The 113,985-nt window shown below is 72.0% G+C and carries 110 protein-coding genes (1 of these 110 running past the window's edge); 41 read left to right on the top strand and 69 right to left on the bottom strand.

The features are described from left to right. Positions 1-115 precede the first annotated feature (115 nt). From T328_RS12505 to T328_RS12480, 6 genes are all read right to left on the bottom strand, one after another. Entirely contained in the window at positions 116-2,281 is a 2,166-nt protein-coding gene (locus tag T328_RS12505; protein ID WP_496496047.1) for a CHAT domain-containing protein, read from the bottom strand. Between the two features lie 43 nt (positions 2,282-2,324). After that, positions 2,325-3,884, bottom strand: coding sequence for a CATRA conflict system CASPASE/TPR repeat-associated protein (locus T328_RS12500; protein ID WP_496496095.1), 1,560 nt, complete (start codon positions 3,882-3,884; stop codon positions 2,325-2,327). Further along, positions 3,871-4,206: a CATRA system-associated protein gene (locus T328_RS12495; RefSeq protein ID WP_496496046.1), complete on the bottom strand. Its 336-nt coding sequence runs from the start codon at positions 4,204-4,206 to the stop codon at positions 3,871-3,873. Before T328_RS12495 ends, T328_RS12500 begins: the two co-directional genes overlap by 14 nt. Positions 4,207-4,402: 196 nt before the next feature. Further along, positions 4,403-5,230, bottom strand: coding sequence for a hypothetical protein (locus T328_RS12490; protein WP_496496045.1), 828 nt, complete (start codon positions 5,228-5,230; stop codon positions 4,403-4,405). 296 nt (positions 5,231-5,526) lie between these two features. Further along, the gene (locus T328_RS12485) at positions 5,527-5,784 is read right to left on the bottom strand and encodes a hypothetical protein (RefSeq protein ID WP_496496044.1); all 258 of its coding nucleotides are present in this window, start codon (positions 5,782-5,784) and stop codon (positions 5,527-5,529) included. A 183-nt stretch (positions 5,785-5,967) separates the two neighbouring features. Further along, complete coding sequence (locus T328_RS12480) at positions 5,968-6,396, bottom strand: hypothetical protein (RefSeq protein ID WP_496496043.1); 429 nt, start codon at positions 6,394-6,396, stop codon at positions 5,968-5,970. A 316-nt stretch (positions 6,397-6,712) separates the two neighbouring features. On the opposite strand from T328_RS12480, the gene T328_RS12475 reads away from it, so the two are divergent. Continuing rightward, entirely contained in the window at positions 6,713-7,039 is a 327-nt protein-coding gene (locus T328_RS12475; RefSeq protein WP_496496042.1) for an SH3 domain-containing protein, read from the top strand. Between the two features lie 978 nt (positions 7,040-8,017). On the opposite strand, the gene T328_RS12470 is transcribed toward T328_RS12475, so the two are convergent. The 19 genes from T328_RS12470 to T328_RS12380 form a co-directional block, all read right to left on the bottom strand. Then, positions 8,018-8,212 carry a DUF4314 domain-containing protein gene (locus tag T328_RS12470; protein WP_496496041.1) on the bottom strand — a complete coding sequence of 65 codons (195 nt, stop codon included), beginning with the start codon at positions 8,210-8,212 and terminating at the stop codon, positions 8,018-8,020. Between the two features lie 227 nt (positions 8,213-8,439). After that, complete coding sequence (locus T328_RS12465; protein ID WP_496496040.1) at positions 8,440-8,625, bottom strand: hypothetical protein; 186 nt, start codon at positions 8,623-8,625, stop codon at positions 8,440-8,442. Positions 8,626-8,921: 296 nt separating this feature from the next. Further along, positions 8,922-9,287, bottom strand: a complete 366-nt coding sequence (locus T328_RS12460; protein WP_496496039.1) for a hypothetical protein — start codon at positions 9,285-9,287, stop codon at positions 8,922-8,924. An 83-nt stretch (positions 9,288-9,370) separates the two neighbouring features. Continuing rightward, a complete protein-coding gene (locus tag T328_RS12455) occupies positions 9,371-11,191 on the bottom strand; it encodes a hypothetical protein (protein WP_496496038.1) in 1,821 nt (606 codons plus the stop codon). 82 nt (positions 11,192-11,273) lie between these two features. Beyond that, entirely contained in the window at positions 11,274-12,305 is a 1,032-nt protein-coding gene (locus T328_RS12450) for an AAA family ATPase (RefSeq protein WP_496496094.1), read from the bottom strand. Positions 12,306-13,462: 1,157 nt separating this feature from the next. Then, positions 13,463-16,258 carry a BTAD domain-containing putative transcriptional regulator gene (locus T328_RS12445; protein WP_496496037.1) on the bottom strand — a complete coding sequence of 932 codons (2,796 nt, stop codon included), beginning with the start codon at positions 16,256-16,258 and terminating at the stop codon, positions 13,463-13,465. A 32-nt stretch (positions 16,259-16,290) separates the two neighbouring features. Beyond that, positions 16,291-16,716, bottom strand: coding sequence for a TadE/TadG family type IV pilus assembly protein (locus T328_RS12440; RefSeq protein ID WP_496496036.1), 426 nt, complete (start codon positions 16,714-16,716; stop codon positions 16,291-16,293). 20 nt (positions 16,717-16,736) lie between these two features. Then, the gene (locus tag T328_RS12435; RefSeq protein ID WP_496496093.1) at positions 16,737-17,117 is read right to left on the bottom strand and encodes a TadE/TadG family type IV pilus assembly protein; all 381 of its coding nucleotides are present in this window, start codon (positions 17,115-17,117) and stop codon (positions 16,737-16,739) included. 50 nt (positions 17,118-17,167) lie between these two features. Beyond that, the gene (locus T328_RS12430) at positions 17,168-17,581 is read right to left on the bottom strand and encodes a TadE/TadG family type IV pilus assembly protein (protein ID WP_496496035.1); all 414 of its coding nucleotides are present in this window, start codon (positions 17,579-17,581) and stop codon (positions 17,168-17,170) included. A 3-nt stretch (positions 17,582-17,584) separates the two neighbouring features. Further along, a complete protein-coding gene (locus T328_RS12425) occupies positions 17,585-17,779 on the bottom strand; it encodes a hypothetical protein (RefSeq protein ID WP_496496034.1) in 195 nt (64 codons plus the stop codon). A 38-nt stretch (positions 17,780-17,817) separates the two neighbouring features. Next, a complete protein-coding gene (locus T328_RS12420; protein WP_496496033.1) occupies positions 17,818-18,714 on the bottom strand; it encodes a type II secretion system F family protein in 897 nt (298 codons plus the stop codon). Beyond that, entirely contained in the window at positions 18,711-19,622 is a 912-nt protein-coding gene (locus T328_RS12415; RefSeq protein WP_496496032.1) for a type II secretion system F family protein, read from the bottom strand. The genes T328_RS12420 and T328_RS12415 overlap by 4 nt, the downstream gene beginning before the upstream one ends. Continuing rightward, the gene (locus T328_RS12410) at positions 19,619-20,971 is read right to left on the bottom strand and encodes a TadA family conjugal transfer-associated ATPase (protein WP_496496031.1); all 1,353 of its coding nucleotides are present in this window, start codon (positions 20,969-20,971) and stop codon (positions 19,619-19,621) included. The genes T328_RS12415 and T328_RS12410 overlap by 4 nt, the downstream gene beginning before the upstream one ends. Next, entirely contained in the window at positions 20,968-21,825 is an 858-nt protein-coding gene (locus tag T328_RS12405) for a MinD/ParA family ATP-binding protein (protein ID WP_496496030.1), read from the bottom strand. The genes T328_RS12410 and T328_RS12405 overlap by 4 nt, the downstream gene beginning before the upstream one ends. Next, positions 21,822-22,520 (bottom strand): SAF domain-containing protein, encoded by a 699-nt coding sequence (locus T328_RS12400; protein ID WP_496496029.1) that lies wholly within the window; start codon positions 22,518-22,520, stop codon positions 21,822-21,824. The genes T328_RS12405 and T328_RS12400 overlap by 4 nt, the downstream gene beginning before the upstream one ends. Positions 22,521-22,602: 82 nt before the next feature. Beyond that, positions 22,603-23,442, bottom strand: a complete 840-nt coding sequence (locus T328_RS12395) for a hypothetical protein (RefSeq protein ID WP_496496028.1) — start codon at positions 23,440-23,442, stop codon at positions 22,603-22,605. Next, entirely contained in the window at positions 23,436-23,984 is a 549-nt protein-coding gene (locus tag T328_RS12390; RefSeq protein ID WP_496496027.1) for a hypothetical protein, read from the bottom strand. Before T328_RS12390 ends, T328_RS12395 begins: the two co-directional genes overlap by 7 nt. A gap of 325 nt (positions 23,985-24,309) precedes the next feature. After that, positions 24,310-24,789, bottom strand: a complete 480-nt coding sequence (locus T328_RS12385) for an ATP-binding protein (RefSeq protein WP_496496092.1) — start codon at positions 24,787-24,789, stop codon at positions 24,310-24,312. Then, a complete protein-coding gene (locus T328_RS12380) occupies positions 24,786-24,938 on the bottom strand; it encodes a hypothetical protein (RefSeq protein ID WP_496496026.1) in 153 nt (50 codons plus the stop codon). Before T328_RS12380 ends, T328_RS12385 begins: the two co-directional genes overlap by 4 nt. A gap of 316 nt (positions 24,939-25,254) precedes the next feature. Here T328_RS12380 and T328_RS12375 point away from each other — a divergent pair, with 316 nt between their 5' ends. Together T328_RS12375 and T328_RS12370 are read left to right on the top strand one after the other, a co-directional pair. Further along, on the top strand, positions 25,255-26,004 hold the full coding sequence (locus T328_RS12375; RefSeq protein ID WP_496496025.1) for a transposase: 750 nt from the start codon (positions 25,255-25,257) through the stop codon (positions 26,002-26,004). A 70-nt stretch (positions 26,005-26,074) separates the two neighbouring features. Continuing rightward, on the top strand, positions 26,075-26,815 hold the full coding sequence (locus T328_RS12370; protein WP_496496024.1) for an NUDIX hydrolase: 741 nt from the start codon (positions 26,075-26,077) through the stop codon (positions 26,813-26,815). Positions 26,816-26,821: 6 nt separating this feature from the next. Here T328_RS12370 and T328_RS12365 read toward each other — a convergent pair whose 3' ends face one another. The 7 genes from T328_RS12365 to T328_RS12335 form a co-directional block, all read right to left on the bottom strand. Further along, positions 26,822-27,454, bottom strand: a complete 633-nt coding sequence (locus tag T328_RS12365; protein ID WP_496496091.1) for an NsdA family TPR-like regulatory protein — start codon at positions 27,452-27,454, stop codon at positions 26,822-26,824. Between the two features lie 597 nt (positions 27,455-28,051). Beyond that, positions 28,052-28,651, bottom strand: a complete 600-nt coding sequence (locus T328_RS12360; protein ID WP_496496023.1) for a hypothetical protein — start codon at positions 28,649-28,651, stop codon at positions 28,052-28,054. Between the two features lie 107 nt (positions 28,652-28,758). Continuing rightward, positions 28,759-29,094, bottom strand: a complete 336-nt coding sequence (locus T328_RS12355) for a hypothetical protein (RefSeq protein ID WP_496496022.1) — start codon at positions 29,092-29,094, stop codon at positions 28,759-28,761. Beyond that, complete coding sequence (locus tag T328_RS12350; protein WP_496496021.1) at positions 29,091-29,657, bottom strand: ATP-binding protein; 567 nt, start codon at positions 29,655-29,657, stop codon at positions 29,091-29,093. The genes T328_RS12355 and T328_RS12350 overlap by 4 nt, the downstream gene beginning before the upstream one ends. 527 nt (positions 29,658-30,184) lie before the next feature. Next, on the bottom strand, positions 30,185-30,877 hold the full coding sequence (locus T328_RS12345) for a class I SAM-dependent methyltransferase (protein WP_496496020.1): 693 nt from the start codon (positions 30,875-30,877) through the stop codon (positions 30,185-30,187). Between the two features lie 35 nt (positions 30,878-30,912). Continuing rightward, positions 30,913-31,212, bottom strand: coding sequence for a hypothetical protein (locus T328_RS12340; protein WP_496496019.1), 300 nt, complete (start codon positions 31,210-31,212; stop codon positions 30,913-30,915). A gap of 174 nt (positions 31,213-31,386) precedes the next feature. Continuing rightward, positions 31,387-31,944, bottom strand: coding sequence for a hypothetical protein (locus T328_RS12335; RefSeq protein WP_496496018.1), 558 nt, complete (start codon positions 31,942-31,944; stop codon positions 31,387-31,389). Positions 31,945-32,451: 507 nt separating this feature from the next. Between T328_RS12335 and T328_RS12330 the strand changes: the two genes are divergently transcribed. From T328_RS12330 to T328_RS12295, 8 genes are all read left to right on the top strand, one after another. Then, a complete protein-coding gene (locus tag T328_RS12330; RefSeq protein WP_496496017.1) occupies positions 32,452-33,846 on the top strand; it encodes an NsdA family TPR-like regulatory protein in 1,395 nt (464 codons plus the stop codon). A 32-nt stretch (positions 33,847-33,878) separates the two neighbouring features. Then, positions 33,879-34,781, top strand: coding sequence for a phosphotransferase (locus T328_RS12325; protein WP_496496016.1), 903 nt, complete (start codon positions 33,879-33,881; stop codon positions 34,779-34,781). A gap of 401 nt (positions 34,782-35,182) precedes the next feature. Continuing rightward, positions 35,183-36,388 carry a methyltransferase, FxLD system gene (gene fxlM / locus T328_RS12320; protein WP_496496015.1) on the top strand — a complete coding sequence of 402 codons (1,206 nt, stop codon included), beginning with the start codon at positions 35,183-35,185 and terminating at the stop codon, positions 36,386-36,388. A 63-nt stretch (positions 36,389-36,451) separates the two neighbouring features. Continuing rightward, on the top strand, positions 36,452-36,643 hold the full coding sequence (locus T328_RS12315; protein ID WP_496496014.1) for an FxLD family lanthipeptide: 192 nt from the start codon (positions 36,452-36,454) through the stop codon (positions 36,641-36,643). Between the two features lie 100 nt (positions 36,644-36,743). Continuing rightward, entirely contained in the window at positions 36,744-39,647 is a 2,904-nt protein-coding gene (locus T328_RS12310; protein ID WP_496496013.1) for a lantibiotic dehydratase, read from the top strand. Beyond that, entirely contained in the window at positions 39,644-40,888 is a 1,245-nt protein-coding gene (locus tag T328_RS12305) for a lanthionine synthetase C family protein (protein WP_496496012.1), read from the top strand. Before T328_RS12310 ends, T328_RS12305 begins: the two co-directional genes overlap by 4 nt. An 18-nt stretch (positions 40,889-40,906) precedes the next feature. After that, on the top strand, positions 40,907-41,737 hold the full coding sequence (locus T328_RS12300) for a thiopeptide-type bacteriocin biosynthesis protein (RefSeq protein WP_496496011.1): 831 nt from the start codon (positions 40,907-40,909) through the stop codon (positions 41,735-41,737). A 121-nt stretch (positions 41,738-41,858) separates the two neighbouring features. After that, positions 41,859-42,824: a hypothetical protein gene (locus T328_RS12295; protein WP_496496010.1), complete on the top strand. Its 966-nt coding sequence runs from the start codon at positions 41,859-41,861 to the stop codon at positions 42,822-42,824. 362 nt (positions 42,825-43,186) lie between these two features. Here the strand turns inward: T328_RS12295 and ychF are convergent, their stop codons facing one another. Further along, complete coding sequence (ychF, locus tag T328_RS12290; protein ID WP_496496009.1) at positions 43,187-44,275, bottom strand: redox-regulated ATPase YchF; 1,089 nt, start codon at positions 44,273-44,275, stop codon at positions 43,187-43,189. 188 nt (positions 44,276-44,463) lie between these two features. Between ychF and T328_RS12285 the strand changes: the two genes are divergently transcribed. Next, positions 44,464-45,198, top strand: coding sequence for a DUF6542 domain-containing protein (locus tag T328_RS12285; protein ID WP_496496008.1), 735 nt, complete (start codon positions 44,464-44,466; stop codon positions 45,196-45,198). Here the strand turns inward: T328_RS12285 and T328_RS12280 are convergent. After that, positions 45,119-46,120, bottom strand: a complete 1,002-nt coding sequence (locus T328_RS12280) for a 4-hydroxy-3-methylbut-2-enyl diphosphate reductase (protein ID WP_496496007.1) — start codon at positions 46,118-46,120, stop codon at positions 45,119-45,121. The genes T328_RS12285 and T328_RS12280 overlap by 80 nt on opposite strands. A 106-nt stretch (positions 46,121-46,226) precedes the next feature. Here T328_RS12280 and xseA point away from each other — a divergent pair, with 106 nt between their 5' ends. Both xseA and T328_RS12270 read left to right on the top strand, forming a co-directional pair. After that, entirely contained in the window at positions 46,227-47,438 is a 1,212-nt protein-coding gene (xseA, locus tag T328_RS12275) for an exodeoxyribonuclease VII large subunit (RefSeq protein WP_496496006.1), read from the top strand. Positions 47,439-47,458: 20 nt separating this feature from the next. Then, positions 47,459-47,788, top strand: coding sequence for an exodeoxyribonuclease VII small subunit (locus T328_RS12270; RefSeq protein WP_496496005.1), 330 nt, complete (start codon positions 47,459-47,461; stop codon positions 47,786-47,788). 10 nt (positions 47,789-47,798) lie between these two features. On the opposite strand, the gene T328_RS12265 is transcribed toward T328_RS12270, so the two are convergent. Next, positions 47,799-48,326 (bottom strand): DUF4245 domain-containing protein, encoded by a 528-nt coding sequence (locus tag T328_RS12265; RefSeq protein WP_496496004.1) that lies wholly within the window; start codon positions 48,324-48,326, stop codon positions 47,799-47,801. Positions 48,327-48,525: 199 nt separating this feature from the next. Between T328_RS12265 and glpX the strand changes: the two genes are divergently transcribed. Beyond that, positions 48,526-49,572 (top strand): class II fructose-bisphosphatase, encoded by a 1,047-nt coding sequence (glpX, locus tag T328_RS12260; protein WP_496496003.1) that lies wholly within the window; start codon positions 48,526-48,528, stop codon positions 49,570-49,572. 78 nt (positions 49,573-49,650) lie between these two features. On the opposite strand, the gene T328_RS12255 is transcribed toward glpX, so the two are convergent. Together T328_RS12255 and T328_RS12250 are read right to left on the bottom strand one after the other, a co-directional pair. Beyond that, positions 49,651-50,016, bottom strand: a complete 366-nt coding sequence (locus T328_RS12255; protein ID WP_496496002.1) for a WhiB family transcriptional regulator — start codon at positions 50,014-50,016, stop codon at positions 49,651-49,653. A gap of 197 nt (positions 50,017-50,213) precedes the next feature. Then, a complete protein-coding gene (locus T328_RS12250) occupies positions 50,214-50,924 on the bottom strand; it encodes a DUF1707 SHOCT-like domain-containing protein (RefSeq protein ID WP_496496001.1) in 711 nt (236 codons plus the stop codon). Positions 50,925-51,065: 141 nt separating this feature from the next. On the opposite strand from T328_RS12250, the gene T328_RS12245 reads away from it, so the two are divergent. Next, a complete protein-coding gene (locus T328_RS12245) occupies positions 51,066-52,793 on the top strand; it encodes a fumarate hydratase (RefSeq protein ID WP_496496000.1) in 1,728 nt (575 codons plus the stop codon). Positions 52,794-52,890: 97 nt separating this feature from the next. Here T328_RS12245 and T328_RS12240 read toward each other — a convergent pair whose 3' ends face one another. Continuing rightward, the gene (locus tag T328_RS12240) at positions 52,891-53,577 is read right to left on the bottom strand and encodes a hypothetical protein (protein WP_496495999.1); all 687 of its coding nucleotides are present in this window, start codon (positions 53,575-53,577) and stop codon (positions 52,891-52,893) included. Positions 53,578-53,752: 175 nt separating this feature from the next. Between T328_RS12240 and T328_RS12235 the strand changes: the two genes are divergently transcribed. From T328_RS12235 to T328_RS12225, 3 genes are all read left to right on the top strand, one after another. After that, a complete protein-coding gene (locus T328_RS12235; protein ID WP_496495998.1) occupies positions 53,753-55,189 on the top strand; it encodes a class II fumarate hydratase in 1,437 nt (478 codons plus the stop codon). A gap of 25 nt (positions 55,190-55,214) precedes the next feature. After that, positions 55,215-56,042 (top strand): cytidylyl-2-hydroxypropylphosphonate hydrolase, encoded by an 828-nt coding sequence (fomD, locus tag T328_RS12230; RefSeq protein WP_496495997.1) that lies wholly within the window; start codon positions 55,215-55,217, stop codon positions 56,040-56,042. 120 nt (positions 56,043-56,162) lie between these two features. Further along, positions 56,163-58,190, top strand: a complete 2,028-nt coding sequence (locus tag T328_RS12225) for an ATP-binding SpoIIE family protein phosphatase (protein ID WP_496495996.1) — start codon at positions 56,163-56,165, stop codon at positions 58,188-58,190. A 322-nt stretch (positions 58,191-58,512) separates the two neighbouring features. On the opposite strand, the gene T328_RS12220 is transcribed toward T328_RS12225, so the two are convergent. Both T328_RS12220 and T328_RS12215 read right to left on the bottom strand, forming a co-directional pair. After that, positions 58,513-59,808, bottom strand: coding sequence for a hypothetical protein (locus T328_RS12220; protein WP_496495995.1), 1,296 nt, complete (start codon positions 59,806-59,808; stop codon positions 58,513-58,515). Continuing rightward, complete coding sequence (locus tag T328_RS12215; protein ID WP_496495994.1) at positions 59,792-60,643, bottom strand: cysteine peptidase family C39 domain-containing protein; 852 nt, start codon at positions 60,641-60,643, stop codon at positions 59,792-59,794. The genes T328_RS12220 and T328_RS12215 overlap by 17 nt, the downstream gene beginning before the upstream one ends. Before the next feature lie 219 nt (positions 60,644-60,862). On the opposite strand from T328_RS12215, the gene T328_RS12210 reads away from it, so the two are divergent. From T328_RS12210 to ahpD, 4 genes are all read left to right on the top strand, one after another. Beyond that, positions 60,863-61,387 carry a PadR family transcriptional regulator gene (locus T328_RS12210; RefSeq protein WP_496495993.1) on the top strand — a complete coding sequence of 175 codons (525 nt, stop codon included), beginning with the start codon at positions 60,863-60,865 and terminating at the stop codon, positions 61,385-61,387. Next, positions 61,384-62,097 (top strand): ABC transporter ATP-binding protein, encoded by a 714-nt coding sequence (locus T328_RS12205; RefSeq protein WP_496495992.1) that lies wholly within the window; start codon positions 61,384-61,386, stop codon positions 62,095-62,097. Before T328_RS12210 ends, T328_RS12205 begins: the two co-directional genes overlap by 4 nt. Further along, positions 62,094-64,490, top strand: coding sequence for an ABC transporter permease (locus T328_RS12200; protein ID WP_496495991.1), 2,397 nt, complete (start codon positions 62,094-62,096; stop codon positions 64,488-64,490). The genes T328_RS12205 and T328_RS12200 overlap by 4 nt, the downstream gene beginning before the upstream one ends. Before the next feature lie 148 nt (positions 64,491-64,638). Further along, entirely contained in the window at positions 64,639-65,178 is a 540-nt protein-coding gene (ahpD, locus tag T328_RS12195) for an alkylhydroperoxidase, AhpD family (protein WP_496495990.1), read from the top strand. A gap of 78 nt (positions 65,179-65,256) precedes the next feature. On the opposite strand, the gene T328_RS12190 is transcribed toward ahpD, so the two are convergent. The 4 genes from T328_RS12190 to T328_RS12175 all read right to left on the bottom strand — a co-directional run bounded on the left by T328_RS12190 (position 65,257) and on the right by T328_RS12175 (position 70,470). Continuing rightward, positions 65,257-66,687 carry an AI-2E family transporter gene (locus T328_RS12190; protein WP_496495989.1) on the bottom strand — a complete coding sequence of 477 codons (1,431 nt, stop codon included), beginning with the start codon at positions 66,685-66,687 and terminating at the stop codon, positions 65,257-65,259. Positions 66,688-66,909: 222 nt separating this feature from the next. Then, on the bottom strand, positions 66,910-67,635 hold the full coding sequence (locus tag T328_RS12185; RefSeq protein WP_496495988.1) for an aggregation-promoting factor C-terminal-like domain-containing protein: 726 nt from the start codon (positions 67,633-67,635) through the stop codon (positions 66,910-66,912). 415 nt (positions 67,636-68,050) lie between these two features. Continuing rightward, positions 68,051-69,379: an RNA 5'-3' helicase PhoH2 gene (gene phoH2 / locus T328_RS12180; RefSeq protein WP_496495987.1), complete on the bottom strand. Its 1,329-nt coding sequence runs from the start codon at positions 69,377-69,379 to the stop codon at positions 68,051-68,053. 311 nt (positions 69,380-69,690) lie between these two features. Continuing rightward, a complete protein-coding gene (locus T328_RS12175; RefSeq protein WP_496495986.1) occupies positions 69,691-70,470 on the bottom strand; it encodes an isoprenyl transferase in 780 nt (259 codons plus the stop codon). Positions 70,471-70,589: 119 nt separating this feature from the next. Here T328_RS12175 and mgrA point away from each other — a divergent pair, with 119 nt between their 5' ends. Then, positions 70,590-71,627, top strand: a complete 1,038-nt coding sequence (gene mgrA / locus T328_RS12170; protein WP_496495985.1) for an L-glyceraldehyde 3-phosphate reductase — start codon at positions 70,590-70,592, stop codon at positions 71,625-71,627. A 293-nt stretch (positions 71,628-71,920) separates the two neighbouring features. On the opposite strand, the gene T328_RS12165 is transcribed toward mgrA, so the two are convergent. Next, on the bottom strand, positions 71,921-72,649 hold the full coding sequence (locus tag T328_RS12165) for a prepilin peptidase (RefSeq protein ID WP_496495984.1): 729 nt from the start codon (positions 72,647-72,649) through the stop codon (positions 71,921-71,923). A 291-nt stretch (positions 72,650-72,940) separates the two neighbouring features. On the opposite strand from T328_RS12165, the gene T328_RS12160 reads away from it, so the two are divergent. From T328_RS12160 to T328_RS12145, 4 genes are all read left to right on the top strand, one after another. Then, complete coding sequence (locus tag T328_RS12160; protein WP_496495983.1) at positions 72,941-73,393, top strand: DUF192 domain-containing protein; 453 nt, start codon at positions 72,941-72,943, stop codon at positions 73,391-73,393. A gap of 150 nt (positions 73,394-73,543) precedes the next feature. After that, on the top strand, positions 73,544-74,482 hold the full coding sequence (locus tag T328_RS12155; RefSeq protein WP_496495982.1) for a DUF1444 domain-containing protein: 939 nt from the start codon (positions 73,544-73,546) through the stop codon (positions 74,480-74,482). 183 nt (positions 74,483-74,665) lie between these two features. Further along, entirely contained in the window at positions 74,666-75,007 is a 342-nt protein-coding gene (locus tag T328_RS12150; RefSeq protein ID WP_496495981.1) for a hypothetical protein, read from the top strand. A gap of 140 nt (positions 75,008-75,147) precedes the next feature. Beyond that, positions 75,148-75,366, top strand: a complete 219-nt coding sequence (locus T328_RS12145; RefSeq protein ID WP_496495980.1) for a DUF397 domain-containing protein — start codon at positions 75,148-75,150, stop codon at positions 75,364-75,366. Between the two features lie 591 nt (positions 75,367-75,957). Here the strand turns inward: T328_RS12145 and T328_RS12140 are convergent. Genes T328_RS12140 through T328_RS12125 form a run of 4 tightly spaced genes read right to left on the bottom strand, consistent with a single transcriptional unit; the run spans position 75,958 to position 78,093 of the window. Then, positions 75,958-76,584 (bottom strand): OmpA family protein, encoded by a 627-nt coding sequence (locus tag T328_RS12140; protein ID WP_496495979.1) that lies wholly within the window; start codon positions 76,582-76,584, stop codon positions 75,958-75,960. Between the two features lie 13 nt (positions 76,585-76,597). Continuing rightward, complete coding sequence (locus tag T328_RS12135; protein ID WP_496495978.1) at positions 76,598-77,200, bottom strand: hypothetical protein; 603 nt, start codon at positions 77,198-77,200, stop codon at positions 76,598-76,600. 18 nt (positions 77,201-77,218) lie between these two features. Further along, on the bottom strand, positions 77,219-77,890 hold the full coding sequence (locus T328_RS12130; RefSeq protein ID WP_496496090.1) for a pilus assembly protein TadG-related protein: 672 nt from the start codon (positions 77,888-77,890) through the stop codon (positions 77,219-77,221). Beyond that, entirely contained in the window at positions 77,887-78,093 is a 207-nt protein-coding gene (locus tag T328_RS12125; RefSeq protein ID WP_496495977.1) for a hypothetical protein, read from the bottom strand. The genes T328_RS12130 and T328_RS12125 overlap by 4 nt, the downstream gene beginning before the upstream one ends. A 291-nt stretch (positions 78,094-78,384) precedes the next feature. Between T328_RS12125 and T328_RS12120 the strand changes: the two genes are divergently transcribed. Continuing rightward, positions 78,385-79,257, top strand: coding sequence for an LLM class flavin-dependent oxidoreductase (locus tag T328_RS12120; protein WP_496495976.1), 873 nt, complete (start codon positions 78,385-78,387; stop codon positions 79,255-79,257). A 217-nt stretch (positions 79,258-79,474) separates the two neighbouring features. Here the strand turns inward: T328_RS12120 and T328_RS12115 are convergent, their stop codons facing one another. Then, positions 79,475-79,702 carry a GntR family transcriptional regulator gene (locus T328_RS12115; protein ID WP_496495975.1) on the bottom strand — a complete coding sequence of 76 codons (228 nt, stop codon included), beginning with the start codon at positions 79,700-79,702 and terminating at the stop codon, positions 79,475-79,477. A 278-nt stretch (positions 79,703-79,980) separates the two neighbouring features. Here T328_RS12115 and T328_RS12110 point away from each other — a divergent pair, with 278 nt between their 5' ends. Further along, on the top strand, positions 79,981-80,223 hold the full coding sequence (locus T328_RS12110; RefSeq protein ID WP_496495974.1) for a hypothetical protein: 243 nt from the start codon (positions 79,981-79,983) through the stop codon (positions 80,221-80,223). 152 nt (positions 80,224-80,375) lie between these two features. On the opposite strand, the gene T328_RS12105 is transcribed toward T328_RS12110, so the two are convergent. The 8 genes from T328_RS12105 to T328_RS12070 all read right to left on the bottom strand — a co-directional run bounded on the left by T328_RS12105 (position 80,376) and on the right by T328_RS12070 (position 89,408). Next, the gene (locus T328_RS12105; RefSeq protein ID WP_496495973.1) at positions 80,376-81,275 is read right to left on the bottom strand and encodes a DUF5936 domain-containing protein; all 900 of its coding nucleotides are present in this window, start codon (positions 81,273-81,275) and stop codon (positions 80,376-80,378) included. A 15-nt stretch (positions 81,276-81,290) separates the two neighbouring features. Then, positions 81,291-82,226, bottom strand: coding sequence for a type II secretion system F family protein (locus tag T328_RS12100; protein ID WP_496495972.1), 936 nt, complete (start codon positions 82,224-82,226; stop codon positions 81,291-81,293). Between the two features lie 90 nt (positions 82,227-82,316). After that, positions 82,317-83,651 carry a TadA family conjugal transfer-associated ATPase gene (locus T328_RS12095; RefSeq protein ID WP_496495971.1) on the bottom strand — a complete coding sequence of 445 codons (1,335 nt, stop codon included), beginning with the start codon at positions 83,649-83,651 and terminating at the stop codon, positions 82,317-82,319. Between the two features lie 2 nt (positions 83,652-83,653). Next, positions 83,654-84,130 carry a TadE/TadG family type IV pilus assembly protein gene (locus T328_RS12090; protein WP_496495970.1) on the bottom strand — a complete coding sequence of 159 codons (477 nt, stop codon included), beginning with the start codon at positions 84,128-84,130 and terminating at the stop codon, positions 83,654-83,656. A gap of 2 nt (positions 84,131-84,132) precedes the next feature. Then, a complete protein-coding gene (locus T328_RS12085; RefSeq protein WP_496495969.1) occupies positions 84,133-85,962 on the bottom strand; it encodes a CpaE/TadZ family protein in 1,830 nt (609 codons plus the stop codon). 114 nt (positions 85,963-86,076) lie between these two features. After that, positions 86,077-86,790 (bottom strand): Flp pilus assembly protein CpaB, encoded by a 714-nt coding sequence (gene cpaB, locus T328_RS12080; protein ID WP_496495968.1) that lies wholly within the window; start codon positions 86,788-86,790, stop codon positions 86,077-86,079. 10 nt (positions 86,791-86,800) lie between these two features. Then, positions 86,801-87,886, bottom strand: a complete 1,086-nt coding sequence (locus tag T328_RS12075) for a hypothetical protein (RefSeq protein ID WP_496495967.1) — start codon at positions 87,884-87,886, stop codon at positions 86,801-86,803. 229 nt (positions 87,887-88,115) lie between these two features. Continuing rightward, positions 88,116-89,408, bottom strand: a complete 1,293-nt coding sequence (locus T328_RS12070) for an Nramp family divalent metal transporter (protein ID WP_496495966.1) — start codon at positions 89,406-89,408, stop codon at positions 88,116-88,118. A gap of 199 nt (positions 89,409-89,607) precedes the next feature. On the opposite strand from T328_RS12070, the gene T328_RS12065 reads away from it, so the two are divergent. Beyond that, positions 89,608-90,945 (top strand): M14 family metallopeptidase, encoded by a 1,338-nt coding sequence (locus T328_RS12065; RefSeq protein WP_496495965.1) that lies wholly within the window; start codon positions 89,608-89,610, stop codon positions 90,943-90,945. An 89-nt stretch (positions 90,946-91,034) separates the two neighbouring features. Here T328_RS12065 and T328_RS12060 read toward each other — a convergent pair whose 3' ends face one another. Next, entirely contained in the window at positions 91,035-91,238 is a 204-nt protein-coding gene (locus T328_RS12060; protein ID WP_496495964.1) for a hypothetical protein, read from the bottom strand. A 93-nt stretch (positions 91,239-91,331) separates the two neighbouring features. On the opposite strand from T328_RS12060, the gene T328_RS12055 reads away from it, so the two are divergent. Continuing rightward, on the top strand, positions 91,332-92,306 hold the full coding sequence (locus T328_RS12055) for a GlxA family transcriptional regulator (RefSeq protein WP_496495963.1): 975 nt from the start codon (positions 91,332-91,334) through the stop codon (positions 92,304-92,306). A gap of 61 nt (positions 92,307-92,367) precedes the next feature. Here the strand turns inward: T328_RS12055 and T328_RS12050 are convergent, their stop codons facing one another. Both T328_RS12050 and T328_RS12045 read right to left on the bottom strand, forming a co-directional pair. Further along, positions 92,368-92,781 (bottom strand): RidA family protein, encoded by a 414-nt coding sequence (locus tag T328_RS12050; protein ID WP_496495962.1) that lies wholly within the window; start codon positions 92,779-92,781, stop codon positions 92,368-92,370. Further along, a complete protein-coding gene (locus T328_RS12045) occupies positions 92,778-93,527 on the bottom strand; it encodes an IclR family transcriptional regulator (protein WP_496495961.1) in 750 nt (249 codons plus the stop codon). The genes T328_RS12050 and T328_RS12045 overlap by 4 nt, the downstream gene beginning before the upstream one ends. Positions 93,528-93,681: 154 nt before the next feature. Between T328_RS12045 and T328_RS12040 the strand changes: the two genes are divergently transcribed. Continuing rightward, positions 93,682-94,974 (top strand): alanine racemase, encoded by a 1,293-nt coding sequence (locus tag T328_RS12040; protein ID WP_496495960.1) that lies wholly within the window; start codon positions 93,682-93,684, stop codon positions 94,972-94,974. A 22-nt stretch (positions 94,975-94,996) separates the two neighbouring features. Then, positions 94,997-96,589, top strand: coding sequence for an N-acyl-D-amino-acid deacylase family protein (locus tag T328_RS12035; protein ID WP_496495959.1), 1,593 nt, complete (start codon positions 94,997-94,999; stop codon positions 96,587-96,589). Here T328_RS12035 and T328_RS12030 read toward each other — a convergent pair. Continuing rightward, on the bottom strand, positions 96,522-98,618 hold the full coding sequence (locus T328_RS12030) for a P-loop NTPase fold protein (protein WP_496495958.1): 2,097 nt from the start codon (positions 98,616-98,618) through the stop codon (positions 96,522-96,524). The genes T328_RS12035 and T328_RS12030 overlap by 68 nt on opposite strands. Before the next feature lie 119 nt (positions 98,619-98,737). Here T328_RS12030 and T328_RS12025 point away from each other — a divergent pair, with 119 nt between their 5' ends. After that, positions 98,738-99,949 (top strand): pyridoxal phosphate-dependent aminotransferase, encoded by a 1,212-nt coding sequence (locus T328_RS12025; RefSeq protein ID WP_496495957.1) that lies wholly within the window; start codon positions 98,738-98,740, stop codon positions 99,947-99,949. Between the two features lie 41 nt (positions 99,950-99,990). Here the strand turns inward: T328_RS12025 and T328_RS12020 are convergent, their stop codons facing one another. Then, complete coding sequence (locus T328_RS12020) at positions 99,991-100,557, bottom strand: Uma2 family endonuclease (RefSeq protein ID WP_496495956.1); 567 nt, start codon at positions 100,555-100,557, stop codon at positions 99,991-99,993. A 169-nt stretch (positions 100,558-100,726) separates the two neighbouring features. Then, entirely contained in the window at positions 100,727-101,257 is a 531-nt protein-coding gene (locus T328_RS12015) for a VOC family protein (protein ID WP_496495955.1), read from the bottom strand. 77 nt (positions 101,258-101,334) lie between these two features. Between T328_RS12015 and T328_RS12010 the strand changes: the two genes are divergently transcribed. Together T328_RS12010 and T328_RS12005 are read left to right on the top strand one after the other, a co-directional pair. Continuing rightward, positions 101,335-101,772 carry a winged helix-turn-helix transcriptional regulator gene (locus T328_RS12010; RefSeq protein WP_496495954.1) on the top strand — a complete coding sequence of 146 codons (438 nt, stop codon included), beginning with the start codon at positions 101,335-101,337 and terminating at the stop codon, positions 101,770-101,772. 177 nt (positions 101,773-101,949) lie between these two features. Beyond that, positions 101,950-104,115, top strand: a complete 2,166-nt coding sequence (locus T328_RS12005) for a thioredoxin domain-containing protein (protein ID WP_496495953.1) — start codon at positions 101,950-101,952, stop codon at positions 104,113-104,115. Between the two features lie 70 nt (positions 104,116-104,185). On the opposite strand, the gene T328_RS12000 is transcribed toward T328_RS12005, so the two are convergent. Beyond that, entirely contained in the window at positions 104,186-104,836 is a 651-nt protein-coding gene (locus T328_RS12000; protein ID WP_496495952.1) for a TetR/AcrR family transcriptional regulator, read from the bottom strand. A gap of 127 nt (positions 104,837-104,963) precedes the next feature. Continuing rightward, a complete protein-coding gene (gene trhA / locus T328_RS11995) occupies positions 104,964-105,653 on the bottom strand; it encodes a PAQR family membrane homeostasis protein TrhA (protein ID WP_496495951.1) in 690 nt (229 codons plus the stop codon). A 242-nt stretch (positions 105,654-105,895) separates the two neighbouring features. Here trhA and T328_RS11990 point away from each other — a divergent pair, with 242 nt between their 5' ends. Further along, positions 105,896-107,722, top strand: a complete 1,827-nt coding sequence (locus T328_RS11990) for a phosphoenolpyruvate carboxykinase (GTP) (protein WP_496495950.1) — start codon at positions 105,896-105,898, stop codon at positions 107,720-107,722. A 233-nt stretch (positions 107,723-107,955) separates the two neighbouring features. Next, the gene (locus T328_RS11985) at positions 107,956-111,294 is read left to right on the top strand and encodes a tetratricopeptide repeat protein (protein ID WP_496495949.1); all 3,339 of its coding nucleotides are present in this window, start codon (positions 107,956-107,958) and stop codon (positions 111,292-111,294) included. Positions 111,295-111,369: 75 nt separating this feature from the next. Here T328_RS11985 and T328_RS11980 read toward each other — a convergent pair whose 3' ends face one another. After that, positions 111,370-111,795 carry a hypothetical protein gene (locus T328_RS11980; RefSeq protein WP_496496097.1) on the bottom strand — a complete coding sequence of 142 codons (426 nt, stop codon included), beginning with the start codon at positions 111,793-111,795 and terminating at the stop codon, positions 111,370-111,372. A 4-nt stretch (positions 111,796-111,799) separates the two neighbouring features. Further along, complete coding sequence (mca, locus tag T328_RS11975; RefSeq protein ID WP_496495948.1) at positions 111,800-112,672, bottom strand: mycothiol conjugate amidase Mca; 873 nt, start codon at positions 112,670-112,672, stop codon at positions 111,800-111,802. Positions 112,673-112,784: 112 nt separating this feature from the next. Between mca and T328_RS11970 the strand changes: the two genes are divergently transcribed. Together T328_RS11970 and greA are read left to right on the top strand one after the other, a co-directional pair. Then, positions 112,785-113,195 carry a DUF4307 domain-containing protein gene (locus T328_RS11970; protein WP_496495947.1) on the top strand — a complete coding sequence of 137 codons (411 nt, stop codon included), beginning with the start codon at positions 112,785-112,787 and terminating at the stop codon, positions 113,193-113,195. Between the two features lie 146 nt (positions 113,196-113,341). Next, complete coding sequence (gene greA, locus T328_RS11965; protein WP_496495946.1) at positions 113,342-113,839, top strand: transcription elongation factor GreA; 498 nt, start codon at positions 113,342-113,344, stop codon at positions 113,837-113,839. Between the two features lie 128 nt (positions 113,840-113,967). Here greA and T328_RS11960 read toward each other — a convergent pair whose 3' ends face one another. Then, positions 113,968-113,985, bottom strand: partial view of an ABC transporter permease gene (locus T328_RS11960; RefSeq protein WP_496495945.1) — the final stretch only. The gene runs 840 nt beyond the window's last position; only the last 18 of its 858 coding nucleotides appear in the window; the start codon falls outside the window, past its right edge — the gene reads right to left on this strand; its stop codon occupies positions 113,968-113,970.

Below are 113,985 nucleotides of genomic sequence, written 5' to 3'. Positions count from 1 at the left end.
TCACCTGCTTTTCTGCTGAGCGCACGAAGGAGGTTCACTCAGTAGGGTCGGGGACTGGCGCGGTGGTCTTGCGCTCCGTTTCCAGTCCCCGCCCCTACTCAGTCCCGTCTCACGGTCACACCCCGTAGTGGACGAAGGAGACCCAGGCGCTGGGGTGGTCCGGGTGGCGTTTCCGTTCGTCGAGGAGGGCTGCGTGCAGGGCGTGGGCGCGCAGCTGCGGGGAGGTGAGGGGGAGACGGAACCGCCACCTGCGCCGGGGGATGAGCCGGTCGTAGACGCCCTGGGCGATGCGTGCGGTCGGCCCGTCCGGGACGGGCCAGATCGTGCCGATGACGGTCGGGAACTCCGCGTACATCAGGGCGGCGGTGAGGCTGACCCACTCGTCGCGGACCTGGTTTCCTCCCGTTCCCGTGGTGCAGGCGGCGAGGAAGGCGAACTCGGCTCGTGCGGTGGGGAGGTCGGCGAGGTCGGAGACGGTGAGGGGGCCGTCGTGCAGGGCGAGGTGGCTGTTGAGCGGCTCGTTGAGGTTCTGTACGGCGTGGCAGTCGAAGTGCGTCCAGACGTGTCGGGGCAGTGCGGCGCTGACCCTGGCGCGGGTGGCTTTCGGGCCCGTGAGGACGGTGCGGCGTCCGCGGGGCAGGAGGCGGTCCAGATGCGCGCGCGTACGGGCGGCGCCCGGGAGTTCACCGACCGTGGGGGTGACGAGCAGGTGGCGGCGCCGGAAGTCCAGGATGCCGCGGCGTGCCAGCCGGTGGAGCAGGCGAGCGTGCTGAAGGGCCTGCACGGTGGGCGTGTAGGAGGAGACGGGGCGGGGGAGGGCGGGCTCCGCCCGGTGCAGGGCTGCCGCGTGCAGCGGCAAGGTGGTCAGCGGGCCGGTGGGAATCCACCACATGCGTACGCCCGAGGCGACGGTGAGCCCTTTCAGCGCGGCCAGGACGGGCCTGGCGACGGTGTGCCAGAGCCAGTCCAGCACGTCTGTGACGACCTTTTCCCTGCCGCTGCCGGTGCGGGTCATGGCGTCGAGATACCTCTGTGCCTGCGCCTCGGCCTCGGCGGCTTTGAGATGGGGCAATCGGACGACTGTGGGCTGCTCCAGGTCCGAGGTGACGATCAAGGCGTCGCAGCGCCAGGGGCTGACGTTCACGATCACGAGAGGTCCCTCGTCGGCGGCCGGCCTGATGTCCTGGAGGAAGTCCGGCTGCCTGAAGGTCCTGTGCGGCAGGAGACGCTGTGCCTCCTGGGCATGGGTCTCCCATTGGCGGTGGAGTTCGGCGGGAGACGGGTCCGCCATCGCGGCTGACAGCGCCTCTTCTCGCCACCGGCGACCCCAGCGGTCGGCGTCCATGCGGGGGTCGCCCGCATGGGTGGGGGTCGTCGAGTCCAGCCGGGAGAGCCCGGCGTGCACGCGATCCATCTGCTGGACCACCGGCGGCGCCTTCTTCGGCAGCGACGCCCGGAGTTCCTCCCGGGGCAGGTAGCTCTTGAGGTCCTGCTCCCATAGCACGGCCCGGCCGTACTCCAGGAGTTCAAGGGCGCGGACGGGCTTCCCCTCCGCGAGGGCACTGGCCGCCGCGGCGGAGGCGAGTCCGGGCACCTCCGCCAGCATGTCGAGCTTCTGCTCGCGCGAGCCCCAGACGGCCAGCGGCAGCAGGAGCACGGCGGTGCTGAGGTCCTCGTAGCCGGCTGCCGGGCCGTGCGCGTCCGCGGCCGTCCGGCCGCTCTCGTACGAGTTCTTCACCCGCTCCAGGACGGGGACGCCTGGTGTACGGGCCAGCTCCCTACGTACGGCTTCCAGCGAGTCGAGACGATGTCGCTTCCTGCCCGACCGGTACTGGTAGGGCAGGGCTGTGAGGAGGACAAGGGCGGTGTGGACGTTGCGTAACGCGCGGGCCCGTTCGAACGTGTCCAGCTTTCCCCTCTCGTATGCCTCCAGGAAGTGGTCGAGCGCCGAGTGGAGATCGCCGGTCTCCTGCCGGAGGCGGTACCGGTCCAGCAGGGCCACGCCGAGGCTGTTGGAGTAGGTGGCCCGCTGGGGCTCGCCCGCCTTCGCGTCCGTGACGGCCGCCTGGAAGGCGCTGACGGCCCGGTCCAGGTGGGCGGGTCCGTCCCCGCTGTGGTAGTCGGCGTGCGCGGCCAGACCTTCCCGGTAACCCCGTTCCGCGGGCGGTTCCGGCCGTCCCCCGGTCGGCGTCGGCCGCTGCGGGGGCACGGGCGGGGGACGCCACGGCGGGAGACGCCCCGGCGGCTCGTACCTCGGGTTCTGCGGTGCGCTGTAGCTCATGACGCTCCTTACTCCCTTTCCCCCGCCTGCTGCCCCGCCTCGGTCACGGTCGCCGCTCCCGGCCTGATCCTCCCCCCGCCGCGACCACCCCGACGACCGCCCCGGCCCCCGCGCACAGCCACGTCCACCCTGCCCCCGCCGTGTCGCCCACCAGCGCGGACACCGCGACCCACGCGAGTGCCGCGCCGAGCGCCCCCACCCCCAGCCTGAGGAGCGTCAGCGACCAGCGCCGCTCCGCCGCCACGACGCGCAGTACCACCAGGGAGGCCACGAGGGCGAGGGCGCCCAGGGCGGCGATGACTGCGGGCTTCACCGGCCCCGGCAGCGGAACGGTGTACTGGAACGCCTGCACCGCGGCCAGGCTCATCAGGATGGCACCGAGGGCGCCGGTCAGACCGGCATTGACCGTCTCCTGCCGGCGCTGCAGGCTGCGCTGTACGGACTGATCGGCCAGGGTGCCGACTTGGGAGCACCGGTGCAGCGCCGCCTCTAGGTACGTGGCCTCGTCGTCGAGACGCTGGATGAACCACTCCGCCAGCGCCCGGTCGTCGGCGAACAACCCGCCGAGGTCCGGGTCGCCGCCGAGGGCAGTGAGGTTGGCCGCGGCGATCTCCACCGTGCGGGACACTTCGCGGCTGCGGCTCGCGCGGTTGACGAGACCTCGTTCACGCACCTGGAGATCAATCAGTGCATGGGATGCCTTGAGCAACTCTGACCGGGTGCCCCGTACGCCCCGTGCGCCCTCGGTCTTCTCCAGCAGTTCGGCGATGACCCTGTCCGTATCGGCACGCAGCCGACCGATGCCCTCGGCCGCGTTCCATACCCGCAGCTGGTAGCGGATCTTGGCCGCGTGCAGCAGGTACCGTCCCAGGGGCGGCAGGGCGCGCGTGCGGGTGGTCCAGGTCCAGGCGGTCAGCTCGGGATCGCGGTCGTACGCGGCGACGACGACCAGGCGTCGCTCGTCGCGGGTGTCCTGGGCGGCTGATGTCTCCCACACGGCGAAACCCTGGGGCACCACCACCCCGGTGCACGGCCAGTTCGCCGGCGCCTCGCCGGCTCCCGGGGCACGTTCCCGTACGTATGCGGTCAGCGGGTTGTCCGGCGCCGTCGAAGGCAAAGCCGGCGCGTCGGGAAGGGACGTCTCCGGCTCGGCCAGCCGCGCCAGATACAGCCGGGCCGATCCGAGCACGACCGAACCGGGCCCGGCCGTGCCCTGAACCGATCGCATGACCCCGGACCACAGCGTGTCCAGCTCTGCCCAGCCAAGCCCCTCGGCGGCATCCGGAGCCAGCATCACCGACAGGCACAGGACGTCGCGTTCCCGCCGGAGCGCGGCCTGCCGCACACCCGGTCCCGGCCGCCTCCTGGCCGCAACTAGACCCCGCGGGCCCCGGGCGTCCCCGCCTCCGGCGGCTCCCCGCAGCCAGGAGGCCCAGCCGTGCCCCGGCTCCAGCCCGGCGCCGACCCCCTCTACCGGAGCCGTCATGCCCAGCAGCTCTCCGCACGTGTGCCACACGCGCTCGACTAAGGCGACGGCGTCGTTCCGGTGGTCTCCAGTGGAGGCGACGAAGAGATGGACCCCCAGCGCCTCAGCCTGAAGCATCACGGCGTGCCGCGTCGACGGCCCGGTCGGCATGGGAGACCGGGCCGTCCGTGTCCAGAACATGGACCAGCTCGTCGAGCCGTTCGCGGTGTTCCTCGGGAAGCGGGAGCATCGCGCTGTCCTCCAGACCGGAGATGCGGTGCGGGCCGGCCATCTCGACATCCCCCACGGCCCGCCGGAACGCGGCGAGATCCCCGGCTGCAAGCGCGTCCTCCATGGCCTGAAGACCCTGTTCGAACTCGTCCCAGCTCTCCCGGACCAGCCGCCAGACCTTGGCATCCGCCAGGATTTCTGCGGCCATCCGCCGCAACTCCTGCTCCATGCACCGAGAGCGTAGCGCCACGGTGGCCCTGTGTGGGCCCCGCCGGTCAATCCGTCAGCCGGCGGGCCCGGTCGGTGAGCCGCGCCGCCGCGGCGACCTCGGAGTTGCCGTCGAGGACGGCGGCCGCGTCGACCAGGGCGTCGGCGGCGGCCCGCGGGGTGGGCGGGAGGGCGCAGTCGAAGTAGAGGCGTTCAGGTCATTCGGGTTTCTGGGGGTGACTGCGTGCGCTGGTGAGGATTTTGGTCCAGGTGCTGTAGCTGCTCGGCGGCGCTTCGGAGAGCTTCAGTTCCTCGATCAGTTCGGCGTTAGTCGCGTCGGGCCGCTCGGCGAGGAGTCGGCGGGCGAGAGCGAGCCGGGGGTCGCCGGCGTACGGGTACCGGGCGTTGCGGCTGCCTGGTCGGCGGCCTCGGCGGATGGGCCGGTCTGCGCGGTGGTCGCGGTAGGCCAGGGCACGCCGACGTCGCCACTTCGGGCGCTTGCGGCCGCTGGGGAGGTCTTCCCACTCGTCGGGTTCGGGCCAGCCGGGTGGTGGCGTCTTGACGGCCTTGCTGACGGTGCTGGTGTCCGCGTGGCCGAGGATGCGTGAGAACTCGGCCGGGCCGATGAGGTCGTCGTCAGCGGCATCGTCATCGGCGGGCTGGTCGACATCGTCGATCTGCAGCCGATTGCGGTTCCAGTCGTCCCACGCCTGTCCGTTCCAGCGGAGGCGGCCCCCGATGCGCTTTCCCGGTGGGTGTTCGTTGGTGTCGCGTTCGCGCCAGAGCCGTTCGAGGTAGCGGATGGTGTAGCCGGTCTTCTCGGCGAGCTCAGCTCGGGTGAGCATGCCCTCGGGGTTACGTCGCTTCTTGTCCCACGCTTTCCAATTGTCCTCGTACCAGTAGAGGGTGCCGTGGAGCCGTACGGCATCGGGATGGCCGTTGGTGTCGCGCTCTACCCACCAGCGTTCCAGGGTGCTGAGGGCGTAGCCGTAGCGCTGGTGGATGTCGCGGCGGGAGAGGACACGCCTCCCGTCGATGGTGATCAAGTGCTGTCCTCGTATCCTGGCGTGGCTCCTTGTGAAGGGGAGCCCGACGCCCGGCGCGCGGTTGCCCACTTGCGCCCGGGCGTCACCCCTGTCCGCTGTAGCGGTGCAGCTCCTCGCATCAATCACCTTATTGAACCGTGTTGGGGGGAGGTGTCGAGCCGGGTGGGGGCGTCCGGGCGTGTCCTGGAGAGGCGGGTGGCGGTCGACTACCCGGCGAGTTGAGTTCTTCGTGGCGCTCGGTGCCTTCGGGTGGGGCGGCCCGCCACGGGTGTTGCGGCGGGCCGCCCGGTACGGGGCTACTCGCCGTGGCGGAGTTCGTACAGCTCGGCCTGCAGGCGCATGGCGTGCTGCTGGCGCTGTTCGAAGTCGGCGGCGAGTGCGGCAGCTGCGGCGCCGGTGATGAGCGCGTTGCCGCCCTTGGCGGCCAGGTCGCGCAGGGCGTCGGCGTTGTCTCCCATCCGCTCGCTGTAGACGTGCAGCACGTCGGCGAGCGTGGTGCTGTGGGTGTGCAGCCAGGTCGCTGCTTTCTTCATGGCCTGCGTGTCGGTGGTCATGCATCGCTCCTTGGCCGGAGGGGGTTTGTCCTGACTCGGCGGGTTGTCCTCCGCCGAGTCGTGCAGGGAGCCAGGGGTGGCCCGGGTCGTTCAGGGTTTGGCCGGCCGGGCGCGGAGCCCGGCTTGTGGTGAAGGGGCGGGGCCGGCGGCCGGGACGGGGTTGCCCGCCCGTCCCGGCCTCAGTCACAGGTACCGGCGGGCGTACGCGGCGAGTCGGCTGATGAGCCGCGCGGCACCGTCCCGGTAGGTGGCGTCGCAGTCGTCGTGCAGGGCGTCGAGTTGCTGGGCCTCTCGCAGGATGCTGCGCGTGATGATCTCCCGGCACCGGATGGTGCGGATGGCTCCGGTGCGGCTGCCGTCGAGCGAACGGCGGTCGATGAGGATCCTTTCCCTCCTCAGGTCGCCCTTGTCGAATCGGCCGAAGCGGTAGACGTGGCCTCCGATCCGCCGGTCCCAGATCTCGTTTACGGCGTCGCGCACGCGGTATTGACGCTCACCGATCACGAACCGGTCGGTTGCGTCGGCGGCGGGTGTTGCCGTGTCGGCCTGGTGGTCGGCGGCGCGCCGCTGGCGCGGGATGCGGGGGATGGCGGGCTCGTTCAGGTCGTCCATGCGGTGATGTTCCTTGCTGTGAAGGGGGTTCCTCGGGCCGGTCTGCCCGAGGTGTCCGGCTGGGGGTTGCCCTCCCCTTACGAACACCTTTATTGAGCCATGTTTTTTTGGGTGGATCAAGCACTGGCTGTGGGCGTGGCGTGGCGTCGCAGACAGGAGACCGGCCTGTAGCCGCTATCGCCGTGGGCCTCCCACTACTGGATAAGCGGGAAGGATGACTGCGGCATCGACAAGACAGAGGCGTCCGTCATTCCACACGGGTGATCTTCGTGCGGGCCCCGTGCCCCTCCTGTCGTGCCGGGGTTGGCCTTGCGTGATGAAAATGATCTCTCGTATCGCCGTGTCAGCGATCACGGTCGGTGTCGTGCTGGCCGGTGCCGCTCCTGCTGTCCCGGCGGTGCCGTCCTCAGTAGCAGCGGACCGCTATGCGCGGCCGATGATCAAGGTGACCTGCGCGGCAGCCAATGTCCGGACGAAGCCGCGGAAGGGTTCTCCCGTTGTCGGCGTCGTGTACCGCGGCGAGCGGGTGCGGCTGTTGCAGCGTACGGAGAACTGGTCGCATCTGCGGATCCGGTTCAAGGAGGGTGGCAAGTCGCGGACGGGTTGGATCATCTTCGACTGTGGCGACCTTTACCGGCAGTGAGGGTGTGCGTGCCGGGCAGGGTGCGCTGCGAGCTGGTCGTGGCCTCCGCGGTGGTGGTGCTGGGCACTGCCGGGTGCGTGTCGGTCACGGGGACTTCTCCGGAGGTGAGATTGCGGTCGCCTGCGCCGACCGGCGCGCAGCAGCCGGTGCCGGGGCCGGTGAGTGAGGAGGTGGCGCTCGCCGAGCCGGGCCCGACGTCGTCCCGAACACCGCGGCGTACGAGTGCTCCTGCGGCGGCGCGCCGTAGTGGCGAGGCAGCGGCCGGCGCGAGTGGCCCGGTGCGGAAGGCGCCGCCGGGGTCGCCTCCGTCCTCGCCAGCGGCTGCTGCCCCGGTCCCGGCGTCTGCCGCTCCGCGGGCGCGGGCTACGGAGGTTGCCAGGGCTCCGCAGCGGCGTGGAACTGCGCGCCGTCCGCAGCCGCGGGCCCGGCCGCGGACGGCGGCGGCGTCGTACGACATGCGGGCGGTGTGCCGTGCGGCTGACGGGGTGGTGGATCCGGCGATCGTGGAACTGTGCCGGGCGAAGTACGGGCGGTGAGCCTGGCCGCGGTCGTCAGACCACGGCGCGGGCTGCGCCGACACCCGAGGTCAGGTCGGCCCTCGCCGTGCCAGTGACGTTGCCTGCCGGCTGAAGATCTCGGACCGCCCGGACCATCTGTTCACCGAGGACACCGTCACCCCAATTCGCGACACCGCGCGGCTCCCCACGAGCCGCCAACACCCCCTCCTTGCACACCTTGGTCGCCGCCATCGCCTCCGGCAAGAACCTCGTCAACGAGGCCGCCGACCGCGCCGCGGTCAGCGAGGTCGTCGGCGACTGAACCACCGGCACCTCGCCGACGAAAACGACACCTTGCCGACGCCCCGCCCGCCCACGCCAGCGGGGCTTCGTCATCCCTACTCATCGGCACCGGGGAAGGCCGCCTCCCACTCCCACTCAAGGCGGGCAACAGGGTGTCGCCGACGGCATCGACCTCCTGCTATGGCGTGCTCGTTGGGTTCTGCTGGGAGGTGATCAGGCGGACTTCGTCGCCTTCGTCCGGGAGCAAGGCCAGGGTGGAGCCGCAGTCCCAGTCGATGTGGAGTTGCCCGTGCTGGGCGTCCCAGCGGCGGATGACGCCTGTGGCGCCGGGCCGCAGTTGTGTGTATGCGTCGGTGGTGCGCACCAGGGCCACGCGGTCACCGTGCCGGCCGTACATGATCGCTTCCCCTCCTGCGGGTGGTTGTTCACTTCGGGATGTCGTCCTCGTGGTGGTCAACGCCCGTGTCCGGGCTGAGTGACAAGGGGGATGGCGGCTTCCGTGCCGAGGTCACGGGGGACTCGCTGTGGAAACCGATGCCACCGGCGTTGACGGCCGGCGCGCGAGGCAGCCAGCGGCTGCCCCGCGCGATTGATGGTTCCTTACGTCTCCGAGTGATCGGGTGGCGGGATTTCAACGAGGCTGTTCAGAGCGCGGCCCAGGCGCAGGGCGAGGCTGGTGCCGCGGTCGGGGCCGTCGGCGTAGCCGCGGCAGATGGCCGGGGCGGGGGTGCCGAGGGTGGAGTGGCAGGGGATGTGTCCTTCGCGGGCGCGGGCTTCGCGGACCATCTGTGCGACCCGTCCTGGTAGGAGGTCCGCTTGGTTACCGGGGTGGAAGATGCAGGTGGTGCAGAGGCTGGCGCACAGGCGTACCTCTCCGGTGACTGGGTCGGCGACGTCGGCCCAGCCGGGCTCGCGTCGGACCGGGAGGTCAGGGCCGGTGAGTGTCACTGCGGTTTCTCCTGTTGCTTCTCGGGTGTGGGTGGGGTCGGGGTCCCTAGCGGCGTCGGTTTCCGCACCCGCGGTGACCGCAGCCGCACGGCGCGGCCGTTGCGGCGCCGTTGTACCGGCACGGGCAGGGGCCGTTACTGCCCCCGGCGGCTGTCAACACGCGCAGGGCGCCGTGCGGCGGCTTCCAGCAGACGGAGACGTTCGGGCAGTGGCAGCCGGTCCAGGTCACCCAGCCGCGCGGATAGGTCTTCGTCGAAGGGCCTGGCAACGCTCTGTGGAGTGGCGAGGTTCAGCAGGCGGGCGGCTGCCTCATCGACGACACCGCCCAGGGAGGGCGGGTAACTGCCGAGCTGGTCGCCATCGCTGAGCTCGATGACAAGGCGGGCAAGTAGTTCGTGAAGGTTCGGGAACTCGTCCGGGTGGGCGGCGAGACGTTTGTGGGCTTCGGCGAGCAGAGAGCTGACGGCGGCGGTGTGGGCGCGTTCGGCGGACGGCGTCATGGTTCTGCACTCCTTCTGTTGGCTGGTCGATTCGATGTCCGGTAGACGGGGTGCCGCCCCGGGCTGGGGCGGCACCGGGTGTGTCAGGGATTGGTGGCGGCGAGGGCGGTGGTGGCGGCCTTGCCGATCGCGGCGGCGGCCTGGGCGGGGTCGGCAAGTTCCACGAGGGTGGTGCCGGGCAGCGGGAGGGGGTTGGGGTCGAAGGCGAGCCACAGCACCCCGCACCCGGTTGCGCGCAGGGCGGCGATGCGCCCGGCCGCCCGGTCGGCTTCCTTGGTGCCGTAGATGCCGTCGGAGGCGATCACCAGCAGGCGCCCCGCTCCGGGCTGGGTGAGACCTGCTCCCGCCCCCAGGGCGTCGATGGCCTCGCCGAGGCTGTGGCCCCTTCCTCTGGCGTCGAACTCGGTGACCCGGGCCGGGGCACGGCCCGGTGCGGTAATCGCGGTGATCGACTCGTCGTAGGAGACGGTCGCGCTGCAGGAGTCGGGGTCGGTCAGGGCTGCGGCCTTCGCCACGATCCAAGCGGCCGACGCGATCGGCGCGGCGGCGATGCTCATCGAACCGGAGACGTCCACCGCGATGCCCACCCGCAGCGGCGGGGTCGCTCCTGCCCGGTGCACGGTGTGCACCCAGGGGGTCGCCGTCGGGACCGCACCTGCGGCCTTCTGCGCGTCGCGGGCGAGGGCCTGGCGCATGTTCAGGCGCCCGGGCGGCGCCGCCGAGGCGGTCTGTGTGGTGGTGCGTTCCCGGTAGGCGGCGGCCCGCAGCGCCCGGGCGAGCTGCCCGGCAGCCGCCTTCTCGGCGCGGGTGGGCTGGCGGGTGCCGATTACCGGGGAGCGGCGGCTCCGGGATGTCGCCTTGCCGGGGGTGTAGGGGCGTCCGCCGGGTGCGAAGACCTTCTCGGCGGTCTGCGCTGCTTGCCGTGCGTGGGCGGCTCGGGCGGCCTTCGCGCGGGTCCTGGCCGCTTGGGCGGCTGCCGCGTGTGCCTGGGCTGCGGCCTGGGCGGCGTCGTTCGCGGCAGCCGCAGCGGTCACCTTGCCGATCACCTCGGCCAGTTCGCCCTGGCCCCCGGCGGCGGGGTCGGGGGCTGGCTCCGGGCCGGTCGGATCGGTGCTGAGGGCCTGGCACCAGGCGCGGGCGTGTTCCAGCATGGTCTGGCCGTCTTCGTCGGCGGTCGCGTGGGCGGCGGTCCAGATCGCGGCGAGGTCGTCGAGGAGGTCCTTGCCGAGGGTGCCCGTGACGATGGTCTCCAGCGCGTACGTTTCGTCGGCGTCGAGGATTCCGGCGTCCCGGCGGGCGAGGATCAGTCCGGCTGCCGCTGCTGCCTGCCACCGGTCGGTGGGGGTCTGGCTGGAGAAGTCGTCGAGGACCAGGGTGTGGACGGCGGCCCGCAGGAACGGCCGGTCACCGGGGCGGCGGGCAAGGTGAGCGTGCTCGGCGCGGGACTCCTCCAGTAGCTGGGCTGCCGTGTCCAGGGCCGTGCCGCGCTGCGGGGGCGGGGTCGTCCAGCGACTGTGGGCCGCGTGGGCGGCCTCGTGGGTGAGAGCGCCCCAGGCGACCGGGTAGTTCTCCTCGTCGCCGACCCGGGTGGGGTCAATGGCGGCGGGGGACAGCGGGGCGAACAGGGCGGCGTCGATCTCCAGGTCGGCCGTTGCGGGGAAGAAGGCGGCGGGGGCGCCGGAGCGGGTCCCGTGCTCGCAGGTGACGATCACGTCCTCGCGTTCGGCGATCTCGGGGAGGCGTTCGGTCAGGGCGGCGGCGATGCGCAGCCAGTGTCCGGCCTGCGGTGCGGGCGGGGGTTCGAAGGCGGGGCCGCCGTCGTCCTCCCAGCGGACCAGGGCCTGTTCGGTTTCGGACAGAGCGGGCGGGGTGTGCTGGACGTGCACCTGGGCGTGGGTCGTCATGGCGGATACGGGTCCTTTCAGAAGAGGGTTTTCGTGGGTTGGGTGGCCCGGGCCCGGCGCTTCGCCGGGCCCGTACGGGGGGTTAGAGCTGGCGGCCGAGGGCCAGGGCGGTGACCGGGCGGCCGAGGGCCTTGGTGACGATCTCGGTCACCGTGTCCCGGTCCTCCAACGGGGCGACGCCGACCAGGTTGGCGAAGGCCGCCTCGATGCCGAGGACATCGGCGATCTTCTGAAAGGCGATCAACTCGCGTAGTTGGGGCGCCCAGCCGACATCGCCCGCCTGCCGCAATGTGGCGAGGTTGCGGGCGATCCGCACCGCCGTCCGGTTGATCTTCAGGGAGGCGGCCAGGTCGTAGTCGGAGCCGACCTGGATCTGCACGCTGAACCGGGAGGCGAGGGCTTCGGTGAGGACCGCCCCGTGGACGCCCGGGTTATGACCGGCGATCACATAGAAGCCGTCGGCAGCCTTGATCGTCTCGCCCTTGTGCGCCTTGACCTGGATCTGCCTGCGCCCGTCCATCGCCGGATACAAGGCCGCCAACACCTTCGGGGAAATCAGCGTGGCGTCGTCCAGCAGGAGGGCCCGGCCCTCGGTCATGGCGGTCACCAGCGGCCCGTACACGAACTCGTAGCCGCCGTTGGCGTCCTGGGTGTACTCGCCGATCAGGTCGCCGACCGTGGTGTCCCCGTCCCCGGCCACCGTGATCAGGTCCGGGAAGGCCGCCTCGATCAACGAGGTCTTCCCCGTCCCCGGCGGCCCGTACAGCAACACCGCCACCTGCGCCTCGCGAAGCCGCCGCAGCGCCTCCACGTCCGACACCTGCGCCAGTGCCCGGGGGTGGTACTCCTGCCCGTTAGGCCGGACGATCGGCGCCGGGCGCCCGCCGGGTGGCGGGGGCGCGGGCGCCTGTCGGGAGCCCTGTCGCGACACCTGTGGGGTTGGGCTCGGGGCGGGCGGAGGTGGCGGCGGGGTGTGCTGGGCTGCGGCGGCCGTCGCCGACGTCGCCCGGTACGTACGAGGTTTGGCACCGGACTGGACCGCCTCGCCCCGGCTGACGAGCGTCTCGCACGCGTTGCCGACCGCGCCGCCCGAATGTCCCAGCCGCCGCGCCAGCTCCGTGACCGTGAACACCCTTCCCGGACTCGCCGTCAGCACCTGTGCGACACGCGCACGCAGTTCGCCCGGGCGCGCCTTGGTGCCCGTTGCGGGTGCGGGGTTCGAAGGCGCCGTGGGAGTACTCGGCGCGGGAGGGGCGGACTGCCGTCCTGCGGGGCGGGAAGGCGGGGACGCGGGCGTGGCGGTGCTCGTCATCGAGACATTCCTTTCACCAGAAAAGGGGCGCCTGTATCTGAATTCGAAAACAGCCGACCTTCGGGCACACTCCACCCGTCATCTGTTTTTCGGGCAGACCCCTTCGGCGGGATTTTCGTTCCCGGCCCTTCCGGGAACAATTCAAATATAACTCGACACGCATTCCACCTGAAGCCGGAATCCGGCTTGGAAATGCTGGAATTCTCGTGAATTCACGACCGTTTTTCAGGGGTTCCCCATGAAGCGCGACGCAAGGCGTCGTGGCGCGCAACCTGCACGACCGATTCCCAGGCACCCAAACGCGCCGACATCTCGGCGCGCCGATTGCACGCATGTGCCGGGGGCCCTGCGGGGGATCGCGTCCCGCCCGGTGATGTAACCGGGGTGCGGGCTACAACGCGCTGGGCTCAGCACCGGTCTTCGGGGCCGCACGACCACGGTGGGCGCCCTGCCCGGTGCTTCCCCGCCGTGCCCGGCGTGGTTACGGCGTCCGGGTGCGGCACGCCACGCCGCAGAGGGCGCGTCGCCCCACACCGCGCCGTGGGACGCCACCCAGCAGTACGGCACCTCGGCTAGGCCCGTGGCGGCCCGCCCTCGTGTCGCGGCCGTGAGGTCCGAGCCGGCCAAGGGCCGGCCGGCATGTGGTTGCGAGAAAGGGAAATTGGCGGGCTGGAGGAGTCACACGACGTGACGGGCAGCCGGGTCGAGATGTGCGAGGGCGGGGACGGCCGGGCGCCGGCTGTTGGCAGATCGGGATGCGTTGCTGCACCGATATACAGTCGGCGTCGCCTGCCACCGGCTCGCAGGGCGCCTGGCCTGCGCTTTCGGGCGGAACAGGGGCGTCGTATCCAAGAGCGAACGCCGAAGCGGCGGCGGATACGACACCGGATGCGACGGAGCGAGCGCCATCAGGTCACCGCAACGGCCTGCGAAGCGTGCTCGGCCGGTGAACTGCGACTTCACCGTGTCTGGCGGAGGCGAGTGCGGGGAGCAATGAGGGCCTGAGTGGCCGGCTCGGGTTCGAGGCCGAGATCGGTGAGGCATCTCGTCAGGCGGGTGTGGATGTGCCGGGCAGCGTCGTCACGTCCGGCGGCTTGGTAGAGGCGAATGGTGTGCTGGGCCAGGCGTTCGTGGTCGGGGTGGATGGTGCCCAGGTGCTCCAGCAGCGTCAGGACGGCGTCGCGCTCACGTGGTGTGGCGCCGGCGTGCTCGGCCTTGTGGGCCAGGCGGAGGGCCGCGTCGATGGCCTTCATGGCGAGGTGTTCGCGGATCGTGTCGGTCCAGAGGTAATCGCTGCCTTGGGCGAACGGGCCCTTGTAGTGGCGGAGAGCAGCACCTACGGCGGCCAGGGCCCTTTCGAGGTCTTCATCTTTGCCGGAGGTCGAGAAAGTCGATTTCAGGCTGCCGCTGAAATCCGCGAGGTCGGTTTCTACGAGTTCGGGATGGAGTTTATGAAGCTCCCCTTGACGGAGGATGAATTCCTGTGCGGTGATTCCGGTCGCAGCGCGCAGGGCACGCCTCACGGCGCGGCGGAGGTTTTTCAGTGCGTTCTGATCGCTGCCGGGGGCGAGGTGGAGTTTTTCGGCGATGTCGGATGCAAGGAGTCCGGTGGGGTGGGCGGCGAGGAGGGCAAGGAATTCGTGGACCTCGCCGCGCAGGTTGGTGCCGATGGGATCGTGGTGGCCGCGGGCGTAGAGGGTGACCGGTCCGAGGACGTTGAGGCGCACGGGCTTGGTCTGCTTCGGCCGCGTGTTTTCGACCGCGTCCTGGCGCGCCGGCGGGTCGTCGACCTCGGGCGCAGCCGGGGGGTCGGGAGGCTCGCTGCCAGCCTTCGGGCCCGAGGTGGGAGTGGAGGGGCTGCGGGGGCGGGGGTGCTGCCCGTGGGCGGTCAGGAGGACCTCGGCCATGTCGCGGCCGGCCTCGGGCGTGAGGTGGAACAGTCTGAGCGGGCCGGGTCGTTGGCCGTGCCTCTCCGTGGTGACGGCTCCGTCGTCGGCGATGTGCCAGGAGTCGGCCCCGGGCAGCGCGGCACCCAGCGTGAGGACGATCAGCGTTCCGGGGCTGCTGCGGGCGGCCAGGGCCTGCAGTTGTCCGGCGTGGGCGGCGTCCGGAGTGGTGATCAGGAGGAGGGTGTCCGGGCTGGCATCCGTACCGGAGTCGAGGGTTGCCGCAGGCGCGGTGTTCTGCTCGTCGCGGAGGCGGGCGTGGGCGATCAGGTGCTGTTCTCCGGCTCGGATCGCCTCCGCGAGGTCAGCGCTCTGGGTTAGGGCGGTGAACTGGGCAGGCAGCGAGGGCAGCAGGGTCGCGGCCAGGCCGCGAGGGACGACCGCTGTGACGCGCGAAGGTCCTGGGCGCTGGCGTTCGGCTGCGGTGAGGACGCCGACCAGCAGGGCACGGGCCGCGCCTTCGGCGCCGGAACCGGTCCAGGCGCAGCCTCCGGGCATAGCAAGCTCGTCGAGGGAGACCTCGAGGTCCTGGCGGACGCCGATGGTGACCGTGCCGGTCGTGCGGGGCTGCTGAGGCGGGATACGGCGGGGAGCAAGATGGTGGGGGTCGGCCGGACGTCGAGGGCCGGTGGCCGCATGGGCGGCCTGCGCGGCCTTGTCCACCAGCGGGCTCAAGGCGGGTGGTTCGGCACCCAGGCCCGGGTCGCGTCGGCGGTGCTGGTGCCAGTGCCAGTAGCGACGTGCGGCCAGCAGACCGGCCGCCGTGGTGATGCCGATCAGGCTCGCCTGCCCGAGAGTGATCGCGGCAGGGCCCGTCTGCGTAGCTGTCTGCTGAACCGCGGTCCCGTTCTGCCGGCCAGCCCCGGAGTGAGAGTGTGCGCCACCCGCCTGCTCGTCGGCGTCGTTGTGCTCGCGGGAAACGGGCGGTGGCGCAGGCTCGACGGACTCGGTGAGAGGCGCGTCCTTCTCGGGGGCTTGCGAGGTGGATGGAGGAGCCTGCGGTGAGGCGTCGGCCCGGGCAGCGGGGATGGACAGTTGCCAGCCGGGCAGGATCAGGTCCGGTTCGGTGAGCCGGGCTCCGTCACTTTGGACACGGTCCTTGTTCAGTGCGTAGATGCGCGGCCATTTGAGCGCGTCGCCCAGGTGTTCGTGCGCGATGTTCCACAAGGTGTCGCCTTCGACGACCGTGTACTCGACGTGCCCGACTGCCTCGTCCGTGCGGGACACTCCTTCGTTCTCCGGCCCGGGCCCGGCTGTCACAGGCCGATCCGAGGCCAGTTCGGCTACGGAGGAGGTTGGGGCCGGCTGGAGAGAGGCGGGGACGAGAGGGGCTGTGACGGCGGTGGCTACCCGAGCCTCGCCCGGTGAGGGGAGCTGCTGCTGGGCGCTGACCGTCGTCGGGCGCCACAGGCCGATCAGCGCGATGACCAGGGTGCCGATGCACAGTGCAGCAAGCGAGCCCTTCACGGACAGGGAGGCGACGTGCTCGTGGTGCGCGTGTCGGTCGCGCAGCAGCTGGGGGAGGTGGGTGGTGTACCAGATGGCTTCGCGGACCACGGTGGAGGCGAAGGCGGCCCAGCACAGCCAGCCGACCACGGCGAGCAGGTCGATCGCCAAGGGGTCGCTGATCGGCTGCGTCAGTCGCTGGACGAACTCGCCGGTGGAGGAGACGCGTTCGGGCCAGGGAAGGCCGGTGGCGTGCCAAAGGATGCAGGGCATCCCGACGAGCAGGGTGAGCGTGACGGCCAGGGTGCCGCAGACCGTGGTGGCCGCGGTCAGACGCTGGCGCAGCTGGGGAGGGTGGTTCATCGCCGGTTCGCTCTCTACGGGCCGAACGGTCTCTATCGGGTGACGCGTTCGGCATGCGCGGTGCCCCTCGCGTGCACGGTGAGGGTGGACAGGCCGATCAGCCGCAGGATCTGGGTGCGCTGGTGGTGGGTGACGCGGACGGTGACGGCATCGCCCTGGACGGAGACGGTGGCGCTGTCTCCCGTGGAGGCGACGTAAGCGCGGGCCTTGGCCGCGGCCTCGCCGTGTACGAGACGGACTTCCCCACCGCGCCGTAGCCGGCCGATGTCCAGCTGCTGGGCTCCCGTGCGGGCGGCTTCCTGCGCCACGTCCAGGGCCCGGGCCCTGCCGGCCAGGGCGAGGCCGCCGTCGACGACGATCCCGGCGAACAGCCACAGCGCGACGAAGACGCCGACGACGAACGCCGTGACCTGCCCCCGGTCGTCCCCGGCCGCCCGCCGGATGCGCGCGTACGTCATCCGTGCTCGCACTCCTGACTTCACGGGGCGCTCCTGAAAGAGTCGACAACGGAAAAGGCGGTGCCCTTCAGTGGGACGTGGCCGGGCAGCCCTGTGCCGGTGAGACCGGCCAGGTTGACGGTGCAGGACACTCGTGCCGTCACCGTGGAGCCCGGTGCGAGGCCGCCGGTGCTTAGGCGGACGCTCGGCCGGGTGCAGGACGCTCCCGCCTCGCGCAGTGCCGCGCCGGCCGCCTGTTCGGCCTGGACGCGGGCGTCCTTCTCGGTGCGGGCGAGGGAGGCGGCACGGGCGGCCTGGTGGGCTGCGTCCGCCACGACCAGGCGGGCATCGGCGAGCAGCCCGAAGGCCACCACAACCAGGAACACCAGGACGAGCAGCGGCGTGAGGAGCACCAGCTCCACCGCCGCCGAACCCCGCTCTCCATCGTCACGGGCCGGGCGCGCCTGCCGGGTCATGGCTCGTCTCCGGTGGGGATGGTGAGGCGTTCGGTGGGACCGGAGGCCGTGCCGGAGGCGTGCAGCCGAAGGCCGGGGACGGGGAGCACGCGGATCACGGTCCCCTGGACGCGCACGGTGGTCCGGGCGGTGGTGCGCTCAGCGGTCACGGACGGGACGGTCAAGACCCGGCTGCCCAGCGCGGCGAGGCTGCGCCGCGCCTGTGCCTGACCACCCGCCGCGGTGCCGTCCTGGGCGCGGGATGCGGCCAGGCCGCGTTGGGCGGCGTGCTGGGCGATGTGGCGGGCGTGCCAGAGGAGCGCGGACTGCACCACCAGCAGCGCGATCAGCAGGAGAGCTGGGAAGACCAGCACGAGCTGGGTGCTCACGGCCCCGCGGTCGCTGCGCAGCCGGCGAAGGAGGGTGGTCACGCGCTACCCCAGGTCGATGCCGTTCGCCTTGGCCGTGACCTTGGCGACGATGATGCCCACCACGGTCAGACCCAGGACCGCCAGCAGGGCGGTGACCACGATGGTCTCGGTGGTGTAGCCGGCATCCCCGCGGGCGTGCCGGCGCACTTCGGCCAGGTGTGCGCGGACTGGGCGGACCAGGGTGTCGAGTCGGAACATGGGGGGTGCTCTTTCTATGGGTCTCGTTGAGCGGGAGCTCAGGTGATCGACATGACGTGGGCGAGGGCCGGGTAGCCGATCAGCAGCAAGAACGCGGCGAACAGCCCGACCACGGGAAGCGACATCCGCTCGGTGGCCGCCTGGGCGGCCCCGTCCGCCTCCGAGATCCGGCGTCGCCGCATCGCCCGCGCCTTCGCCGCGAGCGAGCCGCGGACCTTGGCGCCCTCGCTGCCCGCGAGGTTCAGCGTCGAGGCCAGCTCACTCAGATCCGCCACCGACAACTGCCGCCCCAGATCTCCCAAGTGGGACCAAGGGCTGGTCCGGGTGAGCTGCGCGACGTGCAGGGCGTGCCGCAGTCTGGCCGCCGCCCACCCCTGGGGTGCGGCCACGGCCTGCGTGAGGGCCTGCTGGACTCCGGCGCCGCCTGCGAGCGCGATCACGGTCAGGTCCAGGACGAGGCTGAGGGTGTGACGCATCTCGCGCCGCCGCCGCGCAGCCTGCTGACGCACCGACAGGTCGGGGACGAAGAACAGCACGACGGCCAAGGCGAACGCCCCGGCTGACGGCACCCACCATCCGGCCTCGACACCAGCCCCCAGACGCAGCACGAGCATCGCGGCCCACGGGGCGAGGAGGCCGACCGTCGCACAGACCGCCTTGCCCGCCAGGTGCTGCTCCTCGTCTGTGCCGCACACGGCCAGGTCCGCGCGCAGCGAGGCGGTGGGGAATCCGAGCGCGCGCACCAGCGGTACGGCTCGCCGGCCCAGCCGGGTGGCCCACTCTGCGTCCTGCCCGCCTGCGGGAGAGTCCACAGGGCGGGCAGGCGTGTTGAGGACCGTGAGGACGTCGGCGAGGGCGGGCCTGGGCGGGCGCAGCCCGTAGACGGCAGTGGTCACCCCGGCGCCGAACAGCGCACCCAGCAGCATAACGATCACCGGATACCTCCCGGTTCGGTACCCGACACGGCGCGGGGAGCGGCCGGGGAGATGAGGCGGACCGGTTCCTCGATGCGGCCGATCGCGTTCAGGTAGGTGAAACTCGCGGCGAACAGGGCGCCGACCACGGCGAGCACCGCCTGTCCGGTCAGCGAGTTGAAGGGGTCGAGATAGGGCCGGTTGAGGACCACGAGCCCGACCGCCATGCCCAGGGTGACGAGCACAGTGACCCGCACCCCGGTACGCACACTCGCCCGGCCGGCGTCGACGTGCCGCCGCATGGCGACCTGCTCGCGCACCGACTCCGCCAGCTCACCCAGCAGCGGCGCGAGGCGGCCAGCCTGCTGCTCGGCCGCCATCACCAGCGCGGCCACCACCACATCGGCCAGCGGGTCATCGACCTCCTCGGCGAAGGCCCGCAGCGCGGCCGACAACGGGCGTCCGGAGCGGACCGCGGCGGCCAGCTGCCGCAGCTCTGGCTCGAGCGCGGCCGGGGCGATGTCCGAGGTCGCCAGTACCGCCTGCTCCAAACCGGCCGCGGCGGAGAGGGTGTCGCGCAGCATCTCCGTCCACGTGGCCAGCGCCTCCATCCGCTCCGTGCGCCGTGCGGCCTGCCGGTCCGGACCCAGCAGGCCGGGCAGGGTGAGCAGACCGACCGTGGTCAGCACCGCCGCCACCGGCCACGTCGTCAACGCCCCCGTCACCGCTCCCGCCACCACGGCGATCAGCACGCGCCGCGTGGTCCAGTCCCCCGGAAGCCGCGCCACCAGGCCACGCCAGAGGCCGGGCCGCTCCTCGCGCGCCGCGCGCCGCACCATGCCGTAACCGATGGCCACCAGACCGAGGCCGAATACCGTCCCGCACGCCACCGCGACCGCCGTCCAGGTGCCGGTCCCCGCCATACTCATGACGCGGCCCCCCACCACTGGGACGAGGCCCGCTGGGCATCCCACCCGGCCGCGACAAGGTCGTCGAGGGTCTCGGTGCGCAGCGGGGCCGCGGCGACGGCACACCCGTCGGGACCGGGGCGGTAGACCTCGTTGGAGACGATCTGCGCACCGTCCGCGTCGATGACCTCGCGCACCGAGTCGATGACCCGCCGACCCGCCACGTCCCAGCCCAGGTGGACGACGAAGTGGACCGCAGAGGCCACCATCAGGTTCGTCGCCTGAAGCGTGAGCCGTTCAGGGGCCTGCGCGGCGTAGGAGGCGAGCTTGGTGAACACCCCGCGCGAGGTGGAAGCGTGGATCGTGGACAGCGAGCCGTCGTTGCCCTGGCTCATGGCGTTGCACATCGGGATGACCTCGGGCCCGCGGATCTCCCCGACGATGACCCGGTCCGGCGACATACGCAGCCCCCACCGCACCAGTTCCGCCTGATCGATGCCGCCCTGCCCCTCGATGTTCGGCTCCCGTGCCTGCATGGCCACCACGTTCGGATGCGCCACCACATCGGCATCCAGGCCGAGCTCGAAGGTGTCCTCGATGGTCACCAGCCGCTCTTCGGGCGGGATCTCGTGGGCGAAAGCCCGCAGAACCGTGGTCTTGCCGACGTTGGTGCCACCGCCGATCACGATGTTCTTCCGCGCCCGCACCAGCGCACTCAAGAAGGCGGCCAGCTGCTCGTCGCACACACCCAGCCGCACCAGCTCCGCCATCGAGGCAGCGGGGAAGCGGTGGCGGCGTACCGTCAGGCACACCCGGCCCGTCACCGCCATCACCGCGAACAACCGGGACCCGTCAGGCAGCTGCAGGTTCAAGCGGGGCATACCCCGATCGAAGCGGCGCTCCTCCCCGCCGGCGCGGGCCGCGAGCGTGCGGACCAGTTTCACCAGTTCCTCATCCGAGGCGGCCACCGGTGCTTCGCGCCGCCATTCGCCTGCCCCGTTCTTGACCCACACCACATCGCAGCCGTTGACGCAGATGTTCTCGATCACGTCGTCGGCCAGCAACCGCTCCAAGCGGCCGGTGCCGAACAGCGCATCCTTGACCGCCTGCGCGATCTGCTCCTCGACCCCGGCGTCGATCACCGGGCCGCCCTGGGCGAGAGCCAGGCGCCGTTGCTCCCCCAATTCTTCGGCCAGCAGCATGGTCACGGTGGCTCGTCGCGCCGATTCATCCTCCGTTGGCAGACCCGCCGCCTCGCGTTCGCCGGCGTACGCAGCCAGCCGGGCCGCCACACGCTGCCGCACCACCGGGGCCAGCGCCGGCTCACCAACGCCAGGCGCCACGCCGGGCGGCACCAGCTGCTCGCTCACGATCCGCTCCCCTCGGCTCCCGGTACTCGAACCAGGCCCGTACGGCTCCGGCCCACCACCGCGGCCGCGCTGCCCACACCGCCGATGCCGCCGTCCGCGGCTCCCGTCTCGGTGCCTCCCTCGGGCGGGACACCCAGCCGCCGGGCCACAAGCCGGGCCGCGGTCATCAACGGCGACCGCCGAAACCCGGCAATGCGCAACGGCCCGTGCGTGGGCCCGTTCATCGCGGCCACGCTCTTCGCATCCCAGGGCAGGAAAAACACCTGCTCGATGCCGAGACTCTTGGCGATCTCCTCTGCCGAGTAGAGGCACGGTCCGACCACGGCGAGAGTCAGCCGTCCCGCGTACGCACCTGCGTCGAGGCCGTAGGCGGACACATGGGTCAGCGGCTCCGCCCCGCCGCGAGCCACCAGCACCACCTGATCGGCGGCCTCCAGCAGCGGCTCCACGTCCTCACCCAGGCGCCCGACGTCCAGCAGCACCGTGCCCCGGTCATGGTCGTCGCCCAGCAGCACACGCCGACCGCCCTCACCGGTCAGCAGCCGCACCGCCTCCCGGCACGGGCCACGGCCCGGCACCTCGACCACCGCCCGCACTCCGAAGGGCAGTTCACACGCCGCCCCCAACAAGGAACCCGGATACCGCTGCCCGGCCGCCGCCGCGACATCCAACAGCGAGGGAGCCGGCGGCAGACCGAAGCGGATCATCAGGTCACCGCCAGATGAATCCGCCTCCACCATCACCGGCCGCACCCCAGCATCCGCCTCCGGCGGCCACGCAGCAGCCAGCGCCAGCCCGGTCGTCGTCACCCCGGGCGCGCCCGTCACCGAGCCAAGCACGACCAGCCGCCTCACGGAGCCTCACGCCCCTGGGCAGGAAGGACCACAACCCGCGGATGCTCCAGCTGCGCCGCCCGCCGCGCCGACCCGGTCTCCACCAGCACCGTCACCACCCGCGGCCCACCCGCGGACTCCGGCTCCCGTACCCCCGTCACCGTCCCCACCACCGCCGAGGGCACCTGTTCCTCCTCAGTCACCGCTTCGACACCAGCCGGGCCGGGAAGAACCGCGACACGCTCCCCCCGAGCAAGATCCGGCGGCGCACCTCCCGGCTCGACGGCAAGCGCCACGTTCGAGAACCCCTTCGCCGGGAAGGCAGCGCTGCTGCCCACCTGGCCCGGGGCCAGCAACGCCCCGGCCAGCAGAGGCACCTTCGCCCGGCGCCCCAGCACCGTGCCCCGATCCTCAAGGCGCACCACGCCCGTGTCCGCAGCCACCTCCACCACACGCAGATCGCCCGGCTTCAGCACCCCACCAGCAGGCACATCCCGGTCCAGCACCAGAACCTGATCCCGCTCCCCCACCACCTGCGCGATAAGCGTGAACCCGATCGCCGAGACCACGACCGCCCCCACTCCGCCCCACACCCAGCCCAGCCTCCGCCGCCGCGCCCCCGTCACCATCGGCTGCTGCTCCGGGCCCGACCCGCGCGCTCCCGGCACCCGCAATCCGCCACCCTTCAGGGCCGAAGAAGGCATGGAGGTACCCATCAACTCACCTCGCGATCAAAAGAAACCCAACGTCCATCGCCCCGGCCCGAACGGCGCGGGCCGCGCTTACTTCTCCATGCCTTCAGCGCGTAACAACGGTCTGCACCTCATCCACCACCAGCTCCCGCTGCGCACCCATCACCAGCCCCGGCATCACCCCGGCCTGGCCGCCCCCCTGCCACTGGACATCCCAGGTAACCCGCACCGACACCTGGTACGCCCGGTTCGGCTCGGACAGCGACGCCCGCCGGTAGGTGTAACCGCAATCCGGCGACGACACCTTCGGGCTGTACGCGTCCGAGTACGGCGTCCCCGGCCCCCGGCAGACCACCTGACCGCCCTCGCCCATCGACCACACAGCCCTCCGCGGACGAGCCACCGCCGTCACCCGCACACCCTCCACCGCGGCTGACGTAGACACCGGCCCCCACGTGGAATGCTCCAACCACATCCACGTGGGCACGTGAACCACCTGCATGAGATCCTCATCCGGACTCGTACGAATCACCGGCTCTGGCAGCTTCAACCGCTCCACCGCCCGCTGGACGACGACCCCCACCGGGACTCGCTGCCCCCCGCCCCGGGCCGGCTTCTCCGCCTTGCCTCCGTCGAAACGCGGCAAGATCCCCAAGCCACCCAGCTCGTACTCCCAGCCAGTCGAGGTAACCGTCGGCGGCTCCGTAGCCTTTCCACCACCACTGCCGGGCTTCGCCGTACCTCCGTGAGGGACTGACCTGCTCTTCGCCGGGCTGCCCGGCTTCCGGGTAATACTCCTCGCCTCGGCGTCGCACGCACCCGGCGCGCACGTCAATCCGACGCCAGTACTCAACACGTCGTCAGCCGCCGCGTCGTGCGCCGCTAGCACCACCACGATGCACGCCGCCGTCATTGCCATCGGCAGGGCGGACTCGCACCTCAGCATGACCCCACCTGATCGATGTACAGCCGCTCCACTCGCCAGCCCCCGCCGTACGGCCGGACCGTTGCATCGACGCGATGGTGGCCACCGGGTACATCGTTCTCAAGCTCGCCGTCACGGGTGTAGTGCAACCAGTCAGAGGCGTCGGCGCAGTCCCGAATCACCACTCGCGTCGCATCGCCGCTCTCAACGTTGGGGTTGAGGCGAAGACGCCCCTTAGCGACGACGTTCTTCTTGCGGTCCTCCGTCATCATGTAGCGCAGCAGCTCCAACGCACCTCCCCAGGCGTGAGCTTTCAACCGTGGATGCTCGGCATCCGAAGTCGCCGCAGCGGCAGCAAGGTCGTCCCACATCGCCCGGTAAGCGACGAGCGCCTCCGCGTACTCCACTTCTGGCCTGGGGGAGGCCGCCGTCTCGGCGGGCTTTGCCTCGGGCAGCGGCCGGACATCAGACGAATTGTCATCAGCACAGCCTGCTAGCAGCAGCACGGCAATCGCTGCACTCGCGCCCGCCAGAAGCGCATTGACCCACCGTCGCGTCGTCACGGCCCGCCACCCTACATCACCGTCTGTACGGGGAGTGCAACAATCTGTAATCGGATGCGACTGGAGTTACCCAGCGCCGCGCACGCCAACCGCGGCTGGAGGCGAATACCGCCCTGCCGCCGTACCGTTACTGCCGCCGCCACATCCCGATAACCCCACAAGCCGAAGGTGGTGGTTGTCGCTCGAATGAGTGACAACCACCACCTTCAAGGGCTCGTCCGTAAGTCCAATAACCGCGCCCTCCCAGCTCTCACGACCGAGATCCAGAGCCCTACGGGCCCTGAGCCGATGACCGGAGGTGGCCGTGAGCGCGAACAGCAACGCATCACGATGGGACTGACATCCACGCGACCTTCTTCCAGGTGTCACGTCCGCTTCCACCTGCCAGGCGGAAGCCCCAGGAACCACCCGTCAGCGTCTCCACCACGAGTAAACCTCGACCCCGCTCAGCGTCCAAACCCAGCGCCCTGGGCAGCGGGTAGTCCTCCCGGGCAGCAGCGGCTGCCGCTGCTCGGGGAAAGGAAGCCGGAATGCACGGGAGTGATGCATCTCGGTCGTGCATCTCCACAATCAGTTCGCGTTCCTTTTGTCGAAGCCACAGCTCGTACGGGCCGATGGCGTGCTCCACGGCGTTGCCGACCAGTTCCGAAGCAGCCAGGACTGCGTCATCGACCGCCGAGGTCCTCAGCCCGTGGAATGTCAGCGCATGACGCAGCGCTGACCTCGCCTCCGAAACCGCGTGGGTCGCACCGTCATTCCAGCGCAGTAGCAGCGTGCCACGCAATGGTCGCGCGGGGGGCGTCACCGCAAACCGCCCCGCTTCGCGTACCAGCACGGTTTTACGCGGCGATGGCGGCCGGTCGGCACCAGACAGGCGCGCACGTCGTGCATCACCATAACCGCCGTGATCATGATGGCCAGGGTGAGAAGAACAGCTGAGGGCAGGTAGATCATGGCGCTCCCAGGTGTGTATGCGATGGGCACTTCCACCACGACGACACCGTCGGCCTCGCCAAGAGCGGAACCCCCTCCGAAAGACATTCACCGGAAGGAATTGAAGACATCGAAAGCGCCTCTGGGCTGCACGATGCTCGCGAGAAGGACCGACGTCTTTCGGCTGCCGAGGGCATGCGGCCGGGATCGTAGGTGATCAGTGAGCTTCTTCGGCCTGGCCACCGATCGGGTGACGGTCCGAGCCGCGTAACGGGCGAGGCCCTCGGGCGGTTGATCGAGATGTCTGACGTCTCAACCGACCAGTCCGGGGGCCTCGTTGGTCATCTATCCTGCCGCACTCGACCTGCCGCATGCGCTCGTGGAGTGGGTCACCATGCTCATCGTCACTCGTGAGGGCGACCGGCGGTGCAAGCTGCGCCCGTCGCAGCGCGCGATGGTGGCGCTGGTGTACCTGCGCGAGCACACCACCCTGGCGAAGATCGCCGCAGGGTTCGGCATCAGCGAGTCCACCGCCCACGCCTACACCACCGCGGTCACCTGCCTGCTCGCCGAGCGAGCACCGGGCCTGCTGAAGACCCTGCGTGCGGCCGATCCGGACTTCGTTCTGCTGGACGGCACCCTCGCCGAGTGCGACCGCGTCGGCGACAGCCGCGGGGACTACTCGCACAAACACCGCCGGCACGGCGTGAACGTCCAGGTGGTCACCGATCCGGGCGGCCGGCTGCTGTGGCTCTCGCCTGCCCTGCCCGGCCGCGCTCACGATCTGACCGCCGCCCGCACCCACCGGATCATCCGCATCTGCGAACGTCAGGGCGTCCCCATCGTGGCCGACCTCGCCTACCAGGGCGCCGGGCCGTGGGTCACCACCGGCATCAAGCGCCGCCCGCACCACGACCTCACCCCCACCCAGCAGACCGTGAACCGGGCCCTGGCCCGCACTCGCGCCCCGGTCGAACGCGGCGTAGCCCGCCTGAAGTCCTGGCGCATCTTCCGGCGAGCCCGCTGCAGCCCCAGCCGCATGACGACAATCGCCAAAGCCGTGCTCACCCTGGAGCAGCACCGCTGAAGAAGCTCAGTGAGGGCTGTCCGGGTGGAACAGGCGAGGGCGTGCCATATCGCGGTTCTACGATGAGCGGGTGACCGAGACGCTGCCGCCCGTGAGCACTGACCTCCTCGACATTGAGCACCTTGTGCTGGCCGAAGCTGAGGAGCCGCCGCTGTCGCCCCAGGCTGCTGAGGCCCGAGACCGGGTGTGGGAGATGGCGGTGCGGGCGAACCCCACGCTCTTCGACGGGCCGGTGGTGGCGTGTGGAGGGCTGGAGCAGACAGGCCCGCACGCCCTGCGTCTGTACTGGGTGCGTGTGACCTACCGGCACTACGCCTTGCGTCGTGTCCCCGGCGCCACCGCACTGCCCTCGCTGTTCGTGAACGTTGTCCAGCCGACTGACGACGGCCGTGTGCTGGCTGCGAGGATGTCGCCTTCTACGGCCGCCCCGGGCCGTTGGCAGCTGCCGGGAGGGTCTGTGGAGCCTCCTGGGGACGGGGCGGTGCTGGACGAGGCAGCGCTGGCCGGCCAGGCGGCTCGGGAGCTTGCCGAGGAGGTGGGGGTCGGCGCGATCGGCGGGGAGTTGAGGTTGTGGGTCGTGACTCGTGGGGAGAACGGCAGTGTCGGCCTGACCTACCTGGCCCCGGCCGTTCCTGAGGCGACGCTGCGTGCCGGGCTCGCCGCTGCTGCTGCGGCCGAACGTGCCGGGGGGCGCGAGCCCGAACTCGACGACATCGCCTTGGTGCGTTCACCGGAGGAGTTGGCCGGTCTGACGGGTCCGCACGCGGACTATCTGGAGCCGATCGTCCGGCGCTTTTTCGAGCGCCGTTGAGCTGGGTCAGGCGCTGGTTAGGAAGTCGCGTCCGCGTTCGTCGAGTTCGGCCACACATCGCAGGCCACGGGCCCGGAAGCGTGCGAGGTCGCTGCGCATGCGGAAGACCGCCTTGCGGGTGCGGGCAGAGCGGACGCCTCCCATGTGGTCCATGGCCCGGTGCCAGGTGGCGCACGCCTGCTCGATGTTGCCGCGCTTGAGGTGCATCTCCGCGCCCGCGACGAGGTCGAGGGCGACGATGCGTGCGTAGGTGGTTGGCGGGCGGGCCGTGGCTGCGAGCGCGTATTGGCCGGCGGCGGCCTGGTGGTCGCCTAGGGTTTCGTGGACCTTGGTGGTGCGGGAGTACACCGACGCGGCCGGCGGGCCCCAGGCCAGCGCCCAGAACGGTACCTCGTCGCCGGGGGCGCTGGTCAACAGGGTACGGGCGTGTTCGGCTTCGGCCAGGGCGGCGCGGCGCTTGCCGCTCTTGGCCAGGGTGTGGGCGTGCACGACGCGGAAGAGGGCTTCGGTCTGGGCATCGACATGTCCCTTGGCGCGGTTCAGGCCGGTTTCTGCCAGGTTCAGGCAGTGCTCGGGGCGGTGGAGTCTGAGGCCCTGCATGGCCATGGTGCACATCACGAATCCGTCGTGCCCACGCAGGCCGGATTCGGCGGCCAGGGCGTAGGACTGGAGGTAGTAGCGCTGGGCAAGACCTGCTGGCCTGCGTCGTAGCTCTTCCAGCCCAGCAGGTGGACGCCGCGGCTGGCGGCGGAGAGCATCTGCTTGCGGGCCTGGTCGGTGCGGAAAACGGCGCCGGCGCCGACCTGATCTGCTCCCCCTGTCCCGGCGCTCTGCATATGGACGGCCCCGATGTCTTCCGGTACGCGGTCGGCCGCATGTCCACCGCGGCCCGCCAGGCCGTCACCGCAGCCGGCTGGAACCTTCCGCGTGTGGCGGACGAACAGGACCCGGTTACGGGGGTCCTGGAGCACGACGGCCGCTGTGACCGGAGGCTGGCCAGAGTAGCCGGCGGCGGGTGGCGTTTGGCCCGGTCGTCAGGCCGGAGGCGCGACGGAAGCCGCCGGGTGGCGGCGCTCTGCTGCGCGGGCTGCCGCGGCGGGGGTGTAGCCGAGGGAGGGAGGGTGGGCCGGGGGGCACGTGGGCTCCGTTCGTGCGGTGAGGGATTCAGTCGGCCGCGAGGCCCGCGGGCGGGGAGCGCCCCGGGTCCGTGGGCCCCGCGGTGATGCCGACCCGCGTCTACGGCTGCGGGCCATCTGCCCCCACCGACTGGGGCGGAGCAGGGGGATCCTGTGGCGCGGCGGGCGTAGTCCCGGACCGCGGATGGTCGTCGGCCGTGGGGGCGAGGTGCTCCACCGTCGCCCGGACCAGGCCGTTCATCCGCCGCTGCATCGCGGTCGCCACGGGTGCGGACAGCCGCCCGTCGGCGCATCCCACGGCCACGGTGACCGGCCCGTCGCCCGGGCCGCTGCGGAACGCCGCCACCAGGGGCAAAACGCCCTCGACCAGCTCGGCGGCGCCGTCCGCCTCCAGCTCCACCTGAGAGCATGTGCTACAGACGGTCAGGCCGCTGAGATCGGTGACGTCGTCGGACTCGGCCGCCGAGGAGCCGTGGCTGAACTTGTTGCGTAGGTCGAGGGTGATGTCCGTGCCGGGGAAGGGGAACGGGCCGCGCCCGTAGCTGAAGCTCATGACGTGCACCGCGGCGGCGGGAGGCGGTTCCCCGGCTGAATCACCCGCGGCTGAATGGTCGTCCGGATGGGCGTCGCACAGCTGCGGCGCCTTCTTGTTCGGCCGGTCGGCGGCGGGGCCGTTGTCGGCGTCACTGTTGTCGGTCATCGAGACTCCTTTCTCGGTTCGAAGCAGATCGAGGCGGCCGGGTCCGGTCTTCGGCCGCGGCGCTCGGCGCCGGCGTCAGGTGGAATGCACCCGGCTCGGGACGGTGGTCAGGGCGCCGGCTCGTCGCCGCTGTCGGTGCGCCGTCGCAGGGCTCGGAAGAAGGCCACGCGGAATGCGCCCTCGGCCCGCTCGCGCGGAAACAGCAGTTCCGACTCCCGAGCGGACAAACGGGCCTGCAGCTCGGCAATCACACGAGGCGCGAGCCGGTCGGCGACACGTCGGACGAGGCGCTCCTCCGCCGCGGTGAGTTCCTCGGACGTCACGTCAGGCGTCGGCGCCAGCCGGGCCGCGTCGAGATGCCGGTACAGCTCGGGACACTCGCGGCGGGCCCGCTCGTATTCCAAGATCTCCCACGCCGCTACGAACGCGTCACGGAGCTTCACAGCCCACCCCCGGATGTCGTACCGGCAGACTGCGTGTGCGCCGAGGACGAGCCGGCCGCGGGGAGCAGCAGCATCGCCCACACATGGGTGCCCGTGTGCCCGCGGAACGTCCCCCACTGATCCGCGAGCGCGGAGACCATCGCCAGCCCACGGCCGGAGGAAGAAAGGGCGGAGATGTCCCGCCCGTCCTGATCGCCCCGGCCGTCGACCCGGATGGGCCCGCTGTATGGGTCCTGGTCGCTCACGATGACTCTCAGCCGCCGCAGCTCCCCCCGACCGGCGATCTGCATCTCCACGACGACCTGCGAACTATCCGTGTGCACCACGGCGTTGGTCAACAGCTCAGTGGCGATCACCAACATGTCCTGCGCCTGCTCGGCGGGGATCTCCCAGGCCAGGAGCCACGTTCGGATCAGCTCCCGCCCGGCGGCGGGCGTCCTGGTAGAGCCACCGGGCAGCGCAATGCACCCATGGGGGCGGCCTCGACGAGCAGCTGCCCGCGTGGCGAGGAGATCGCGGGTCACGCTGGCGACGGTCACGCGCCGCGCGCGCTGCCGGATCATGGGCGCACCCCTGCTGGAGTCGGTACCGCCGCGTGCCGCTGCAGCTCGGCCGCGACCGCCTCGTACAGGGCGCCGGGGTCGGTGGCCGGCGCCGAGCACGCCCAGGGCGCGACCAACCAGCGCCGTCCGGGCACGCTCTGCGCCGGGCAGGACGCCGGCCAGCGCGTACGGCACGCAGGAACGCACGTCGTCCACGGCGAGAGCCTCGGCCACGACCAGGCGACGCCCGCAGGGACGACGAACTCGACCGCCTGCCGGGGAATAGTCTCCGCCACCGGGCCGAGCGGCACTCGGGCCAGCCTCAGCCGAGCAATCACGGCCAGCCCCAAGGGCTTGGTCGTACGCAGAACGCTGACGCAACGACCATCGCAGGTCTTTCGGGGGTTGCTCTGGCTCGGCATCATCGGCCTCGGCTTCGTCGGAGGGGCGGCGAGACCCGTCGCCACAGGGGTGGGAGGACGGACCTGCGCCGGGTTGGGGGCCCGCACGGCGGCGGGCGTAACTGCGCGTCAAAGGAGAGCCGGGATTCAGTTCTGCGGGTACGTTGGTCGGCGGGCAGTGACCAGCAGGGTGCCGATGTGTCCAAGCTGCGAGGCCTCGATGAGGGTTGCCCGCGGGCGAACAAAGCCAGCCCGTTTACACAGCCCTTCCCAGCGCTCCGGGCTGAAGGAATAGCGGTAGGCATACCGTGCAGGGCCGGCATAGCTGCCGTCGTACATTCCTTGCACGCCCTGTGTGCCCGGAATCGCCGGCGCCTGGGAAAACGCGAAGACGCCCTTGGGGTTGAGGCGTTGATTCACCCAGTAGAAAAGGGCGGCAGGGTCGGAGAACCACACGGCGCCGAAGATGCTGTAAATGGCGTCGTAAGAGCGCGGAGTTCTCGTGAGATAGTCGGTCGCGTCCGCACACGAGAAAATCGCGCCAGTGTGCGTCCACCACTCCCGCGCCTTCTTGACCATCAGCGGAGCACAATCGACCCCGTACGCCTCGATGCCCTGCTGCGCCAGGTACGCCACGGCACTGCCGGAGCCACAGCCCAGGTCCAGGGTGCGCCGTGGCGTACCGAGGATCTCGGCTCCGGGCCCGTGGCCGGGGTACTGCGTCCAGCAGAACGCCGGTTCGGTGCTCGCCCCGAGGGTGGTCGCCGCGTAGCGGTTCCACAGCTCCCGTTCGTGGTCGAGGTTGTGCGGGGCATGCGCCGAGGGGAGATCCTTCGGCACCGGGACGGTGTGGCGGTTCGGCCGGCAGCAATCAGTCACAGGCTCGTGTCTCCTTCAGCGAGGACGTGCACCACCGTGTCCACGGCGACGCGGCCGGATTCCTCGTCACGGCCGTAGTTGGTGCTCACGTCCGTCACCTCTACGAGGTGCCCGTGCACCCCGATCCGATCCCCGGAGCGGGGGACCGGCAGGGCAGCGCCGACCACGTTCATGCGCGCCAGCTCCCTGTCACCCCCCGGGGTGACGAACGTCATCGCATGCGACGGGGCAGCGTCGCTCTCCGCTCCGGTAGACACCTCTTCCTCGGCGCCATCGATGTCGTCGTAGGTCGTCATGCAGTTCTCACTCACGTGCAGGGGGTTCGGGGTAGGGCTGCGGCGGGGGCTGCCCACGGCCAGGACGTACGGGATGGGCCCGCCGCCCGTCCGGCTCGTGCACAGCCGGGGTCCTGCACGGAACCGTCGTGCAGGGGAACAGGGCCCCGTGTTCTCCGGACGGGCGGCGGGGATCTACTGAGGGCGGCCGGCGGGCTGGCTCGGCGGCCGGCGGCTCTCGCGCGCGTCGTTGAGGCTGCGCGCGAGGACCGCCGCCTCGTCGGCCGGCAAGTGGCGCGCCGGCCGGGCGATGCCGTCCACGCGCCGGGAGGCGATGCAGCCGGAGGCACTGTCGATCACGTAGTAGCCGTCACCGTCCGGCTCGCAGCGCACCGCGTAGTCACCCTCGGTCTGGACGTAGGTGATCCAGCGCCTCAGGAGGGCATCGCACGTCGCGGCCAGCGCCACCACGTACTGCCATCGCGAGGCGTCCTGCGCATCGACGCTAGGGGCCCCGGCCAGCAGGTTTCTCGCGGCGAGGACGATGCCGTAGCGGTGCGCGTCGTCAGGACCGAGGGGTTCCGCCAGGAGCAGACCGACGTGGCCACGCAGCTTGCCCATCAGCTCGTCCAACGTCCCGCCTCCGGGCGGGTAAAGCCGCAGGCGGACGGACTCGATGGTGTCGGCAATGACGGCGACGTCCAGGGGACCCCCAATCTGGGTCACTTCAACAGGGACGGGCTTGGGTGTCATCACCACGCTCCTTGATCGGCTCTAACCGGACGGTCTTCCACGTTGGGCGCCACAGTCCGCGCAACCCCAATACGGCCCTCGTGTACGGCATCAGCCACCGGCTGACCCAGCAGAGAAGGCGGCTCGTGCCCCATACCGAGGCCGTCGCAGCTGCCATGACTTTCACCACTCCCTCGGCCACCAGCCCTCGGGTGGCTGGCGCCTCAGCCTGCTCGGAGACCCATGGGCTCCGCGCCGCTTGTACCCGTGAGCCGCACCATCGCCGTGATCAATCTCTGACCTTCTGAACAACCTCGCACTCGGCGGCCAGGAGCCCGGGGTCGAGCTGTCCTTCCGTCCCGGGCCTCCGAGACGAGAGAATCGTTGAGGGGTCGGAGGCAGGCAACTGGCATCCATCACAGTTCGTAGCGACCGGCATGGTGGGTCACAGCTTTCGTCGCAGTTCTGTGAAGTGCGGACGGATCCTTGCCAGACTAGGCACGCTGCCGGTCAATCGGACCCAGTCCTGTGCGAGAGGAGGCGACAGTCGTGGATCGAGACAAGCAGGCCCATGGCCCTTCGTGCGCACACCGCTTGCGTACTCAGGGCGCTGCCGAGGGGAAATCGCCTCAAGAGATCGCCGAGACCATTCATGAACACTGTTCCGTATCCCTGCTACGTGCCCACCGCCTCGCACGGGGCCTCACCCTGAAGAGCGCCGCACAGGATCTCCGTAATTTGGGAGCAAGTCACGGAGAAAACGCTCCGAAGCCAGATCCGATCCAACTTGGGTATTGGGAAACTGGAAGGAACCACCCCAAGCCCGTAACGGTTGGCCTGCTGTGCTCTTTGTATGAATCCACGCCTGAAGGGATCGGCTTCACAAGTGCGGCAACCGTCCGACCACTTGCACCGCCTGACACCTCCGGGCTTCAGTCCGGTGCGTGGGCGGGTGAGTCGTTCGGGCAGCGTCTCGATACGGCACGGCGTGACGTAGACCGAACTCTAGCCTCCGCCAGCGTGAGTCCCGCTCAACTTGACCTGCTTGATGAGCGGATTATCTGGGCTCGACAGCAGTACCTGTACACACCTCCGGCACCCATGCTCGAAACGCTCCTCAGCCTCCTTGCAGACGTCGAGAGTTTAGCCGTGGACCGACAGCCAGCTTCGGTTCAAGTTCGACTGTCAGAACTCACGGCGGTACTTGCGACACTTGTTGCCGATGCCTTGATGAAGCTCGGTGACCTGACCAGGTCACAAGCGTGGTACGGCACCGCACGCGCCGCCGCAGATGACAGCGGCAACGTCGAGTTGCGGGCGAGAGTCAGGGCACAGGCCGCGATGCTGCCGTTCTACTACGGTCCTCTCGCAGTCGCGGTCACCCTGACCCGCGAGGCCCGGATGATCACCCGTGGACGGCCGTCAGCCACCACCGCCTTCGCCGCAGCCGCCGAGGCACGTGCTCTTGCGAAGCTGGGCGACAGCCGCCAAGCGCAGCGTGCGCTCCGCCTCGCGGCCGATCTGTTCGAGCAGAGCGGACCGAGCGGAGACGCGGACGATGCCTTCTCGTTCCCCGAGCGACGGTTTCTGCTGTACCGGAGCGGGGCGTTGACTGCCCTCGGCGACACAGGTCAGGCCCGGCGAGTCCAAGCACGTGCCTTGGATCTTTACCCGACCAAGACAGGCATCGATCCGGCGTTACTGCAACTGGAAACAGCGATCTGCTGTGCCCAGGACCGCCTCCCAACGGACGCCTGCGATGTCGCAAGTTCAGCGATCCTTGCAATCCTTCCCGCCCATCAGACACCGATCTTGCGAGCGCGGGCTCGGGAGGTCATCCGAGCACTTCCACCTGCAACGCGCAGCAGCCGACCGGCACGTGAGCTGCGAGAGATCCTGGCCCTGCCCCGAGGCACGATGTGACAACGGGGCCTGCAGTAGGCGACCTTAGAGTCATGACAGTAGCGGCACCGATAGCCGGCGGCTTCGATGAATCAGAGATGCAGCGCGTGCTGAAGCAAGCATGCGCGGCAGTCAGCCTCAACAGTTCCGATGCCCGTCTGCTTCGTGGACACACCAATGCCGTCATCCTGCTGAGGAGGGACCCGGTCGTAGTAAAGATCGCCAGACGCGGGTCGCGGCTTGATGACGTGACTCGCACCGTTGCGTTCGTCCGCTGGCTTATGGCCGTCGAATTCCCGACAGTGCCTCTCCTCCCCGTTGACCAACCCGTCGTCGTCGACCACCACGCCGTGACCTTCTGGATCTACCTCCCCCAGCCTGATCACCCCGTCACGGCCGTCCAACTGGCCAGCCCTCTAAGAGCCCTTCACGCGCTAACTCCACCGGAAGTGTCCCTGCCAGCGCACGACAACATACGTGCCATTCGCCGCTCAGTCTCGGGGATCACTACGCTTCCGAATTCGACGGTCGATTTTCTCATCGATTGCACCGATCGCCTCGAATCCGACCTCAAAAGCATCAGTTTCGCTCGACAGTCAGGCACTATTCAAGGCGACCCCCAACACAGAAACGCCCTGCACACGCCTGACGGAGTCGTCCTGTGCGACTGGGACACCGTCACCATCGGACAGCCGGAATGGGATCTGGTGACAGTCGAGATACATTGCCGCCGATTCGGATACGGCAGAAGGCACTATGAGCAGTTCGCCGATGCTTACGGCTTCGATGTGCGGCAATGGTCCGGCTATCGCACATTGGCTCAGATTCGCGAGCTTCGAATGATCACCACAAACGCCCGGAAAGCACATCACTCTCCGGGAAGCCTGGAAGAAGTAAAGCGTCGCATCGAAGGCGTCCGGCGTGACGACGCCGAGCTTCAATGGAGGATCTTGTGATGGGCGCAACAACTACATGGGCCGTTGGCATGCCTCGCCCGGCCCCTACACGGCATCATCCGCACAGCCAGATAGGTCATCGAGGAGCAGGCACGCTCAACTGCCCACCTGTCGTCGGCGACGGACACCGTACCTAGTGCCGGGCATGCATAAGAGCCAACACCGTGTGAATCGTGCGGGGCAGGGCCAGCCCTCGCCTGGCTCCTCCTCCCCGCGCGCACAACCCGTCGGAAGGGACGACGAATGACGATGAGTGGCGGAACCGGTTTTCAGCCGAACCGCGAGGGCCAGCCTCCTGGCGGCGCGTATCCATCCTCCAGATACGGCGCCCTGGCTAGCGTGCTGTTGGACGCAGAGCACGACCGCCGCAAGCACCAACCACGATAGGGACAGGTATTCGGATGTCTGCTATTGACGACTCGCCAGTCCGCGATCCCGAAGCGCTGCGTGCGGACATGGTCCGCGCGCTCCGTGACGAGGACGGGGTCCGGACCGAGCCCGTCGCCGCCGCCTTCGCCGCTGTGCCCCGGCACAGGTTCGCGCCGGATGCATCCCCGGAGGTGGCGTACAGCCTGCACCGCGCCGTGCCGGTCAAGAAGGACGAGCACGGCATGGACCTCAGCGTCATGTCCGCGGCCCACCTCCAGGCGGTCATGCTGGAGCAGGCCGAAATCGAGTCCGGCATGAAGGTCCTGGAGGTCGGGTCCGGTGGCGTCAACGCCGCCTACCTTCAGGAACTCGTCGGCAGCGAGGGTGAGGTCACCACCGTCGACATCGATCGCGACGTCATCAACCGGGCTCGCCAGTGCCTCGATGACGCCGGGTACACCCGGGTGAAGACTGTCCTCGACGATGGTGAGCACGGTGTTCCCGACGGTGCCCCATACGATCGGATCGTCGTGACCGCGGCGGCGTGGGACATCCCTTCGTCGTGGATCAACGGGCTCACGGGGAAGGGCAGGCTCGTCGTCCCGCTCACCGTGTGCGGCACGACTCGCAGTTTCGCCTTCGACCGCGACGGAGACGGTCTGATCAGTCGCTCCTACGGCTTGGCGCACTTCGTGCCGATGCAGGGCGAGGGAGCCGCCCAGCAACGCGAGGTGATCCTGCGCCCGGGCGTTGTCCTCCGGACCGACGACGTACGGGTACCCCTGGAGCCCCGGGTGCTCAACGCGGCTTTGGACACGCCCCGGTTGGAGTGCTGGTCCGGTGCCGCCTACGACCTGCCCGACGAGCTGGACCTGTTTCTCACGCTCAACCTGTCGAGCCCGGCCCGTCTGCACGCCGCTGCGGACGTCGTGGACAGCGGGCTCGTGGAAGCATCCGCCCTCAGGGGCGTGCCTGCACTGGTGAGCCGGGACAGCATCGCCTACCGCAGCCGCCGCGAGAAGCCCGATACCGACGGCTTCGAGAGCGGTGTGATCGCCCACGGTCCGCAGGCCGAAACGCTTGCCGACCAGTACGCGGGCCTGCTCCGCCGCTGGGCTCAGGACCACCGCCGGCGGGGAGCCGCGACCATCCGATACCTGCCGGGCCCCGCCCCCGTACCCCTGCCCGAGGACGCCGTGCTGCGCCGCCACGGCATCATCACGGCGACCTGGGCCTGAGACTCCGGAGCCCTCGGACTCCGGGACCGTGCACCACCTGTCACTGGCGCCAAGGAGGCATGTATGACCGTGCACATGGAGCGACCCCTGACGCCCGCGCAGCCGGAGGACGTCCTGACGTCGTCCGGTGAGATGGCGGACTGGGAACTCGACATCACCATAGTTGAGGGTGGCCCGGCCGCGGACCAGCTCATCCGGCTGACGAACGACGGTTGCAACTCGACGTGCGCCACGGCGTGCGTGAGCTGCCCGTAGTAGGCGCAGAGCGGAGCAGTACCGACCGCGTTCATCGCGTTGCCCGGCCGTGCCCAGCCCACGGGGGCGGCCGGGCACCGCGCGGCCACACGGAGGGCACATGTACCGCTATGCCGATGCGGTGCTGATCCGGGGTGCGGCGGGAAACCTTGATCAGCAGATTGACTGGCCGGACCTCGTCAGCGCCACTGCGAATTCAGCATCGTGGCGAGCGTGGCTGCGACAAACCTGGGCAGGTTCCGAGTTCGCCGGCGCCGTCGCGCTTGCCAGCCCCGACCTTGCGAGCCGCGTCGGGGATATCTGCGCCGGCCGCCCGCTGCCGGATGGCACCGTACGCCGTACTGTGCTCGCCGTTCTGCGCTACCTGCTGCGCTCCCAGACGCGAGCCACGCCGTTCGGTCTGTTCGCCGGGGTTGCAGGCGCACGATTAGGTGCCATGCCCTCGGTGCGAATCGGCCGCGTGCACCATCCCTCGGCCAGAGCAGACGCCGGTCACGCCGCGGTCCTAGCCGACCGCTTCGAGCAGCACCCCGCACTGCAATCACGTCTGATGTTGCTCGCCTCCAGCTTTGCAGTCGAGCACGACGATCATGTGGTGATTGAGCACCGGCGAAGCGAGAAACGCAACGTCGGCCCCGAACACGTACGGATACGAATGACTGGACCCGTGCGTAGAGCCCTGAACGGCGCACGAACCCCGATCTTGTGGAGCGACCTCGCGGCGAAGCTGGCCGTCGATTTCCCCGGTGCTCCGCCAGCCGCGATAGACGAGCTTCTCGCGGGCTTGGTCCGGCAACGAGTCCTGCTCACCAGTCTGCGCTCCGCGATGACGAAGCCCGACCCGCTCGCGGGCCTCATCGACCACGCACATCACTTGCCCACTGCTGGGAAGGGCGAGCTGGACGAAGCTCCCCGGCCCGTGATCGACCTTCGCCTGGACTGGGACCTCACCATCCCTGATACGGTGGCCCGCGAGGCGGCCACAGCAGCGCAGGCTCTCGCCCGACTGGCGCCCCGCGCTTCTCTGGCCGGCTGGACCGAATGGCACGCCCGGTTCCTCGACCGGTACGGGCCTCGGGCGACCGTCCCCGTCCTGGACGCCATCGACACACTGGGATACCCGCCCGGCTACCTCGGCGCCACCACCGCGCCGGCGCCCTCCCTCCTGCCCAATCGGGACAGCCGCCTCATCAAGCTCGCGCACGCCGCCGCCGTCCAAGGCCGCACCGAGGTCGCGCTCTCAGAGGCCACGCTGGAAGACCTGGCCACCACCGGCGCCGGCCACCCGGTCCAGCCCAGCACCGAGGTGACCGTACGCATCGAGGCCGTTGACGCCGCCGCGCTCCAGCGGGGCGAGTTCACCCTGCATGTCGTCGGCATGGCGCGGTCGGCCGGGACCACCACCGGCCGCTTTCTCGACCTGCTGCCCGACGATGACAGACGTCGCATGACCGACGTGTACGCCGGGCTCCCGGGAGTGCACCGCGGCGCGCTCGTAGCCCAGATCAGTGCCACACCTCTATCCGTCCGCGCAGAGAACGTCGCACGCGCCGCGCAGGCAACCGATCTGGTGATCTCGCTGGGCGAATACCACAGCCCGGATACTCACTTGATGCCGGTGACAGACCTGGCCGTCACCGCCGACGCCGAACAGCTCCACCTCGTCTCGCTCTCCCGTCGCCGCCCCGTGCACACGTTATTACTCAACGCCGTGGATCTAGGGCTGCACTCCCATCCGCTGACCCGCTTTCTGGCTGAGGCACCGGTCGCGCTCGCCGTGCCCTGCACCGGGTTCCTGTGGGGCGCTGCTGCCTCGAACCTGCCGTTCCTGCCCGCGCTGCGCTACGGCCGCACGATCTTGTCCCCGGCTCGCTGGCTCCTCGACCGCAACGACCTGCCCGTCGCGTCGGCACCGTGGCAGGAGTGGGACGCAGTCTTGACCCGGTGGTGCAGCGACGTGCGCCTTCCCCGCCACGTATACCTGAGCGAGGCCGACCAGCGCATCGCTCTGGACCTGGTCGAGCCCTCCCACCGGGCCCTGCTCCGCGCCCACCTCGACCGCGCCAGCACGGCGACCCTGCACCCTGCCCCGCGGCCCCAAGCGCTGGGGTGGATCGGCGGCCGTGCCCACGAAGCTGTGATTCCCCTGATCACAGAGCAGAACCGCGCACCGGTGCGGACGCCAACCCACGTCGTCGGCCACGAGCACGGACACCTGCCCGGGACTGGAGGCAGTCTCTACCTCCAGCTCCACGGACGCCGAGACCGTCAAGATCCCATCCTGACCCGACACCTGCCGGTCTTGCTCAGCGACCTGGACAACCCCCGCTGCTGGTTCATCCGCTACCCCGACCCCGACGACCACCTTCGCCTTCGCCTAACCTGCGCACCTAAAACCCTCGGCACGATCTTCGAGCACGTCGGCCAGTGGACCGAGCAGCTTCGTCGCCGTCGGCTGATCAGCCATGCCAGCATGGAGACCTACCATCCGGAGACCGCGCGGTTCGGCGGCCCCTCAGCGATCGACGCGGCCGAGGCGTACTTCGCCGCCGACTCCGCCTGCGCTCTGGCCCAGCTCACCGCCGCAGGAGCGAAGAGCGCACCGGACGCCCGTGCGGTGACCGCCGCGAGCATGGTGGACATCGCCGCCGGCCTGCTGGGCGACCGCACCGCGGCGATGCACTGGCTCATCGAGCACACCCGAAACGACTCGACCGCGCCTCCCCGCGCGGTCTACCGACAGGCCGTCGCCCTGGTATACACCCACGCCGTCGATCTGGACGAACGGACCCTCATGGCCTGGGCCGCGAGGCGGACAGCACTGACCAACTACGCCCGCGCTCTCGCGGAGACCGACACGAGCCCCGGCGATCTGCTGCCCGACCTTCTGCACCTGCACCAGGTACGCATGCAGGGGCCCGGCCTGCCTAAGGAGCGCATGCAGCTGCACCTGGCCAGGGCCGCAGCCCTGAGCTGGACGGCACGAGCAAGGAGAGCACCGTGACCACGACAGTCTCTGCTCCAGCAGCGCTATCGACGGCCGACAAGCTGGCCGATGCCTTGGCCGACCCGGCCACTGCGTGGCCGAACGGCCGACCCGGCGGCGGCCGGGCCTGGCCCCAGTCCCTCGCCGGAGGTGCTTCAGGCATCGCCCTCCTACACATCGAACGGGCTCGTGCCGGCCGCGGTTCCTGGGAAACAGCGCACACCTGGCTGGCTGCGGCTGTGGACGGCGAAATCAGCGCTGCGGCCAACGCCAACCTGTACTTCGGCGCTCCCGCACTAGCGTTCATCACACACCAAGCGGCGAGCACGTCAAGCCGCTACGTGCGGCTCCTGGAGCGCCTCGACGCAGCCACACTCTCTGTCACCAGAACCCGGCTGGTCACCGCCCACCAACGCATCGACCGTTGCGAACGCCCTCCCATGGAAGAATTCGACCTGATCCAAGGTCTCTCCGGGCTCGGCGCCTATCACCTCAGCCGCCACCCACACCACGAGATCAGCCGCGACATCCTGGCCTACCTGGTGCGGCTGACCGAACCCCGGCCCGACCCGGCCCGACTGCCACCCTGGTGGATGAACGTCGCCCCCACCGGCGCGTCCCACCCCGACTACCCCGGCGGACACGGCAACTTCGGGCTCGCCCACGGCATCGGCGCCGTCCTATCCGTACTCTCACAGGCCCTGATCCACGGTGTGATCTTTCCCGGCCTGACCGACGCCATCGAACGGATCTGCGCCTGGACCGACCACTGGCGGCAAGGCAACGACACCCATCCCTGGTGGCCCGGCCAGATCAACGCGCAGCAAGCAGCCGACCAGCAAGTCCCCGCCGAACTCCGCCCCCGTCCATCCTGGTGCTACGGAGCCAGCGGCACCGCCCGCGCGCAGCAACTGGCCGGTCTCGCCCTCAGAGACCCGACGCGCGTTCAGCTCGCGGAGAACGCGATCCTCGACGCCCTGCGCGACCCCCACCAGCAGGCCACACTCCCCGAGATCGGACTGTGCCACGGCCTGGCCGGCCTTCTGCACGCGACATGGCGCATGGCCACCGAGACTGACAACTCCGAGATCGCCGCAGAGCTACCGCACCTCGCAGTGCGGCTGATCACGGCACTCGAAGAGGGCGATCACGACCCGGAACTCCTCGACGGAGCCGCTGGCGCCGCACTCGCCCTTCACACCTACGGCACGAACCGCGCGCCCGCCCCCCGCTGGGACGCCTTCCTCGCCCTGGCCTGAACACCACGGAGGAACTTCGTGACCCAACCCGCCTGGCGCCAGGTCAACGTGGAGTTCCCGGACTGGGAGCACGCCGAGGCCACCGCCGTCACCGAACTCGCCCCACTCCTCCATACCGCAGAGGCCGTCGGAGCCATCACCACGTGGTTCTTCATCCGCAAACATCCCTGCTGGCGTATCCGCTACATACCTGTCACCGGCGCGCAGAGCCCCATAGACCAGCATCTCGATGAGCTGGTCTCAGCCGGGCACTTCACCGCGTGGACGGAGATCATCTACGAGCCCGAGGTACACGCCTTCGGCGGTGCACAGTCCATGGACTCCGCACACCGGTTCTTCCACCGCGACAGCCGCGGTCTCCTGGACTTCCTCCGCGATGACGCAGCCCGGCACAGGCGCGAGACCTCCCTGATGCTGTGCAACCTCATGATGCGCGCCGCCGGACTGGACTGGTACGAGCAGGGCGACGTCTGGACACGAGTCGCCGCCCACCGCGCTCTGCCACCAGGCTCCGAGCAGAACAGCAACAATCAACTGCACGCCGACGTTCACCGTTTGCTCTCCGTAGACCCCGCGTACGTGATCCAGCCCGGCGGCCCACTGGCAGCGGCCACCGAATGGGCCTCGGCCTACACCGAGGCGGGAATCGACCTGGCCCGCCTCAACGAGAACGGCCAACTCCACCGCGGACTACGGAATGTCCTGGCGCATCACGTGATCTTCGCCTGGAACCGACTCGGCCTTCCCTACGGCACGCAGGCCACCCTCACCGCAGCCGCGAAGACCGTCATCTTCGGCACGGACGCGGCCACCGAGAGGAGCAACGCGGATCATGTGGAAACTCCCTGACAGCATCGCCCGGCGGTTCCCGCTCGTCGCTCGTCCCCGCCCCGCCTGCCTCCCCCTGCACCAGCGAGTCCAGGCACTGGCCGACCTCGCGGACACCGCTCACAAGCAGAGCGACCCAAGCATGGCCTCCACGGTCTTCAACCAGGCCGCACTGATCGCCTCGGACGTCGGTCTCCCCGACATCGCCCGCACCCTGTGCACGCAACACGCTGCCGCCTACCTGTGTGCCACACCCTTACCCTCCGAGGCCGCCGTACGCACGCTCGAACCGGCAGTCAACCTGGCACGCCTCCAGCTCCGTGCCGGGCACCCAGACACGGGGCGCCAACTCCTCCTGACCCTGTTCGACGCCATCACCCACAACAGACCCGCGCAGATCGAGAGCATCACCGTCCCCACGAACCTCGTGGCCACTGACGCCGACCGCAAGAAGGTGCGCACCTGGCTATGGACGGTCCTCCTCGCCGACGGCACACGCGCCCTCACCACCCAAGGACGCTGGGACGAAGCCCTCGCCCACATCGAACTGCACCGCGGCATCGGGACCCGGATGCTGGATGGGCGCCAGGTCGCCGTCCTCGCAGCCCTCACCACCGGCGACACCAGCCGTGCCCGAGACCTGCTCGACCACACGACACCGGGCGACCCATGGGAACAGCTAGTCACCGCCTCCCTGATGGTGCTGTGCCACCTCGCGACCGGTAAATCGACCACTCATCCCGCCGCGGACGTGGCCGACGCCTACCTCCAAGCACCCGCCGGCCACGGCACGACCCTCTTCGACATACGGCTCGGCCTCACGATTCTTGCCGCTGCACGATCCGCCAGCCACACCATCGCCCACGACCTCGTCGACGACCTGCACCGCCGAACGATGGAAGCCCAAGACGGCTACGCCGCCCGTGAAGCCCTTACCGACACGCAGTTCACCGAACTCACCAGCGAAAGGCAGAAACAGCAGTGTCGCGATCTACTGCGCGCGTGCGCCCTGGACTCAGGAGACTTCCCGGACGACCTGCTGAGTGACCTTCTCTCAGCGACACGCGCCGCCGACCGAGTAATTCGGGAAAGCATCCTCGCCATCTGAACGCTGCAGGCGTACGGGGCTCGGGGGAAACGGGATGGTCCAGCGGCCCCGCCCAGCGAGCCACGCGGGCGGCGACGGTGCCGTTCACACACGCTGGGTCCCCCGGATGCGATCACCGAAACGCTCAACCGACGCGGGCGTACACGACGTCCGCCCGCACCCCCTCGCTGACTCACCGTTCGGCGCTCTCCAGCCAATATCCAGCCAGCGTGCGGAGAACGACAGATGACGACAGGTGACGAGCCGTCAGGTCATCCAGCCAAAATCCAGCCACGGGACGCGCACGGGGGCGGCCCGAATCCGGGCCACCCCCGGCTGACCTGGTGGTTTGCTAATTCGCCAGATCCACGGTACTGCGTGGCCTATACATTGAACCGAAACTCCACCACGTCGCCGTCGCGCATCACGTAGTCCTTGCCCTCCATGCGGGCCTTGCCCGCCGCGCGGGCTTCCGCCACCGAGCCCGTGGCCACCAGGTCGTCGAAGGAGATGACCTCCGCCTTGATGAAGCCCTTCTGGAAGTCCGTGTGGATCACGCCTGCCGCCTGCGGGGCCGTCGCGCCCTTCTTGATGGTCCAGGCGCGGGCCTCCTTCGGGCCGGCGGTCAGGTAGGTCTGCAGGCCCAGGGTGGCGAAGCCGACGCGGGCGAGGGTGACCAGGCCCGGTTCTTCCTGGCCTACGGACTGGAGGAGTTCGAGGGCGTCGGCTTCGTCGAGTTCGGCGAGTTCGGATTCGAGTTTGGCGTTGAGGAAGATGGCCTCGGCCGGGGCGACCAGGGCGCGCTGTTCGTCCTTGAAGGATTCGTCGGTCAGTTCGTCCTCGTCGACGTTGAAGACGTAGAGGAACGGCTTCGCCGTCAGCAGGTGCAGGTCGTGCAGGAGGGCGGCGCGGTCGGTGCCCTGGGCGATGCCGGCGGCGAAGAGGGTCTGGCCGGCGTCGAGGATGGCCTTGGCTTCCTCAATGGCGGTGAGTTTGGGGGCCAGATCCTTTTTAATGCGGGATTCCTTCTGCAGCCGCGGGAGCACCTTCTCGATGGTCTGCAGGTCGGCGAGGATCAGCTCGGTGTTGATGGTCTCGATGTCGCCCTTGGGCGAGACCTTGCCGTCGACGTGGACCACGTTCTCGTCCTGGAAGGCGCGGATGACCTGGCAGATCGCGTCGGACTCGCGGATGTTCGCCAGGAACTTGTTGCCCAGGCCCTCGCCCTCGCTCGCGCCGCGCACGATGCCGGCGATGTCGACGAAGTCGACCGTCGCCGGGAGGGTGCGCTGGGAGTCGAAGATGCCGGCCAGGGTGGCGAGGCGGGTGTCGGGGACGCCGACGACGCCGACGTTGGGCTCGATGGTGGCGAACGGGTAGTTGGCCGCCAGCACGTCGTTCTTGGTCAGGGCGTTGAAGAGGGTGGACTTGCCGACGTTCGGCAGGCCGACGATTCCGATCGTGAGCGACACGTGAACGACTTCCAGTACGGAGTAGGGGGCACGGGGACGGGGTCGCGGCGCGGCGGACCCGGTTGACGATTCTACGGGTGCCCGCGGCGCGCCCGGGTGTGTGGATCCTGTGGGACCCCGGCACTCCGTATGAGCGCATTCTGTGCCCCTCCCGGGGTTTCCCCCGCCGTGGGGCCTACCGTGGAGCGATGCGGCATCACCGTACGAACACGGACCCCGACGGAGAGCGACGGCAGGCTCACGTCCCGCGACCGGCGCACGAACCGGGCGCCGGGTCCGAGGAGAGCGCCCAGGTGTACCGGGCGGCGGCGCGGCGGCCCGTGCCGCCGGTGGTGCGTACCCTGCTGCGGCCCGCGGGGCCGCGGCTGACGGCTGCCGGCGGGGGGGTGCTGGCGGGGGCGGTGATGCTGGGTACGGGGGCGTTCGTGCAGGTGGTGATGGAGACCGCGCCGGTGTTCTTCGGGGTGGTGTTCCTGGTGCTCTCGGTGTGCTGCGCGCTGTGGGTCCGGCCCGCGGACGTCGCCGCCGCGCCGATCGCGATGCCGATCGCCTTCGCCGCCGGGACCCTGGCCATCGGCGAGGGCTCGGGCGGCCTCACGTCGCACGTGATGGCCGCCGGTACGACCCTGGCCCTGGAGGCGCCGTGGCTCTACGGGGGCACGCTGCTGGCCGCGGCCGTCGCCCTGCTGCGGCACTTCGCACTGCTCGCCGTACGGCGCAGCCCCGCCGGCGGACCCTTCGGCGGTCCCGGCGCGGGGTCCGGCGAGCCGCCGCTCCGGTCGGCCTCCGGGTCGCGGCGCGCGGCACGGCCGCCGCGGCGGGCCCCGGACGAGGCCGTTCCGGTCAGTCCGTCCCGCCCGAGCCCAGCGCGGCCGCCTCGGCGCGCAGGTCGCGGCGGAGCTCCTTCGGCAGGGAGAAGGTGAGCCGCTCGTCCACCGGCTGCACCAGGTCCACGTCCCCGTAGCCCCGCTCCGCCAGCCACTCCAGCACGCCGTCGACCAGCACCTCCGGCACCGACGCCCCCGACGTCACGCCGACCGTCGCCACCCCGTCCAGCCACGCCTCGTCGAGCTCCTCCGCCCCGTCGACCAGGTACGACGCGGCGGCGCCGGCGTCGAGCGCGACCTCGACCAGCCGCAGCGAGTTCGACGAGTTCTGCGAGCCTACGACGATCACCAGATCCGACTCCGCGCCCACCTGCTTCACCGCGACCTGCCGGTTCTGCGTGGCGTAGCAGATGTCGTCGCTCGGCGGGTCGAGCAGGTTCGGGAAGCGGCTCTTGAGCCGGTCGACGGTCTCCATCGTCTCGTCCACCGACAGCGTGGTCTGCGACAGCCAGACGACCTTCTCGGGGTCGCGCACCTCGACCTGCTCGGCGCCCTCCGGGCCGTCGACGAGCTGGACGTGCTCCGGCGCCTCGCCCGAGGTGCCGACGACCTCCTCGTGGCCCTCGTGGCCGATGAGGAGGATGTCGAAGTCGTCCTTGGCGAACCGGACGGCCTCCTTGTGCACCTTCGTCACCAGCGGGCACGTCGCGTCGATCGACGCGAGCCGGCCCTGCTTCGCCTCCTCGTGGACGACGGGGGCGACGCCGTGTGCGGAGAAGATCACGATGTTGCCGGGGGGCACCTCGGCCGTCTCCTCGACGAAGATCGCGCCCTTCCGCTCCAGCGTCTTGACGACGTACTTGTTGTGCACGATCTCGTGGCGCACGTACACCGGCGAGCCGTACTGCTCAAGCGCCTGCTCCACCGCGATCACCGCCCGGTCCACGCCGGCGCAGTAGCCCCGGGGAGCGGCGAGCAGGACGCGGCGGGCGGGCTGCGGAGTGCGCGAAGCAGTCATGGCGCCATGGTACGGAACGCCGGATCCGGGTGAGGAGGGCGCAGCCGCCCGCACGTCACCCGCCGGAGCCGCCCACGTGTCGTACCCCGCCGTTAGGCTCGGGCACATGGCGGTGAACACGGCAGAGACGCCCATGCCCGTCGGGGTCGTCTCGCGGAAGATCGGCGGCTGGATCGACCGGCTCGGCGCGCTGTGGGTGGAGGGGCAGATCACCCAGCTGTCGCGGCGGCCGGGCGCCGGAGTGGTCTTCATGACGCTGCGCGACCCGGCGCAGGAGGTCTCCCTGACCGTGACGTGCTTCCGCGACGTGTTCGACAAGGTGGCCGATGTCATACAGGAAGGCGCCCGCGTCGTCGTCTTCGCCAAGCCCGTCTGGTACGCGCCGAGTGGCCAGCTCTCGCTGCGCGCCGCCGAGATCCGCCCGGTGGGCGTCGGCGAACTGCTCGTGCGGCTGGAGCGGTTGAAGAAGGCGCTGGCCGCGGAGGGGTTGTTCGCGCCGGAGCGCAAGAAGCCGCTGCCGTTCCTGCCGCGCCGCATCGGGCTGGTGACGGGGCGGGCGTCGGCGGCCGAGCGGGACGTGCTGGAGACGGCGCGGCACCGCTGGCCGGCGGTGCGGTTCGAGGTGCGGCCGGTGGCGGTGCAGGGGGTGCACGCGGTGCCGCAGATCATCAAGGCCGTGCAGGAGCTGGACGGCCACCCGGAAGTGGACGTCATCATCGTCGCGCGGGGCGGCGGCAGCGTGGAGGACCTGCTGCCGTTCTCGGACGAGCAGTTGGTACGGGCCGTGGCCGCGTGCCGTACGCCGCTGGTCTCCGCCATCGGCCACGAGCCGGACAACCCCCTCCTGGACTACGTGGCGGACCTCCGCTCCCGTACGCCCACGCACGCCGCCAAGGACGCCGTGCCGGACGTCGGCGAGGAGCACGTCCGGATAGAGCAGCTGCGGCTGCGCGCGCTGCGCGCGCTGACGGGGGTGCTGGACCGCGAGGAGCGCGGACTCGCGGCGTGGCTGAGCCGGCCGTCGATGGCCGAGCCGTACGGGATCGTCGACGAGCGCGCGGAGGTCGTGGACGCGCTGCTGGCGCGCAGCAGGCGCACGCTGGCGCATCTGCTGGACCGCGCGGACTCCGAGCTGGAGCACACCCGCGCCCGGGTCGTCGCCCTCTCCCCCGCCTCCACGCTCAAGCGCGGCTATGCGGTGCTGCAGCGGCAGGACGGCGCGGCGGTGCGCGCGGCGGATGAGGTGCGCGCGGGCGAGGAGCTGCGCGCCCGGGTCGCCGACGGGGAGTTCGGTGTCACGGTCGGCCCGGTGTCGTAGGAGGGTCCTAAGGTGGGGCCATGGCAGAGACGAAGGACCGGGGGATTCTCGGCTACGAGCAGGCGCGGGACGAGCTGATGGAGGTCGTGCGCCGGCTGGAGTCCGGCGGTTCGACCCTGGAGGAGTCCCTGGCGCTATGGGAGCGCGGGGAGGAGCTGGCGCGGATCTGCCGGCAGTGGCTGGACGGCGCCCGCGAACGGCTCGACGCGGCGCTGGCGGAGTCGGAGGAAGCGGAAGAGGAAGAGGAAGAGGAAGAAGAAGAAGAAGAAGATGAAGAAGAGGGAGACGACGTAGCGGACGCGGGCGACGAGGACGCGGTCGCGCCGGGCGCCGCCGACCGGGCGGGCTGAAACCCTCCGGCTACTTCTCCTTCAGCGCCGACGCCATCCGCGCCAGCTGCTCCAGGCTCCCCGTGCCGGTGACCACCGTCGTCACGCCGTCGCCCGCGTGCACCAGCGCGTCGTACGACGTGCCCTCGTACCGCGCCCACTCCTCGCCGGCCACCCGCCGGCTCTCGCCCGTCGGCCGCGCCTCGCGGGTGACCTTGCGGACGAAGCTGTCGGAGTTCTTGCTCCCCTGCTCCAGCGCGACGTACTCCTCGTCGGGCGTGACGAAGCCCAGGTGCCACGTCGTACCGTGATCGCCGGTCCCGCGGTACGTCACGGAGTTGGCCCGCCAGTCGTCCGGCAGCCCCACCGGTGCGACGACCGGGAACGGCGCCGCGCGGCGGGCCTGGCCCAGCTCCTGGCTGTAGGAGACGGCCTCCATCTCGTTGCCGTCGCCCCCGCGCGGGATGGCGCCGAAGTAGACGACCAGCGCCACGCCGCAGGTGATCGTCAGGCCGCCCGCCAGGTTGCGCACCGTCCGCATGCTGTTCCTGTCTGCCACCCCTCTATCGTCCCTCATCCCGGAGCGGCCCCGCCCCCCGGGGCGGGCACCCGGCGGGCGGCACCGGAACCGACCCGCTCATCCGAGGGCCGATATGCTCATAATGGCGATAAACCGATAGGCTCGTACTGCCCCCTATGCCGCCCCCTACCAGCCCTGCCACCCCTACGGCCGTCGACCGAGCGGAAGGTCCTCACCGATGCCGCAGCCCCACGAGACGCCCCACCACCTCCCCGAGCAGCTGGAGGTTGCCCCCGAGGCCCCCGACCGCAACCTCGCCCTGGAGCTCGTCCGGGTCACCGAGGCCGGCGCCATGGCCTCCGGCCGCTGGGTCGGCCGCGGCGACAAGAACGGCGCCGACGGCGCCGCCGTACGCGCCATGCGCACCCTGGTCAGCACGGTCTCGATGAACGGCGTCGTGGTGATCGGCGAGGGCGAGAAGGACGACGCCCCGATGCTCTTCAACGGCGAGCACGTCGGCGACGGCACCGGCCCCGAGTGTGACGTAGCCGTCGACCCGGTCGACGGCACCACGCTCACCGCCAAGGGCATGGGCAACGCCGTCTCCGTGCTGGCCGTCGCCGAGCGGGGCGGCATGTTCGACCCGTCCGCGGTCTTCTACATGGACAAGCTCGCCACCGGCCCCGAGGCCGCCGAGTACGTCGACATCAACGCGCCCGTCGCCGCCAACATCCGCCGCGTGGCCAAGGCCAAGGGCGGCACCGCGCAGGACGTCACCGTCTGCGTGCTGGACCGGCCGCGCCACGACGGCCTGGTGCAGGAGGTCCGCGAGGCCGGGGCGCGGATCAAGTTCATCTCCGACGGCGACGTCGCCGGCGCCATCATGACCGCCCGCGACGGCACCGGAGTCGACCTCCTGCTCGGCGTCGGCGGCACCCCGGAGGCGGTCATCGCGGCCTGCGCGATGAAGTGCCTGGGCGGTACGTTCCAGGGCCGGCTGTGGCCGCGGGACGACGAGGAGCGCCGGCGGGCGCTCGACGCCGGCCACGACCTGGACCGTACGCTGCTCATCGACGACCTGGTCAGCGGCGAGAACGTGTTCTTCGTCGCCACCGGCATCACGGACGGGGAACTGCTGCGGGGCGTGCGCTACCGGGCGGACCGGGCCTTCACGCAGTCGCTGGTGATGCGGTCGAAGAGCGGCACGATCCGGCAGATCGAGTCGGAGCACCGGCTGTCGAAGCTGCGCGCGTACAGCTCGATCGACTTCGACCGGCCCCTGTAGTTCGACCGGCCCCCGTAGGGCGTGACGGCCCGGCCTAACGCCCCCGGGAGAACCGTTTGTCCAGGCGCCGCGGGCGCCTCAGCCCGCCTGCGCTATCCCCCGCGGCGCGGTCAGCTTCTCCGCCGCCTCGCGCCGCCGGCGGCGCGCCTGCACGACCCGCCGCTCCGCCGCCGTGAGCCCGCCCCACACGCCGTACGGCTCGGGCAGCAGCAGGGCGTGCTCCCGGCACTCGACCATCACCGGACAACGTGCGCAGACGCGCTTCGCGGCGGCCTCGCGCGACAGCCGGTCGGCGGTCGGCTCCTTCGACGGTGCAAAGAACAGCGCGGCCTCGTCCCGCCGGCACACGGCCTCCGTGTGCCAGGGATCCCCCTCTTCCCGCCGGCCGGTGCGCTGGATCGGCACCTGGGCTTCCTGCAGGGACTGCTGGTGGGACTGCAGCACGGTCCACTCCTGACGACGGCGTTGGGGATCAGGGACAAACTGTCTCGTCAGGCGTACGACCGTTCGCACCTGCAGCCGTACGGATGAGACGATGAACGTGCTCTACCCGCTGTACGCGCGCTTATGCGCCGAGTCGCCTCGCGGGATGGAGGCGCTCCTTCCGCGTCTCCGGAGACAGTTGGGACGGTGGCGCGGGCTCAGTGACCCAGCCCGTGCTTGCGCATCCGGTCCGTCAGGTTCTTAAGGATTTTGCCCTTTTTCCCCTTGGCCTCCACACCGCCGAAGAGCGCGAAGCCCGTGACGACCACCACCGGCGCACGCGGGTCGTCCGCCTCCTGCGCGTGCACGTCGAAGCCGCCGAAGATGGCCGTGCCGGAGCCGCGCAGGGACACGTTCTCCGGGACCTTGATGTCGACGCCGCCGAAGATGGCGGTCGCGTTGATCACGATCTCCTGCTGGTGGAAGACCGCCTCGGTCAGATCGATGTCCACGCCCCCGAAGAGTGCGAACGCCGACGTCCTGCGCCCCACGCTCCAGCGCCCCTTGCGCCCGGAGCCGCTGAAGATCGCGACGAGGGTCTGCGGCTGCGGCGGCGGGTACGACTCGGGGGGCGGGGACGACGCCGCCGGGCCGGTCTCGCGCCGGCCCACGGGCAGGTCGCGTACCAGCGGCTCCAGCTCGCCCACGGTCTTCGCGTTGTACACGCCGTCGATCCGCTCGGCGTGCTCCTCCGGGTCCAGCCGCCCCTCGGCGAGCGCCTCGCGGAGGATGTCGGCCACCCGGTCGCGCTCCGCGTCGGAGGCGCGCAGCTCCCCCTCCGCGACCGGCTTCTTCGACAGCGAAGGCTGGGCGGCGGGCACGGGGGCAGGAGCGGGGGCGGGGGCGTCGTCACGCGGGGTCTCGTCCACGGCACCAGCGTAGCCAAACGCGATACATCGTGACTAGAGCCCGTCAGGCCGGCGGGAGGGAGACCTCGCACCGCCGCCCGTTCCCCGCCGTCCTAACCTGGAGGGCGCACAGCGACCGCCTCCCGACGACGAAGGAACGCGATGACCGCCACCGCCCGCCCCGCCAGCCCCGCGTTCCAGTACACGGACCTCCTGCCGCTCGGCGCGGACACCAGGGAGTACCGCCTGCTGACGACGGAGGGCGTACGCACGGTCGAGGCCGGCGGGCATACGTTCCTCGAAGTCCGGCCGGAGGCGCTGCGGCTGCTCGCCGCCGAGGCGATGCACGACATCTCGCACTACCTGCGCCCCGCGCACCTCGCCCAGCTGCGCGCCATCTGCGACGACCCGGAGGCGTCGCCCAACGACAAGTTCGTCGCGCTCGACCTGCTGAAGAACGCCAACATCTCGGCCGCCGGCGTGCTCCCCATGTGCCAGGACACCGGCACGGCGATCGTCATGGGCAAGCGCGGCCAGCACGTGCTGACCGCGGGGCGGGACGAGGAGGCGCTGTCGCGCGGGGTGCACGACGCGTACACCAGGCTCAACCTCCGCTACTCCCAGATGGCGCCGCTGACCATGTGGGACGAGAAGAACACCGGCACCAACCTGCCCGCGCAGGTGGAGCTGTACGCGACCGACGGGGACGCGTACAAGTTCCTCTTCATGGCCAAGGGCGGCGGCAGCGCCAACAAGTCGTTCCTCTACCAGGAGACGAAGGCCGTCCTCAACGAGGCGTCGATGCTCCGCTTCCTGGAGGAGAAGATCCGCTCGCTGGGCACGGCCGCCTGCCCCCCGTACCACCTCGCGATCGTCGTCGGCGGCACCTCCGCCGAGTACGCGCTGAAGACCGCGAAGTACGCCTCCGCGCACTATCTCGACTCGCTGCCCACCGAGGGCTCGCCCACCGGCCACGGCTTCCGCGACACCGAGATGGAGGCCACGGTCTTCGAGCTGACGCAGACCCTCGGCATCGGCGCGCAGTTCGGCGGCAAGTACTTCTGCCACGACGTGCGCGTCGTCCGGCTGCCGCGGCACGGCGCGTCCTGCCCGGTCGCCATCGCGGTCTCCTGCTCCGCCGACCGGCAGGCGCTGGCGAAGATCACGGCGGAGGGCGTCTTCCTGGAGCGGCTGGAGCACGACCCGGCCCGCTTCCTGCCCGACACCACGGCGGCGGAGCTGACCGCGGGCTCGGCGGGCTCCGTGGGCTCGGCGGGCTCCATGGACGAGGCGGTACGGATCGACCTCGCCCGGCCGATGGCCGAGGTGCGGGCGGAGCTGACGAAGTACCCGGTCAAGACGCGGCTGTCGCTCAGCGGCACGCTCGTCGTGGCCCGCGACATCGCGCACGCGAAAATCAAGGAGCGCCTGGACGCGGGCGAGGAGATGCCGCAGTACCTGAAGGACCACCCGGTGTACTACGCCGGCCCGGCCAAGACCCCCGAGGGCTACGCCTCCGGCTCCTTCGGCCCGACGACGGCGGGGCGGATGGACTCGTACGTCGAGCAGTTCCAGGCGGCGGGCGGCTCGATGGTGATGCTGGCCAAGGGCAACCGCTCGAAGCAGGTCACCGACGCCTGCGCCGCGCACGGCGGCTTCTACCTGGGGTCGATCGGCGGGCCGGCGGCGCGGCTGGCGCAGGACTGCATCAAGAAGGTCGAGGTCCTGGAGTACGAGGAGCTGGGCATGGAGGCGGTCTGGAAGATCGAGGTGGAGGACTTCCCGGCGTTCGTCGTCGTCGACGACAAGGGAAACGACTTCTTCACCGACCCCGGCCCGGTGAAGCCGTTCGTGACGAGCATTCCGGTGCGGGGCGCGGCGAAGCCGTAGCAGGCACGGGGGGGTGTAGGGAGCGTACGGGGAGGGGCGGGCCGGGTCGTGCCGGGCGCCCCCGCGGGCGTACGAGCCGGGCGGTACGCCGGCGCCCTCAGCGCCGCCGCGCCGCCGCCCGGCGCCGGAGCACGTACACCACGCCGCCACCGCCCAGCAGCAGCGCGCCCGCGGCCAGCCCGTACGCGGCGCCGGTCTCGGAGTCGTCCGCGGCCTGCGCCCCGGGGCCGCCGTCGCGGTTGCGGCCGTCGTCGGCGGGGCGCGCCGGCGCGTCGGTGAGCTTGTCGATGTCCGGTGCGCACACCACCGGGATCTCCGCGTTCTTCTTGTACGCGCACGCCGTAGCCACCAGGTTGCCCGCCGTCGGCGCCTGGGCCGTCATCCGCGTCCGCGCGGTGAACTCGGTGCGCTTGCGCCCCTTCAGGTCCGCGGTCCAGACCACCTCGCGTCCGCGGAGCCTGCCGCCCTCGCCCGGCTCGACCAGCTCCATGCCGTCCGGCAGCGACTGCCGGATCTCGATGCCCTTGATCGGCCCGTCCTGCAGGCTGGCGATGCGGGTGACGTACGTGGCCTCCTGACCGGGGCCGGTGGTCTTGCGCGCGTTGCCGATGGCGATCTTCATCGCGGGGCCGGTCACCCCCGGTACGTCCTTCCCCTTGTCGTCGTCCTGCTGGACGGCGCCCGCCTGCTGCGCCGCCGCGGCGGCGAGCAGGGCACAGGCGAGCGCGGCGGCGCGTGCCCCGCGGCGAATACGGGGGATGCGGATGCGAAGGCTGGTCGTCACGTCACTCCTCGGGCCGAACCCGTCCGGTGTCTCCCGGTCCCTGCCGGTCCCGATCGATTCCACCGTGCCGCCGCGCACGCCCGCCGCAGCCGCCGCGGCAAGTCCGCCAAGGCCCCCGCCGAATCCACCGTTCGGCGCACGGGCGGTGTCGGTGGGCGGTCGTATCCTCGGCAGCATGAGCCAGCCCGACGCCCCGTCCCCCGCCGAACGCCCCGGATCCGACGGCTTCCGCACCGAGCACGACTCCATGGGCGAGGTCCGCGTCCCCGCCCGCGCCAAGTGGCGCGCCCAGACGCAGCGCGCCGTGGAGAACTTCCCGGTCTCGGGGCTGCGCCTGGAGTCCGCCCACATCGCCGCGCTGGCCCGGATCAAGGCCGCCGCGGCGAAGGTCAACGCCGAGCTGGGCGTGCTGGACGCGGACGTCGCCGCGGCCGTGCAGGCGGCGGCGGAGGAGGTCGCGACGGGCCGGTGGGACGCGGAGTTCCCGGTCGACGTCTTCCAGACCGGCTCCGGCACGTCGTCGAACATGAACATGAACGAGGTGCTGGCGACCCTCGCGCAGGAGAAGCTCGGCCCCGACGGACCGGTGGTCCACCCCAACGACCACGTCAACGCCAGCCAGTCGTCGAACGACACGTTCCCCTCCTCCATCCACATCGCCGCCACCGGCGCCGTCGTGGCGGACCTGATCCCCGCGCTCACCCATCTGCGGGCGGCGCTCGCGGGCAAGGCGGAGGAGTTCGCGGAGGTGGTCAAGTCCGGGCGTACGCACCTGATGGACGCCACGCCCGTCACCCTCGGCCAGGAGTTCGCGGGCTACGCCGCCCAGGTCGGCACGGGCGTCGAGCGGCTGCGGTCCTCGTTGCCGCGGCTGGCGGAGCTGCCCCTCGGCGGCACCGCGGTCGGCACGGGCATCAACACCCCGCCCGGCTTCGCCGCCGCCGTCATCGCCGAGGTGGCGCGGGCCACCGGGCTGCCGCTGACCGAGGCCCGCGACCACTTCGAGGCCCAGGGTGCCCGGGACGGCCTGGTGGAGACCTCGGGCCAGCTGCGCACGATCGCGGTCGGGCTCACCAAGATCTGCAACGACCTGCGCTGGATGGGCTCCGGCCCGCGCACCGGGCTCGCCGAGATCTCCCTGCCCGACCTGCAGCCCGGCTCCTCGATCATGCCGGGCAAGGTAAACCCGGTGGTCCCCGAGGCGGTGCTGATGGTCTGCGCCCAGGTCGTCGGGAACGACGTGACGGTCACCACCGCCGGCGCCTCCGGCAACTTCGAGCTGAACGTCATGCTGCCCGTCCTCGCCCGCAACGTGCTGGAGTCCGTCCGGCTCCTCGCCAACGCCGCCCGCCTGCTCGCCGACCGCACGGTCGCCGGCATCACGGCGCACGCCGCCCGCGCCCGGGAGTACGCGGAGTCCTCGCCGTCCGTCGTCACGCCTCTCAACCGCTACCTCGGCTACGAGGAGGCGGCCAGGGTGGCGAAGAAGTCGCTGACGGAGCGTAAGACGATCCGCGAGGTGGTGCTGGAGGGCGGCTATGTGGAGCGCGGGCTGCTCACGGAGGAGCAGTTGGACAGTGCCCTGGACGTGCTGCGGATGACCCGGCCGTGACGGGGCCGCTGGATACCATCGGCGGATGCACGGGCCAGACGCGACGCTTGACGGCGGCAAGTACGGCGGGGACAGCAGGGACGGCAGGACCACTCAGGACGTCGCGGAGGCGGACGCCCGGTGGGCACCGGGGGACCACATCCTCTGGCGCTACCGCACCAACAGCCCCGACGCGCCCGACGCCCCCGACGCCGCCGGCACAGCCCGCACAGCAGGCGCTCACGGCGCAGCAGCCGCGGCCGGTGCCGCCGGCGCCCTGGGCCGTACCGTGGCCGTCTGCCGCCCCGTCACCGTCGTCCGCGACGACGCCGAGACGCTCGCCGTCTGGGTGGCGCCGGACACCGAGTGCGTACGCCCCGTGCTCGCCGACGGCACCGAGCTGCACCACGAGCCGCTGGTCACCCGCTACACCAAGCCGCACCGGCCGCACCGCACCCGCTGGTTCGGCACCGGCGTGCTGAAGCTGGCCCGGCCCGGCGAGCCGTGGTCCGTCTGGCTGTTCTGGGAGAACGACTGGAATTTCAAGTCCTTCTACGTCAACCTCGAAGCACCGCGGGTGCGGTGGTCCGGGGGCGTGGACTCCGAAGACCACTACCTGGACCTCGTCGTGCGCGCGGACCGCTCCTGGGAGTGGCGGGACGAAGACGAGTTCGCCGCGGCCCAGCGGGCGGGTCTGATGTCCGCGCCCCGGGCCGCGGCCGTACGGGAGGCCGGCCGGCAGGCGATCGACGCCATCCAGGCGTGGGGGCCGCCGTTCTCCGCGGGCTGGGAGCGCTGGCGGCCGGACCCGAAGTGGACAGTTCCGCTTCTTCCGGCGGATTGGGACCGCACGCCGGCGCGCTTGTCTTCATGAGCCTCTTGCTGCGCCCCGGTAGGTCAAACGTAGGATCGACGTCCACAGCACCGCAGTGCCCACAACTCAACCCGCCCTCGGGAGACTTGGGTGGAACGGCCGGATGGACGGTACCGACACGTGACGGAGCGCGACAGGCGGCGGGCAGCCGCCGAGCGGACGGAGTCCGGCAACACCCTTGCCGCCTCCGGCACGGAGGAGGCGGTGTCGCCGACCCCACCAGCCGCGAACTCGGCCGACGGCATCCCCGACCCGCGTGACGCCCTGCACCGGGCGCAGGCGCCGCAGCCCGCGGGCACGCCGCCCGCGGCGGACGCCACGGGCGGTGTGCCCGCGCACCAGGGCGCCGACGACACCCCCAGCGGCGGCCGGCCGCGCCCCCAGCCGGGCGCCGGTGCCGACGCGGACCCGGCCCGGGCCCCGGGCCGGCAGTACGAGGAGGACGCCGCCTCGGCGCGGCTGCGGTTCCTCGGCGCGGCGACCCGCCGGATCGCCCGCGGCATCGACCTGGACGAGATCGTCCTCGGCCTGTGCCGCTCCGTCGTCCCGTCCTTCGCCGACGCGATCCTCGTCTACCTGCGCGACCCGCTGCCGGTCGGCGACGAGCAGCCGACCGAGCCGTTCCGGCTGCGGCTGCGGCGTACGGACCGGATCACCGACGGCGTCGAGGACGTCGACAGCATGGGCGGCAGCCGGCTGCTGCCCGCCGCGGAGCCGGAGGCACCGGGTCTGGGCGCGGCCGAGCAGGTCGACGTCGTACGGGCCGGGGCGCTGCTGGAAGTGCTGCGCGGCGTGCGCCCGGTGTTCGGCGAGACGCTGGCCGCCCGCGCCGCGCTCATCGAACTGCTGGGCCGCGAGAGCCCGCTGGCGAACGCGCCGGCCGACAAGCGCACGATCGTCGCGCCGCTGCGCGGCCGGCGCCGGGTGATCGGGGTGGCGGTGCTCGTACGGGGTCCGGCGCGGCCCGCGTACGGGCAGGACGACCTGCTGATCGCCGCCCAGCTGGCCACGCACACCGCGCTCGGCGTCGACAAGGCGGTGATCTACGACCGCGAGGCGTACATCGCCGACCAGCTGCAGCGCACGATGCTCCCCGAGTACCTGCCGGAGCCGACCGGCGTCCGGCTCGCCAGCCGCTACCGGCCCGCGGCCGAGACCGCGCGGGTCGGCGGCGACTGGTACGACGCGATCCCGCTGCCCGGCAGCCGGGTCGCGCTGGTCGTCGGCGACGTCATGGGCCACTCGGTGACCTCCGCGGCGATCATGGGCCAGCTGCGCACCGCCGCGCAGACCCTGGCCCAGCTCGACCTGCCGCCGCAGGAGGTGCTGCACCACCTCGACGAGCAGGCGCAGCGACTCGGCGACGACCGCATGGCCACCTGCCTGTACGCGGTCTACGACCCGATCGCGCACACCCTCACCGCCTCCAACGCCGGCCACCCGCCGCCGGTCCTGCTCCGCCGCGACGGCGCCAGCGAGGTGCTGAACGTACCGCCGGGCGCCCCGATCGGGGTCGGCGGTGTGGGCTTCGAGGCGGTGGAGCTGCAGGCGCCGCAGGGTTCGACGCTGCTGCTGTACACGGACGGCCTGGTCGAGTCCCGGCTGATGGACGTGTCCACCGGCATCGACCAGCTGTGCGCGCGGCTGACCCGCACGGCGGCGCTGACCGGCCCGGGCAACCCGCCGCCGCTGGAGCCGCTGTGCGACGAGGTGCTGGACGTCCTCGGTCCCGGTGACCGGGACGACGACATCGCCCTGCTCGCGGCGCGGCTGGACGGTATAGCGCCGAGCGCGGCGGCACAGTGGTCCCTGGACCCGCGGGCGCAGGCGCCGCGCGAGGCGCGCTCGCTGGCGCGCGGAGCGCTGGCGGGGTGGGGCCTGGAGGAGCTGACGGACATCGTGGAGCTGCTGGTGAGCGAGGTGGTGACGAACGCGGTCCGCTACGCCCAGCGCCCGGTCACGCTCCGCCTGGTGCACACGGACCGGCTGCGCTGCGAGGTGGTGGACGACGTGCCGCAGCTGCCGCGGATGCGGCGGGCGGGACCGGCGGACGAGGGTGGCCGGGGGATGTTCCTGGTGAACAAGCTGGCCCGGCACTGGGGCGCGGAGCGCCTGAGTGTGGGCAAGGTGGTGTGGTTCGAGATCTGAGGCGGGCCGGGGCGGAGCCAGGGGCGCGCACGCACGGCTCGCGGCGGGAGGTGTTCCCCGATCCCGCCCCTTCCCGAACCCCGGGGGCTCCGCCCCCGGGACCCCCGGCCCGAGCGCCTACGGCGCCGGGGTATGACCGGTGCCCAAGGGGCTCCGGACCGGTGGCTTCGCCACGGGCACCCACACCGGGCGCCCGCCCCACGGCCGGCGCCGCAGGCGCTCGGCTCGGGGGGTCTCGGGGGGCGCAGCCCCACGAGTTTCGGGAAGTGGGGGTACCGCCCACGCCCCCTGGGCGTAGGGGGAGGGGTCGGGGAACAACCCCTCAGCCGCAGGCCGGCAGCGGGGGCAGCGTCGACGCCCGCGTGAGCTGGACGACGTCCGCCGCCGCCGGGTCCTTCGCCTCCCCCTCCGGGTACGCCACCCCCAACCCCCCGTCCCGCGCCAGCGCATACCCATACCGCGGCGTGATCCGCGCGTACGACCGCGTCCGCAGGTCCAGCGCCCACGCCGCCTCCGTCGTGCGCCACGTCACCACATCGCCGCTCACCTGCACCTGGTCGACACCCCCCAACTCGGGCGCCGGCACGGCCCCGTCGCCCCCGCCTCCGCCCCGCACCAGCGCCAGCGGCTTCGGCCATCCCTCCCGCCACACGTACAGCCGCAGCCGCTCCACGTCCCCGCCCGCCCACGCCCACGTCCGCCCGTCAGACGCCACGTACCGGATGTTCCGCAGCTCCGCGATCGGCCCCGGCAGCTCCGCCCGCCGCAGCGTGTCCATCGAGACCGCCGCGAGCCGGGTCTCCGGCCGGCCGTCCGGCGACTCCCCCTGCCGCAGCCACACCAGCAGCCCGCCCGCCGCGAACGGCGTGTCCACGACGCCCTCGTACAGCGTCCGCCGCGCGCCGCCCGCGGCACCCGCGCCGCCACCGCCGCCCAGGTCCCGCGCGTACACCGCCGACTTCCCGCCGCCCGTGCCCTGCGCCCAGAACAGCCGCCCGGAGCGCACCACCGCCTGCACGAACGGCCCCGGCACCGCGCTCTGCCCGTCGCCCGCGATCTCCGCCCGCGCGACCGGCTCCCGCCGTCCGCTGGTCGCGTCCCAGGCGTAGAGCGTCCAGGGGCTCTCCAGCTGCCGCCCCTCGACGACGTCGAAAACCAGCCACCGGCCGTCGAAGTCCGCGCTGCCCAGCTGGTGTTCCACCGGGTCCGCGAGCCGCATCACCCGCCGCGGCTCGCCGCCCTCGCGCAGCACGACCGAGCGCCGCTCGCCGCCGTCCCCCGGGCCCGAGGACTGCAGCACCGCCCACCCCGCCCCCGGGCCGACCTCCGTGAGCACCGCGCGCTCCCCGTCCGGCACCGGGACCCGCCCGTCGGCCAGCGCGTCCGACCACCCGTCCGGCAGGTCCACCTCGCAGGCCCGGTCCCGCACGGGCGCCCCGGTCGGCGTCCCCGTCGGGGGCGCCGCCGTGCGCGTACGCGACCCGTCCCGGCCGTCCGCGCCGTCGCCGCCCCCCGACGAGCACGCGGGCGTGCCCGCCAGGAGGACGGCGCCCAGCGCCGCGGCGGCTACGCCGCGGGCGCGCCGGGCGACGGGCCGGGGCTCACCAGACGTACCCACGACCGCCCATGATGGTGGTGATGGTGTCCGACGAGATGGTCGCCGTGCGGGGCACGGTGCCCGCCCACGAGATGACGCTCGTCGACACCCCGCCCACCGGGTCGCGGTACTGCACGGTGCGCGCGCCGTCGTCGCTGTGGCCGTCGATCGACACCCAGTGGAAGATCTCCCGGTTCGGGTGTCCGACGAGGTGCGGGCCGCCGACGACCTCCCAGGCGTTGCCCGCGATCGCGTAGTCGCCGGAGGTGTTGTGCACGATGTGGTCGCGGAAGTTGTCCTTGTCCGTCGCGCTCGGCGTGTACGGGAGCGCCTTCGGCACGTAGCCCGCGCCGGAGAGGCGGTGGTTGAGCACGTCGGGTATGGGATAGCCGGTCGGGTTGGGGACGTTCGCGTTGATGCCGTACCAGGCGGTGCCGGAGGAGTTCGTACGCAGCTGACTGCCGGCCTCGGTCTGGGACCGGTTGCCGACCTCGTCGCGCGCGGACTGCGTGGTCACGAGGGCGGCCGGGCCACAGTAGTAGGAGTTGATCTGGGACTGCTGTACGGCGCCGGAGGAGACGATCGCCGCCGCCCCGGTGTCGCCGCTCGCCGCGAACCGCTGCGCCGACCGCAGCGCCGCTCCCTCGGCCGCCGCCGACTTCTCGGCGAGCAGCCGCTGCTGCGCCGCCGTCAGCCGCTCCGGCGGCAGGGTGTCGGTCCGCTCCTTGTACGCGCCGGCCGCGGCACCCGGCGCCGGCCCCGGCTCGGCCGCCTGCGCGGGGCCACCGGTGAGTGCGAGGGCGGCGACGAGCATGCCGCCCGCGCCCGCTGCGGACACGGCTCGAATGGTGGACATCGCTGTCTCCTGTCGTTCGTGGGGGTGACACGGGGACGGTGATGCCGGCGTCTGCTCCCGCAGGCGGCTCCATTCTGACCGGAGTAGACCACCGTTCGGAAGAGGGCATGACAACCCCACCCCACGATCTTCGGGGTCCCACCACGCTTCCACCGGACGTGACGTACTACACACCCCGTCTATACACGGCATGTATACACCCCGTGTAGAGTCGCCGGCATGACGATCGGCCACACACTCCTCGGGCTCCTGGAATCCGGCCCCCGCCACGGCTACGACCTCAAGCGCGCCTTCGACGAGCGCTTCGGTCACGACCGCCCGCTGCACTACGGACAGGTCTACTCCACGATGTCCCGGCTGCTGAAGAACGGCCTCGTCGAGGTCGACGGCATCGAGCCCGGCGGCGGCCCCGAGCGCAAGCGCTACGCCATCACCGACGCCGGCGTCACCGACGTCGCCGGCTGGCTCACCACCCCCGAGAAGCCCGAGCCGTACCTGCAGTCGACCCTCTACACCAAGGTCGTCCTCGCCCTGCTCACCGGCCGCGACGCCGCCGAACTGCTCGACGTACAGCGCGCGGAACACCTGCGCCTGATGCGCGAGCTGACCCGTCGCAAGAAGCACGGCGACCTCGCCGACCAGCTGATCTGCGACCACGCCCTGTTCCACCTCGAGGCCGACCTGCGGTGGCTGGAACTCACCGCCGCGCGCCTCGGCAAACTCGCCGCGGAGGTACGCGCATGAGTACGGCCACCACCACCCCGGAGCCCGAGCCGCCGCCGCTGCTCACCGCCACCGCCCTGCGCAAGGTCTACGCCGGCACCCCCGCGCTCGCCGGCGCCGACTTCGCCATCGCCGCCGGCGAGACCGTCGCCGTCATGGGCCCCTCCGGCTCCGGCAAGTCGACGCTGCTGCACTGCCTCGCCGGCATCGTCCCGGCCGACGGCGGCACCGTGACGTACGGCGGCCGCGACCTCGCCGCGCTGTCGGACGCCGCGCGCAGCGCCCTGCGCCGCCGGGAGTTCGGCTTCGTCTTCCAGTTCGGCCAGCTCGTACCGGAGCTGACCTGCGAGGAGAACGTCGCGCTGCCGCTGCGCCTGACCGGCCTCGGCCGCCGGGACGCCGAACGGGCGGCCCGGCCCTGGCTGGAGCGGCTGGAGGTGGACGACGTGGCGCACAAGCGGCCGGGCGAGATCTCCGGCGGCCAGGGCCAGCGCGTCGCCGTCGCCCGCGCGCTGGCGACGACCCCGCGGGTGGTGTTCGCGGACGAGCCCACCGGCGCGCTGGACTCCCTCAACGGCGAGCGCGTGATGGAGCTGCTCACCGCCGCCGCGCAGGACAGCGGCGCCGCGGTCGTCCTGGTCACGCACGAGGCGCGGGTCGCCGCGTACGCCGACCGCGAGGTCGTCGTACGCGACGGGCGGACCCGCAGTCTGGAGCCGGCCGTCCGATGAGTGACGTGGGTTACGCACAGAAGGCGAGCGGCACCGCCGGTACGGCCCCGCCCGCGGGCCCGCCGCCGCCCGACTCCCGCGGCACGCTGCGGACCTGGGCCGACGACCTGCGCATGGGCCTGGCGTTCGCGCTCCGCGGCGGGCGCGAGGGCTGGATGCGTACGGTGCTCACCGCGGTCGGCGTCGGCCTGGGGGTGGCGCTGCTGCTGCTCACCACCGCCGTCCCCGGCGCCCTGACCAACCGCGACGAGCGCGAGGATGCCCGTACCGAAGTGCCCGTGTCCGGGGGCGCGAAGAACGCGGGCGACACCCTGCTGGTGGGCAGTGTCGACACCGAGTTCGGCGGCACCTCGATCCGCGGCCGGCTGCTGCGCCCCGAGGGCCCGGACGCGCCGCTGCCGCCGGGCCTCGAACGCTTCCCGAAGCCCGGCGAGATGGTGGTCTCCCCCGCGCTCGCCGACCGCCTCGGCGACGGCGACGCGGACCTGCTGCGCGAGCGCCTGGACTACGGCATCGCCGGCACCGTCTCCGACGCCGGCCTCATCGACCCCGGCGAGCTGGCGTACTACGCCGGCAGCGACGACATCGCCGCCGGCGACGTCAACGTCAGCCGCGCCACCTTCGGTGAGGACAGCGTGCAGCAGGACATGGACCCGCAGCTGCTGCTGCTCGCGATGATCGTGTTCGTCGCACTGCTGATGCCCGTCGCGGTGTTCCTCATCGCGGCCGTACGCTTCGGCGGCGAACGCCGCGACCGCCGGCTCGCCGCGCTCCGCCTCGTCGGCGCCGACGGCCGCGCGGTGCGCCGGATCGCCGCCGGCGAGGCGCTGGCGGGGGCGCTGCTCGGACTCGCGGTCGGCACGGGCCTGTTCCTCGTCGGCCGGTGGCTCGCGGGCCGCGTGACCGTCAACGACATGGGCATCTTCCCCGCCGACCTGAACCCGTCGCCGGCGCTCGCCGCGCTGGTCGCCGTGGGCGTGCCCGCCGCGGCCGTCGGCGTCACCCTGCTCGCGCTGCGCGGCGTCGTCATCGAGCCGCTCGGCGTCGTACGGTCGGCGCGGCCCGCCCGGCGGCGCATCTGGTGGCGGCTGCTGCTGCCGGCCGGCGGACTCGCCCTGCTCGCGCCGATGATGGGCCGCGGCGACGGGGCCGGCGCGTTCCCCGAGTGGCAGGTCGTCGGCGGCACCGTACTGCTGCTGACCGGCATCACCGCGCTCCTGCCCTGGCTCGTCGAGGCCGTGGTCGCCCGTCTCGGCCGCGGGCCGACGTCCTGGCAGCTGGCCGTGCGCCGGCTGCAGCTGAGCAGCGGCACCGCGGCCCGGCTGGTCAACGGCATCGCCGTCGCCGTCGCGGGGGCCATCGCGCTGCAGATGGTCTTCGCCGGCGTCGAGGACGACTACACCGAGCCGACGGGCATCGACACCGCGAAGGTCCAGATGTCGGTGTTCGCGTCGACCGGGCAGGACCTCCGGGTGGGCGACCGGGTCGCGGCGACCGAGGGCGTCCGCGGGGCCGACACCCAGATCAGCGCGACCGTCGCCGCCTCCCGGCACGACCCCGCCGTCTCCGCGACGCTGACCGTCGGCACCTGCGCGGAGCTGCGGAAGGTCGCGAAGCTCCCCGACTGCCGCGACGGCGACGCCTTCTACCTCACCGACACCTACGGCACCGCCGACAGCCGGCGCCTGGCCTCCGCCGGCGGGCTGTACCTCGACCCGTCGTTCGACGGCCTACGGGGCAAGGAGCTGCCCTGGACCCCGCCGCCCGGCACCCGGCCCGCCCAGGCCCTGCGCGGCGCCGACGGCGTCAAGAGCGACGGCATCGTGGCCACCCCCGCCGCCGCCCCCGACGTCCACGACTCCGGCGCGTTCACCGCCTGGGTCGACGTGCGGCTCGACCCGGCCGTGCCGGACGCGGCCGAGCGCGTACGCAACACGGTCGCCGCCGTCGACCCGCTGGTGTCCGTCCACACGCTGGACTACGAGACCGCCGATGAGGACTTCGCCGGCATCCGCACCGGGCTGGTGGTGGGCGCCACGTGCGTGCTGGTGCTGATCGGCAGCAGCCTACTCGTCGGCCAGCTGGAACAGCTGCGGGAACGGCGCAAGCTGCTGTCGTCGCTGGTCGCCTTCGGCACCCGGCGCTCCACGCTCAGCCTGTCCGTGCTGTGGCAGACGGCGATCCCGGTGGCGCTGGGCATGACCCTGTCGACGGCGTTCGGGCTCGTCCTGGGCGCGGTGCTGCTGCGGATGACGAACACGCCCATCGCGGTCGACTGGTCGTCGGTGCTGACGATGGCGGGGGCGGGCGCCGGGGTGGTCGCCGCGGTCACGGCGCTGAGCATGCCGCTGCTGATCCGGCTGATGCGCCCGGACGGGCTGCGCACGGAGTAGGTGGGAGGTGGGCCCGGGGCCGGTCCGGCGCGCAGAGGGGGCGCGCCGGGCCGGTCTCGTACGGGCGCGGGGGCCCGGGCGCGCCGGACCGGTCTCGTACGGGCGCGGGGGCCCGGCCGCGCGGTGTCGGTTCTGTAGGGTCGGGCGCGTGGCACTCGACGCGCTCAAGTCGGCCCTCCCCGGCTACGCCGGTGACCTCCGCCGCAACCTCACCGCGGTCGTCGACGACGGCCGCCTGCCCGAGCGGCAGTTGTGGGGCGCCCTGCTCGCCTGCGCCGTCGCCGTACGCTCCGCCCCGGTGCTGCGCGCGGTGGCGCCGGAGGCGCGGGAGCGGCTGGGGCCCGAGGCGTACGACGCCGCCAGGTCGGCCGCCGCGACCATGGCGACGAACAACGTCTTCTTCCGCGCCCGGCACCTGCTCTCCGACCCCGGGTACGGCGGGCTGCGCGCCGGGCTGCGCACGAACGTCCTGGGCCCCCGGGGCGTACCGAAGGCGGACTACGAGCTGTGGTGCGTCGCCGTCTCCGCCGTGGGCGGCTGCGGGGCGTGCCTGGACGAGCACGAGCGCGCGCTGCGGCGGACCGGCGCGGACCGCGAGACGGTGCTGGAGGCGCTGAAGGTCGCCGCGGTCGTGCACGCGGCCGGCACCGTCCTCGACGCGGAGGCCGCGCTCGGCGGCACCGCCTGACCGCGAAACCCCGCCCGCCCGCCGATCCGCCGCAAGCCGCGCGCCGCCGGGGCCGCACCGCCGACCGGCCGCCGTGCGCTAGCTCTTCGCGCCGCCCTTGGGCTCCGGGCCGTCCCCGGTCCCCGCGGTGGTCTCCGCCGCGTCCGCCGCGTCGGCGGCGACCGTCGCGTCCGCGCCCGGCGCGGGGGCGTCGGTCGGCGCGGCCGGGGAGACTTCGAGCGCCGTCGCCCCGTGGGGCCCGGGTCCCGGATCCTCCAGGTGTTCCCGGTGGTACGCCTTGAGATACCCGACCGCCGTGTTGAGCACCGCGATCAGCGGCACCGACACCACCGCGCCCGGGATGCCCGCGACCAGGGTGCCGGTGGCCACCGCGAGCACGACCGCCAGCGGGTGCACCTGCACCATGCGGCCGAGGATGAACGGCTGCAGGATGTGCCCCTCTATCTGCTGCACGAGCAGCACCACGCCCAGTACCAGCAGGGCCGTGACGAGCCCGTTCGTCACGAACGCCACCACCACCGCGAGCGCGCCGGAGACCAGCGCACCGACGAGCGGCACGAACGCGAAGAGGAAGATCAGCACGGCCAGCGGCACGGCCATGGGCACGTCGAGGATGAAGAGGCCGACGCCGATGAACACCGCGTCGATGAGCGCCACCAGCACCGTGCCGCGCACGTAACCGGTGAGCGTCGCCCACACCTTCGGGCCCGCGCCGGCCACGGCGTCGCGGGCGTCGGCGGGGATGAAGTGCAGGCACCACTTCCAGATGCGCTCGCCGTCGTAGAGCAGGAAGAGGGTGACGAAGGCGGCGATGGCGGCGCCGGAGAAGAACTCCAGGACGTACGAGACGCCTTCGAGGCCGGCGGAGGTGACCTCGCTGGAGTTCTCGCCGAGCCAGTCGCTTACCTCGTTGCCGATGTTGTTGATCTGCTCTTCCTGCACGTGGAACGGCCCGTCGATGAGCCATTCCTGCAAGTCGTCGATGCCCTGCTGGATCCGCTCGGTCACATCGTCGATGTTCTCCATGATCTGCCAGACCACGAACCAGCCGACGAGCCCGATCGCGACGAAGCCGCCGATGAACGTGGTGGCCGTGGCGAGCCCCCGGCTGAAGCCCCAGCGGCGCAGCCGCGCCACCGTCGGCTGCAGCAGCGCGGTGACCAGCAGGCCGACCGCGAAGGCGATGACGACGAGGCTGACGACGCTGATGACCTGCATCAGCACCCAGATCAGCCCGGCGAGGACCAGCAGCCGCCAGCCGACCTCGGCCGCGACCCGCACCCCCCACGGCACCACGCTGGCCGGCGCCGGCCGCGGCGGCGGGCCGGGAGGCCGCGCGGCGGGGGCGGGTTCGGCGGACTCGGACACGTCCCGGTCGGCGTCCGCGACGGCGGGCTGCTGCCCGGCCCCGGACTTCTCGGCGGCAGCGGCGGTCGCGGCCCGGCGCCGCTCCGCCATCCGGCTGGCCCGCTCGCCCACCCCGCCGAGCCAGTCCGTCATCTTCGACATACCAGTCCTCACGCCGCCTACGGCCACGCCGCAGTCCCGTCCGTCACCCGCACGACCGTACACGGCCCGTGGCTACGGGCGCGGTCCGCTCGACCAACTAGGACGTGCCGGACGCGAGCGGCGGTTCCGCGCACATGTGACGGGCATGTGAAACGCCCCCGGCGGCGGGCCGGGGGCGTTCGCGCGTGCGGGCGCGCGGGGTGTCGCGCGGGTTTCAGGGGTTCAGTACCAGCCGTTGGCCTGCCAGAACTCCCAGCCCCCGCAAGGGCCGCCGTAGCGGTCGTTCATGTAGGTCAGGCCCCACTCTATCTGCGTGGCCGGGTTGGTCTGCCAGTCGGCGCCGGCCGAGGCCATCTTGTCGCCGGGCAGCGCCTGCATCAGCCCGTACGCGCCGGAACTCGGGTTGGTGGCGGTGTAGTCCCAGCCCGACTCGTGGTCGACGATGTTGCTGAAGCACTGGAACTGGTCGGCCGGCACCATCTGCCGGGCCATGGCCTGCACATCGGCGACGGAGTACGACGACTGCGGCGCGAAGTCGCCCGCGTCGGCGGACGCCTCGGACGCGGCTGCCGAGCGGCTGGCGGCCTCCGCGGCCTCGCGCTCCTTCTCGGCGGCCTCCTCGGCCGCCTTGCGCTCGGCGGCCTCCTTCTTCTCCTCCGCGGCCTGGGCCGCGGACTTGCGTGCCGCCTCCTCGGCGGCCTTACGGGCGTCCGTGTGTGCGGCGTCGGCCTGGGCGTCCGCCTGCTCCGTGAGGGAGGCGGTCTGCACCTGGGCCGTGGCGCCAGCGGGTACGTCGGCGAGGAGTGTCGCGTCGGCGGCGGTCGCCTCGACGTTGTCCGTCGAGTCGTCGCCCTTCTCCGCGCCCGTGGCCACGCCGACGACAGCGCCGACAGAGGTGACCGCGGTGGCGGAAGCCACGGCGAAACCCCGGACCGAAATCCGGCTCACACAAAGTCCTTCCAGCGTCGCCCGCTTCGGTGACCTCGCGGACGCGTCTTTGCCCCTGACACAGACCTCCCCTTGTTCCGGGCCGCCGACTGTGGCGGACCGACTGGTCACGGGAGGCGCGGGCCCGGCAGCCCCCGCATCCGCAGGGGCCGGTACAGCGCTCGGGCGGCGTACGGCGGCTCTGTTCAGTTGAGTCGTGCTGCACCAGGTCGGTGCGGGGCCGTACGCAGGGCCTGACGAGTCCCAGACTCTGCCGGAGACGGACACCCGGACGCAATTCCCCGTCCAGTGGGAAAGCTCACATCGCGTTTGCCCCTCGGTGTTGACGGAAACCCGTGCGTAGCACTGGGCGCAACAGCTAAGCTGCTGCGCCCAGTTCAGACGTTCGGAAAGAAGCACGGGGAACAGTATCCCGTTATACCCGTCCGTCTTCCAGCATTTCGGTCACCAGCGCGGCGATCGGCGACCGCTCGGAGCGGTTGAGCGTCACGTGGGCGAAGAGCGGGTGGCCCTTCAGCTTCTCGACGACGGCCACCACGCCGTCGTACCGGCCGACGCGCAGATTGTCCCGCTGCGCCACGTCATGGGTGAGTACGACGCGGGAGTTCGTCCCGATCCGGGAGAGCACGGTCAGGAGCACGTTCCGCTCCAGCGACTGCGCCTCGTCGACGATCACGAAGGAGTCGTGCAGCGAGCGGCCCCGGATGTGGGTGAGCGGCAGCACTTCGAGCATGCCGCGCGCGATGACCTCCTCGATGACCTCGCGCGAGGTGACCGCGGACAGGGTGTCGAAGACCGCCTGCGCCCACGGGCTCATCTTCTCGGCCTCGGTGCCGGGCAGGTAGCCGAGTTCCTGGCCGCCGACCGCGTACAGCGGGCGGAAGACCATCACCTTCTGGTGCTGCCGGCGCTCCAGCACCGACTCCAGGCCCGCGCACAGCGCCAGCGCGGACTTGCCCGTACCGGCGCGCCCGCCCATCGACACGATGCCGACGTCCTCGTCCACCAGCAGGTCCAGCGCGATCCGCTGCTCGGCGCTGCGGCCGTGGACCCCGAACACCTCCCGGTCGCCGCGCACCAGCCGCACCCGCCCGTCGGAGGTGACCCGGCCGAGGGCCCGGCCGCGCTCGGACTGCAGCACGAGCCCGGTGTGCACCGGCATGCCGTCCGCCTCCGGCACCGAGACGACCTCCGCGGCGAACAGCTCGTCGATCTGCTCCCCGTTGAGCATCAGCTCGGACATCCCGGTCCAGCCGGAGTCCGTGATGGCCAGCTCCGCGCGGTACTCCTCGGCGGCCAGTCCGACGGACGACGCCTTGATGCGCAGCGGCAGGTCCTTGGACACGACGGTGACGTCCTGCCCCTCGGCCTGCAGGTTGCGCGCTACGGCCAGGATGCGGGAGTCGTTGTCGCCGAGGCGGCCGTGCTGATTGAGGAGGGCCGCGGGGAGGACCCCGATGTCGGTGTGGTTCAGCTCCACCCGCAGGGTGCCGCCGAGGTCGCCCAGCGGGATCGGCGCGTCGAGCCGGCCGTGCTTGACCCGGTACTCGTCGAGCTGGCGGAGCGCCTGGCGGGCGAAGTAGCCCAGCTCCGGATGGTGCCGCTTGGCCTCAAGCTCGGTGACCACCACGACGGGCAGCACCACCTCGTGTTCGTCGAACCGCGCCATGGCCCTGGGGTCGGCCAGCAGGACGCTGGTGTCGAGGACATAGGTGCGCCGGTCAGGCTTCTTGCTGTTCACCACGGATGGACGAACCCCCTCGGATGAGGTCGGCACGCGACGCGAGTCGCGGGGATCGGGCCGGGCGTCCGGACCCGTGCGGCCACGCGGACGCGCAGGACCGGGCCCCGGCCCTCCGCGTCGTCCGTACGTGCGATGGTGCGCTGCGCACGGACCTCGTGATGCGGCACGTGGTGCAAAGGGCCCTCCCGGGCGGGCGGTGCGGTGGACCGCCTGCTAGCACGGATATTCCCTCGCGAACCCCGGGGCATGCAATGCCCGTGACCGACGGGCCATAACGGTGAACAGGTGGTAAAGGGTGCGCCGGAGAGGTTTCAGCCGCCGAAGCGGCGGTGGCGGGCCGCGTAATCGCGCAGGGCGCGCAGGAAGTCGACGCGGCGGAACGCGGGCCAGAAGACCTCGCAGAAGTAGTACTCGGAGTGGGCCGACTGCCACAGCATGAACCCGGACAGCCGTTGTTCGCCGCTGGTGCGGATCACCAGGTCGGGGTCGGGCTGGCCGCGGGTGTAGAGGTGCTCCGCGATGTGCTCCACCTCGACGGTCTCGGCCACGTCGGTGAGCGTACGGCCCTGGTCGGCGGCGTCGCCGAGCATCGAGCGGACCGCGTCGGCGATCTCCTGCCGGCCGCCGTAGGCGACGGCGACGTTGACCAGCACGGCGCCGCTGCCGGCCCCGGTGGCCACGTCCAGGGTGGCCTCCTCCGCCTCCTTGAGGACCCGCTGGGTCCGCATGGGCAGCAGGTCGAGGTTCCCGACGTGGTGCACCCGCGCGGCGCCGCCCGCGGCGACGCCGGCGACGGCCTCCTCGATGATGGCGAGCAGCGGGTTCAGCTCGCGCTCCGGCCGGTCCAGGTTGTCGGTGGACAGCAGCCAGAGGGTGAGCACCTCCACGTCGGTCTCGCGGCACCAGCGGATCAGCTCGTGGATCTTCTCGGCGCCGGCCTGGTGGCCCTGCGCGGCGGTGCCGCCCGCGGCGCGCGCCCAGCGACGGTTGCCGTCCAGGATGACGCCGATGTGCTTGGGCACACGGGCGAGGTCGAGACGGCGCTCCAGGCGCCTCTCGTACACGCGATACACGATGCCGCGCCAGGTCATCCCGCGTTCAGCCCTTCCGTCGCACGTTCGGATTCGCCCCCCCGGAAGGCGCCACAGTACTGCCCGTTGTGCCACAGTCCTGTCACAGGAGCGCACCGGGTTCGTGATAGGCATCTTTTGTGAACAGTCTCTTGCCTTATCTGCCAGCAGACACCCGTTACGACGCCATGACCTACCGCCGGACGGGTCGCAGCGGCCTGAAGCTCCCGGAGATCTCCCTCGGCCTCTGGCACAACTTCGGCGACGACCGCTCGCTGGAATCGCAGCGGGATCTGCTGCGGCGCGCGTTCGACCTCGGCGTGACCCACTTCGACCTGGCGAACAACTACGGCCCGCCGCCCGGCTCCGCGGAGGAGAACTTCGGCCGGCTCTTCGCCGCCGACTTCCGTCCGTACCGCGACGAGCTGGTGCTGTCGACCAAGGCCGGCTATCTGATGCAGCCGGGGCCGTACGGCGAGTGGGGCTCGCGCAAGTACCTGCTGTCGTCGCTGGACGCCTCGCTGCGCCGGATGGGCGTGGAGTACGTCGACATCTTCTACTCCCACCGCTACGACCCGGACACCCCGCTGGAGGAGACGATGGGCGCGCTGGCGTCCGCCGTGCAGCAGGGCAAGGCGCTGTACGTCGGCGTCTCCTCGTACACCGCGGAGCAGACGCGCGAAGCCGCCCGGCTGCTGCGGGAGATGGGCGTACGGCCGCTGATCCACCAGCCCTCGTACTCGATGATCAACCGCTGGACCGAGGACGACGAGCTGCTCGACACCCTGGAGGCCGAGGGCATGGGCTGCATCTCCTTCGCGCCGCTGGCGCAGGGGATGCTGACCGACAAGTACCTGAACGGCATCCCGGAGGGGTCGCGGGCCGCGCAGAACAAGTCGCTGGACCCGAAGCTGCTGACGGACGACCTGGTGCGGCGGCTGCGCGGGCTGAACGAGATCGCGGGGCGGCGCGGGCAGTCGCTGGCGCAGCTGGCGCTGGGCTGGGTGCTGCGGGACCCGCGGATGACGTCGGCGCTCATCGGCGCGTCGAGCGTGGCGCAGCTGGAGGCGAACGTCGCGGCGCTCGGTGCGCCGGAGCTGACGGCGGACGAGCTGGCGGAGATCGACAGGTTCGCGACGTCGACGAGCGGGGTCAACATCTGGGCCGGGCGCGGCTGAGAGCCCGCGCCGCGGGGCGTTCGCCCGGGCGCCCGGGCGGTCGGCCCGGGAAAGAGAACGGGCCGGTCCGTGGGGGGGATACGGACCGGCCCGAGGGGGGGGAGTTCCACCATAACCCAGGGTGAGGGGTGCTCAGTACCGGAACGGACGGGACACCTCGAAATGTGCCCACGCGGTGACGGTCCGTATACGAACTCCGCTGCGATCAGGTCACTCGCAGGAGGAGGTTCGCGGGCCACGGGAGGGGTTCGGGGGGCGTGCGGGGCGTACGCGCAGCCCCCTCCCCGCGCCGCTCAGCCGGCGACGAGCCCGCCGACGACGAGCCCGGCGAAGGCCCCGATGATCATGAACGGGCCCAACGCGATGCCCGTCTTCCGGCCGACCCTGCGGGCCGCCAGCATGGTGACCGCGTACCCCGCGGCCAGCAGCAGACCGGCGAACGAGCCGGTGAACAGGACGTCCCAGCCGTACCAGGCGAGCACGACGCCCAGCACGAGCGCCAGCTTCACGTCCCCGAAACCCATGCCGGCGGGGTTGATGAAGAACAGCACGAAGTAGACGGCCCCCAGCGTGATGCCGCCCAGAAGGGCGCGCGTCCACGAACCCGCGCCTCCTATGAGCGCCGCACCCCCCAGCAGCACCACGGCCGCCCCCGCAAGCGGCAGCGTCAGCACGTCGGGAAGCCGCCGCACCGCGCGGTCGACGGCGAAGAGCAGCACCCCGAACGGGGCGAGCAGCAGCCAGACGGCCAGCTCGGGCTCGGCGCCGCCGGCGGCGGCGAGCGCGGCGCAGACGGCGGCGGTCGCGGCGACGGGGAGCCAGGTGCGCGGCCCGTACGGGGAGCCCCCGCACTCCTTGCACGTCGCCGGGCCGGCCCAGCCGCGGAGCGGGTGGTCCTGCGGGCAGCGGTCGCGCCACGGCTCGTCGGGGGCCACGGAGAGCCGGTGGGCGGCCCGGGGCAGCAGCGCGCCGGCGCCGGCGCCGTAGCCGGCGGCGAGGACGACGAGGAGGACGGCGAGCACGGGGGTGAGCCTAACCGCGCGGCGACGGGCGGGGCAGGGGAGGGGGAGGGCAGGGGGAGGGCAGGGGGGCGGAGGGCTGCAGAGGCAGGTCCGGGGCAGTGACGGGGACAGGGGCGGGCCGGGCAGGCCCCGGCGGTGGCGGGGGCTGGACGGAAGCCGGGCCGGGGCGGTGGCAGGGGCGGAAGCCGGGCCGGGGTGGTGGCAGGGGCGGTACGGTGGCGGCTCGGTGCCCGGGGACCTCGGCGGGGTCCGGCTCCGGGCTCGTACCAACGCCACGGGGAGATGCCCGCCATGCCCACCTGGCCCGACGGCCCGGCCACGCTCACCGTCGGCCGCGACCCGGCGCCGCTGCCGCTGCCGCTGGAGGTGGCGTCCTCCTTCGCCCGCCGCAGCCGCGGCCTCCTCGGCCGCGACGGCCTGCCCGGCGCCCTCCTCCTCACCCCCGCCCAGGGCGTGCACACCCTCGGCATGCGCTTCGCCATCGACGTCGCGTACCTCGACCGCCGGCTGACGGTCCTGGCGGTACGCACCATGCCCCCCGGCCGCGTCGGCCGCCCCCGGCTGCGGGCCCGGCACGTGCTGGAGGCGGAGGCCGGCGCGTTCGCCCGCTGGGGGATACGGCCCGGGGTGCGCGTCGCCGTCGCCGTCGGCGCCGCGGCGGCGGCGGAGCCGGACCCGCAGGGGGAAGCGGAGGAGCGGGGGAAGCGGGAGGAGCGGGAGGGGCGGGAGGGGCGGGCTGAGTAGGAGGAGCGGGCTGAGCGGGGGCGGCGCCGACCGGGGGACGGGTCCGTCAGTGGCGATCGCTACGATCGAAAACGACCGTGATCGTGGCCGGCCGCGGAGCCGGGGCCGGCCGCCGCGCGGACGACGTACGGACGTACAGGGGGCACCACCGTGGGGATATTCGGTCGCAAGCCGCGCCGCGACGGGCGGGACACCACGCGCGACGCCTCGTTCGAGTTCTTCTCCGAGGACGAGGGCGCCCGCTTCCGCGCCGGCGTCCGCGAGGCGTTCGCCGAGCAGGGGCTGGAGGTGACGGTCGGCGCGGAGGCCGTGACGGACAGTGGGGGCCGGCAGTTCGGCCTGGGCAACCTGGCGGCGGTCTGCCACAACGACACCCGCGGCCCGCGCGTCTGGCCCGAGCTGACCCGCCGCCACATCGGCATCATGCTGCGGGCCATGGACGGCCCGTCGGTGCTGGACACCATCCCGGCTGAGACGTTCCGCGCCCAGCTCTACCCGCGGCTGCTCCCCGACGAGATGGCCGGGAACGACGGCTTCGACTACGCGCGCCCGCTGGCGGAAGGGCTGCGCGAGGTCCTGGCGCTCGACCTGCCGGAGAGCGTCATGGTCCTCCCCCGCTCCTCGCTGGAGCCCTTCGGCGACGTCGCCGCGCTGCGCGAGCGGGCGCTGGACAACCTGCGCGGGCTGCCGGTCGAGGCGCACGAGACGGTCGAGCAGGAGGAGGGCGCGCGCGTCGACGTCGTGATGGGCGAGTCGATGTTCACAGCGAGCATGGTGCTGACGCTGGACGAGCTGGTCCCCCGGATCACCGGCCGCGGCCTGAGCACGGACGGCGCGCTCGTGGCGGTGCCGTTCCGGCACCAGCTCGCGTTCCACGCGATCCGCGACCGGCACGTGATCGCGGGCCTCAACACCCTCGCGCAGTTCGCGGCGGCGGGCTTCGAGGAGGGCGTCGGGCGGATCACGCCGGACGTCTACTGGTGGCGCGCCGGTTCGCTGACCCGCCTCAGCGCGATGGACGAGGACGGCATCAAGATCATGGTGGACCGGGAGTTCCAGGCGGTGCTGGAGCGGCTCATCGAGGGCTGAGCGGGCGGGCGGCGGACGCCCCGGTGGCGTACGGGAGTTGCGCCGTGGTGGACCGCCGGTGGCCCGCGTGCCAACGGGCCGCGGCGTGCTCCAGGCGCCCTGGTACGCGCGGGTACAACGCGCTTACGGTGGTGTGCCGAAGCGCCGGCGGAGAGCCAGCAGCAGGAGCCGAAGGAAGCAGCCATGGGCGACTGGTGGTCCATCGAGGTGTTCGATGCCCACTCCTCCGCACTGCGGTGGAAGGACGCGTACGAGTACGCGCTCGTCGAGTCGGCGATCAGCCTCCGGGCGTCGAGGTGGGAGTGGCACGTACACCCCCGCGGAATCGTCTTCGAGATCGCGTTCCGGGAGGAGAGCGACGGGGAGGCGTGGCGGCAACTGCCCGGCGTACGGGCGGCTCTCGACGCCGTACCCGACCCGGCGGCCGGCCTCGTCGTACGCCGCGGGCCGGGCGCCGGCTCCGGCTGCTGCGGGCCCCGGCCGCGGCGGACCGTGCAGACCGAGGGCGGGCCCACGGGCCGGTAGGGGAGCCGGGGCCGGTGGTGCCGGCGGGAACTATGTGCCGGTCCGTGTCGTCATTCGTTTCGAGGCCATGTGCCCGCAATGGGCGGCCCTGGGCGCGTCGTGGTCCGGCGCGCGGTACGTGACCATACGGCGGGAGATCCATGAGCACCGAGCACGGCCCTGACAGCCTGGTATGGCGGAGGAGCAGCTACAGCGGCGGGGCCGGGGCGAAGTGCGTGGAGGTCGCCGCGGGGGACGGGGTGGTGCACGTACGGGACTCCAAGACGCCGCAGGGGCCGGTGCTGACGTTCACGCCGGAGGCGTGGGCGGCGTTCACGGTGTACGCGTGCCGGACGCCGGGGACGGTGCGGAGGTTCTGAGCGGGGGGCGCGGCCGGCGGCGGGGGGCCGGCTTGCGGGTTGCGGTTGCGGTTGCGGTTGCGGGTCAGGATGTGCGGTGTTCTCCGGCGGGGCAGTCCTCGCCGCCCCGCTGCCGGGTGAAGCCGAGGGAGTCACCGAACCGGATCCGGTCGCCGTCGTGGCCGGTGACGACGGCGGGCAGCTTCTCGACGCAGTCCGCGAGGAGTTGGTCCAGGTGCGCGAGCGCGATCTCCGCGGCGGTGCGGCGGCCACGGCCGTCGTCGGCGAGGTCGGTGGAGATGGTCGTCCGTACCGCCGTGCCGCCCTCCCACTCGGCCTCGACCCCGGTGACGTGCTCGGCGAACTCGGCCGGTGCGTACGTCGACGGGCCGGTCGGCCGCCCGGCGGCGGTCGGCCGGGACGGCGGCAGGGTCGTCGGGCATGCCCCGTAACACGTCGTCGACGAGCCAGATCACCCCGCCCAGCAGGACACCCACACCCGCCACGACGCCAACCACCCGCAACACCCGCCCCACGAACGCCACGACGTCCTCGCCCCTCCCGGCCCGCAGGCCCCGTAGGCGGGCATACCGGGCACGACGGACATTCGGGTCACTGTCCGCGGGGGAAGCTCACCTCCACCCGCCGGTTCTGCTTCCGGCCGGCCTCGGTGGAGTTGTCGGCGATGGGGTAGTCCTCGCTGTAGCCGCGGACGACGTAGGTGGTGTCGGCGGACTGCAGGGTGTTGGTCAGCTCCTGGTGAACGGCGTTGGCGCGGTTCTTGGAGAGGGTGATGCCGTGCTCGTACGACCCGAGGTCGTCGGTGAAGCCGAAGACGCGCACGGTATCGGGGTTGTTCTGCTCGATCTCGTCGGCGATGGCGGCGATCCGGGACCGCGCCTGGCCGGTGAGCCGGGCGCTGTCCATGGGGAAGAGCACCTCGGCCTGGAGGGCGATGGTGATCGTCGAGTTGGAGTCGGACCGCCGCTCCTCGCCGCCCTGGGTCTCGACGACGGAGACGATGTCGAGCACCTTGGGGTCGGCGAGGGTGGCGCCGTCCTCAAGCTGGAGATCGGGGTCGTTGGCGTCGGTCTCGACGGGGGGCGGGGCGGAGGTGCTGGTGCCGGGCGGGGAGGACGGGACGGGGACGTCGTCCTGGGCGGGCAGGGCCTGCGCGACGCCGGGGGTGGCGACGAGGAAGGAGGCGAGGGCGAGCGCTGCGGCTGTGCGGGAGGGCATCGCGGTGCTCACCTCATTCGGAGATCTCTAGGTTGGCGGGCGGGAACGTGGGGAGCTGGAACTCGACCTCGGTGGTCTCCTCGGGCGGGGCGGGGAACTGGATGTAGATGGTCAGGCTCTCGCCGGCGGCGACCCTGGTGATGCCCGAGCTGCACAGGCAGCGCATCTCGGTGTCCCGCAGGGCGTAGTAGCGCTTCTTGCCCTCCGGGTCCATGAACGTCGCACCCATGAGGGAGGACTTGTCCGCTCCCCTCTCCCGACCCGACCAGTCCGGAATGTGCACGAAGTCCTCGGCGCCGGTGTTCTCCAGCTCGCCGTTGAGCGTGACGAACCCGCCCGTGTCCCGCTTCAGCTCCAGCACCCGGAGGATGATGCCCTCGCTGTTCTTCACCTCGGCAATCGGCTCCGACGGGACCTCCTCGTCGTCAGCGTCCTGCTGGCCGTCGCCCTTGGCGTCGGAGTCACCGCCGCCGGACGTCTCGGAGGTGCCGGACGACTTCGCGTCGCCGTCGTTCTCGTCTCCGCCGCTGCAGCCCGCGGCGGTGAGCGCCAGGGCCGCGGCCAGTGCCACCGCGGCGGCCCCTCGGCGCGCCCTGCTCGTGCCCCACATGCTCATTGCAGCTTCCTTCGCTGTTCAGTCGACGAGGCGGACGGAGAAGAGGTCGTCGGGGTCGGGAAGGATGTCGACGTCGTCGGGGTCGAGGGACCAGTCGCCGCCGTCGCAGTCGAGTTCGAGCGGCGGCTTGTCCTTGTCGTCGTCCTCGTCGCCGCGGCCACCGCCGCCTCCGCCATCGCCGCCTCCGTCATCCTCGCCCCGGCCGTCGCCCTCTCCCCCGGAGTCGTCGGGCTCCTGCACCTCGCAGCGGGATTCGAGGACTGCCGTGGCGGTGGCCTCGGCGCGTTTGTTCTCCGTTCCCGGTACGAGCGTGTCGCCCACGGCCTCCCGGTTCCGTACCGTCACGGTGAAGCCGTCGTCCGGGTCGTACACGCGGTCGCACGTGCTCGTATCCGCGTCGTTCCTGGCGGCGAAGTCCTGCGCCGCGGCGCAGGCGGACCCGTAGTCGAAGCCCTCGCCCCCGATGACGTCGTCCCACGACCCCGGGTCGACAAGCTTGTCGAGCAGCCCGTCCGACAACTGTTCACGCGCGTCGTGCGCGGCGGCCAGCGCGGCAGCGTCGGCCGCGCCCTGGGCGTCGTTGCGGTGCGCGGCGGCCTGGCCGACGGCGAAGTACGCGACGGCGAGGAACAGCAGACCCGAGATCGCGGCGATGTAGAGGGGGAACGCCTGACCGGAGTCACCACTCAGCCGATCTGTTCGATCTGGTCGATGATCTTGTTGAGGATCAACTCCCCCAGCCCCGACTGGATCAGCACCAGCACGATCACCACGGCCACCGCGATGATCCCCAGATACTCCACCGCCGTCTGCCCCCGATCGCGCTCGCGTCCGCGGCGCAGCCGCTGCGTTGCGGCCAGGGACCTCAGCAGCACGTCGTTGGGTTTCCACATGCGGTCTACCTCCGGAGTCGGACAACGCGGCCGTTGCCGTCGGTCCGTAAAGCCAATTGTGTTCTGTAACTGCGGACTTGGCGTCAGGAACGGCCATTTTCCGTCCTCCCCCTCGCCGGCCGCATTACACCCCGCGGCGGCGGGCCGCCGCAGCGCGCCTCCGCGCGCAGCGTAACCAGCCGCTTGCCGACTGTCCCACACCCCCCTTGCGCCTGCGAAGGGGGCGGCGCGGAATACCCCGGGATGTCCGGGGTGCGGGGCGTTGTCGGTCGGGCCGGGTACGGTCGCCGCATGACGAGACTTGCCACCGTGTTCATCCCGCAGTTCGCTCCCGAGCAGCTGCGCCCCGTGGCCCGGGCCGCCGACGAGGCCGGGATCGACGAGTTGTGGGTGTGGGAGGACTGCTTCTACGAGAGCGGGGTCGCCACCGCCGCCGCCGTCCTGGCGTGGACCGAGCGGGTGCACGTCGCGATCGGGATCCTGCCCGTGCCGCTGCGGAACGTCGCGCTGGTCGCCATGGAGGCCGCCACCCTGCACCGGCTGTTCCCCGGACGGGTGACGCTCGGGGTGGGGCACGGGGTGCAGTCGTGGATGGGGCAGGTCGGGGCGCGGGCCTCGTCGCCGTTGACGCTGCTGCGTGAGCACCTCGACGCGCTGCGCGCGCTGCTCGCCGGCGAGCGCGTCACCGTCGACGGGCGGTACGTCAAGCTCGACGGCGTCGAGCTGGCCTGGCCGCCGGACCAGGCGCCGCCGGTGCTCTCCGGGGGTACGGGGCCCAAGACGCTGCGGCTCACCGGGGAGTCGGCCGACGGGACGATCCTCGCCGGGGGCGCCTCGCCCGAGGTGGTCGAGGAGGCCGCCGACTTGGTACGGGCCGGGCGGCAGGCCGCCGGGCGCGGCGGGGAGCACCCGCTCGTCGCCTCGATCCTCGTCGCCACCGGCCCCGGCGCCGAGCGGCGGCTGGCCGAGGACGCCCGCCGGATGGGCTGGGACCCGGCCGCGGAGGCCCACGTCGCCGGGGACGCAGCGGCGGTGGCGGCCGCGGTGGACCGCTGGGCGGCGGCAGGGGCGACGACGGTGGTGCTGCAGCCGACCGCCGACGAGCCGGATCCGGTGGCCTTCGTACGGTGGGTGGCGGAGGAGGTGCGCCCGCTGGTGTCGTAGGCGCGGGGTCGCGACGAAGGCAGGCGAAGGGGCGCGCGGCCCCTCGCCTGCCTTCGTCGCCTTCGGCTCCGTACCGGCTGCGCTCGCTGTTGGAGCCGCGAGCGCAGCAGCCATGATGTTCACGACCACGCCCACGAGCAGGATGACCACCGCGAGGCTCACCCCCTCGTACGGCAGGCTCTCCAGCACGGTCACCACGCCGATGAAGGCGGACGGACTAGCGGCGGGCCACAGTCGAGCCGATGCCCGGCTCCGTGAACGTCAAGCCTTCCTCACGCAGCGCTCGGAGCACCTTCTGTGCCGTTGCCTGAGCGATGCCGAACTCTTCGCTGAGGTCCACCACGCTGGGGACCCGCGATCCGGGCGGGTACGTGCCGTCAGCGATGCGGGCACGCAGCACCACGGCCACCTGCTTCCAGCGGGCTACGCCAGGCTCGAAGTCCATACCAGGCATGATCAGTGCGCGTAGCGTTCCACGCGAGAGATAGCATACCTAGCGTGCTAGGCGTACGATGGCATCCAAGTGCCCCGGCGACCGCGCAAACGATCCCGGGGCTTGGCCGGAACTGACTGGGAGTCCCGACAGATGAATCGTAGAACAGCCGCAAGCCTGGCCCTCGTCGTCGCGTGTACCGATTTCCCCGCCGGGATCGCGCTGGCGGTAATGGCACGATGACCGCGCAAAGGCCCCGGCGGGCACCGTGGACAGAGGACGGCCGCGCCGTGCTGCTGGTGACCGAACCGGGCGGAGCACTGGAGAACGCAGCGGACCAGGCGGAGCACGACATGATCGCAAACGCACGGGCGATCGTAGGCATTCTGGGCAAAACGCGCGGCGAGCTTGAGAGCGCAGACGAATTTGATTTCGTTGTCACGCGGCTCATCGAAGCACTGACTGACCTGATCAATGTTGCCGTAGCCCGCGGCGAACGGCTCGTGACGGAAAGGGAACAATCCAAGAGCTGACGCATAATCACGTGCACAAAACGGCCCCGCGCTATCCGCTGGTCAGCGAGAAGCGCGGGGCCAAAGTGTGCGCGCACGCGGCCTTCGCACGGTGAGTGGGGCAGGAAGTGCGTCCGCTGGTTTCGTGACCCCCTCCCGGCGGGCCGCGCGCCTCACTCCGTCAGCACGCCGAACTCCGAGCCCGAGCCCAGATAGACCGCCGTCACCAGCAGGATGATCGTCGCCGGCACCATCAGGCTGGTGATCAGCAGCGTGGCCTTCGGGATGGCCCGGGAGGCGCGGCGGCGGGCGTTCTGGGCGTCCGTGCGTCGCTGGTCCGTGGCGATCTGTATGAGCGTCTCGACGATCGGGGCGCCCAGGTCCTCGCCCTGCTGGAGGGCGGTGACGAACTGGGCGACCTGTTCGGAGTCGTTGCGGCGGCGCAGCTCCTCGAACGCCTGGCGGCGGGAGACGCCCATGTCCATCTGGCGCAGGGTGATGCGCAGTTCGTCCGCCCAGGGGCCGGAGTAGCGTTCGCTGACGCGGTCCAGCGCCTGGCGGAAGCCGAGGCCCGCGCTGACGACGACGGCGAGTACGTCGAGGAAGTCGGGCAGGGTGCGCTCGATGACGTCGCGCCGTTTGCGTACGGCCGCCCAGATGCCGACCTCCGCCCAGCCGTAGCCGAACGCGCCCAGCACCAGGGCGCCGACCCACTGGCCGGAGGAGAGCAGGGTGAGCGCGCCGCCGTAGCCGATGGCGGCGTAGACGGCGCGGCGGGCGGCGTAGCGGTCGATGGTCAGGCCGCCGGGGTTGCCCGCGCGGTCTATCTTGCGGCGCTTGTTCTCCACCGCCCGCCGGCCCATCAGCTTCAGCACCAGTGGCGCGAACCGCATCCCGAGGCGGTCGATGACCGAGCCGACGGGGCCGGTGCGGGTGGCGCCGACCTCCAGGGCGACCTGCAGATCGGTGGGGAGCTTGACCTCGGCGCGGTAGACGCGGATGCCGCTGAGGACGCCGAAGACGGCGAGGCCGACGGCGGCGGCGAGGAGGAGCCCCTGGGTTCCGTGGTCCATGTGCGTCCGGCCCTCTCAGACGTCGATCTTCGCGAGCCGGCGGATGAGCAGGATGGCCAGCGCGTACAGCCCGACGGCCGTGAGCACCGCGCCCTGGCCGAGCGGCGAGGAGCCCATGCGCTCGATGGAGCCGGGCATCACCCGGTCGGTCAGCAGCAGGGTGCCGATGCCCATGACGGGCACGGTGTACGCGGTGAGGGTGACCTGCGAGAGCTGGGTACGCACCTCGCGGCGGGTCTCCTTGCGGTCGTTGAGGGTGCCGGTGAGGTTCCGCAGGGAGGCGACGACCTGGCCGCCGGCCCGGTTGGAGAGCACCAGCGTGGAGACGAGCACGGACAGCTCACGCGACGGCAGCCGGGCGGCGAGGTCGCCGAGGGCGTCGTCGAGTGGTACGCCGACGGCGAGCTGGTCGGTGACCTTGGTCAGCTCCTCGCCGGCCGGCGCCTCCAGCTCCTCGGCGGCGATGCCGAGCGCGGTGCGCAGGGCGAGGCCGGCCTGGGTGGCGTTGGCGAGGATGCGGGAGAGGTCGGGCAGCTGGTTGATGAACGCCTCGATGCGTTTCTGCCGCTGCCAGTTGAGGAAGGCGTGCGCGCACCACACCCCGATGAGCCCGGCGATCGGCCCGAAGAACGCGGCGAAGAGGGCATCGGCGAGCAGCCAGAGCACGGCGACGCCGGAGAGCACGTACACCGTGAACTCGCCCGGGGTGACGTCCAGCCCGGTGGTCGCGATGCGCCGCTCCAGGTGGCGGCCGATCCGCGTCGGCCGCACCCGCCGGTCGACCTCCGCGAAGCGGCGCCGGGGGCGCCGGTCGCCGGCGTCGGAGAGCCGGTCGAGCAGCTCGGCGCGGCGGGCGCGCCCGGAGGCGTAGACGGCGACGCCGCACACGGCGAGCGCGCCGGCGAGCAGCGACAGGCCGACGACGAGCGTGAACAGCTGCTGGCGGTCCACCGGTTCACCCGGCCTCTCGGGTCTGCGGGCGCGCCGGGCTCCCGTACGCGTGCGTCACGTGCTTCCCGTGCGGCATGCAGGGCACGTACGTCACCTCGCCTCCCGCGTCTGCAGATGCCGCTCCGACGGCGCGACCCCGAACGCCGGCGGCACCGGCTCGCCGGCGTAGAAGAGGCGGTCGCCGGTGCGCCGCGGCAGCGGCGAGAACTCGAACTGGCCGCGCACGATACGGTCCGAGCTGATCGGCAGGGCGCGGAAGCGGCAGACGGACACCAGCTGGTAGACCTCCCGGCCGCGGGACGACAGCATCACGATCTCGTCGATCTTGCGGGTGCCGTCGGTGTGCCGCGCGAGCTGCACGATCACGTCGACGGCGGAGTTGATCTGGTCGCGCAGCGCCTCGAACGGCACCTCGACGTCCGACATCGACGCCAGCGTCTGCAGCCGCATCAGCGCGTCCTCGGCGGAGTTGGCGTGCACGGTCGCCAGCGACCCGTCGTGGCCGGTGGACATGGCCTGCAGCATGTCCAGCGTCTCGCCGCCGCGCACCTCGCCGACGATGATGCGGTCGGGGCGCATGCGCAGCGAGTTGCGCACGAGGTCGCGGATGGTGATCCGGCCCTTGCCCTCCACGTTCGGCGGGCGCGACTCCAGCCGGATGACGTGCGACTGCTGCAGCTGCAGCTCGGCGGCGTCCTCGACGGTGATGATCCGCTCGTGCTCGGGGATGAGCCCGGACAGCGAGTTCAGCAGGGTCGTCTTCCCGGCGCCCGTCGCGCCGGAGACGATGACGTTGAACTTCGCCCGGACCAGCCCGGAGAGCAGCAGCAGCATGTGCTCGTCGAGGGTGCCGAGGCCGATGAGTTCGGCGAGGGTGTACGAGCGCGGGAAGCGGCGGATCGTCAGCGTCGGGCCGGTCAGGGACAGCGGCGGGATGATGACGTTGACCCGCTCGCCGGTCGGCAGCCGGGCGTCGACCATCGGCGTCGACTCGTCCACGCGGCGGTTGACGGTGGAGACGATGCGTTCGATGGTCTGCATCAGCTGCTCGTCGGAAGCGAAGCGCAGCGGCAGTTGCTCGACCCGGCCGGCGCGCTCGACGTAGATCCGGTCGGGGCCGTTGACCATGATCTCGGTGACGCTCGGGTCCTCCAGCAGCGGCTCCAGGATGCCCAGCCCCAGCGCCTCGTCCACGACGCGGCGGATGAGCTGCGCGCGCTCGGCGGTGGAGAGCACCGGGCCCTCGCGGCTGAGGATGTGGCCGAGCACCCGCTCCAGCCGGGCGCGGCGCTCGGCGGGCGACAGCGCCGACATCTCGGCGAGGTCGATCTCCTCCAGCAGCTTGGCGCGGTAGGTGGGGACGAGGGTCTCGCCGTGGCCGTCTGTGGTGTGGTCGGGGGTGGTGATACGGGCCCGGAGGCTCATCGTCAGTCCTCCCCCCGCGGCATGGTCGAGCTGCGCTCCACCGAGCCGAAGTCGTCGACGCCCGGGATGATGGACGGGATCTCGACGCTGGCGGTCACGGTCACCTCGCCGTCGCCGGAGGAGACCTCGAAGCCGGCCTCCAGCCAGTCGCTGATCGACGCCTCCCCGGCGGCCGACGCGGACGACGGCGGGTCGTCCAGGGACTCCATGCGCGCCGCGGCGCGCGCGGCGGTGCCGGCCTGGGAGGCGGCGTACGCGGCGACGCCCAGCTGCACGGCGGCGAGCGCGATGAAGATCAGCACGGGCAGGAAGCCGATGTACTCGATGGCCACGGAACCGCGGTCCCCTCGCCGGGGTGGCGAGAGCGGCGAGGCCTGCGCGCGGCGCTCGGCCTGCGCACCGGGCCGGACCGGCGGCTCGCCCGCCCCCGGTGCGCCCGGCCCGGCGCGGAGCGCCTTCGTACGCGATCCGCTACGCACCCTCAGCCTCCCTCGTCCGTCGCGCCGGCGGTGCCGCTGACCGTGAACGGGAAGTCCAGGCCGCCCGGGAAGAGGACCGGCACCTTCAGGTCGACGGTGGCGGTGGTGACGCCGTTCGACGAGCCGACCGACACCGAGGCGTCCCAGGCGTCCGGCAGGTCCTCCTCCGCCGCGGCGACGGGGTCATCGCCGACGGCGGCGGCGCGGGCGGCCATGTCGGCGGCGTTGCCGGCCAGCGAGTAGGTGTAGCCGACGAGGACGAACTGCCAGACGACGACGAGGACCAGCGCGATCAGCGGCAGCATCCCGGCGAACTCCACCGACACCTGCCCCCGGTCCCCCCAGCGCCGCCCGCGGCGGGCGGGCGGCGCGGTACCCGGCACCGCGCCCGGACCGGGCGCCGGACCGGGCGCGGGACCGGGCGCCTGACCTGCCGGACCCGCCGGACCCGGCGCCCCCGGGGCGCCCGGCGGCAGCGCCGGCCTGTCACCGGGCGGCGCGACCTGCGGCGCCGGGCTCCCGCCCCGGCCGCCGGCGGCCACGGCGCCCGGACCGGCGCCCGCGCCCAGCGCCCGCTGCCCTCCGCCCCCGTACGCCCCCGGACCACCCGGACCGCCGGGCGCACCCGCACCCGCCCCCGGACCCGCCTGGTCCGGCACCACCGTCAGCCCCAGCTCCCCCGCCACCGCCCACAGCGCCTGCCGCACCGTCGACTTCTGCTCCAGATCCTGCAGCCGCCCCGCGTCCACCAGCGGCTGCAGCTCCTTGAACGCCGCCGGCACCGCCGTCCGCGCCACCGTCGTCCCGGTGGCCCGCGCGATGATCGACGGCTGGATCTCGGTGTTCCGGGTGAGCCGGTTGACCAGCACGACGGTGTCCTCCGGCTTGCGGATCTGTAGCCGGTCCCACAGCCGCAGCATGCGCTTCGCGCCGCGTACGGAGATGACGTCGGGCGTCGTCACGAGCAGCGCGACGTCGGCGAGTTCGACGGCGGCGGCGTTCGGCGTGGTCACCTGGCTGCCGCAGTCGAGGACCACCACCTCGTACCGCGACCGCAGCGCGCTCAGCGTCTGCCGCGCCGCCCGGTCGTCGACGTCCTCGCCGCGCTCGCCCTCCGAGGGGGCGAGGAGCAGGCCGAGGCCGGTGTGGTGGGTGAAGACGGCGTCCTGCAGGACGCGCGGCGAGATGTCCTTGATGCCGGCCAGGTCGGCGACCGAGCGGCGGAACTGCACGTCGAGGTACGACGCGACGTCCCCGGACTGCAGGTCCAGGTCGGCCAGCGCGACGTGCCGCCCGGCGGCCCGCGCGGCGAGCGCGAGCTGCACCGCCGCTACGGTCGTGCCGACGCCGCCCTTCGCGCCGCTGACGGTGACCAGCGTGCCGCCCGGCCCGCCGAACGCCTCCGGCCCCGTCGCGGCGCCGAGGTGCCGCCGTACGCCGCTGCTCCACTGCGCGGCGGCCTGCACCCGGGCGGCCAGTTCCTCGTACGCCAGCGGCAGTCCGACGACGCCGCGGGCGCCGGCGTCCATGGCGGCGGAGTAGCCGGCGGGCGAGGTGTCGGCGGTGACGAGGACGGTGCCGACGGCGGGGAAGCGCAGCGCGACGTCGCGGATCAGCTCCAGCGCGGGCACCGGCCCGATCCGCTCGTGGACGAGGAGCACCTCGGGCAGTTCGGCCACGCCGGCGCCGGCGAGGGTCGCGAGGTGGTCGAGCAGCGCGACGGAGTCGCCGATCGCCGCGGCGGCCTCGGCGTCGGGCAGCTGGTGGAGCAGCGAGACGGTGGCGCGCGCCGCGTCGGGGTCGGCGATGGCGGCCTGGATGCGTACGGTCATGGGCGCCGGCCCCCCTCCGCCGCGTACGGGCGCGCGGGCAGGACCGGCGCGGCCGTCCCGTACGCCCGCCGGGCGGTGGCCCTTCGCTGGCTGCGGATGGTCATGTGCGACCCCTCACCGGTCCTCGTCGAGGGTGTACGTGCGGTCCTCGGGGGCGATGTCCGTATCCTCCTCGCCCGGGGCGACGAGGGCGAGACGCACGTGGGTGGCGAAGGACTCCGCGTACGCCACGCGCTGCGCGTCGGAGGTGCCGAGGGCGAAGGTGATCGGCACGGCCTCGCCCTCGTCGGCGCGGGGGTCGTCGTCGCCGGTGCGCTCGATCGGGGTCAGCTCGCCGACGTCGATGACGCGGGCGCCCGCGACGATCACCTGGGAGACGGGCCGGTCGCCGTCGCCCTGGGCGTCGAAGGTGGCGAAGATGTTGACCCGCGCGCCCGGCGTGATCTTGCCGGCGACGCCGGTGGAGGCGTCGATCATGATGGCGATCTCCTGCTGTCCGGGCTCCAGGTCGGGCCGGCCGCTGACCATGTCGCTCTGCAGCAGCGAGCCCTGCTTCAGCGGCGTGAGCGCGACCTTGCCGGCCAGCTCGTCCGGGTCGGTGACCGCGGTGTCGGGCAGCCAGCGCTTCGGCATGCTCGTCTTCTCGTACTGGTCCGGCTCCAGCGGCTCGTACGCCTCGACGTCGGTGGTGAGCCGGTAGGCGGTGGCCTCGTCGCCGACCTTGGACTCCACGTCGCTGACGAACGCCAGCACGCCGGCGAACGCGCCGAGTGCGACGAGGACCGACAGCAGGACGAGGATGATGCCGCGGCGCTGGCGTGAGTTCATCGACGGGACCTCAACGGTTGTTCTCGGGGGGTGACGGTATCGCCGCGCCGGCGGCGGGCTGGTACGCCGGCTGCGGTAGGGACTGCGCAGGCAAGGGCTGTGCGGACCCGGGCTGCACGGGGCCTGCCTGTACGGGCCCTGCCTGCACGGGCTGCGTAGGCCCCGCCTGCGCGGGTACGGCCCGGGGCGGCGCCGGCGACGGGGCGGCCGGTCCCGGCGGCACCGGGGTCGCGCACAGCAGGCACCGGTCGCCGATGATCTCCAGCCCGCACCACGAGCAGCGCGCCCGCTGCACCGACGCCACCAGCCGGCTCAGCACCAGCGGGTCGGTGATCCCGGCGGCGAACTCGCACACCTTCTCCGTCGCCCACCACGGCGCGGACGCCGCCGGCAGCGGCGCCAACTCCAGCCCCTGCACCCGCCAGCCGGCGGCCAGTTCGCCGGTGACCCAGGCCGCGTCGAGCCGCCCGGAGGCGTGCACGAGCCCGGTGGCGAAGTCCGGGCCCGGCGGCACGGGGTCGCGGCCGATCCGTACGAGCCGGGGCCGCGGCGCGGCGAGGACGGCGAACTGCGCGCCGGGCACCCTCCCCCTAAGCCCTGGGGGCTTGGGGGTACCCCCATGGGCGTGCGCGCCGAGGGTCACCGGCACCCGGTCCAGCTTGGCGACGCTGCCGAGCACGGCGCCGGCGTGGACGTAGTGCGTGAGCAGCCGGGCGGCGGTGGCGAGCACGCCGGCGCCGAGGTCGGCGGTGGAGAGCTGGAGCAGCTGGCGGGCGACGACGGCGACGGCGAGCGGCGGTAAAGGCAGCGGGACCAGCGCCATCCGGTCGCTCTCCAGCACGGACCGTACGGTGTGCAGCCGGCGGACCACGGCGGCCGGGGCGGCGGCGGGGTGGAGCACGACGAGGAAGCCGTGCTGTTCCAGCACGGCCGACACCTCGGCCAGCGCCTCCTCCAGGGGCTGCTCCCGCGGGTGGCGCAGCGCCATCACCGTGGGGCCGGGGAGGCCGGGCGGGCCCTGCCGGCCGAGCGGCCCGTGCCGGCCGGGGGCGGGGAGCACGAGGTCGGGGCCGGTGACTGCGATGGCTGTTGGCACGTCGGGCGTCCCCCCACCGGTCTCAGACACGCTCTGAGCACCATAACCGCGACGTGGACTGCGGAAACACCTTTTGTGCAAAGTGGATTGGGCCGCCCGGCCGGCGGGCCGGGGCGGGCCGTTCGCGGCGCGGGCGGCGGCCACACCTCGCCGTCCGCCGTCCGCCGTCGGCGCCGCGCCCGGCGCCGACGGCCCCGGCCGGCGCGGGCCGCTCGCGCGGTTACCAGGGCTACCAGGGCAGGTCCCTGATCTGCTGCACGCACAGCACGATGAACAGCACCCCGGAGACGGTCAGCAGTCCGTTGCTGAGCGGGCCGTTGCGCCACTGCCGCGGGGTGCGGTCGGTGTTGAGCAGCCACACCAGCGTCAGCGCCAGGAACGGCATGAAGAACGCGCCCAGCACGCCGTACGTGATGACGATGGCGAACGGCTGGTCGAGCCACAGCAGCGTCATCGGCGGGAACGTCAGCCACAGCAGGTACGCCCGGAACGGCAGCGACCGCTCGCGGCTGCCCGCGGCGACCTCCCGCGCGCTGCCGTCGCCGGCCCCGCGCCCGCCGCGCACGTTCTCGACGAAGTCCGCGAAGAGCAGGCTGACGCCGTGCCAGACGCCGATGAGCGAGGTGTACGAGGTGGCGAAGAAGCCGATGAGGAAGAGGTTCGCGGTGGCCGCGCCGTAGCGCTTCTCCAGGATGTCGCCGAGGTCGACCAGCCCCTGGTCGCCCGACTCCAGCGCGATGTTCGTGGCGTGCAGCAGCTCGGCGCCGACGAGCAGCATCGCGACGACGAAGATGCCGGTGGTGATGTACGCGACGCGGTTGTCCAGCCGCATCACCTTCAGCCAGCCGACGTCGGTCCAGCCCTTGGCGTTGACCCAGTAGCCGTACGCGGCCATGGTGATCGTGCCGCCGACGCCGCCGACGAGGCCGAGGGTGTACAGCAGCGAGTCGTCGGGCAGCGTGGGCCACAGCCCCGCGAAGGCGTCCCCGGCGTTCGGGCCGACGCGGATCGCGACGTAGACGACGACCACGAACATGACGCCGACGAGGACCGTCATGACCTTCTCGAAGACCGCGTAGCGGTTGAACCAGACGAAGACCAGGCCGGTGAGGCCGGTGAGGATGCCCCAGGTCTTCAGGTCCGGGCCGTCCGGGAAGAGCGCGACCAGCGGCAGCGCGGAGGACGACATGGCGGTGGCGCCGTAGACGAAGCCCCAGACGACGACGTAGACCGCGAAGTAGACGGAGGTCCAGGTGCCGAGGGTGCGCCAGCCCTCGAACAGCGTGCGGCCGGTGGCCAGATGCCAGCGGCCGACGGCCTCGGCGAGGGCCACCTTGACGACGCAGCCTATGACGGCGGCCCAGAGCAGGGTGTAGCCGAACTTGCTGCCGGCGAGCAGCGTGGCCACCAGGTCGCCGGCGCCGACGCCGGTGGCGGCGACGACGATCCCCGGGCCGATGTACCGCCACTTCGCCTTTCTCATCTCGGGCGGTGCGGACGCAGGCTCGGTGCGGTCAGCCATGAGCGGCTCCTTCGCAGCTCGTCCCCCCTGTGATCCCCCGAATTGAAGGGGATCCGCGGACGGCCGCACAAGAGGGCGTCGGCGGCGAACACTCGGGCGCCTCTTGACCCGACCATGCCAGAGTCAGAACCATTGACGCGCACCACGGCACCACCCCGCACCACAGCACCACCCCACGCCCCCACATCCAGGAGCAGGCATGCGACTACGCATACGGTCGGTGACCCTGACCGCGGTGCTCTCCCTCGCCGCCGCCGGCACGCTCAGTGCCGCGGGCGCGGAACCCGCCGCCGAGACGGCCGGGACGAGCACAGCTCAGACGCAACAGAGCGAGCAGATCCGGCAGTACGAGATCCCGGGCCAGTCCGGCCGCGAGGCCCGTACCCGCCTCGCCGCCACCGGCGTGTCCGTCGACGAGGTACGCGACCACTCCGTGGTCGTCTCCGCCGACGGCGCCCAGGCCCGGCAGCTCCGCGCGCTCGGCTACCGGCTGAAGCAGCTCCCCGCCCCGCCCGTCCGCCTCGGGGACGAGCCCCCCACGACGCTCGACTTCCCGCCCGCCGACTCCGGCTACCACAACTACGCGGAGATGACCGCCGAGATCGACGAGCGGATCGCGCAGCGCCCGGAGCTGATCAGCAAGCAGGTCATCGGCACCTCGCACGAGGGCCGCGACATCGTCGCCATCAAGGTCAGCGACAACGTGAGCACCGACGAGGACGAGCCCGAGGTGCTCTTCACCCACCACCAGCACGCCCGCGAGCACCTCACCGTCGAGATGGCGCTGTACCTGCTGGGCGCGTTCGCGGACGACTACGGCACCGACCAGCGGATCACCGACGCCGTCGACGGCCGGGAGATCTGGATCGTGCCGGACCTCAACCCGGACGGCGGCGAGTACGACATCGCCTCCGGCTCGTACCAGAGCTGGCGCAAGAACCGCCAGCCCAACTCCGGCTCCAGCGCGGTCGGCACGGACCTGAACCGCAACTGGGACTACGAGTGGGGCTGCTGCGGCGGCTCCTCGTCCAGCCCGTCCTCCGACACCTACCGCGGCAGCGCCGCCGAGTCGGGCACGGAGGTCAAGGTCGTCGCCGACTTCGCGCGCAGCCGGGTCGTCGGCGGCGAGCAGCAGATCACCGCGGGGATCGACTTCCACACGTACAGCGAGCTGGTGCTGTGGCCGTACGGGTACACGTACGACGACACCGGACCCGGGCTGACGCAGGACGACCACGACGCGTTCGCCGCGGTCGGGGAGAAGATGGCCGAGAGCAACGGCTACACGCCGCAGCAGTCGAGCGACCTGTACATCACGGACGGGACGATCAACGACTACCTCTGGGGCGAACAGAAGGTCTTCAGCTACACGTTCGAGATGTATCCGGGCTCGGCGGGGGGCGGCGGGTTCTACCCGCCCGACGAGGTCATCGAGCGGGAGACCAGCCGCAACCGGGACGCGGTGCTGCAGCTGCTGGAGAACGCCGACTGCATGTACCGGTCGATCGGCAAGGAGGCCGAGTACTGCACCGGCTGACGCCGGGTGGCGCCGGGTGGCGCACCGGCTGACGCCGTACGGCGCGCCTCCGCGGGGCGGGGGCGCGCCGTACCGAGGTGCGGGCCGGTTCAGGCGGCGCGGCCGTAGCCGTCGAGCGCCTCCCGGACGGGTACGTCCCGGGCGGGTGCCGGGGTCTCGCCGCGCTCGGCGGCCTTGAGCTTGCGGTCGAGGATGCGTTCGCGCCGGTCGAAGTACAGGGCCGGGCCGACCAGGATCGCGGCCATGAAGAGCAGGACCAGGGTTCCGACGGTGTAGTCGAGGATCGCGTTCATGTCGTCTACGATCCCGGATCCTTGCACAGACAAACAGTGGCAGCCCTGCCATAGGTCTTCGAATTACTGCCAGTCGTGCGTCATACTGACCGCATGCTCTCCAAAGTCGTCTGTCTGCTCACCGACGAGGTCAACGCCTTCGAGCTGGGCGTCATCTGCGAGGTCTTCGGCATGGACCGCAGCGAAGAGGGCCTGCCGGTCTACGACTTCTCCTACGCCGCCGTGCGCCCCGGCCGCATCACCATCCACCCCGGCCTGCCCGTCGACGTCCCGTACGGCCTGGAGCGCTTCGCCGACGCCGACCTGATCGCCATCCCGGCCGGGCAGGGGTTCGCGTACCGCGACTTCCCGCCCGAGCTGCTGCACACGCTGCGCGAGGCGGTGGCGCGCGGCACGAAGGTGCTGAGCGTCTGCACGGGCGGGTTCCTGCTCGCCCAGGCCGGACTGCTGGACGGCCGCCGCTGCACGTCGCACTGGATGTTCGCCGACCGTCTCCAGCGCGAGTACCCGCGGGCGCTGGTCGAGCCGGACGTGCTCTACGTCGCCGACGGCCCGGTGATCACCTCCGCGGGCACCGCCTCCGGCATCGACGCCTGCCTCGCCATCGTCCGCGAGGAGCAGGGCAGCAAGGTGGCCAACGCCATCGCCCGCCGCATGGTCGTACCGCCGCACCGGGACGGCGGCCAGGCGCAGTACATCGACCGCCCGGTGCGCGGCACGTGCGACGACGACGCCATCGCCCGGGTGCTGACCTGGTTGCAGGAGCACCTGGACGAGGACGCGACGGTGGAGCAGCTCGCGGCGCGGGCGCACCTGGCGCCGCGTACGTTCGCCCGCCGCTTCCAGCAGGAGACCGGGACGACGCCGTACCAGTGGCTGCTGGGCCAGCGGCTGCTGCTGGCCCAGCAGCTGCTGGAGGAGACCGACGCCACGGTCGACGCCATCGCCGCGCGCGCGGGCTTCGGCAACGCGGCGACTCTGCGCCACCACTTCCTGCGCCGGCTGGACACCACGCCGAACGCCTACCGGCGGACGTTCCGCGGGCCGGCCGTCGGCGCGGGGCGCTGAGGGCCGGGGTTGCGGGGGAAGCGGGGCTGCGGGTGTTGCCGGGGGGTGCGGGGGTTGCGGATCAGCCGAGTACCGCCAGGCAGTCGATCTCCACGAGCAGCCCCGCGGGCAGCCCGACGTACACGGTCGTACGCGCCGCCGGCGGCTGCTCCAGCTCCGCGAAGTAGGCGTCGTAGATCTGGTTGAACTCGGCGAAGTGCGCGGTGTCGGTGAGGTACACGCGGATCATCACCGCGTCCTCCCACGACGCGCCGCCCTCCTCCAGCACCGCCTTGACGTTGGACAGCGTCTGCTCGGTCTGCGCACGCAGCGACGGGCCCGCGGGGGTCGGCTTCCTGCCCTCCTCGGCCGGCAGGAAGCCCACCTGCCCGGCGACCTGGAGGATGTTGCCCTTGCGCACGCCCGCGGAGAAGCGGGCCGGCGGCGGGACGTGGTTGGCGGGGGTGACGGCGGTCTTCTGGGCCTTGTCGCTCATACGCGCACTCTTCCGGAATAGTCGTCGCTTATCGCTGCCGCCGTGCGGCGCAGCTGCGGGAGGAGGGCCATCAGCTCGTCCGCGGTGACGACCACGTTCGGCGCCGACAGGGAGCAGGCGGCCACGGTCCGGCCGTCGGCCCCGCGGATGGGCGCGCCGATGCAGTTGATGGACTCCTCGTGGCCGCCGAAGTCGGCGGCCCACCCCTGCTCGCGCACCGTGGCCAGCTCGTCGAGCAGGGCCTGGGCGTCTGGCGTCGAACGGGGGGTGTACATGGGGTAGTCGAGCCGCTCGGCGACGGCGCGCCGCTCCGGCTCCGGCAGGTCGGCCAGCAGCAGCTTGGCCACGGCCGCGACGGTGATCGCGACGGGCCGGCCGATACGCGAGTACATGCGCACCGGGTAGCGGCTGTCGACCTTGTCGATGTACATCACCTCGCGGTCCTCGTAGACGGCGAGGTGCACGGTGTGCCCGGTCTCCTCGCCGAGCCGGACCAGGTGCGGGTGGGCGATCTCGCGTACGTCCAGGCTCTCGGCCGCCGCCTGGGCGAGGGCGAAGAGGCGGGCGCCGAGGCGGTAGCGCTGGTCGTCCTGGCGGTAGACCAGGCCGTGTTCGTGGAGGGTGCGCAGCAGCCGCATGGCGGTGGTCTTGTGCACGCCGAGCCGCGTGGCGACCTGCTCCAGTCCGGCGGGGCCGTCGGCGAGCATCGGCAGGATGGCGAGCGCGCGGCCGACCGACTGGCTCATCGCGACCTCCCGCCCTGCCGTCGTGCCCGCGTGCGTCGTGCCGTCCCGGCCCGCCGGGCCACCGTTGACCAGCCGTTCGCCCGGATGTTAGACAGCGGTGTCGATATACGCAATGCACGTTGCATGTTGCGCAACCAACCTGCTGGAGGGCTTCATGGCAGCGCTCGCCGAGCTGGCCGAGCTGGCGGAAGCACGTATCGACCACCGCTTCAAGGGCCTGCCGCCCGACGCCGCCGGCTCGACCGTCGGCGAGCTGGCCGCCGAGCGCCGGTCGCTGTTCACCGGCGGCTTCACCACCCCGGTGCTCGCGCTCTCCGCCCCCGCGCTGGCGCACAACCTCGGCGCGCTCGCCCGCTTCGCCGCCGCGCACGGCCTCGCCTTCGCGCCGCACGGCAAGACGACGATGGCCCCCCAGCTCTTCGCCCGCCAGCTCGACCAGGGCGCCTGGGGCATCACGGTCGCGGTCCCCCACCAGGCGCGGGTGGCGCGGGCGTACGGCGTCCGGCGGATCTTCCTCGCCAACGAGCTGGTCGACGCCGCCGCGCTGCGGTGGGTCGCCGCCGAGCTGGCCGCCGATCCGGACTTCCGGCTCGTCTGCTACGTCGACTCCGTACGCGGCGTCGAGCTGATGGACGCGGCGCTGCGGGCGGCCGGGGCCACCCGTCCGGTGGAGGTCACCGTCGAGCTGGGCGCCGGCCCGGACGCCCGCACCGGTGCCCGTACGGAGGCGGACTGCCGCGCGGTCGCCGAGGCGGCGGCGCGGGCGGAGACGCTGCGGCTGGTCGGGGTCGCCGGGTACGAGGCGGAGGCGCCGGGCGCGGACGGCGAGGTGGTGCGGGGCTGGATGCGGCGGCTGCTGGGGCTGGCCGCGGAGCTGGACGCCGCGGGGCTCTTCGCGGACGTCGGCGAGATCGTGGTCAGCGCCGGGGGCAGCGCGTGGTTCGACGCCGTCGCCGACGGCTTCGCGGCGGCGCCGGAGCTGTCGCGGCCGGTGCTGAAGCTGCTGCGCTCGGGGGCGTACATCAGCCACGACGACGGGCACTACAGCCGGATGACGCCGTTCAACCGGGTGCCCGGGGAGGGGTCGCTGACGCCGGCGTTCCGGCTGTGGACGCAGGTGGTCTCGCGGCCGGAGCCGGGGCAGGCGTTCGTCAACGCCGGCAAGCGGGACGCCGCGTACGACCTGGACCTGCCGGTGCCGGTGGCGGTACGCGGGGAGGGTGGGACCGGCGCGGAGCGGGCGGCCACGGGGATCACGGTGCGCAAGCTCTCGGACCAGCACGCCTGGCTGGACGTGGCTGACACCCCGGAGGGGGCTGCGCTGGACGTCGGCGACTGGGTGGCGCTGGCCCTGTCGCACCCGTGCACGATCTTCGACAAGTGGCAGCTGATCCCGCTGGTCGAGGCGGACGGCACGGTCACGGAGTACGTACGGACCTTCTTCTGAGCGGCGTTCGAGAGCGGCACACATGGACCTGGTGATCCGCGGCGCCTTCGTCGTCGACGGCTCGGGGGCGCCCGGCCACCGCGCCGACGTCGGGCTGGCCGGCGGCCGGATCGCGGCGATCGGCCCGAAGCTGAGCGGCCGGGACGTACTCGACGCCGACGGCCTCGTCCTCGCCCCCGGCTTCGTCGACATGCACGCCCACTCCGACCTCGCCCTGCTGCGCGACCCCGAACACACCGCCAAGGCCGCGCAGGGCGTGACGCTGGAGGTCATCGGCCAGGACGGGCTGTCGTACGCGCCCGTGGACGACCGCACCCTCGGCGCGCTGCGCCGCCAGATCGCCGGCTGGAACGGCGGCGGGCCCGGCGACTCCTCCAGCGACGGGATGGCGTTCGACTGGCGCACGGTCGGCGAGTACCTCGACCGCCTCGACCGCGGCCCGGACGGCGCCGGGCTGGCCGTCAACGCCGCGTACCTCGTCCCGCAGGGCACCGTGCGGGCACTGGCGCTGGGCTGGGAGGACCGGCCGGCGACGCACGCCGAGCTGGCGCACATGAAGCGGCTCGTCGCCGAGGGTCTGGAGCAGGGTGCGGTCGGGATGTCGTCGGGGCTGACGTACACCCCCGGCATGTACGCGCCGACCGCCGAGCTGACGGAGCTGTGCCGGGTCGTCGCGGCGTACGGCGGCTACTACTGCCCGCACCACCGCTCGTACGGCGCCGGCGCCCTCGGCGCGTACGCCGAGATGCTCGGCCTTGCCCGGGACGCCGGCTGCGCGCTGCACCTCGCGCACGCCACCCTGAACTTCGACGTCAACGCCGGCCGCGCCGCCGAGCTGACCGCCCTGCTGGACCGCGCCCTCGCCGACGGCGTCGACGTCTCGCTGGACACGTACCCCTACCTGGCAGGCTGCACCACGCTGGCCGCGCTGCTGCCGAGCTGGGCGGCGGTCGGCGGCCCGGACGCGACGCTCGCGCGGCTGCGGGACGGGGACACGGCGGCGCGGATACGGCACGCGCTGGACGTCGAGGGGTCCGACGGGTCGCACGGGGTGCCGATGGACTGGTCGACGATCGAGGTCTCGGGCGTCGGCGACCCGGCGCTCGCGCACTGGGTCGGGCGGCGGCTGCCGGACTTCGCCGCGGCCCGGCGGCTGCTGCTTGAGGACCGGCTGGCGACGACGATCCTGCAGCACGTCGGGCACGAGGAGAACGTCCGGGCGATCATGGCCCACCCCGCGCACACGGGCGGCAGCGACGGCATCCTGCACGGCGCGAAGCCGCACCCGCGGGCGTACGGCACCTTCCCGCACTACCTCGGGCACTACGTGCGCGAGCTGGGCGTGCTGACCCTGGAGGAGTGCGTCCGCCACCTCACCGCCCGCCCGGCGGCCCGGCTGCGGCTGGCGGACCGGGGGCTGGTGCGGGAGGGCTACGTGGCGGACCTGGTGCTGTTCGACCCGGCGACGGTGGCGGCGGGGGCGACGTACGAGGAGCCGCGGCGGGGGCCGGTGGGGGTGCCGTATGTGCTGGTGGGCGGGGAGTACGTCATGCGGGAGGGGCGTCGGACGGGGGCGGTGCCGGGGCGGACGGTGCGGGGGCGCGGGCGGCGCTGAGGGAGGCGCCTATCCGGGTGACGTAGCGCAGCAGCGCGTCGCTGCCGTTGAGGATCTGGGTGTTCAGTTCGGCCGCGGCGTCCCTGCGCTCGGGGGTGATACGGCTGGAGAAGAACACGGCGGGGCCCCGGTAGATCCCGGCAGAACGCCAGTGCCGCAGGTCGTCCAGACCGGCGGACTGGTCGGTGCCGCGGGCGATGTCGGAGACCAGCAGGTCGAACCGGCCGGGGACCATCTCCCGCTCGGCCTCGGCGCGGCTGCGCACCTCGGTGATCACGGCGCCCTCGCTGCGCAGCCGGCGGGCGAAGGACGTGTTGTTCTCCGGATGGTCGTCGACCCACAGGATCCGCAGGCCATGCAGCGCGGGCACGGATTGCGTCTGCCAGACGCCGTCAACGTCGCCCATCGGGGGGGCCGGGCTGGCGTAGGCCGGCTGGGCCGGACCCTGCGACGGCGGGGGATACGGCTGCTGGGCCTGCGACGGCAGGGCGGGCGCCGGGTACGGCGGCGTGCTTCCGTACTGGGCCTGGCTCCCGTACGGCGCGCCGCCGCCCCAGCCCGCCACCACAGGCCCCGACACGGTCCCCCCCTGCACCACGGACGGGGTCGTCACCGGTGGCTGCGCGTAGCTCGGCGCCTCCGCCTCCGCCGGCGCGCCCTCGCGCAGCAGCACCAGCAGCCGCTCCGCGTCCTGCAGCTTCAGCAGCTCCCCCAGCAGCGACGTGAACCCCGGGTCGTCCGCGTGCTCCGGGAAGCCGATGGGCAGCCGCCGCTCCAGCTGCTCCAGGGCCGGCGCCCCGTCCTGCTCCCGCGCCGGCGGGTACAGGTCGTACTGCTCGAAGAAGGTGCCGACCTCGTCGTACGAGGCGAACTCCGCCGCCGCCTCATGCGGGACCGCGGGTACCGGCGACAGCAGCGTGCGGCGCACCCGGCGGTACATGGTGAACTCCTGCACCACGTCCTCACCGGGGGCGCCGGAGGTGCCCGTCATCATCCGGTAGAACTCCGGATAGAAGTACTGCAGCAGCAGCGTCCTGATGACCGACTCGGGCGGGAAGCCGGACCACACCGGGTTCAGCGTGGCCTCCAGCACGAAGCCGTTCACCAGCCGCTTGATCCGCCGCGGATTCCGCCCCGACCGCTCCACCAGCAGCTGCTTCAGCCCGTCGTCGAGCATGCCCTCGATGCCCGCGGTGCGCGCGCACCACTCGACGTACGCGCCGACGCCGTCGTTGTCCGCGACGGGAATGCGGTAGCTGGTCTGGAAGATCTTCTCCATGAAGACCGACGCCGCCTGCGTCTGCTCGCGCAGCAGCGCGCTGGGGCCCTGCGCGGAGCGGTCGCAGCCGACGACGAAGACGAGACCGGGCAGGTCGAGGTAGACCTTCAGCGCCTCGCAGACGGCCATCACCGTCTCCTCGGGGCAGCGGTCGAGATCGTCGATGAAGACCACCAGCATCCGCGACGGCCCGCTCGCGGCCCGCTCCCGGGCCATGCGCCCGATCTCCTCGCGCATGGCGTTGCGCGCCTCGGGGCCGCCCGCGGTCCAGCTCGTCCACAGCTCGTCGACGAGCCCGGCCGCGCCGAGCGCGCCGCCGAGCACGGTGGTGACGGCGCGTACGCCACGCACCACCGCGCGTCCCCGGGAGATCCGGGACAGCGTGCGCTTGAGCGTGCGCCGCTCGAAGCGCATGAGCACCGACTTCACGAGCCCTTCGAGGGCGTCGGCGCCGGTGGAGGTCCACGCGTTGTACCAGACGGTCTCCACGTCGGGCTCGGCCTGCAGCCTGGCATCGACCAGCCGCATCAGGCTGGACTTGCCCATCCCCCAGCCGGCGTCGACGGCGAGCGTGAACGGCGTCGAGGCGCGGGAGGCGTGCAGCAGCCGGGCGAGCTGTGCCGCGGCCCGGCCGGTGCCGAGGATGTCGTCGCCGGGCGCGGCCACGGGCTCGTCGTTGACGAGCGCGAGTGTGGCGCCGGCGCCGAGGGTGGCGAACGTCGGTGCGCCGGTGGGAGGTTGGGCCGCCATCCGGGCATTGTGGCAGGTGCGGCGGGGCCCCGGAGGCCGATATGCCATGTGACCGGGCTCGCACGGAACCTGCCGGTTATCCGGAGGCGGGGCGCGGGGGCGGCCCGTACAGTGGCCGCATGCAGGTGATCCAGTCAACGAAGCTCGCCAACGTCTGCTACGACATCCGGGGCCCCGTGCTCGAAGAGGCGATGCGGCGCGAGGCGGCGGGTCACCAGATCCTCAAGCTGAACATCGGCAACCCGGCCCCGTTCGGCTTCGAGTGCCCGCCGGAGATCCTGGAGGACCTGCTCCGCACGGCCGGCAGCGCCCACGGCTACGGCGACTCCAAGGGCATCCTGCCCGCCCGCCGCGCGGTGATGCAGCACTACCAGACCAAGGGGATCGAACTCGACGTCGAGGACGTCTTCCTCGGCAACGGCGTCTCCGAGCTGATCCAGATGTCCATGCAGGCCCTCCTGAACGACGGCGACGAGGTCCTGATCCCGGCCCCGGACTACCCGCTGTGGACGGCCTCGGTCTCGCTGGCCGGCGGTACCCCGGTGCACTACCGCTGCGACGAGCAGGCGGACTGGATGCCGGACCTGGCCGACATCGAGCGCCGTATCACGGACCGCACCCGCGCCCTGGTCGTCGTCAACCCGAACAACCCCACCGGCGCCGTCTACGACGCGGAGCTGATGCGCGGCCTGGCCGACATCGCCCGCCGGCACCGCCTGGTGCTGTGCTCCGACGAGATCTACGACAAGATCCTCTACGACGACGCCACCCACTCCCCCACCGCCACCTACGCCCCCGACCTGCTGGTCCTCACCTTCAACGGGCTCTCCAAGGCGTACCGCGTCGCCGGCTACCGCAGCGGCTGGCTGGCCGTCTGCGGCCCGAAGCATGACGCGCGCAGCTACCTGGAGGGCCTGACGATCCTGGCGAACATGCGCCTGTGCGCGAACGTCCCCGCCCAGCACATCGTCGCCACCGCCCTCGGCGGCCGGCAGTCGATCAAGGACCTGATCCTCCCGGGCGGCCGGCTGCTGGTCCAGCGCGACACCGCGTACGACATGCTCACCCAGATCCCGGGCATCACCTGCGTCAAACCCAAAGGCGCCCTCTACGCCTTCCCGCGCCTCGACCCCAAGGTCCACAAGATCAAGGACGACGTCCGCTTCGTCCTCGACCTCCTGCGCGCGGAGAACATCCTCCTGGTCCAGGGCACCGGCTTCAACTGGCCGCGGCCCGACCACTTCCGCATCGTCACCCTCCTCGAAAAGGACGGCCTGGCGGACGCGATCACCCGCATCGGCACCTTCCTGGACGGCTACCGCCAGTCATAGCCGGGGAGCGAGAGCCCGGGAGGGGCCGGCTTCCGCGTTCCTCACAGGGCCCCGAGGTCGACCGCGACGGTGAACGGGGCGGTGGCCTTCACCACGCCGGTGAACACCTCGCCGTCCCGATAGGCCCTGCTGGCAGGGTCGAGGACGTAGGTGTAGACGATCGGAACGCCGGTGGCAGCCTGCTCGATGCGCCAGTAGAAGGGGATCCCGGCAGTGGCGTACTGGTCCACCTTCACGATCCGGTCGGTGGTCTCCGAACCCGGCGACACGACCTCGGCCACGAGGAGCACATGCTCCGGACGAGTGGGCGTGAGGTCGATGGTCTCCGCCCGGTAGACGACGACGTCCGGACGCCTGTTGGTGAGCGGAACGTCCTGCAGGCGGACGTCGAAGTCGGTGTCGGCGTTCCAGTCCGGGCCCGCGACGGCGTCCAGGGCGTTGGCCAGGATCCGGGCCAGCCGATTGTGCCGCTTGGACACGCTCGGGCTCACGACGACCATCCCGTCCACGATCTCGATGGCGGCGCACTGCTCCTCGGACCAGGAGTCGTACTGCTCGGCGCTGATCTGTGTGTGCATCCACGCGGGTGCGACCATCTCCGCGGTCATGGCGTACCTCCCTCGGCGAGGATGTCCGTCAGGTCGGGTGCTGCTGCTCGGCTGAGCGTACTGCTCCCCGTGGTCGGGGCCCGGCCTCCAGTGGGTCGGGGAGGCCCTTGAGAGGGGCCCCGGCGGGCCGGGCATGGTGGCCCGCCGGGGCAAGACGGCGTTTGCTGGTTCAGTGGCGGGCCGGAACGGAGATGCCGGTCCCGCCGGGGAGGCCGGCGCCGAACTGTGCGATGGCCGCGTCCAGGTCGAGCGGCGTGAAGGCCTGGCGGGTCACCTCGTCGACCCTGTCGGCGGGCACCAGCCAGCACACTTCGAACTGCAGGCCGTCCGGGTCGCTGGCGTACAGCGACTTGGTGGTGCCGTGGTCGATCTCGTGGGTCAGCTCACCCGCCCGCAGCAGCCTGCCGCGGATCCGCTGCAGCTCGGCCAGGGTGTCCACCTCCCACGCCAGGTGCGCGAGCCCGGGACGTAGGCCCGCGCCCGCGCTCTGCGCGGGAGCCGGGTCCGCGATCTGCATGAAGGCCAGGTCGTGGTCGTTGGTCGACCCCTCGGCCTTCAGGAACGCGGCCTCGGGCACCTTGCCGCCGTCGCCGTGGAGGCGGTGGTCGACGCGGAAGTTCAGCAGGTCGGTGTAGAAGGCGATGCTGCGTTCGACATCGCGGACGTAGAGCACGGCGTGGTTGAGACGCTGGACTGGCATGCCACTCCTCGCTTAGTTACGATTAGTGCGTAGCCTCACCATAGGGATGTAGCGAGGACCTCACAAAAGGCACATCGATGTACGCAAAGAACTCCACCGACCCTGACCGTGCCGCCGCCCCGCAACCGGGCGACGCCTGGCCTGCCGATGCCCCCCACCCGTGCGAGAGCTGGCCGGACAACGGCCGAAGGTTCCGGGAGACCCTCGACCGGATCGGCGACAAGTGGTCGGTCCTGGTCATCGGCATCCTCAGCCGCGGTCCCCTGCGGTTCGGCGCCCTGCACCAGCGGGTTCCGGGCGTATCCCAGCGCATGCTCACCCTCACCCTGCGCCACCTGGAACGCGACGGGGTCGTCTCCCGCACCGTCTACGCCGAGGTGCCCCCGCGCGTCGAGTACCAGCTGACACCACTGGGCGAGAGCCTGCGCGCCATCGTCCACGAACTCGCCCAGTGGGTCACGGACCACCATGAAGAGATCGAGAGCGCGCGCCACCGCTACGACGACGCCGGATGACACTCGCGCCCCAGCTCGCCTTCACCCGCGGGTACGCAGCCGCCCCAGCTCCGAGACCGCCCGCCCTCCGGCACCACCAGCAGCATCTTCAGCACCCGCGTCGACCGCGCCGACTCCTGGCTTCAGAGGTCACCGCGAGATTGCGCCGAGCCGTCGCGGGCGTGCGACGATGCCCATATGAATCGCCTGGCCGGCACCCAGTCGCCGTACCTGCTCCAGCACGCCGACAACCCCGTCGACTGGTGGCCCTGGTCCCCGGACGCCTTCGCCGAGGCGCGGCGCCGGGACGTGCCCGTGCTGCTCTCGGTCGGGTACGCCTCCTGCCACTGGTGTCATGTGATGGCGCAGGAGTCCTTCGCCGACGAGGCCACCGCCGCCGAGCTGAACGCGGGGTTCGTCAGCATCAAGGTCGACCGCGAGGAGCGGCCGGACGTCGACGCCGTGTACATGGAGGCGGTGCAGGCCGCCACCGGGCAGGGCGGGTGGCCGATGACGGTGTTCCTCACGCCCGACGCGGAGCCGTTCTACTTCGGTACGTACTTCCCGCCGCGGCCCCGGGCCGGCATGCCCGCGTTCCGGCAGGTGCTGCAGGGGGTCGCGGCGGCCTGGGCGGACCGGCGGGGCGAGGTGGCGGAGGTCGCGGCGCGGGTGGCGGCGGATCTCGCGGGGCGGACGCTGAGCGGGGCCGTGGGCGGTCCCGGGGGCGGGCCGCCGGGAGCGGCGGAGGTGCACGCGGCGCTGCTGGAGCTGACGAAGGAGTTCGACGCGGTACGGGGCGGGTTCGGCGGGGCGCCGAAGTTCCCGCCGGCGATGGTGCTGGAGTTCCTGCTGCGCCACCACGCCCGCACCGGCTCGGCGGGCGCACTGGAGATGGTGCAGGCCACCTGCGAGGCGATGGCCCGCGGCGGCATCTACGACCAGCTCGGCGGCGGCTTCGCCCGCTACTCGGTGGACGCGGAGTGGGTCGTCCCGCACTTCGAGAAGATGCTCTACGACAACGCCCTGCTCGCCCGCGTCTACGCCCACCTGTGGCGCGCGACCGGCAGCGAGCAGGCCCGCCGGGTGGCGCTGGAGACCGCGGACTTCCTCGTGCGTGAACTGCGCACCGAGGAGGGCGGCTTCGCCTCCGCGCTCGACGCCGACAGCGACCGGCCGGACGGCGGCGGGCACGCCGAGGGCGCGTACTACGTATGGACGCCCGACGAGCTGCGCGAGGTGCTGGGCGCCGAGGACGCGGCGCTGGCCATGGCGTACTACGGCGTGCCCGAGGCGCCGGCGGCGGCGACCTTCGAGGAGGGCGCCTCCGTGCTGCAACTGCCTGACACCGGTGTGCCGTTCGACGCCTGGGGGTACCGCCCACGCGCCCCCCGGGCGCTGTGGGGGAGGATCGCCTCCGTGCGCGAGCGGCTGACGGCGGCGCGGGCGGAACGGCCGCGGCCGTTCCGCGACGACAAGGTGGTCACGGCGTGGAACGGGCTGGCGATCGCCGCCCTCGCCGAGATCGGCGCGTACTTCGACCGGCCGGACCTCGTCGACGCCGCGGTGGCCGCCGGCGACCTGCTCGTACGGGTGCACATGACGGACGGCGCCGGTGGCCCCGGCACGGCGGGGCGGCTGGTGCGCACCTCGCGCGGCGGGGCGGCCGGCGACAACGCCGGCGTGCTGGAGGACTACGCCGACGTGGCCGAGGGCTTCCTCACGCTCACCGCCGTCACCGGCGAAGGCACGTGGCTGCAGCTCGCCGGGCTGCTGCTGGACACCGTGCTGGACCGCTTCCGGGGCGAGGGCGGCACGATGTACGACACCGCCGACGACGCCGAACGGCTGATCCGGCGCCCCCAGGACCCGACGGACAACCCGACGCCGTCCGGCTGGACGGCATCGGCCGCGGCGCTGCTGTCCTACGCCGCGTACACCGGCAGCGAGCGGCACCGCGAGGCCGCGGAACAGGCGCTGGGCATCGTGGCCAAGCTGGGCCCCCGGGTGCCCCGCTTCCTCGGCTGGGGGCTCGCGGCGGCGGAGGCGGCGCTGGACGGCCCCCGCGAAGTCGCCGTCGTCGGCGCCCCGGACGACCCCCGCCGCACGGAACTGCACCGCACGGCCCTGCTCTCCCCGGCTCCGGGCGCGGCGATCGCCACGGGCCCGCCGTCCGACTACGGCCCCGCCCGGCCCGGTCCCGCCCGGCCCGCCGACCCCGACGCCGTCCCCCTCCTCGCCGACCGCCCCCTCGTCGACGGCGCCCCCGCCGCCTACGTCTGCCGCCACTTCGTCTGCGCCGCCCCGGTGACGCGGCCCGAAGAGCTACGCGCCCAGCTGACCGGGGCCGCGCCCCCGCACGGCTGACGCGCGGCCCCGCCGCACAGCGTGCACCCCCGCCTCACCACAACCCCGCCTCACAGCGCGCCGCCGCACCTCACAGCGTGAGACCGCGCTCCAGCACCGCCAGCGCCCGGTCGACCGTCTCCACCAGATCCCACTCCGATTCCCGTTCAGCCCACTCGAACAGCACCTGGGTCAGCGCCCCGAAGATCGCCCCCACCACCACCCGGAGCTCGAAGTCGTCCCGCGGTCGCCCGGTCCGCTCGGAGAGCACACCGCACAGCAGCTCGATGTTCTGGTCCATGCTCTCGTGCATCTGCGCCCGCAGCGCCTGCACCTCGCGCACCAGCTGCAACCGCAGCATGAACTCCGGCCGGAACTCGTCGTACAGCAGCCGCAGCGACGTGACGACCGCCTCCCGCACCGCGACGAGCGGCGGCTCGTCCGCCGGCCGGTTGAGGATGGCCTGCTCCAGCACCGGGTCGTACTCGTCGGTCAGGATGATGTCCTCCTTGGTCGCGAAGTACCGGAAGACGGTGCTCGGCGAGACCTCCGCGGTCTCGGCGATCTGCTCGACGGTGGTCTGCTCGTACCCCTGCTCCCCGATCAGCCGGTACGCCGCCTGCCGGATCGCCTGGCGGGTCCGCAGCTTCTTGCGCTCGCGCAGCCCGAGCCCGGCCTCGGCGATCGCAGTCGCTTCGGAGGCGGCGACGGGTGGGGCGGCGGAGGTGCGGGAGGAGGCCATGCACCTCATTCTCCTGCACCGCGCTTGGCAGAGGCCATTCCCGCACAGCGCCGCGTTTGCTCCTCCTTCCCCAGGGTCTCCTCCCCGGCGAACGCGAGGATCGCCATCCCGGCACCGACCGCACGACTCAGGCGTGGCGGTACGCGACCAGCGAGATCCCCACGTAGTGGACGGCGAACGCCGCCAGCGTGAACGAGTGGAAGACCTCGTGGAAGCCGAACCAACGCGGCGACGGGTTCGGCCGCTTGATCCCGTAGATCACCCCGCCCGCGCTGTACAGCACGCCACCCGCGACCACCAGCACGAGCACCGCGATGCCGCCCGCCCGCATGAAGTCCGGCAGGAAGAACACCGCGGCCCAGCCCATCGCGATGTAGCACGGGGTGTACAGCCACCGCGGCGCGCCGACCCACAGCACGCGGAACGCGATCCCGGCGATCGCCGCCACCCAGATGAACCACAGCAGCGCCTGCTGCCTGCCGCCCTCCAGGAGCAGGATCGTGAACGGCGTGTACGTGCCGGCGATGATCAGGAAGATGTTGGCGTGGTCGAGCCGGCGCAGCACGGCCGTGCCCCGCGGACCCCAGTCGCCCCGGTGGTACAGCGCGCTGACGCCGAAGAGCAGACAGGCGGTCACCGTGTAGACGGCGCAGGCCATCCGGCCGCGCGGACTCTCGGCCAGCGCCGTCAGCAGCACGCCCGCGCACAGCGCCGCCGGGAACATCACCGCGTGCAACCAGCCGCGCAGCCGCGGCTTGAGCACGGCGGCCGCGGCACTCGCGACCCGCTGCAACTCCCCCTCGCCCGTCGCACCCATCCGGCCATGCTACCTACGCGACCGTAAGTTACGGCGCCGGAGTGGCGCTGTTCACGCAGGAGTCGACTGGACATGACGTCTGAGCTGCTCCATCATCAAATGAGCGCACACTCGACACTAGATGCGCTCATATGAGCGGCTTCCGGGTCGGGACCTCAAGGGGTGACGGTCTGGAAAACCGGATAGATATGACATAACGGAGCAAACGCCCAAACCCTCGACATCTGGAGCCTGCCGCACTCATGACCACCCCGACCAAACACGAAGGCCTCCTCTCCTGGGTCCAGGAGATCGCCGACCTCACCCAGCCCGACGAGATCGTGTGGTGTGACGGCTCCCGGGCGGAGTACGACCGCCTGTGCGCCGCACTCGTCGCCAAGGGCACGTTCACGAAGCTGGACCCCGTCAAGCGGCCCGGCTCGTACTACGCCGCCTCCGACCCGACCGACGTCGCGCGGGTCGAGGACCGTACGTTCATCTGCTCCGAGCAGGAGCAGGACGCCGGTCCGACCAACCACTGGATGGACCCCGCCGAGATGCGCGAGGTCTTCACCGGCACCTCCGGCAAGGGCGGCCTCTTCCGCGGCGCCATGCGCGGTCGCACCATGTACGTCGTCCCGTTCTGCATGGGTCCGCTCGGCTCCCCGCTCTCCGCGCTCGGCGTCGAGATCACCGACTCCGCGTACGTCGCCACGGCCATGCGCACCATGACCCGCATGGGCCGCCCGGTCCTCGACGAGCTGGGCGACGACGGCTTCTTCGTCAAGGCCGTCCACTCCGTCGGCGCACCCCTGGAGCCCGGCCGGCAGGACGTGCCGTGGCCGTGCAGTTCGACCAAGTACATCTCGCACTTCCCCGAGACCCGCGAGATCTGGTCGTACGGGTCCGGCTACGGCGGCAACGCCCTCCTCGGTAAGAAGTGCTACGCCCTGCGCATCGCCTCCGTCATGGCGCGCGACGAGGGCTGGCTCGCCGAGCACATGCTCGTGCTCAAGCTCACCCCGCCGAGCGGGGAGGCCGAGGGCGCCGAGGGCGTCAAGTACATCGCCGCCGCGTTCCCGTCGGCGTGCGGCAAGACCAACCTCGCCATGCTGGAGCCGACCATCCGCGGCTGGACCGTGGAGACCATCGGCGACGACATCGCCTGGATGCGCTTCGGCGAGGACGGCCGGCTCTACGCCATCAACCCCGAGGCCGGCTTCTTCGGCGTCGCGCCCGGCACCGGCGAGCACACCAACGCCAACGCCATGAAGACCCTGTGGGGCAACTCCGTCTTCACCAACGTCGCCCTCACCGACGACGGCGACGTGTGGTGGGAGGGCATGACCGACGAGCCCCCGGCGCACCTCACCGACTGGCTCGGCAACGACTGGACCCCGCAGTCCGGCACCCCCGCCGCCCACCCCAACGCCCGCTTCACCGTCCCGGCCGCGCAGTGCCCGACGATCGCGCCGGAGTGGGAGGACCCCGGGGGCGTGCCCATCTCGGCCATCCTCTTCGGCGGGCGCCGCGCCACGGCGGTGCCGCTGGTGACGGAGTCGTTCGACTGGCAGCACGGCGTCTTCCTCGGCGCCAACGTCGCCTCCGAGAAGACCGCCGCCGCCGAGGGCAAGGTCGGCGAGCTGCGCCGCGACCCGTTCGCCATGCTCCCCTTCTGCGGCTACAACATGGGCGACTACTTCGGCCACTGGCTGGAGGTCGGCGCCGCCGCGGACGCCGCGAAGCTGCCGAAGATCTACTACGTCAACTGGTTCCGCAAGGACGCGGACGGGTCGTTCGTCTGGCCCGGGTTCGGCGAGAACAGCCGCGTGCTGAAGTGGATCGTCGAACGGCTCAACGGCGAGGCCGAGGGCGTCGAGACCCCGATCGGAGTGCTGCCCGCAAAGGGTGCGCTGGACGTCACCGGGCTCGAACTCACCGACCAACAGCTCGACTTCCTGCTCTCCGTCGACCCCGAGGTCTGGCGCGAGGAGGCCGCGCTGATCCCCGCGCACCTCCACACCTTCGGCGACCACACCCCGAAGGAGCTGTGGGAGGAGTACCACGCCCTGGTGAGCCGCCTGGGCTGACCTGGTACGCAACCGGCCGGGCCGGCGGGTACGACAACGGCGTCGTACCCGCCGGTCTGGTTTATCCCCGGCGCCCCAATTCCGTTCCCACGGCGGATGACCGGTGTTATGAGCCCTCCATTCACCGCGTCATCCGGCCGAGTTATCCACAGGGGGATGCCTAATACCCGGGAAACGCGGAAGACTTGGCAGTGCACCTGCACGAGCGAGCGACGGGTATGGGAGGGGAGCACATGCCGGGCACAGCGTCCCGACTGCGCGACAAGCACCGGAGGGAGGCGGAGCTCCTTCTCGACCGCGCGGTCGAAGAGGAAGTGCACCGCTCCGGTGGACGGACCGACGGCGTGGTGCTGCTCGGCCGGGCGCGGGCGGCGCTGGACGACATGGCGGAGCGCGCCGCCGAGGAGTACGTGGCGTATGTGCGCGCGCTGGACGAGGCCGCCGCCGGCCGGCGTTCGCTGGCCGAGCGCTTCAGCCCGCAGTCGGTCGGACCCGCGGTGACCGCGACGCTCGCCGCCGCCGGCGTCGCCCTGCTCGTCTCCGCCGAGGAGGGCCTCGGCTCCACCGCCGCGTTCTGGACCGGGGTCGCCACCGGCCTCGCCGGCCTCGCCGCCGGCCTGATGCAGATCGGCGTGGCCCACTGGCTCTCGGGCAACACCCGCTCCGGCGCCGCCCGCCAGCCCGGCGGCCCCGAGCAGCTGCGGCTGCAGTGGCTGACGGCGCTGGAGCTGCGCGGCGTACGGCCCTTCTTCGACCAGCAGCGGATGATCTCGGCGGCCACCCGCAAGGGCGGCCGCCCCGAGCCCGCCGCCGACCGCCCACGGCCGAAAGCCGGCGGGGGTACGGACCGCGAGCCCCAGCTGCGCCGGGACCGCAGCCAGGAGGCACGCCAGCGGGCCACGCTGGAGCAGTCCTATCGCCAACTGCCCGAAGCCTCCCGCGTGTACGTGGGCCGTAAGGCCCAGCTCACCCAGATCGCCGGGTGGGTGCACCAGGGCCGCGCCAACCCCGAGACCAAGCCGACCGTCGTCGTGCTGTATGGCCCGCCCGGCGCGGGCCGCACCACGCTCGCGGTGCGCGCCGCCCACCAGCTGCGCGAGCAGTTCCGCGCCGCCGTGGTCGTGGACCTGCGCGGCGAGAGCCTGGGCGAGGACCCCCTGCCCACCCGGGACGCCCTGCTGCACCTGCTCAACCGCCTCGGCGCCCCGCGCGACCAGCTGATGTTCCGCGACCGCCCGGCGCACGACGCACAGCTGCGCCGCCTCATCGATCTGTACCACCAGCATCTGACGTCCCTGCCGGTCTCCGTCGTGCTGGACGACGCGGTCGACGCCGAGCAGGTCCGGCAGCTGGTGCCGGAGCGCTCGGAGAGCCTGGTGCTGGTGACCTCGCGGCAGCGGCTGGAGCTGCCCGACGACCTCGACGCCTGGGTGCACCACATGCCGGTCGAGGGCCTGGAGCCGACCGCGGCCGAGGAGCTGCTGAGCGCCATGACGCAGGGGGCGGACGGTGCGGAGCGCTCCGCCGATCCGTACGACGCACAGTCCACCGACCGCATAGGGATGCTCTGCGGCGGGCTGCCGCTGGCGCTGCGCATCGCCGGTTCGGCGCTGGACGAGCGCAGCATGGCCGGGCTCGCGGAGGCGCTGGAGGCATACGGGCCGGTGGAGCCGGTGGACCGCGCCCTGTGGCTGCGCTACCGCGACCTGGCGGAGCCGGCCCGGACGCTGCTGCGCCGGCTGTCGCTGGTCGGCCGGGCCAGCCTGGGGGCGGCGGCGTGCGCCTCGCTGCTCGACGTCGGCGAAGAGGAGGCCGGCCAGCGGCTGACGGCGCTGGCCCGCGCCGGGCTCGTGGAGCACGTGCGCGGCTCCCGCTTCCGGGTGCACGACCTGGTGCGCCGCTTCGCGTACGCCCGGCTGCTCGACGAGGAGGACCCGGAGGTGCGCGGCGCCGCGCACGAGCGGCTGATCCGCAGCTACGCGGAGCTGGCCGACTCGGTGATCCGGCTGGTCGACGGGCGCACCTCGACGCGCGCCGACCGGTTCGGCTCGCACGGCTTCACCTCGCTGGACGCGGCCCTGCGCTGGCTGGACGACGAGCAGAGCTTCATCACCGCCGCCCTGCGGCACGCCGAGGGCGTGGACCAGGCCGCGGTGCTGCACCTGCTGGGCGCCCTCGCGGACTACTGCCTGCTGCGCGGCGACCTGTACCGCCTCGGCGAGCTGAACGAACTGACCAAGGCCGCCGACCAGGGCCTGCTGAAGCGCTCGGTGCAGTGGCGCACGGGCGTCGCCGCCCGCCAGCTCGGCGAGCTGGACAAGGCCCGCTCGACGCTCACCTCCGTGGTCGACCTCTACCGCGAGGCGCAGCACTCGGCCGGCGCCGCCCGCGCCCTGCGCGACCTGGGCATCACGCTGCAGCAGCAGGGCAATCTCCGCGAGGCGGAGGCGAAGCTGCGCGAGGCCCTCCAGATACAGCAGGGCGAGAACATGCGCGGCGACCGCGCCTGGACGCTGCACGCGCTGGCGGCGGTGCTGCGTGACCGCGCCCAGCTCGGCGACGCGCTGGCGCTGCTGGACCAGGCGCTCGTGCTGCACCGGGAGAGCGAGAGCGTGCACGGCGAGGCGTGGGCGCACTTCCAGCTCGGGCAGGTGCGGCTGCGGATGGGCGACGTACCCGGAGCCGAGGTACAGCTGGAGGAGGCCCTGGAGAAGTACGGGCGCACCCGCGACGGCCGCGGCGAGGCGTGGGCGATGACGCAGCTGGCCCGCGCCCGCCTGGTCGCCGCCGACCCGGCTACGGCGGTGACGCAGCTCAAGGCCGCCCTCGCCCGCCACCGGGAGAACGACGACGCGCGCGGCGAAGCCTGGACGCTGTACTACCTGGGCCAGGCCCAGGAAGGGGCCGGCAAGCGCGAATCGGCGGTACGGGCGCTGGAGCGGTCCCGCTCCATGTTCAGCCGCATGCGGGACGTGTACGGGCTGGCCTGCGCGCGGCACCACTCCGCGCGGGTCACCCGCGACCTGCGCGCGGAGCAGACCGGCACCCTGCGCAACAGCGGCTTCGCCCGGCAGCTGCTCCAGGACGCCCGGCAGGACTTCCGCCGGGTGGGCGTGGCCCACGGCGAGGCGTGGTCGTGCATCGAGCTGGCGGTGATCGACGCGGGCAACGGCCGCGCCGGTCAGTCGCTGGAGCTGGTGAACACGGCGATCGACCTGTTCACCGGCATAGGCGACCGGCGCGGCGCCACCTGGGCCCGGTTCCTGCGCTGCACGCTGCTGCCGTTCGCGTCGCCGGGCGGCTCGGTGGTGGGCGCGGCGGTGGCCCAGCAGGAACTGTCGGAGCTGCTGGACGAGCTGCGTACGGCCACGGCGGGGCGCCGCGGGGTCGTCGACCCGGCCCTGGAGGACTACGCGGAGGCGTTCCAGCTGGTGCTGGAACGGGGCGTGGAGCCGGAGACGGGCTGGCAGGCGTGGCGCCTGGGCATGGTCCCGAGCCGGCACGCCCGGGAGGTCATGGGCGTCCCCCTGGACGGCGCGGCCCCGGCGGGCGACGGCGCCCTGGCCGGCTAGCCAGAGCCAGCCAGCCCCACCGTCCCGCGGGCCGGTGCGCCGTACCGCCCGGCGACGCGCAGCCGCCGCCAGCCGCTAGCGACGGCGGCCGACGGGCTGCCTGGCGTCCTCCGGGCTGTCCGCGGGCGCCGGGGTCCGCGGCGGCTCCTCGCGCGGGGTGTCGTCGCCCCGGGTGTCGTCGCGCGGAGCGCCACCCCGGGGCGCGTCACCGCGCGGGGCGGACCCGCGCGGTGCGTCGTCACGAGGCGCGTCGTCACGGGGGGCGCCCCCGTCTCCCGGGCCTTCGCCGTCCGGGCGCTCGCCGCCCGGACCGCCGTCGCCGCGGTCGGTCTTCTCCTTGAAGTCGACCTGGCCCAGGTGCCGGTTCATGCTCTTCAGCAGGAACCACACCGCCACGCCGAGCAGCGCGAAGACGATGAAGCCGAGGACGCCCGGCGTGACCTTGTTCTTGTCGAGCTCGTCGGCGAGCGGGACGAGGTCGGCAGCCAATGTGGTGTTCACACGGTCAATTGTCGCGGATACCGGCGAAGAGGTCGTCCTCGGGGAGGGAAGTGTCCACGAGCGACTTCGCGAGCTCGTACTCCTCGGTGGGCCAGACCTCCTGCTGGACCTCCATCGGGATCTTGAAGAACGGCCCGTCGGGGTCGATCTGCGTGGCGTGCGCGATCAGCGCCTTGTCACGGATCGCGAAGAAGTCGGCGCACGGCACATACGTCGTGATCTCGCGGTCCTTGCGCTGGATCTCCTTCCACCGCTCCAGCCACTCCCCGTACGGCGACTCCAGACCGCGCGCGAGCATCGCCTCGTGCAGCGCGACCGTGCGCGGGCGGTTGAAGCCCTGGTTGTAGTAGACCTTCAGCGGCTGCCAGGGCTCGCCCGCGTCCGGATAGCGCGCGGGGTCGCCGGCGGCCTCGAAGGCGGCCATCGTGATCTTGTGGGTCATGATGTGGTCGGGGTGGGGATAGCCGCCGTTCTCGTCGTAGGTCGTGATGACCTGCGGCTTGAACTCGCGGATCAGCCGGACGAGCGCCTCCGCCGCCTCGTCGACCTCCTTCAGGGCGAAGCAGCCGTCGGGCAGCGGCGGCAGCGGATCCCCCTCCGGCAGGCCGGAGTCGACGAACCCCAGCCACGCCTGCTTCACGCCGAGGATCTCCCGCGCCTCGGCCATCTCCTTACGCCGTACCTCGTGCATGTTCTTCTCGATGAAGGCGTCGCCCTGAAGCTTGGGGTTCAGAATCGACCCCCGCTCGCCTCCGGTGCAGGTGGCGACCAGGACTTCGACGCCCTCCGATACGTACTTGGCCATGGTGGCCGCACCCTTGCTCGACTCATCGTCGGGGTGTGCGTGGACGGCCATCAGCCGCAGGTCATCGCTCACAGATTCAATCCTCGGTAACAAGTCGTCTGAGCCGGCTTCTATAGTGACTGAGCGGACTGACAATTCATTCCGCCGTCAGCCGCAGCCAGCCGCTCTGCCGGGAGGGACCATCATGACCGGTGCGCCCCAGACGCTGCCCGAGGGCCGCTATGGCCGCTCGGCCGACGCCCGCGCCGACCGGCGGCTGAAGCTCCTCGGCGCCGTGCTCGGCGCCGCCCTCCTCGGCTTCGTGGCCTGGGGCGCTGTCGACGCGACGGCCGGTTCGAAGGCGTCCGGCGAGCTGATCCGCTTCCAGGTCGTGTCCGACCACGAGGTGCAGGCGCACATCGAGGTCCGCAAGAAATCGGACGTCGACGCGATCTGCACGCTGCGTTCGCTGGCAGCGGACAAGTCCGAGGCCGGCGTCCGCGACGTACGCATCGACGAGCCGAAGACGCGCGTCGACACCGTCGTGTCGATCCGGACCACCACGCGCGGCGCCAACGCCGAGCTGGTCGGCTGCAAGGCGGCCGACGAGCGGTAACCCTCGCCGTCCCGCTGCCGGAATTGTTACGATCGTGGTTTCGCCCCACCCACGAAAGCGCAATTCTTCTGGGTAGGGCGATTGCTGCATCCCAGACGCATGAGAAGTTCCCCCAGCACCGGAACCACCACCGACGAGGAGCACCTGTGACCCAGACCAGCGACAACGTCACCTGGCTGACCCAGGAGGCGTATGACCAGCTCAAGGCCGAGCTGGAGCACCTGTCGGGTCCCGCACGCACCGAGATCGCCAAGAAGATCGAGGCGGCTCGTGAGGAGGGTGACCTGCGGGAAAACGGCGGGTATCACGCGGCCAAGGAGGAGCAGGGCAAGCAGGAGCTGCGCGTGCGCCAGCTCCAGCAGCTGCTCGAGAACGCGAAGGTCGGCGAGGCTCCGCCGGACGACGGCGTCGTCGAGCCCGGGATGGTCGTCACGATCGCCTTCGACGGCGACGAGAGCGACACCCTGACCTTCCTGATGGCCTCCCGGGAGTACGCGAGCGCGGACGTCGAGACGTACTCGCCGCAGTCGCCGCTGGGCAGGGGTGTCAAAGGCAAGAAGATCGGCGAGGAAGCGCGCTACGAGCTTCCCAACGGCAACACCGCGATGGTGACGATCCTCGACGCCAAGCCGTACGCCGCCTGACCGCGCGTCGGACGCAGCAGCCTCCTACGAGGCCCCCGGCCGGGAGGAAGCCCCCGGCCGGGAACCGAGGTTCCCGGCCGGGGGCTTCGACCTGCGGCCGCGGGTGCCGCCGGGCGGGCGGGGCGCGCTTACCCGGCGGAGTTGCG

This window comes from Streptomyces sp. CNX435, from assembly GCF_059570575.1.
The sequence above is the reverse complement of the archived record's forward strand: the minus strand, read 5'-3'. Positions and strand labels throughout refer to the sequence as shown.

Bases quoted from the DNA above. Each gene is read 5' to 3' on its own strand.
- T328_RS12505 (WP_496496047.1), bottom strand. From the start codon at position 2,281: ATGAGCTACAGCGCACCGCAGAACCCGAGGTACGAGCCGCCGGGGCGT.
- T328_RS12500 (WP_496496095.1), bottom strand. From the start codon at position 3,884: ATGCTTCAGGCTGAGGCGCTGGGGGTCCATCTCTTCGTCGCCTCCACT.
- T328_RS12495 (WP_496496046.1), bottom strand. From the start codon at position 4,206: ATGGAGCAGGAGTTGCGGCGGATGGCCGCAGAAATCCTGGCGGATGCC.
- T328_RS12485 (WP_496496044.1), bottom strand. From the start codon at position 5,784: ATGACCACCGACACGCAGGCCATGAAGAAAGCAGCGACCTGGCTGCAC.
- T328_RS12480 (WP_496496043.1), bottom strand. From the start codon at position 6,396: ATGGACGACCTGAACGAGCCCGCCATCCCCCGCATCCCGCGCCAGCGG.
- T328_RS12475 (WP_496496042.1), top strand. From the start codon at position 6,713: ATGAAAATGATCTCTCGTATCGCCGTGTCAGCGATCACGGTCGGTGTC.
- T328_RS12465 (WP_496496040.1), bottom strand. From the start codon at position 8,625: ATGGTCCGCGAAGCCCGCGCCCGCGAAGGACACATCCCCTGCCACTCC.
- T328_RS12460 (WP_496496039.1), bottom strand. From the start codon at position 9,287: ATGACGCCGTCCGCCGAACGCGCCCACACCGCCGCCGTCAGCTCTCTG.
- T328_RS12455 (WP_496496038.1), bottom strand. From the start codon at position 11,191: ATGACGACCCACGCCCAGGTGCACGTCCAGCACACCCCGCCCGCTCTG.
- T328_RS12445 (WP_496496037.1), bottom strand. From the start codon at position 16,258: ATGAACCACCCTCCCCAGCTGCGCCAGCGTCTGACCGCGGCCACCACG.
- T328_RS12440 (WP_496496036.1), bottom strand. From the start codon at position 16,716: ATGACGTACGCGCGCATCCGGCGGGCGGCCGGGGACGACCGGGGGCAG.
- T328_RS12425 (WP_496496034.1), bottom strand. From the start codon at position 17,779: ATGTTCCGACTCGACACCCTGGTCCGCCCAGTCCGCGCACACCTGGCC.
- T328_RS12415 (WP_496496032.1), bottom strand. From the start codon at position 19,622: ATGAGTATGGCGGGGACCGGCACCTGGACGGCGGTCGCGGTGGCGTGC.
- T328_RS12400 (WP_496496029.1), bottom strand. From the start codon at position 22,520: ATGGGTACCTCCATGCCTTCTTCGGCCCTGAAGGGTGGCGGATTGCGG.
- T328_RS12395 (WP_496496028.1), bottom strand. From the start codon at position 23,442: ATGCTGAGGTGCGAGTCCGCCCTGCCGATGGCAATGACGGCGGCGTGC.
- T328_RS12380 (WP_496496026.1), bottom strand. From the start codon at position 24,938: ATGATCTACCTGCCCTCAGCTGTTCTTCTCACCCTGGCCATCATGATC.
- T328_RS12360 (WP_496496023.1), bottom strand. From the start codon at position 28,651: ATGACCGACAACAGTGACGCCGACAACGGCCCCGCCGCCGACCGGCCG.
- T328_RS12350 (WP_496496021.1), bottom strand. From the start codon at position 29,657: ATGATCCGGCAGCGCGCGCGGCGCGTGACCGTCGCCAGCGTGACCCGC.
- T328_RS12340 (WP_496496019.1), bottom strand. From the start codon at position 31,212: ATGACGACCTACGACGACATCGATGGCGCCGAGGAAGAGGTGTCTACC.
- T328_RS12335 (WP_496496018.1), bottom strand. From the start codon at position 31,944: ATGACACCCAAGCCCGTCCCTGTTGAAGTGACCCAGATTGGGGGTCCC.
- T328_RS12325 (WP_496496016.1), top strand. From the start codon at position 33,879: ATGACAGTAGCGGCACCGATAGCCGGCGGCTTCGATGAATCAGAGATG.
- fxlM (WP_496496015.1), top strand. From the start codon at position 35,183: ATGTCTGCTATTGACGACTCGCCAGTCCGCGATCCCGAAGCGCTGCGT.
- T328_RS12315 (WP_496496014.1), top strand. From the start codon at position 36,452: ATGACCGTGCACATGGAGCGACCCCTGACGCCCGCGCAGCCGGAGGAC.
- T328_RS12310 (WP_496496013.1), top strand. From the start codon at position 36,744: ATGTACCGCTATGCCGATGCGGTGCTGATCCGGGGTGCGGCGGGAAAC.
- T328_RS12295 (WP_496496010.1), top strand. From the start codon at position 41,859: ATGGCCTCCACGGTCTTCAACCAGGCCGCACTGATCGCCTCGGACGTC.
- T328_RS12285 (WP_496496008.1), top strand. From the start codon at position 44,464: ATGCGGCATCACCGTACGAACACGGACCCCGACGGAGAGCGACGGCAG.
- T328_RS12280 (WP_496496007.1), bottom strand. From the start codon at position 46,120: ATGACTGCTTCGCGCACTCCGCAGCCCGCCCGCCGCGTCCTGCTCGCC.
- xseA (WP_496496006.1), top strand. From the start codon at position 46,227: ATGGCGGTGAACACGGCAGAGACGCCCATGCCCGTCGGGGTCGTCTCG.
- T328_RS12270 (WP_496496005.1), top strand. From the start codon at position 47,459: ATGGCAGAGACGAAGGACCGGGGGATTCTCGGCTACGAGCAGGCGCGG.
- glpX (WP_496496003.1), top strand. From the start codon at position 48,526: ATGCCGCAGCCCCACGAGACGCCCCACCACCTCCCCGAGCAGCTGGAG.
- T328_RS12245 (WP_496496000.1), top strand. From the start codon at position 51,066: ATGACCGCCACCGCCCGCCCCGCCAGCCCCGCGTTCCAGTACACGGAC.
- T328_RS12235 (WP_496495998.1), top strand. From the start codon at position 53,753: ATGAGCCAGCCCGACGCCCCGTCCCCCGCCGAACGCCCCGGATCCGAC.
- fomD (WP_496495997.1), top strand. From the start codon at position 55,215: ATGCACGGGCCAGACGCGACGCTTGACGGCGGCAAGTACGGCGGGGAC.
- T328_RS12215 (WP_496495994.1), bottom strand. From the start codon at position 60,643: ATGTCCACCATTCGAGCCGTGTCCGCAGCGGGCGCGGGCGGCATGCTC.
- T328_RS12210 (WP_496495993.1), top strand. From the start codon at position 60,863: ATGACGATCGGCCACACACTCCTCGGGCTCCTGGAATCCGGCCCCCGC.
- T328_RS12205 (WP_496495992.1), top strand. From the start codon at position 61,384: ATGAGTACGGCCACCACCACCCCGGAGCCCGAGCCGCCGCCGCTGCTC.
- T328_RS12200 (WP_496495991.1), top strand. From the start codon at position 62,094: ATGAGTGACGTGGGTTACGCACAGAAGGCGAGCGGCACCGCCGGTACG.
- T328_RS12190 (WP_496495989.1), bottom strand. From the start codon at position 66,687: ATGTCGAAGATGACGGACTGGCTCGGCGGGGTGGGCGAGCGGGCCAGC.
- T328_RS12175 (WP_496495986.1), bottom strand. From the start codon at position 70,470: ATGACCTGGCGCGGCATCGTGTATCGCGTGTACGAGAGGCGCCTGGAG.
- T328_RS12160 (WP_496495983.1), top strand. From the start codon at position 72,941: ATGCCCACCTGGCCCGACGGCCCGGCCACGCTCACCGTCGGCCGCGAC.
- T328_RS12150 (WP_496495981.1), top strand. From the start codon at position 74,666: ATGGGCGACTGGTGGTCCATCGAGGTGTTCGATGCCCACTCCTCCGCA.
- T328_RS12145 (WP_496495980.1), top strand. From the start codon at position 75,148: ATGAGCACCGAGCACGGCCCTGACAGCCTGGTATGGCGGAGGAGCAGC.
- T328_RS12140 (WP_496495979.1), bottom strand. From the start codon at position 76,584: ATGCCCTCCCGCACAGCCGCAGCGCTCGCCCTCGCCTCCTTCCTCGTC.
- T328_RS12135 (WP_496495978.1), bottom strand. From the start codon at position 77,200: ATGAGCATGTGGGGCACGAGCAGGGCGCGCCGAGGGGCCGCCGCGGTG.
- T328_RS12125 (WP_496495977.1), bottom strand. From the start codon at position 78,093: ATGTGGAAACCCAACGACGTGCTGCTGAGGTCCCTGGCCGCAACGCAG.
- T328_RS12120 (WP_496495976.1), top strand. From the start codon at position 78,385: ATGACGAGACTTGCCACCGTGTTCATCCCGCAGTTCGCTCCCGAGCAG.
- T328_RS12115 (WP_496495975.1), bottom strand. From the start codon at position 79,702: ATGGACTTCGAGCCTGGCGTAGCCCGCTGGAAGCAGGTGGCCGTGGTG.
- T328_RS12105 (WP_496495973.1), bottom strand. From the start codon at position 81,275: ATGGACCACGGAACCCAGGGGCTCCTCCTCGCCGCCGCCGTCGGCCTC.
- T328_RS12095 (WP_496495971.1), bottom strand. From the start codon at position 83,651: ATGAGCCTCCGGGCCCGTATCACCACCCCCGACCACACCACAGACGGC.
- T328_RS12085 (WP_496495969.1), bottom strand. From the start codon at position 85,962: ATGACCGTACGCATCCAGGCCGCCATCGCCGACCCCGACGCGGCGCGC.
- cpaB (WP_496495968.1), bottom strand. From the start codon at position 86,790: ATGAACTCACGCCAGCGCCGCGGCATCATCCTCGTCCTGCTGTCGGTC.
- T328_RS12070 (WP_496495966.1), bottom strand. From the start codon at position 89,408: ATGGCTGACCGCACCGAGCCTGCGTCCGCACCGCCCGAGATGAGAAAG.
- T328_RS12065 (WP_496495965.1), top strand. From the start codon at position 89,608: ATGCGACTACGCATACGGTCGGTGACCCTGACCGCGGTGCTCTCCCTC.
- T328_RS12060 (WP_496495964.1), bottom strand. From the start codon at position 91,238: ATGAACGCGATCCTCGACTACACCGTCGGAACCCTGGTCCTGCTCTTC.
- T328_RS12055 (WP_496495963.1), top strand. From the start codon at position 91,332: ATGCTCTCCAAAGTCGTCTGTCTGCTCACCGACGAGGTCAACGCCTTC.
- T328_RS12050 (WP_496495962.1), bottom strand. From the start codon at position 92,781: ATGAGCGACAAGGCCCAGAAGACCGCCGTCACCCCCGCCAACCACGTC.
- T328_RS12045 (WP_496495961.1), bottom strand. From the start codon at position 93,527: ATGAGCCAGTCGGTCGGCCGCGCGCTCGCCATCCTGCCGATGCTCGCC.
- T328_RS12040 (WP_496495960.1), top strand. From the start codon at position 93,682: ATGGCAGCGCTCGCCGAGCTGGCCGAGCTGGCGGAAGCACGTATCGAC.
- T328_RS12035 (WP_496495959.1), top strand. From the start codon at position 94,997: ATGGACCTGGTGATCCGCGGCGCCTTCGTCGTCGACGGCTCGGGGGCG.
- T328_RS12030 (WP_496495958.1), bottom strand. From the start codon at position 98,618: ATGGCGGCCCAACCTCCCACCGGCGCACCGACGTTCGCCACCCTCGGC.
- T328_RS12025 (WP_496495957.1), top strand. From the start codon at position 98,738: ATGCAGGTGATCCAGTCAACGAAGCTCGCCAACGTCTGCTACGACATC.
- T328_RS12020 (WP_496495956.1), bottom strand. From the start codon at position 100,557: ATGACCGCGGAGATGGTCGCACCCGCGTGGATGCACACACAGATCAGC.
- T328_RS12015 (WP_496495955.1), bottom strand. From the start codon at position 101,257: ATGCCAGTCCAGCGTCTCAACCACGCCGTGCTCTACGTCCGCGATGTC.
- T328_RS12010 (WP_496495954.1), top strand. From the start codon at position 101,335: ATGTACGCAAAGAACTCCACCGACCCTGACCGTGCCGCCGCCCCGCAA.
- T328_RS12005 (WP_496495953.1), top strand. From the start codon at position 101,950: ATGAATCGCCTGGCCGGCACCCAGTCGCCGTACCTGCTCCAGCACGCC.
- T328_RS12000 (WP_496495952.1), bottom strand. From the start codon at position 104,836: ATGGCCTCCTCCCGCACCTCCGCCGCCCCACCCGTCGCCGCCTCCGAA.
- trhA (WP_496495951.1), bottom strand. From the start codon at position 105,653: ATGGGTGCGACGGGCGAGGGGGAGTTGCAGCGGGTCGCGAGTGCCGCG.
- T328_RS11990 (WP_496495950.1), top strand. From the start codon at position 105,896: ATGACCACCCCGACCAAACACGAAGGCCTCCTCTCCTGGGTCCAGGAG.
- T328_RS11985 (WP_496495949.1), top strand. From the start codon at position 107,956: ATGCCGGGCACAGCGTCCCGACTGCGCGACAAGCACCGGAGGGAGGCG.
- T328_RS11970 (WP_496495947.1), top strand. From the start codon at position 112,785: ATGACCGGTGCGCCCCAGACGCTGCCCGAGGGCCGCTATGGCCGCTCG.